This window comes from Paenibacillus soyae, assembly GCF_024623455.1.
In the GTDB taxonomy this organism is placed as follows: domain Bacteria; phylum Bacillota; class Bacilli; order Paenibacillales; family Paenibacillaceae; genus Pristimantibacillus; species Pristimantibacillus soyae.
In genome coordinates, this window is the sequence record NZ_JANIPJ010000018.1 from 56,855 (window position 1) to 138,446 (window position 81,592).

General features: G+C 55.3%; 70 protein-coding genes and 2 riboswitches (1 of these 72 only partly in view). Of the genes, 24 read left to right on the forward strand and 46 right to left on the reverse strand.

Annotated features, from left to right (window positions below; all coding sequences use genetic code 11):
- Together NQZ67_RS22145 and NQZ67_RS22150 are read right to left on the reverse strand one after the other, a co-directional pair.
- Positions 1–375 carry the 5' end (the start) of a GNAT family N-acetyltransferase gene (locus NQZ67_RS22145; RefSeq protein ID WP_257450194.1) on the reverse strand. It extends 807 nt beyond the left edge of the window, so 375 of the gene's 1,182 nt are visible here — the first part of the coding sequence; its start codon is at positions 373–375; the stop codon falls past the left edge of the window.
- A gap of 51 nt (positions 376–426) precedes the next feature.
- Positions 427–507, reverse strand: a riboswitch (ZMP/ZTP riboswitch).
- 503 nt (positions 508–1,010) lie between these two features.
- On the reverse strand, positions 1,011–2,738 hold the full coding sequence (locus NQZ67_RS22150; protein WP_306813011.1) for a DEAD/DEAH box helicase: 1,728 nt from the start codon (positions 2,736–2,738) through the stop codon (positions 1,011–1,013).
- 244 nt (positions 2,739–2,982) lie between these two features.
- Between NQZ67_RS22150 and NQZ67_RS22155 the strand changes: the two genes are divergently transcribed.
- Positions 2,983–4,029, forward strand: coding sequence for a glycoside hydrolase family 53 protein (locus NQZ67_RS22155; protein WP_257450196.1), 1,047 nt, complete (start codon positions 2,983–2,985; stop codon positions 4,027–4,029).
- Here NQZ67_RS22155 and NQZ67_RS22160 read toward each other — a convergent pair.
- Complete coding sequence (locus NQZ67_RS22160; protein ID WP_257450198.1) at positions 4,026–4,913, reverse strand: helix-turn-helix transcriptional regulator; 888 nt, start codon at positions 4,911–4,913, stop codon at positions 4,026–4,028. The two genes, NQZ67_RS22155 and NQZ67_RS22160, sit on opposite strands and share 4 nt — an antisense overlap.
- Before the next feature lie 144 nt (positions 4,914–5,057).
- On the opposite strand from NQZ67_RS22160, the gene NQZ67_RS22165 reads away from it, so the two are divergent.
- Positions 5,058–6,755 carry an acyltransferase gene (locus NQZ67_RS22165; RefSeq protein ID WP_257450200.1) on the forward strand — a complete coding sequence of 566 codons (1,698 nt, stop codon included), beginning with the start codon at positions 5,058–5,060 and terminating at the stop codon, positions 6,753–6,755.
- A gap of 412 nt (positions 6,756–7,167) precedes the next feature.
- Here NQZ67_RS22165 and NQZ67_RS22170 read toward each other — a convergent pair whose 3' ends face one another.
- Complete coding sequence (locus NQZ67_RS22170; protein WP_257450202.1) at positions 7,168–8,421, reverse strand: NAD(P)/FAD-dependent oxidoreductase; 1,254 nt, start codon at positions 8,419–8,421, stop codon at positions 7,168–7,170.
- A 128-nt stretch (positions 8,422–8,549) separates the two neighbouring features.
- Positions 8,550–10,532, reverse strand: coding sequence for a sensor histidine kinase (locus NQZ67_RS22175; protein ID WP_257450204.1), 1,983 nt, complete (start codon positions 10,530–10,532; stop codon positions 8,550–8,552).
- Between the two features lie 189 nt (positions 10,533–10,721).
- On the opposite strand from NQZ67_RS22175, the gene NQZ67_RS22180 reads away from it, so the two are divergent.
- Positions 10,722–11,207 carry a hypothetical protein gene (locus tag NQZ67_RS22180; RefSeq protein WP_257450206.1) on the forward strand — a complete coding sequence of 162 codons (486 nt, stop codon included), beginning with the start codon at positions 10,722–10,724 and terminating at the stop codon, positions 11,205–11,207.
- 116 nt (positions 11,208–11,323) lie between these two features.
- Here the strand turns inward: NQZ67_RS22180 and NQZ67_RS22185 are convergent, their stop codons facing one another.
- The gene (locus NQZ67_RS22185; RefSeq protein WP_257450208.1) at positions 11,324–11,998 is read right to left on the reverse strand and encodes a response regulator transcription factor; all 675 of its coding nucleotides are present in this window, start codon (positions 11,996–11,998) and stop codon (positions 11,324–11,326) included.
- 124 nt (positions 11,999–12,122) lie between these two features.
- On the reverse strand, positions 12,123–12,668 hold the full coding sequence (locus tag NQZ67_RS22190) for a helix-turn-helix transcriptional regulator (RefSeq protein ID WP_257450209.1): 546 nt from the start codon (positions 12,666–12,668) through the stop codon (positions 12,123–12,125).
- A gap of 112 nt (positions 12,669–12,780) precedes the next feature.
- Here NQZ67_RS22190 and NQZ67_RS22195 point away from each other — a divergent pair, with 112 nt between their 5' ends.
- From NQZ67_RS22195 to NQZ67_RS22210, 4 genes are all read left to right on the forward strand, one after another.
- Positions 12,781–13,905 carry a serine hydrolase domain-containing protein gene (locus NQZ67_RS22195; RefSeq protein ID WP_257450210.1) on the forward strand — a complete coding sequence of 375 codons (1,125 nt, stop codon included), beginning with the start codon at positions 12,781–12,783 and terminating at the stop codon, positions 13,903–13,905.
- A gap of 153 nt (positions 13,906–14,058) precedes the next feature.
- Positions 14,059–14,535 (forward strand): DUF2975 domain-containing protein, encoded by a 477-nt coding sequence (locus tag NQZ67_RS22200; RefSeq protein WP_257450211.1) that lies wholly within the window; start codon positions 14,059–14,061, stop codon positions 14,533–14,535.
- Between the two features lie 10 nt (positions 14,536–14,545).
- Positions 14,546–14,755, forward strand: a complete 210-nt coding sequence (locus NQZ67_RS22205) for a helix-turn-helix domain-containing protein (protein WP_257450213.1) — start codon at positions 14,546–14,548, stop codon at positions 14,753–14,755.
- 67 nt (positions 14,756–14,822) lie between these two features.
- Positions 14,823–15,602 carry a DUF817 domain-containing protein gene (locus NQZ67_RS22210; protein WP_257450360.1) on the forward strand — a complete coding sequence of 260 codons (780 nt, stop codon included), beginning with the start codon at positions 14,823–14,825 and terminating at the stop codon, positions 15,600–15,602.
- On the opposite strand, the gene NQZ67_RS22215 is transcribed toward NQZ67_RS22210, so the two are convergent.
- The 7 genes from NQZ67_RS22215 to NQZ67_RS22245 form a co-directional block, all read right to left on the reverse strand.
- Positions 15,599–17,530: a PAS domain S-box protein gene (locus NQZ67_RS22215; RefSeq protein WP_257450214.1), complete on the reverse strand. Its 1,932-nt coding sequence runs from the start codon at positions 17,528–17,530 to the stop codon at positions 15,599–15,601. The two genes, NQZ67_RS22210 and NQZ67_RS22215, sit on opposite strands and share 4 nt — an antisense overlap.
- Before the next feature lie 143 nt (positions 17,531–17,673).
- The gene (locus NQZ67_RS22220; RefSeq protein ID WP_257450215.1) at positions 17,674–18,660 is read right to left on the reverse strand and encodes a Gfo/Idh/MocA family protein; all 987 of its coding nucleotides are present in this window, start codon (positions 18,658–18,660) and stop codon (positions 17,674–17,676) included.
- Positions 18,661–18,910: 250 nt separating this feature from the next.
- Positions 18,911–19,708, reverse strand: coding sequence for a PepSY domain-containing protein (locus tag NQZ67_RS22225; protein WP_257450216.1), 798 nt, complete (start codon positions 19,706–19,708; stop codon positions 18,911–18,913).
- Positions 19,709–20,225: 517 nt separating this feature from the next.
- Entirely contained in the window at positions 20,226–20,900 is a 675-nt protein-coding gene (locus NQZ67_RS22230; protein ID WP_257450217.1) for a PepSY domain-containing protein, read from the reverse strand.
- Positions 20,901–20,967: 67 nt separating this feature from the next.
- Entirely contained in the window at positions 20,968–22,365 is a 1,398-nt protein-coding gene (locus tag NQZ67_RS22235) for a sensor histidine kinase (protein WP_257450219.1), read from the reverse strand.
- The gene (locus NQZ67_RS22240; protein WP_257450221.1) at positions 22,362–23,066 is read right to left on the reverse strand and encodes a response regulator transcription factor; all 705 of its coding nucleotides are present in this window, start codon (positions 23,064–23,066) and stop codon (positions 22,362–22,364) included. Before NQZ67_RS22240 ends, NQZ67_RS22235 begins: the two co-directional genes overlap by 4 nt.
- Positions 23,067–23,374: 308 nt before the next feature.
- Positions 23,375–24,358 carry an ABC transporter substrate-binding protein gene (locus tag NQZ67_RS22245; protein ID WP_257450362.1) on the reverse strand — a complete coding sequence of 328 codons (984 nt, stop codon included), beginning with the start codon at positions 24,356–24,358 and terminating at the stop codon, positions 23,375–23,377.
- Between the two features lie 214 nt (positions 24,359–24,572).
- Here NQZ67_RS22245 and NQZ67_RS22250 point away from each other — a divergent pair, with 214 nt between their 5' ends.
- Positions 24,573–25,601: a Leu/Phe/Val dehydrogenase gene (locus NQZ67_RS22250; RefSeq protein ID WP_257450223.1), complete on the forward strand. Its 1,029-nt coding sequence runs from the start codon at positions 24,573–24,575 to the stop codon at positions 25,599–25,601.
- 17 nt (positions 25,602–25,618) lie between these two features.
- Here NQZ67_RS22250 and NQZ67_RS22255 read toward each other — a convergent pair whose 3' ends face one another.
- From NQZ67_RS22255 to NQZ67_RS22290, 8 genes are all read right to left on the reverse strand, one after another.
- Complete coding sequence (locus NQZ67_RS22255; RefSeq protein ID WP_257450225.1) at positions 25,619–25,861, reverse strand: hypothetical protein; 243 nt, start codon at positions 25,859–25,861, stop codon at positions 25,619–25,621.
- A 7-nt stretch (positions 25,862–25,868) separates the two neighbouring features.
- Complete coding sequence (locus tag NQZ67_RS22260) at positions 25,869–26,828, reverse strand: alpha/beta fold hydrolase (protein ID WP_257450227.1); 960 nt, start codon at positions 26,826–26,828, stop codon at positions 25,869–25,871.
- 84 nt (positions 26,829–26,912) lie between these two features.
- Positions 26,913–27,662, reverse strand: coding sequence for a hydroxypyruvate isomerase family protein (locus NQZ67_RS22265; protein WP_257450229.1), 750 nt, complete (start codon positions 27,660–27,662; stop codon positions 26,913–26,915).
- A 555-nt stretch (positions 27,663–28,217) separates the two neighbouring features.
- Positions 28,218–29,096, reverse strand: coding sequence for an ROK family protein (locus tag NQZ67_RS22270; protein WP_257450232.1), 879 nt, complete (start codon positions 29,094–29,096; stop codon positions 28,218–28,220).
- 330 nt (positions 29,097–29,426) lie between these two features.
- Entirely contained in the window at positions 29,427–30,914 is a 1,488-nt protein-coding gene (locus tag NQZ67_RS22275; protein WP_257450235.1) for a glycoside hydrolase family 32 protein, read from the reverse strand.
- 27 nt (positions 30,915–30,941) lie between these two features.
- On the reverse strand, positions 30,942–32,552 hold the full coding sequence (locus NQZ67_RS22280; RefSeq protein WP_257450237.1) for an ABC transporter substrate-binding protein: 1,611 nt from the start codon (positions 32,550–32,552) through the stop codon (positions 30,942–30,944).
- Positions 32,553–32,609: 57 nt separating this feature from the next.
- Positions 32,610–33,491 (reverse strand): carbohydrate ABC transporter permease, encoded by an 882-nt coding sequence (locus NQZ67_RS22285; RefSeq protein ID WP_257450239.1) that lies wholly within the window; start codon positions 33,489–33,491, stop codon positions 32,610–32,612.
- Positions 33,492–33,507: 16 nt separating this feature from the next.
- A complete protein-coding gene (locus tag NQZ67_RS22290) occupies positions 33,508–34,392 on the reverse strand; it encodes an ABC transporter permease (RefSeq protein ID WP_257450364.1) in 885 nt (294 codons plus the stop codon).
- A 520-nt stretch (positions 34,393–34,912) separates the two neighbouring features.
- On the opposite strand from NQZ67_RS22290, the gene NQZ67_RS22295 reads away from it, so the two are divergent.
- A complete protein-coding gene (locus NQZ67_RS22295) occupies positions 34,913–35,950 on the forward strand; it encodes a LacI family DNA-binding transcriptional regulator (RefSeq protein ID WP_257450241.1) in 1,038 nt (345 codons plus the stop codon).
- Between the two features lie 68 nt (positions 35,951–36,018).
- Here NQZ67_RS22295 and NQZ67_RS22300 read toward each other — a convergent pair whose 3' ends face one another.
- Both NQZ67_RS22300 and NQZ67_RS22305 read right to left on the reverse strand, forming a co-directional pair.
- Positions 36,019–36,540, reverse strand: a complete 522-nt coding sequence (locus NQZ67_RS22300; protein WP_257450243.1) for a DinB family protein — start codon at positions 36,538–36,540, stop codon at positions 36,019–36,021.
- 105 nt (positions 36,541–36,645) lie between these two features.
- The gene (locus NQZ67_RS22305) at positions 36,646–39,195 is read right to left on the reverse strand and encodes a glycosyl hydrolase (protein WP_257450245.1); all 2,550 of its coding nucleotides are present in this window, start codon (positions 39,193–39,195) and stop codon (positions 36,646–36,648) included.
- 283 nt (positions 39,196–39,478) lie between these two features.
- Between NQZ67_RS22305 and corA the strand changes: the two genes are divergently transcribed.
- Positions 39,479–40,429 (forward strand): magnesium/cobalt transporter CorA, encoded by a 951-nt coding sequence (corA, locus tag NQZ67_RS22310; RefSeq protein ID WP_257450247.1) that lies wholly within the window; start codon positions 39,479–39,481, stop codon positions 40,427–40,429.
- 43 nt (positions 40,430–40,472) lie between these two features.
- On the opposite strand, the gene NQZ67_RS22315 is transcribed toward corA, so the two are convergent.
- Entirely contained in the window at positions 40,473–40,865 is a 393-nt protein-coding gene (locus NQZ67_RS22315) for a type II toxin-antitoxin system VapC family toxin (protein WP_257450249.1), read from the reverse strand.
- Entirely contained in the window at positions 40,858–41,106 is a 249-nt protein-coding gene (locus NQZ67_RS22320) for an AbrB/MazE/SpoVT family DNA-binding domain-containing protein (protein WP_257450251.1), read from the reverse strand. The genes NQZ67_RS22315 and NQZ67_RS22320 overlap by 8 nt, the downstream gene beginning before the upstream one ends.
- Positions 41,107–41,306: 200 nt before the next feature.
- On the opposite strand from NQZ67_RS22320, the gene NQZ67_RS22325 reads away from it, so the two are divergent.
- Together NQZ67_RS22325 and NQZ67_RS22330 are read left to right on the forward strand one after the other, a co-directional pair.
- A complete protein-coding gene (locus tag NQZ67_RS22325; RefSeq protein WP_257450253.1) occupies positions 41,307–42,212 on the forward strand; it encodes an ATP-binding cassette domain-containing protein in 906 nt (301 codons plus the stop codon).
- Entirely contained in the window at positions 42,209–43,000 is a 792-nt protein-coding gene (locus tag NQZ67_RS22330; RefSeq protein ID WP_257450255.1) for an ABC transporter permease, read from the forward strand. The genes NQZ67_RS22325 and NQZ67_RS22330 overlap by 4 nt, the downstream gene beginning before the upstream one ends.
- 88 nt (positions 43,001–43,088) lie before the next feature.
- Here the strand turns inward: NQZ67_RS22330 and NQZ67_RS22335 are convergent, their stop codons facing one another.
- The 3 genes from NQZ67_RS22335 to NQZ67_RS22345 form a co-directional block, all read right to left on the reverse strand.
- Positions 43,089–43,883, reverse strand: a complete 795-nt coding sequence (locus NQZ67_RS22335) for a TetR/AcrR family transcriptional regulator (RefSeq protein ID WP_257450257.1) — start codon at positions 43,881–43,883, stop codon at positions 43,089–43,091.
- 183 nt (positions 43,884–44,066) lie between these two features.
- Positions 44,067–45,065, reverse strand: a complete 999-nt coding sequence (locus tag NQZ67_RS22340; RefSeq protein WP_257450259.1) for a cell wall hydrolase — start codon at positions 45,063–45,065, stop codon at positions 44,067–44,069.
- Between the two features lie 281 nt (positions 45,066–45,346).
- On the reverse strand, positions 45,347–46,330 hold the full coding sequence (locus NQZ67_RS22345; protein WP_257450261.1) for a phosphotransferase: 984 nt from the start codon (positions 46,328–46,330) through the stop codon (positions 45,347–45,349).
- Between the two features lie 175 nt (positions 46,331–46,505).
- Between NQZ67_RS22345 and NQZ67_RS22350 the strand changes: the two genes are divergently transcribed.
- Positions 46,506–47,336 carry a pentapeptide repeat-containing protein gene (locus NQZ67_RS22350; protein ID WP_257450263.1) on the forward strand — a complete coding sequence of 277 codons (831 nt, stop codon included), beginning with the start codon at positions 46,506–46,508 and terminating at the stop codon, positions 47,334–47,336.
- 294 nt (positions 47,337–47,630) lie between these two features.
- On the opposite strand, the gene NQZ67_RS22355 is transcribed toward NQZ67_RS22350, so the two are convergent.
- The 8 genes from NQZ67_RS22355 to NQZ67_RS22390 form a co-directional block, all read right to left on the reverse strand.
- Positions 47,631–48,323 carry a metallophosphoesterase family protein gene (locus tag NQZ67_RS22355; RefSeq protein ID WP_257450265.1) on the reverse strand — a complete coding sequence of 231 codons (693 nt, stop codon included), beginning with the start codon at positions 48,321–48,323 and terminating at the stop codon, positions 47,631–47,633.
- Positions 48,324–48,339: 16 nt separating this feature from the next.
- Positions 48,340–48,576 (reverse strand): hypothetical protein, encoded by a 237-nt coding sequence (locus tag NQZ67_RS22360; protein ID WP_257450267.1) that lies wholly within the window; start codon positions 48,574–48,576, stop codon positions 48,340–48,342.
- A gap of 446 nt (positions 48,577–49,022) precedes the next feature.
- On the reverse strand, positions 49,023–49,544 hold the full coding sequence (locus NQZ67_RS22365) for a phage tail protein (RefSeq protein ID WP_257450268.1): 522 nt from the start codon (positions 49,542–49,544) through the stop codon (positions 49,023–49,025).
- A gap of 22 nt (positions 49,545–49,566) precedes the next feature.
- Positions 49,567–50,070, reverse strand: a complete 504-nt coding sequence (locus NQZ67_RS22370) for a phage tail protein (protein ID WP_257450269.1) — start codon at positions 50,068–50,070, stop codon at positions 49,567–49,569.
- 98 nt (positions 50,071–50,168) lie between these two features.
- Entirely contained in the window at positions 50,169–50,687 is a 519-nt protein-coding gene (locus NQZ67_RS22375; protein ID WP_257450271.1) for a phage tail protein, read from the reverse strand.
- A 115-nt stretch (positions 50,688–50,802) separates the two neighbouring features.
- Positions 50,803–51,264 carry a GNAT family N-acetyltransferase gene (locus tag NQZ67_RS22380; RefSeq protein ID WP_257450273.1) on the reverse strand — a complete coding sequence of 154 codons (462 nt, stop codon included), beginning with the start codon at positions 51,262–51,264 and terminating at the stop codon, positions 50,803–50,805.
- A 13-nt stretch (positions 51,265–51,277) separates the two neighbouring features.
- On the reverse strand, positions 51,278–56,740 hold the full coding sequence (locus NQZ67_RS22385) for an S-layer homology domain-containing protein (protein WP_257450274.1): 5,463 nt from the start codon (positions 56,738–56,740) through the stop codon (positions 51,278–51,280).
- Positions 56,741–56,954: 214 nt separating this feature from the next.
- Positions 56,955–59,834 carry an S-layer homology domain-containing protein gene (locus tag NQZ67_RS22390; RefSeq protein WP_257450275.1) on the reverse strand — a complete coding sequence of 960 codons (2,880 nt, stop codon included), beginning with the start codon at positions 59,832–59,834 and terminating at the stop codon, positions 56,955–56,957.
- A gap of 221 nt (positions 59,835–60,055) precedes the next feature.
- On the opposite strand from NQZ67_RS22390, the gene NQZ67_RS22395 reads away from it, so the two are divergent.
- The gene (locus NQZ67_RS22395) at positions 60,056–60,673 is read left to right on the forward strand and encodes a Type 1 glutamine amidotransferase-like domain-containing protein (RefSeq protein ID WP_257450276.1); all 618 of its coding nucleotides are present in this window, start codon (positions 60,056–60,058) and stop codon (positions 60,671–60,673) included.
- Positions 60,674–60,877: 204 nt separating this feature from the next.
- Here NQZ67_RS22395 and NQZ67_RS22400 read toward each other — a convergent pair whose 3' ends face one another.
- Positions 60,878–62,026 (reverse strand): response regulator, encoded by a 1,149-nt coding sequence (locus tag NQZ67_RS22400; protein ID WP_257450277.1) that lies wholly within the window; start codon positions 62,024–62,026, stop codon positions 60,878–60,880.
- A gap of 24 nt (positions 62,027–62,050) precedes the next feature.
- On the reverse strand, positions 62,051–65,131 hold the full coding sequence (locus tag NQZ67_RS22405; RefSeq protein WP_257450279.1) for a hybrid sensor histidine kinase/response regulator: 3,081 nt from the start codon (positions 65,129–65,131) through the stop codon (positions 62,051–62,053).
- Positions 65,132–65,349: 218 nt separating this feature from the next.
- On the opposite strand from NQZ67_RS22405, the gene NQZ67_RS22410 reads away from it, so the two are divergent.
- The 3 genes from NQZ67_RS22410 (at position 65,350) to NQZ67_RS22420 (ending at position 69,316) form a co-directional block, all read left to right on the forward strand.
- A complete protein-coding gene (locus tag NQZ67_RS22410) occupies positions 65,350–65,940 on the forward strand; it encodes a TetR/AcrR family transcriptional regulator (protein ID WP_257450281.1) in 591 nt (196 codons plus the stop codon).
- A gap of 62 nt (positions 65,941–66,002) precedes the next feature.
- Positions 66,003–67,829 carry an alpha/beta fold hydrolase gene (locus NQZ67_RS22415; protein WP_257450283.1) on the forward strand — a complete coding sequence of 609 codons (1,827 nt, stop codon included), beginning with the start codon at positions 66,003–66,005 and terminating at the stop codon, positions 67,827–67,829.
- A gap of 88 nt (positions 67,830–67,917) precedes the next feature.
- Positions 67,918–68,001: riboswitch (cyclic di-GMP riboswitch) on the forward strand.
- Between the two features lie 76 nt (positions 68,002–68,077).
- Complete coding sequence (locus NQZ67_RS22420; protein ID WP_257450285.1) at positions 68,078–69,316, forward strand: ABC transporter substrate-binding protein; 1,239 nt, start codon at positions 68,078–68,080, stop codon at positions 69,314–69,316.
- Between the two features lie 275 nt (positions 69,317–69,591).
- On the opposite strand, the gene NQZ67_RS22425 is transcribed toward NQZ67_RS22420, so the two are convergent.
- The 4 genes from NQZ67_RS22425 to NQZ67_RS22440 all read right to left on the reverse strand — a co-directional run bounded on the left by NQZ67_RS22425 (position 69,592) and on the right by NQZ67_RS22440 (position 72,329).
- Positions 69,592–70,389: an FkbM family methyltransferase gene (locus NQZ67_RS22425; protein ID WP_257450287.1), complete on the reverse strand. Its 798-nt coding sequence runs from the start codon at positions 70,387–70,389 to the stop codon at positions 69,592–69,594.
- A gap of 214 nt (positions 70,390–70,603) precedes the next feature.
- Complete coding sequence (locus NQZ67_RS22430) at positions 70,604–71,056, reverse strand: GNAT family N-acetyltransferase (protein ID WP_257450290.1); 453 nt, start codon at positions 71,054–71,056, stop codon at positions 70,604–70,606.
- Positions 71,057–71,077: 21 nt separating this feature from the next.
- Positions 71,078–71,497 (reverse strand): hypothetical protein, encoded by a 420-nt coding sequence (locus tag NQZ67_RS22435; RefSeq protein WP_257450292.1) that lies wholly within the window; start codon positions 71,495–71,497, stop codon positions 71,078–71,080.
- 331 nt (positions 71,498–71,828) lie between these two features.
- Positions 71,829–72,329 carry a hypothetical protein gene (locus NQZ67_RS22440; protein WP_257450294.1) on the reverse strand — a complete coding sequence of 167 codons (501 nt, stop codon included), beginning with the start codon at positions 72,327–72,329 and terminating at the stop codon, positions 71,829–71,831.
- A gap of 262 nt (positions 72,330–72,591) precedes the next feature.
- On the opposite strand from NQZ67_RS22440, the gene NQZ67_RS22445 reads away from it, so the two are divergent.
- Positions 72,592–73,986 carry an RICIN domain-containing protein gene (locus NQZ67_RS22445; RefSeq protein ID WP_306813020.1) on the forward strand — a complete coding sequence of 465 codons (1,395 nt, stop codon included), beginning with the start codon at positions 72,592–72,594 and terminating at the stop codon, positions 73,984–73,986.
- Between the two features lie 50 nt (positions 73,987–74,036).
- Here NQZ67_RS22445 and NQZ67_RS22450 read toward each other — a convergent pair whose 3' ends face one another.
- Both NQZ67_RS22450 and NQZ67_RS22455 read right to left on the reverse strand, forming a co-directional pair.
- On the reverse strand, positions 74,037–74,552 hold the full coding sequence (locus NQZ67_RS22450) for a hypothetical protein (protein WP_257450298.1): 516 nt from the start codon (positions 74,550–74,552) through the stop codon (positions 74,037–74,039).
- 382 nt (positions 74,553–74,934) lie between these two features.
- Positions 74,935–75,468: a GNAT family N-acetyltransferase gene (locus tag NQZ67_RS22455; protein ID WP_257450300.1), complete on the reverse strand. Its 534-nt coding sequence runs from the start codon at positions 75,466–75,468 to the stop codon at positions 74,935–74,937.
- A gap of 188 nt (positions 75,469–75,656) precedes the next feature.
- Between NQZ67_RS22455 and NQZ67_RS22460 the strand changes: the two genes are divergently transcribed.
- A complete protein-coding gene (locus tag NQZ67_RS22460) occupies positions 75,657–76,361 on the forward strand; it encodes a DinB family protein (RefSeq protein WP_257450302.1) in 705 nt (234 codons plus the stop codon).
- A 177-nt stretch (positions 76,362–76,538) separates the two neighbouring features.
- Here the strand turns inward: NQZ67_RS22460 and NQZ67_RS22465 are convergent, their stop codons facing one another.
- On the reverse strand, positions 76,539–77,252 hold the full coding sequence (locus tag NQZ67_RS22465; RefSeq protein WP_257450304.1) for a nitroreductase family protein: 714 nt from the start codon (positions 77,250–77,252) through the stop codon (positions 76,539–76,541).
- 149 nt (positions 77,253–77,401) lie between these two features.
- Between NQZ67_RS22465 and NQZ67_RS22470 the strand changes: the two genes are divergently transcribed.
- From NQZ67_RS22470 to NQZ67_RS22490, 5 genes are all read left to right on the forward strand, one after another.
- Positions 77,402–78,751, forward strand: coding sequence for an aminotransferase-like domain-containing protein (locus tag NQZ67_RS22470; RefSeq protein ID WP_257450306.1), 1,350 nt, complete (start codon positions 77,402–77,404; stop codon positions 78,749–78,751).
- A 170-nt stretch (positions 78,752–78,921) separates the two neighbouring features.
- A complete protein-coding gene (locus NQZ67_RS22475) occupies positions 78,922–79,380 on the forward strand; it encodes a YhfM domain-containing protein (RefSeq protein ID WP_257450308.1) in 459 nt (152 codons plus the stop codon).
- A 221-nt stretch (positions 79,381–79,601) separates the two neighbouring features.
- Positions 79,602–80,111 carry a P-loop nucleotide/nucleoside kinase family protein gene (locus NQZ67_RS22480; protein WP_257450310.1) on the forward strand — a complete coding sequence of 170 codons (510 nt, stop codon included), beginning with the start codon at positions 79,602–79,604 and terminating at the stop codon, positions 80,109–80,111.
- A gap of 154 nt (positions 80,112–80,265) precedes the next feature.
- On the forward strand, positions 80,266–80,694 hold the full coding sequence (locus NQZ67_RS22485; protein WP_257450312.1) for a hypothetical protein: 429 nt from the start codon (positions 80,266–80,268) through the stop codon (positions 80,692–80,694).
- Between the two features lie 213 nt (positions 80,695–80,907).
- Positions 80,908–81,450 (forward strand): AAA family ATPase, encoded by a 543-nt coding sequence (locus NQZ67_RS22490; protein WP_257450314.1) that lies wholly within the window; start codon positions 80,908–80,910, stop codon positions 81,448–81,450.
- The last annotated feature ends 142 nt before the right edge of the window (positions 81,451–81,592 follow it).

Sequence of the window (81,592 nt, forward strand, 5' to 3'; positions counted from 1 at the left end):
CGCTCGCAGTCCTTCAAGCAGCCCGGCTTTGGCCAGCAAGAGCGCTCCCGTACATACGGACAGCGTATACGCTGCCCGCCGCGAGGTGTCCCCGATCCATCGCGTCAGCTTCTCGTTGTGCATTTCCCTGCGAGCTCCCCAGCCGCCAGGTACGATCAGAATGTCCGGCGCGGGACAATCCGCCGAGCTGAAGTCGGGCTTAATCGTCAGCCCGCTGATCGTTCGAATCGGCTCGCTCGATTCCAAGGCGACCGTATACACGCGAAAGTCCTTCCCCCAGTCGCTCGCCACCGCGAACACGTCGAACGGCCCCGTTACGTCCAAAGCATCCACTTGCTCATACACCAGCACCGCTACATTCCTCGCTGTCCCCATTCCGGTCACTCTCCTCGAAAAATAGAAAAGCATTTGGTCGATATCGACCAAATGCTCTGCCCAGGCGAACGGCTAAGTGACGAATGCGCTCCCCCGCAGTGATCTGCGTTCTCGCCAGTTACGCATCCCATATATTTACTGTTTATTATAAGGTTGGTTATCGGCAGAAAGCAATAGCTTTGCGCATGCGGGGCCGACTGGGGCAACTAAACATACCACAAGCGCCTTTTCGTGTTAGGCGTGGCAGTCGGCATTCTGCATACTTTCCTCTCCACCGCCGTTAACGACCAGAACCGAATTAGCGGACATTGTACCCTTATTTTAAGCCAACTTCCCATTCTCAGGTAAATAGCGGCGATTTTACCGTTATTGCAGTCCATATTCCTCAATCAGCCATCTGCCTCCAAAAACCGGCTACATATAAGAAAACAACTCCGAAAATGCCGCTATTATCAGGTAAGCCGTAAGCAGCTCGTACACCACATGCAATCGAAGCCGACTAACTAGTTACTCCACCCGACTACTCCGCCTCCCGTCCGCTGTACCGCATACTTCTCTCTCCGCCCTTCTTTTGCGATGCATAATATCCAATACAAAAAAACATCCGGCCCAATGGCCGGATGCTCTTATAGAATCTACTTCCTGTGCTTCGGCTTGAAGTTCGCCCAAGGTGCCGATAGAACGGATATAACCTTGCCGGACTCCTGGTGAACTTCCTGACGCGATGACAGCACCGGAGACTGCGGCTTGCGCGATCTAGGCACATGGCCGCCTTGGCCCTGCTGCGCCTGCTTCCGCGACGGCTCCTGGTTCCGCTGCTGCTTCCCAGCCTGCCGCGCTGCTGCAGCCGCTTCGCCGGAGCCTTGCTGGCGCTGCCCAGCTTGACCCGCATGCTTGCCGGCAGCAGCCTGCGGCTGCCTCGGTTCTGCTTGGCGCTGGTCCGCCTGCGCTTTGCCGCTCTTGCCCGACTGCCCGCCGGCACCGGATCTCGCAGGCTTCGCCGGACGCGCGTCTTCATGTGCCTGGCCGGCCTCGACGGCCTGGCTGGCTTGCCCGGTTTCCCCGGCTGCTTGTCCAGCCTGACCAGCCTGCCCTGCTTGTCCTTTTTTGCCGCGTCTCCGTCGCTTCTTCGATCCGCCGGCCGCTTGAGGCTCGTCCCCGTCCGTTCCGGTCTTCTGCCTGGATGCAGACTCGGCAGCAGCCGAGGCAGCAGGCGGTTCCGCTTCTGTCATCGGGTAGGCATGCTCCTCCACGACCGGCACCTTCTTCTTGATCAGCTTCTCGATGTCCTTCAGGTAAGGGATTTCTTCGCCCTCGCAGAAGGAAATCGCAATCCCGCTATGTCCCGCCCGGCCCGTGCGGCCGATCCGATGGACGTACGTCTCCGGAATGTTAGGCAGGTTAAAGTTAATGACGTGAGACAATTCTTCGACGTCGATGCCCCGCGCCGCGATATCCGTCGCCACAAGCACACGGGTTGTGCCGTTCTTGAAATTGTTCAGCGCGTTCTGGCGGGAGTTCTGCGACTTATCCCCATGAATCGCCTGTGCCGTCACTCCGCTCCGGTTAAGACCTTTGGCTACGCGATCCGCTCCGTGCTTCGTGCGCGTGAAGACTAACGCGGAAGCAATGCTTGCATCCTGCAGAAGGTCGCTCAGCAGCTTCTGTTTGTTCGGCTTGTCGACGAAATAAACCGATTGGCTAATCCGATCCACCGTGGAGGATACCGGCGTAATTTCGACCTTGACCGGGTCGACGAGCAGGCTGTCGGCGAGCTGCGCGATCTCCGGCGGCATCGTGGCCGAGAAGAACAGCGTCTGGCGCCGGCTCGGTATTTTCGCGATGATCTTCTTCACGTCGTTAATGAAGCCCATGTCGAGCATGCGGTCCGCCTCGTCCAATACGAGCACTTCAATGGCGCCCAGGTCGATGACCTTCTGGTTCATCAAGTCCATGAGACGGCCCGGCGTCGCGATCAGAATGTCCGTTCCTTGCGCAAGAGCCCGCTCCTGTCCGCTCTGCGATACGCCGCCGACAATGGCGACGCAGCGAAGGTCGACGAACCGGCTGTATGCGTGGATGTTATCCGAAATTTGCAGCGCCAGCTCTCTTGTCGGCGACAAGATCAAAGCGCGAATAGACCGCTGCTTGCCCGCCTGGCCGCCGTTGTCGCTGAGACGCTGAATAATCGGCAGCGAGAATGCCGCCGTCTTGCCTGTCCCCGTCTGCGCGCAGCCGAGCAAATCCCGTCCCGCCAGCACCGGCGGAATCGCTTGCTCTTGAATCGGGGTCGGCGCCTCGTAATTTTCCCGGGCCAGCGCCTTCAATATTTCAGGTTTTAACTTTAATTCTTCGAAGTTCATTTGCGTAATTCTCCTATTGTAACCATGTGAATGGTAAATATCTTCATATAGCCTCTAAGGATACCACAATTGGATGCAAAAGAGTAGGCAATCTTATCCGAGCCTTTCACCGCTCCTGAAAACGAAGCTTCGAAAACATCCGCATTGTTGGCAAAATATCCTATGTCAGTCGTTGTAAAGCGCTTACAATCTGTGCGAGGGCCCTATTATTGGCTCTACATTTAATCATTTGGAGGAATGATGGATGCTGTGGAAAAAAACGATTGGCCTGCTGCTCAGCCTGGCGCTTTGCTTGACTCTGGTTTCCGCGCCCGCGGGATGGAATCAGGAAGCGGAAGCCGCGCCTTCCTTCGCCAAGGGGGCTGACATTAGCTGGGTGCCTGGCATGGAAGCCCAGGGCTACAAGTGGAAGGACAAAAAAGGCGTGCAGCGTGATATTTTGGACATTTTGAAGACCGACTACCAGATTAACTCCGTCCGCATCCGCGTATGGGTGAACCCTTCGGGCGACTACGGAAACGGCTACATGACGGTTGACCGCGCGGCCACCCTGGCGAAGCGCGCCAAGGATAAAGGCATGAGCGTTATGCTGACGCTGCACTACAGCGATTCCTGGGCGGACCCGGGCAAGCAGACGAAGCCGGCCGCATGGGCGGGCTATAACTTCCAGCAGCTTATGGACGCCGTTTATAACTGGACCCGCTACGTCATGACGTCGATGCAAGCGAAGGGCGTGACGCCGGATTGGGTGCAGATCGGCAACGAAACCAACGACGGCATGCTCTGGAACGACGGAAGAGCCTCCTCCAACATGAAGAACTACGCTTGGCTCGTCAACTGCGGCCATAACGCGGTGAAGTCGGTCAGCAGCTCGACCAAAACCATCGTCCACCTCGCGAATGGTTACGACAACGGGCTTTTTGTATGGAACATCGGCGGACTGATCAGTAACGGCGCGAACTTCGATATCATCGGCATGTCGCTCTACCCGGGCGCCTCCGACTGGTCGTCGAAGGTGAATCAGACCATCTCGAACGCCAACAACATGATTTCCCGTTACGGCAAGCCGATTATCATTACCGAGATCGGTATGGACTATAATCAGCCGGCCGCGGCCAAAAGCTTCATCAGCGACATCAAAACGAAAATCCGCAATCTGTCCGGCGGCAAAGGCCAAGGCGTCTTCTACTGGGAGCCGCAGGCTACGCCGAGCTACAACGGCGGCTATAGCAAGGGAGCGTGGCAAGCGGATATGAAGCCGACGGTCGCGCTGGAGGGCTTCCTGAATTAATCCTTTTTGACGGCGGCAGTCTGGGATCGGGCCGTTTCTTCGCTCTTAGCCTGTTGCCGGTACGCTTTCGGCGGCATGCCGTTTTCTTTTTTGAAGCTTTTGCTGAAATGAAACTCGTCCGCAAACCCGCAGCTTTCCGCGATCTCCTTCATCGTGCGGTCCGTGTAAACGAGCATGCGCTTCGCATGCTCGTTACGCAGACGCGCCAAATAGCTTTTGGGGCCTTGTCCCGCAAAACGCATAAACAGCGAGCGAAGATACGACTCCGAAATGCCAAAGCGCCGAGTCCATTCCCGCAGCGGAACGGGCTCGGCGTATTGGCGGGCCAGCTCGTCCCTGATTCTCGCGAACAGCCGATTGGGTCCGTTCTCCTCCGGGGAGCCCGCGTTCGCGTGCCAATTCAGGCGATGCAGCAGCTCGAACAGCAGCGCTTTGACCGCGAGCTCGCTATCGGCTTGACCGGGAATCCATTCCCGAAGAAGCTTCTCGAACAAAGCTTCAAAGTCGCCGTCCGCTTCCCCTTCCGAGCGCGTCATGAACGGCAGCGGAAGGGCCTCCGCGAATTCCCTCATCAGCATACCGCCCAGCGGGTCACGCTCCGTTTGGTACAACAACACGAGCACCATCGCGATCCGCAGCGGCTGGCTGTCATCGGTTGTCATATGAAGATGCAGGCCCGGGCGCAAGTAGAACAGCATGCCTTCGCGAACCGGCAGCTCCTCCCCTTCCTCCGTGACAAACGTTCCTCTTCCTTCCCGGATCCAATAAAAGGTATGGCATCCCCTATTCTGCCGGATATCCGACCAGCCGGGCCCCGTTTCCTTGTCCATCATCCACAAAAGCTGAAGATGCAGGCCATGCGGGATTTCCCCCTTTTGCTCCACGTTCATCCCTCCGTACGCGAATCGTATGCCTTTATCATATGAAATCGAAGCGTTTTTGACAAGTTTGAATTGATTTCTTCCATGTTATCCACGACCTTCTGATGTTACACTGAACATGAAATGTACATGGAGGTGGACGGACTTATGAATCACAGGGGAATCGATTACATGCCTTGGATCGCCAAATCCGAGGAGGAAAAGCAGGAGCAGCAGGCGCTGCAAGCCGCGCTGGAGGAGCGCCTCGGGTTCAAGTTCGGGAAGGACTGCTTCGTTTCTCCGGAAGCCGTGTTATTCCCGGATAAGCTGAGCATGGGGGATCGCAGCTATATCGCGGGAGGCGCCATCGTTCGCAATACGGAGCTTGTCATGGGCGCGGACTGCTCCATCAATGCGGGGGCGGTCGTGACCGGCAAGGTGAAGCTGGGCGATGCCGTGCGCATCGCGACTTATGCCAGCATGTACGGCTTCAATCACGGCTTCGCTTCGGTCGATGTGCCGATCTTCCGCCAGCCGCTTACCTTCGCGGGCATCGAGATCGGCGACGACGTCTGGATTGGCGCCCATGCCGTCATTCTGGACGGCGTAACGGTCGGCTCCCACTCCATCGTCGCCGCCGGAGCCGTCGTCACCAAGGACGTGCCTCCTTACAGCATTGTCGGCGGCAATCCGGCCAAGGTGATTCGAAGCAGACTGGAAGAGAAAACGAAGGAGTCCGCGCCAACCACTCCGCCGCTTGAGCGAATCCATGAGGCAGCAACCGGCAGGGAGGCTTCCCAGCTGGAAGACCGGCTGCGGAGCTTCGGCAGCGCGGCGCGCGATGAGCTGGAGCCTCTGCTGCGGTACTATTCCGAATCGGCGGATGACGGCGAGCCGTTCTTCCGGGACCGCCCCGGCAGCGCGCGAACGGTCCGCGCCTATTGCGATGCCGTGGAAATCGCCGCCATGTTCGGCACGCTTCCTCCCGGCTGGAGCCGAGAAGCGCTAGTCGCCAAGCTCCAAAGCTACCAGTCCGCCGAGACCGGGCTGCTGCCCGATCCTTGGCATCTGCCGGATGCGGACAAGGACGACCCTTGGCTGCTGACCGACTATTTCTCGCGCTATCACTTGCTTGCCGTCGGTTATGCGCTGGAGACGCTGAATGCGCAGCTTCTCCATCCCGTTCATGCGGTGGAGAAGCTGGAGACGAATGCGCTGTACCGCAAATTGGATGGCATGGCTTGGCATAACGACGCATGGAGCTGCGGCGACTGGATCGATGGTTATGCGACGGGGCTATATATAAATGCCAAGCATTTCGGCAGCGCCAAGCGGCCGGACGATCTGATGGGATGGCTGCATACCCGCGCGAACCGGTTCACCGGCTTGTGGGGACAGCCAACGGATAAGGAAGACTGGCTTCAGCCGGTCAATGGCTTCTACCGCTTGACCCGCGCTACCTTCGCGCAGTTCGGCTTGCCGCTGCCGTATCCGGAGCGTACCATCGACACGGTGCTTGCCCATAGCCGGAACGGCAAGTTTTTCCGAGAGGATAGGCTGAACGCCTGCAACGTGCTGGACGTGGCGCATCCGCTGTGGCTGTGCATGAAGCAAACGGATTATCGGCGCGAGGAAATCGTCGAGTGGGCTTCTCGCATGCTGGATGCCGCGCTTCGCGAGTGGGTGCCGCGGCGCGGATTCAGCTTCCGGCTGCAGGAGCGCGGCAGCGAAGGGCTGCAGGGCACGGAGATGTGGCTCAGCATCGTCTACCTGCTCGCGGACATTTGCGGCGCCGCTCCGGCGCTCGGCTATCGCCCGCAGGGCGTTCACCGGCCGGACCCGGCCTGGACCTGGTCCTTCTTGTAAGGCGTTGCCCACCGGCCGGACCTGGCCTGGGCCTGATCCCTCTTGTAAGACATTGTCCACCGGTACGCGGGACAACACGGAAAATGCTGCAGAGCTGCATCATTTTCGCTCATTTCGAGGCGCACGAGCATAAAATGATGCCTTTATGCAGGATTTTCGGCCGTTTTCTCCTCTCAGGCCAAGTATGGGTTCCAAATGATGTACGTTCGCAACATTTGGAGTCCAGCCTTCGGCTGTGACAGAAAAATGATGCTCTTTTGCATCATTTTTGTTCGAGATAAGGCCAATAAAAACGACCAAAGCCGTTCCCGCGCGGCAGCGCGCGGGAACGGCTTTTTACGGCAATAATGGTTAAGCCCCCATATTATAAATGCCCATAATAAATGACGTCGTTAACTGTTGCCGATGTGACCTAAGCCGGCTCCGCAGCTCCCGGGGCAGCGCCCTGCACGAGACGGCCGATCGCTTGCCCGAGGTCGTGCGGCCCAGCCGCCCGATTATAAGTGCCAAGGAACGCCGAAGTCGCCTCGGGACTGGACGCGATAAGACGGTTGACCATTCTCTGCTCCTCGGTGAAAGGGTTATTCTTCGTGAATTGGCAGGCCAGCTGGAAGTGGAACATCATCTTCTCTTCCATGCGCGCTTGATACACGCCCGCCATCTCGTTCCAGCTCGCATCCCAATCCGGATAGGCGCTCAGCACATCGGTTAGAATACGCGCGCCGTAAAGCGCGTCCTGCATGCCTTGGCCGACGGCGGGATCCTTGAACGTCAGCGCGTCCCCCACGAGCGCCCAGCCAGGCCCCATGCCTTGATGCCAGTCATTGTCATAACCGAGCAGGCCCTTGATCGGCATGGCAAGCTCGGCATCCCGCATCCGCTCGGCAAGCGGCGTACCCGCAAATCCGGTTTCCAGGAGGGTAAGCATCGCCTGCTCCGGCAATACTTTGAACCGCTCCATCCAGTCCTCGTCCTCCAGCGGGAACATGACGCCCACGACGTACAGGTTATCGCTGGTCGGGAATACGATCGCGATTTTGTCGTCCATCTTGTACAGCTCGGCATGAAGCTCGCCGTCCTGCTTGTAATTCGAGAAGTACCCGACATACGAAGCGAAATCGGTCGGCACCGCCTGCAGACATTCGCTGCCGGCCAAGCCGCGCACTCTCGAGTTCCGCCCGTCCGCCCCGACGACGAGCTTCGCCCGGAACTGCTCGCGCATGCCGTTTTTGCGAACCCCTTCTACTCCGACGACCTTGCCATCCTCTTCGATGAGCTCCGCAACGCGGAAGCCCTCGATTGCCGTCACTCGATCCTGCGCGGCCGCATGCTTGAACAAAATATCGTCAAGATGCGTTCGCCTGATGCACAAGCATTCCGTCTCCCCCATCACTTCGGGGAACCTGCCGTCGATAACGGCATCCTCGAACTGGACAACCGCCCGTTTGTACGTCGGCGTCCCCGTCGCCAGCAGCTCCTCTAAGACCCCCATCTCCCGCAGCATAGCCAGCGAATTGCCATAAAAATTATGCGTCGACAACGTATCGCTCGGGAAGGTGCTTTTGTCCAGAAGCAGCACCTCGTACCCCGCCTTCGCCATCTCGTATGCCAGCGTCGAACCGGCCACCCTCGCTCCTACCACGATCACATCATAATGTCTTTTCATCTACCGCAGCCTCCCGCATCAAGTTTCCATCGATCTCATTGTAAAAGAATGCCTGCGCGCCAAGTAGTTACACGCTGTCATGGAAATTGTCATGTGGTGCGGGAGGCGCAGGGTAAGCGCCTAAGGCGCTACCCTACCGGCAGCTCGATCGAAAGCTCGCAGCCGCAAGGCGAGCCGTCATCCGCGCTGGAGGAGCGGATCGACACCGTGCCGCCGAGCAGCTCGGCGCGCTCCTTCATGGCGCTGAGGCCGAAGCCCGGGGATGCCTCGCCGAAGGGCTCGCCGTCGCTGACTAGCCGGAACTTCAGAAGCTCTCCCTCCAGCTGCAGCGTGAAGCGGAACCGGCTGCATCGTCCATGACGGATGCCGTTCGTCAGCCCCTCCTGGAGCGCATGGTACAGCACCTGCTCCGACAGCTTCCCTAGCGCAAAGCCGTGCGGAATTCTAATATCCGCTTCGACGCGAATATCCATCGTGTCCTCGGTGTATTGGATAAGCTCCCGCAGCGACTCCTCCAGCGACAACGCGGGGGCTTCCTCCGTCTTGAGCAGCCGCACGGATTTGCGAATATCGTCCAATCCTTTGCGCACGAGGCCGCTCAGCATATCCAGCTTGCCTTCGGGGATGCCGCCGTCGCGCTCGGCCAGCGTCTTGGTCGCTTCCAGCTGCACGATGGCGGCCGTAAGCGTATGTCCGACGACGTCGTGGATTTCGTACGCGATCCGATTGCGCTCCTCCAGAACCGACAGCTCGGCCAGCGACTCCGCTTTCTCCCGCATCGTGATCGATAATACCCGGTTCGCCTGCTCCAGCTCCGCGGTGCGCATCTCCACCAGCTTCTCCAGGTCCCGGTGGAACTGCTCCAGCTCTTTATTTTTTACAAGCAGCTCCGCCGCGTTCCGCTCCGACTCCAGATGCACCCGCCGGACGCTGCTGACCATCACCATAATCATGCAAATCATGAACAGCAGCAGTCCATTCGACTGCAAGCCCGCTATAATTCTGAAAATGTATCGGCTTATCGGCAGCATCTCGTTCAGAGGCAACGGCAGCATCCAGAGCACAACAGCCGCAAGCGTGCATAGAGCAAGCGTCCAGAAGCCCCGAATGATCCACCTTCGTTCCTCTTCCCGCTCCCTCGTATTCCGCTGCTTAATCAGAACGTAGGAAATGGCGACCAGCCCAGCGCCAGCCAGCACAAGAACGACTTGCGTTGTCACCCGCGCATAGAGAATGGGATCCCATGCTCCCGCTGCCCCGACCACGACTACATATAGAGCCAGCACGTATTTAATCACGCGAATAATACGATTGCGGGCGACCTGCAGCGCCGCGCCGAAGAAGCCGACGAACGCATACAAGCCGATCGGGATGAGCATATCCCTCCAGTAATACAATTCCGTGATGGGGAGGAACCACTGCGGCACCCGGCAGGAAAGCAGCAAATTCAGCCCCAGACAGAAGGCGAGGATGCCGAACCAACCGTACATTTGCTGCCTTCGACGCACGAACAGGATCAGACCGACAATACTTGCCGTTAGGTAGAGGATTGCATATATAAACAATCCTACCTCCCCCTGAAGCATGGCGTACAGAAGCTGATCCGGCTCACCGGCAAGCACCATATCGCTGCCAACGAACGGCTGACCTGCCCATTCCGTCTTAATTCGCAGCTCCTTCCCTTCGTCCGACGGCTCGATAGGCACCGGATGCAGCGTCAGCCTTGGATTAATATACTTCCTCTTGCCATCCATGTTGAACGAGTAGAGCGGCTCGCCGCCTAACGTGACCTCGAACCGCTTCATGCCCGAGAAGAACAAATAGGGGCTGCGCCACCCGATGTCGGGCACCGTCTTCCGCAGCCATACCGTCCCTTCGTAGCCGATCAGCCTTTTTTTGTGCGCAAGGTCGAACGTCTCCCAGTCCGTTTCCTCCGGCTCGTCCTGCCCGTATGCAACTTGCCATTTCAGTATGTACACCGTAAACTCGGGACGCTCCTTCTCCGCGAAGCTCGGCCGCTCCACGAGCATCGGCGGCAGGAACAGCATAAAAACGGCCGAACAGATCAAAATCCACAGCAGCGTAGAAAGGCGTTTTTTCCTCGTGTCCATTATGATCAGAACCCCTCATCGTATTAATCCCGTCTTACGTTCTATCATAGCTCGACGCTGACCCGCGGAATACTGGCAATTTCGCGTTCGAGGCCCGAATGACAGAAACAATGACAACTTGTAACTGTCGGCGTCCTAGCCGGATCTTCTACAATAACCCTTATCCAAAAATGAAAGGATCGAAGATCGATGACCCGAACAAAGCTGGCGGCATTAGCCGCTCTCGCCCTTCTGCTCCTCGCAGGTTGCTCCGAAAAAGACGTCCCCACGTTTGACGTTGAAATGGAGGATGCGAACCAAGGCAGCGTCACGCTCGATACGGCGGGAGGAGAAACCGTCCTCTCCAGCGTTGCCGAAATCCCTCCCTCCTTCCCCGAAGACATCCCGCTTCCCGAAGGCGCTGTTATCACGGCCACTCTAGACCAGAAGGAGCAAGGCAATTCCATGGTGGCCTTCGACGCGGAGCAGCCCTTCGACGAGGCGATTGAGCTGTATCAAAATTACGCCTCGGAGGCGGGCTACGCGGAGGCCATTCCCGCAACGATCGACTCGCAAATGTTCTGGTACTCCGGCACGCGCGGGGAGGAGCAGCTCGTCATTACGCTCAACAAGGATCTGGAGCGCGATGGCTGGGTGTACGGGGCGGTTACGTACACGAGCGGCGCACCAGAGTGATTTTCACTCTTGCAGTTCCAATAGGATCTGCAAGCAGCCACAACCCCCCACAAACCAAAGAAGGCGGTACGGGATCAGCTCCTGTACCGCCTTCATTATTAACGCTGTCGCCCTCGCTACGAACCCGCATCCTCCAACAAAAGCCCCTGCATGATCGCCACCGCTTCCTTGCGGTCGCTCGTGCCGAGCTTGTTGTAGATGACGCTGATGTAGTTGCGGACCGTGCCGTCGCTCATGAACAGCGTGCTCGAGATTTGACGGTTGGAGTAGCCCTCGATCATGAGCAGCATGATCTTCCGCTCCCGCTCCGTGAAGGAGAAGCCTTGCCGGCCCAGCTTCGATTCGTCGAACGAATCCGCCCGGCCGCGATCCAGCACCGACAGTCTTGCCGCAAGCTTCGACGCGATCGCCGCGGGAAGAATAACCCCGCCGTCCATCGCCTCGCGGATCGTCTGCACGATTTGCCTCGACGGCATATCCTTGAGCAGGAAGCCGTCCGCTCCTCCGGCCATCGCGTCCACGATGAAGCGATCCTCCGCGAAGGTCGTCAGCATGAGCACGATCGTGTCCGGCACGTCCCGCTTGATGAGCCGCATCGCCTCGATGCCGTCCATGACGGGCATCTTGATATCCATCAGGATAACGTCCGGCCGCTGCTCCTTCGCCTGCTGCCAAGCCTCCTGTCCGTTCTCGCACACGCCTATAATCGCCAAGCCTTCCTCCGATTGAAGGATCGTTTGCAAGCCCTCCCGGAGAAGCCGCTGATCGTCCGCAATCATGATTCGTATCATCAAACAAGTCCACCCTTTTTCGCCGAATGTGAATGTACCTCCGATTCTATCACCAGCAGGGTGCCCCGTATAGAGGAATGCGCGCGTCGATGACAAGAATGACAAAAACAGTGACAGACCGGCATTACGCTTCCGGCAGCCTCTCCAGCGCCTCCAATTCCCTGGCGAACCATTCCCGCGCGAAGCGATGGGAACCGATGCCGTATTCCAGCGTCTTGCGCTGGTATCGGAAAATGTCGCGATACGGTTCCGGCACGTCCATATGCTCGAGCTCCCGATCAAGCGCCTCCAAGCCGCTTAGCGCGCTGTCCAGCTTCTCCGTTATTTCCTTCAAAATAGCCCGTTTCTCCTCGTAGCCTTCCACCAGTCCGAGGAAAAACATCTTGGACAGCGCCGTCACCTCGAGCTTGCTGTCCGGCGTCTCGCTTCGCATCCACTCCAGAAACGCTTCCTGCCCTGCGGGCAGCGCCGCGTACACCTTCTTGTGCCTGCCGTTCTCCACTTCCTCCGAATAGGCGACCCAGCCCTTCTCCAGCAGCTTCTTCAGCGCGGCTTGCAGGCTGCCGTAGCTGGCGCTGTAGAACAACGAAATTCCTCTCTTGAAGCTTTGATTCAGCTCATATACCGTCTGGCTCTGCATCATCAGCAAGCCCAAAACAACAAATTCCATCTTCCCGTTCTCTCCTCGCCTCTTGCGGAATACGATAAAACATATTACGATTAGTAATATATCTTATCGTAATATATAATTCCCATTAAATCAACCGCAGGGAGAGATACAAATGACTGTCACGCTAGTAAACCCGGATGCCCGCATGAAGCTGAACAACCGGCTGGACGCCCTATTCTTGAAGCAATCGCGGGCGAAGCGCGGAGGCGTCCCCCGCGGGCAAACGGCGGACCTTCAGGGCCGCGTGTTTTCCGCCAAGCTCGGCATCGACTACCGCTACTCGTCAACGGATACTCCGATGCCCTACCATATCGCCAGCATTGGCAAAATGTTCACCGCCGTCCTCATCGGCCAGCTAATCGAAAGCGGGCAGCTGCGGCTGCAAGACCGGGCTGCGAAATATGTTCCGGCCGGCACGATGAACGGACTGTTCGTTCACAAAGGGCGTGATTATGCGAACGAGGTGACGGTCGAGCAGCTGCTGGGCCATACATCGGGCGTCGCGGATTATTTTGGAGACAAGGTGTTGACAGGCGTTCCGCTCCAGAAGATGATTATTCAACAGCAAGACCGTCATTGGACGCCGCAAGAGCTGCTTGCGATCTCGCGGGAGCAGCAGCAGGCGGTCGCCCCGCCGGGCGCCGCATTCCATTATTCCGATACCGGCTATGTGCTGCTTGGCCTGCTGATCGAACACGTTACCGGCGGTACCTTCGAAAACCGCGTTCACGAAAGCATCCTGAACCCTCTCGGCATGAACGACACCTACATGCCCCATCGCACGAAGCCGGCTAACATGTTCTCACCTCCCATGGCCCCGGTCTGGCTGGGCGGCACCGAAATTAGCAGCTACGTCAGCCTCAGCTGCGACTGGTCCGGCGGCGGAATCGTGTCCACCACGGACGATTTGCTTCTCTTCAACCGCGCCTTAAGAGAAGGAAAGCTGCTGCAGCCTGCCACCCTGCAAGCCATGGATACCATCCGGCATCGTTTCCGCCCCGGCCTTCACTACGGTCTAGGCATGATGGAGGTCCGATTCGAGCAATTTTTCTTCCTGCTGAGAGGTCTCCCGCGTTATAGAGGACATATTGGCGTGCTGTCCACCCATCTGTTCTGGGAACCCGAGACGGATACGCATATCGCGCTGAACTTTGGATCGGACGGCGCCATGGTGCAAAGCTTCAAAGCATTGATCCAGATCGCAAGCGAAATAAAAAAAGCCGCAAGCAGCGGCTGAATGGACGAATAACGGGTCATCACGACAAATCCGCGGAAACGCGGATTTTTTTGTTGTTAACAATAATTAGTTTATTTAAAACAGATAAAACATATTGTAAAACAATAAACACTATGTTAGATTTAACTCACAAAACGAAGCGAGGTGTTTGGGATGAAACAAGGATCAACGCTTTTCCTCAAGGGAGTTGTTGTTCTGATCGGGCTGGCTGCGCTTGCGATGTGTATATTCGGGCTGCCCGGAATCGCTAATGAAATAGCCGAGGATTATTCGATGCTGGTGTATTTGCCCCTCTTGATCGTCGTCTACGCGGCAGCCATGCCTTTCTTCATTGCTCTATATCAGGCTTTGCTGCTGTTAGGCTATATCGATAAGAACAGAGCGTTTTCTTGGAAATCCGTAAAGGCTCTGAGAGTAATAAAATTTTGCGCAATGGCGATCAGTCTCTTGATCGCGGCAGGCATGCCGTCCTTGATGATCATGGCGCAGAAAGACGATGCGCCGGGCCTCGCGGGGCTTGGAATGGTCATTATTTTCGCTTCCGTCGTCATCGCTTTTTTCGCCGCCGTTCTAGAGAAGCTGCTGCGGAATGCCATCGCGATCAAATCCGAAAACGACTTAACGATCTGAGGTGAACGACATGGCCATTATTATTAACGTTGACGTCATGCTGGCCAAGAGGAAGATGAGCGTGACGGAGCTTGCCGACAGGATCGGCATTACGATAGCGAATCTGTCCATCTTAAAGAACGGGAAGGCCAAAGCCGTCCGGCTATCCACGCTGGAGGCGATTTGCAAAGCGCTGGATTGCCAGCCCGGGGATATTCTGGAGTTCAGGAACGATGAATAAGTTAAGGACAGGGCACATGAAATCGAATGCCGGCAGGCTCGAAAGAAAGGAGGCGGCCCCGATGAGAATGAAACCGGTCATGCAGCTTCTGCACTTCGGCTATCAACAAGCGATGAGCTGTATCTTTCCCGTGGCGATCTTCGGCACGTTATTCCTCTCCAGCCAAATCGATTGGCCTTTCATTCACCGTTACGATGCCATCCTTCTTATTCTGCTCGGCGTGCAGGTTCTCATGTACCGCAGCGGACTCGAGACGCTCGACGAGATCAAAGTCATCTGCGTCTTCCACGTCATCGGTTTGCTCCTGGAAATCTATAAGGTCAAGATGGGGTCGTGGTCGTATCCGGAGCCCGGCTATACGAAGCTGCTTGGGGTGCCGCTCTATAGCGGATTCATGTATGCGAGCGTGGCAAGCTTCATGTGCCAGGCGTGGCGCAGACTGAAGATGGATATGACCGGATGGCCGGGGCTGGCCGCCTCGGGCTTGCTTGGGGGAGCGATCTACCTCAACTTCTTCACGCACCACTTCATTCCCGACTTCCGCTGGTGGCTGACGGCGCTGGTGCTCCTCGTTTTCTGGAAAACATGGATCATCTACCGCGTTCGGGACGCGACGTACCGCATGCCGCTGACTCTCGCCTTCCTCCTTGTCGGGTTCTTCATCTGGCTGGCCGAAAATATCGCGACGTACTTCAATGCCTGGAAGTATCCGGATCAGCATGAGACATGGCAAATCGTCGGCTTCAGCAAAATCAGCTCCTGGTTCCTGCTCGTCATCATCAGCGTCATTATTGTGGCTCAGCTCAAGCATGTGAAGGCAGGACGCGAACAGAAAAAGAAGGATTAGGTTCGCCCTAATCCTTCCAAAATGGCCGATATTGCATCGATGCTGATCGGCTTGCTGACGTAAGCATCCATGCCCTCGGCTAAATATTTTTCGCAGTCGCCTTTCATGGCATGCGCCGTTACCGCCACAATACACGGCTTTTTCTTGTCCGCCAACGTTTCATGAATTCGCTTGGTCGCCTCCAAACCATCCATCCCGGGCATTTGAATATCCATAAAGATGATATCGTAGGGATAGCGCTTAACCGCCTCCACGGCTTCTTGTCCATTTTGAACCAGAGTCGTTTTGTGACCGAGCTTCTCTATCATTTTCTTCAGCACCACTTGATTCACTTCATTGTCTTCGGCTATTAAAATTTTCAGGGATGGTTCCGTTGAGTTCTCGAAGCTGCCGTCCAGCTCAGGCCAGCTATCACAGGACTCCGAATCGCTAGATTGAACTCGGAAGCTCGCCGTGAACAAGAAGGTTGACCCGGTCTGATCCTCGGGTGCTTCATGCCAGATTTGCCCGTCCATTAATTCAACCAGCTTCTTACAGATCGCCAGGCCTAAGCCCGTCCCCTCCGTTTTCCTCGTCATAAAGTGATCGACTTGATAGAAAGGCTCAAATAATTGACTGACCTGATCCTTCGGCACGCCGATGCCCGTATCCCGAATCGCGAATTGAAGCCGTACCGTATTCATCTCTTGCGACACGGTTTCCACAACAATCGAGATGGCTCCGTTAGGCGTAAATTTAATAGCGTTGCTTAATAAATTCAGCAGTACTTGCCTTAGCTTCGTCACGTCGCCTTGAACCAAGTTCGGAACCTTAGGATCGACCGACGTCGTGATCTCCAGGTTTTTCTCAAGAGCCTTGGACATGACCAGATAAAGCGTCTCCGACAAGACGGCTCTCACATTCAATGGTTCTTCCATCAATTCAGTCTTGCCGGATTCGATTTTGGAGAAGTCCAGAATGTCGTTAATAATCGCGAGCAGCGTATCGCCGCTCTTCTTAATAATTTGCACGTATTCCATCTGCTCTTCATCCAATTTCGTCTCCAAGAGCACATCCGTCATGCCGATAACCCCGTTCATCGGCGTACGGATTTCATGACTCATCATCGCTAGAAAGTCGCTTTTGGCTTTATTCGTTTTTTCGGCGGCTTCCTTCTCGATGATCAGCTTCTTCTGTTCCGTCATGTCTTTCGCTATGATGTAGAAGCCCATCGTCTGGTTCTGGATAATGATCGGAGCCAGGGTGACCAACACCTCGACGGAATGGCCGTCCTTGTGCCGGATGAACGATATGTCCTTCTCCACTCTTTCGATATCAGCATGATGGTTTAGAGCCAATAGCAAGCGGGCCGCGTTTTTGTCGCCGATTAATTTGGATATCTGGCTGCCGATTAACTCTTCGATGAGATAGCCGGTCATCTGCTGCGCCATGCTATTGCCGTTAATCATAACGCCGTCCAGGCCAAAAGAAATAATGGCATCGTGATTATATTTCTTAAGCGACGTATACCGTTCGATGCTTTCCTGCAGCTTCATCTCCGCCAGCTTGTTCTTCGTTACGTCGATGAACTGGCAAATATAGTACAAGGGCTTGCCGTCATTCTCGTCTCGAACTAAGGAGACATGTACGGAGGTCCACACGATATCGCCGTCTTTGTTCAGGTATCGATTCTCTGATTCAAAGGAAGGAATGACGCCCTCCCATAATTCCGTCAGTAAACCGCTGGCGTTGCCGCCATCATCGGGATGTCGAATGTCTTCTATGGTAAAATGCATAAATTCTTCTTCCGTATAGCCGAAAATCCTGCAAACCGCCGGGTTCACATGGATCCACTTTCGATCCAGAGAGATCAAAGCGATCCCAATCGGAGCGTTGGTATAGATATGTCCGAATAAAGCTTGGGGGTCTATTGTTTCTAAGTTCTGCATCGGCGCATTCCTCCTTTTGCATTCCTGCGATAGCTACTCCTATAGTAACATATTATGAGAGCTTGTCCGTCAGGTTTAATAGAAGTCGATAATCAATCTAGCAAAAAAAAGAAGCAGCCGGATCGGCTGCCCTCCTGTCTTGCTTATTCGGTTGGATAGCTCAGACCCCACTGGCGGCGGATCCGGTCCATCGTGTCCATAATGCCGACCGTCTCGTCCAGCGGGATCACGTCGTTCTCCAGCTTGCCGGAACGCAGGCAAGCCATGGCCGCCTCCGCCTCGAATTTGTAGCCGGCGAATTGGCGATCATCTTGGATGTGCACGGCATCCTCTCCGTACACGTGAAGACTCGCTTCCTTCGCGAACAGGAAATTCGGGATACGGATGTACCCTTTGGTTCCGTACACGTAAGCGTCGTTCTGCAGGTTAAGCCGAATCGCTCCGCCCAACGCGGCCGTGCGGCCGCCCTCGTACTCGAACAGCAGCGAGAATCGCTCGTCGACGCCCGTCTCCCCGATATGCGCACTGCTCATGATGTTTTTCGGCTGTGCGCCGTATATCATGGATGCGAACGATACGGGATAAATGCCGGCATCCAGCAGCGCGCCGCCTCCCTGCGCTTTGTTCAGCAGACGTCCCTCCGGGTTCCAGCCGGCATCGAAGCCGAAGTCCGCCTTGACCAGCTGCACGTCTCCGATGAGTCCTTGCGCGAGCCATTCGCGCGTCTGCACGAGCGGCGGGAGGAACCGGCTCCACATCGCTTCCATGACGAACAGCTTCTTCTCGCGGGCCACCCGGGCGATCTCTTCAGCTTCCCCCGCGTTGATCGTAAACGGCTTTTCGCAAATGACCGACTTCCCTGCTTCCAGGCAAGCGAGCACCTGCTCCTTGTGCAGCGGGTGGATCGTGCCGACATACACAATTTCCACGTCTGCGTCATTCAAGAACTCCTCATAGCTTCCATAGGCGCGTGCGAAACCGTATTGTTCGGCGAACCGGTTCGCCTTCTCCTGCGATCTTGCGGCAACCGCCGTCAGCTCGGCGCCCTCCGCCAGCTTCAGATCCTTCGCGAACGAACCCGAAATGCCGCCGCAGCCCATTATGCCCCATTTGATTGTTCTTTGGTCCATGCTCGTCTCTGCTCCTCTCTTCTCTAGCAAACTCTTTCTTTTAATGATTCTACCATTATATGAAAGCTAATGGAAAAGCCCGCTCAAAGGGAGACGAGTTTTCCCGCAGGCTTTCCGCTCTATGCCGAAAGTTAGTAACATACATCCGCCATCTTCGGTACGCTGCCAAGCGCACAAAAAAACGATCAGACCTCCCGAATTCGGGGCCCGATCGTTATCCTGTTTAACTATTTATGCTGTTTAGTTCTTCTTAATCATCATAACCGTCATCATTATCGTCATCTTTGTCGTCATCATCGTTGTCATCGTCATCATCATCCGACCAATCATCATTCCAATCATCATCGTCGTCATCGTAATCCGTGTCCGATTCTACGATTTGGCCGGTTACCGCGTCCACCTCGACTTCGGCTCTGCCTCCGTCCAGCCTGAGCTTCACCTCATAAACCAGCCGCCCGTCGTCGCGGTCTTTCTTCACTTTGACCACGGTGCCTCCCACATGCTCCGCGGCCAGCTTTCCTGCCGCTTCGGCGGTAATTGTTTTGCCGTTAGCCGGGTTGGACGCAGGCACGCTGGACGTCTTGCTGCCGGGTTCGCTGCTCGGCTTCGCTGTAGGAGACGGCGCGGCGCTTGCAGCTGGAGCCGTGCTGCCGGGAGCCGCGCTAGCGTTAGGCGCTGGGCTCGAGGCAGGCGACGGACTTGCGATAGCGCCTGGCCCATCGTCATCCCGGTCATCCCGATCGTCGATGCGGGAGGAGAGCGTCGCTCCGCTGTACGCATCGATGTACACGTCGTAATCATCACGCTCTGCCGTCTCGATCTCTACCTCGTAGTAAACTCCTCGGCTGTTCCTCTCCAGCTCGACGCCCTCGACGCGGCCGGATACGACCTTAAGCGCCGCTTCCCGCGCTTTCTCTGCGCCAATCAACGTTCCTTGCTTCGTGCCGCTCGCGGCGGAGATCTGCTTGACGGCGCTCGCACCCATCACCCCGCCGATCAGCAACGCGACGGACAATCCGCCTACCCATGCGATTCTTTTCATCATCATCTTCATTTCCCTCCTCTATTTCCTTGCCTGCTATCACTATATCCCCCTTGCATGAGAGGAAACGGAGAGCCGCATTAGAAAACGATGAGAAAAGAAAAAGAGCCTTCTCAGAAAAAGAGGCCGCCGAAAAAAAGAAAAAGGCACAGCTCTCCAATGAGGAAGCTGTACCGTGTCGTTTATATAGATGGCGATGGCGAATGATTCGGCTGTGGCAGGCGAGAACGGTGGATGGCAAACGGAACGGAGAAGGGTAAACGGAACTGTAAAACCTTATTTCGGCTATATGAGCATTTTTTCAGCGCTAACGGAACTAGGCGCCTTTATTGGCCCGTTTCAGTGGTCATTCTGACCCAATTGATTGGAATAAGGGCGCTCAGTTCCGCTATTTCCAAAAAAGCCACATTTTTCACTGAATAAAGTCTCTCAGTTCCTTAAGCCCCCATCCTCCACCGGCAAAATGAAAAAGCTCGCACTTGGGCAGCCTTCTCAGCAAAATTCTGTTCGGCAGCCGCAATCCCTAGTCGTCGTCATCCGAATCGTCCTCGGACGAATTCCCATCATCGTCATCATCCCATGACACCGACATGACGGCACCGGATATCGCGTTCACCTGCACGACCGCTTCCCGCCCGTCATTGGTTTCGATCTCCACGAGATAATCGCCGCCCTCCCCGCGCTCGACATTGTCCACGGTGCCTTGCACATGGCTAGAGGCCAGCTTTCCCGCCTCTTCCGCTGATAGAAGCGACGGCTTCTGAGTAGCGGCAGGCGAAGGCGCCGGACTGGAAGGATTGGCGGTTCCCTCATTGCCGCTGCCCCCGCCGGCCGATGGAACCGGGGTCGCGGATGGAGTAAGGGACGGCTCCGGTGAAGCTTCCCCGCTAGTAGGCTGCGGCGTTTCCGGGACATCCCCCACGGCGGACAGTCGTTCGACCGATGCAATCGAACCGCTCTCCGAATCAACGGCCAGGGCGTATAACCCCTGCTCCGTGCGCAGCTCGATTCGGTACGCCTCTCCATCCAGCATGGCGGAAGTGATTTCGCCGGGATAGTGCTCCAGCACGGACTGCATCGCTTCCTCCTTCGATACGACCGTGCCGTTATCACGTCCTTGCCAAGTCCATAGCGCCGCGGCCACCGCGCCGGCTGTCATGACGGCGACGAAGACGGCAGCTTTTTTGGTAATGCCCACCTCCGCGTCCCTCCTTTCTCAATACCTCCAGTGTAGCCGGTGAAGATGAGAATACGATGAGAGCCATTTACTTCATCTCCTTGACGGCGGGCAACCGAATGATGGCCTTGGTGCCGATTCCCGGCTCGCTTTCCAGCGAGATGTTCGCGCCGATCGCCTCCGCGATTTCCTTCGCGAGAGACAACCCGAGTCCCGCTCCGCCTGCTTTGCGACCCCTTGCTTCATCGACCCGGTAGAAGCGGTCGAATACCTTCGGCAGCTCGTCCGCCGGGATCCCGATCCCCCGATCCTGGGTAGTAATGACGCATTCATCGCCGCGGCGCGAAACCGCAACCGTTATCTCTTGAGCGCTGTATTTTCTGGCATTGTCCATAAAAATAAACAATACCTGTCGCAGCTTATTACCGTCCGTCAGCGCCATCACAGGCTCTTGCGGAATGTGAACCTGCACTTCACGCCCATATGCTCTCCTAATTGCCTTGGCCGACTCCTCGGCTATAACGGACAGATCGGTTTCCTCCAATTCCGCGTCCCACTGCTCTTCCTGCTTGGCGAGCAGCAGCAGCTGCTCCGTCAGCTCCTTCATACGGACCGCCTCGGAGTATATCGCCTGCACCGACTCGCCGATCAGCTCGGGTTTTTCGTTGCCCCGCCTCATGATGAGCTTTGCGTAGCTCTCGATAACGGTAAGCGGCGTCTTCAGCTCATGCGACGCGTCGGACACGAATCGTTTCTGCTTCTCGAAATTCCGCTCCAGAAGCTCGATCATTTCGTTGAACGTCTCCCCCATCTCGAACAGCTCATCCTTCGACCGTCCCTCTTGCTCGAGCTTCCGGAACCGGCCGCTTCGCCGAATTTCGCTCATCGTGTCGGTCATCGCCGTGATGGGATGCATGATAAGCTTTGCCAGCACCCTGCTGGAGATGACAACGGGCACAAGCGCGATGATCGTAACCAGGATCAGCACAAGGCGGAGCACGGAGAGCTGGCTGAGCGTCGGCTCCAGGCTTTCCGTCAGCTGTACGTTAACGACCGCCCCGTCCGGCCAAATAATCGGCACGGAGGCATGCGCGTAGCTTCGGCCTTCGATGCGCAGACGTTTAATGGCCGCGTCTGAGGAGAACTCGGCAGCGCTTCGGCTCAGCTCCTGCTCCGACGATGAAGTGACCGCGGCTATGCTCTCCCCGCTTGCCGGGCTTTCTTCCTCCACCTTGCCTACGATGCGAGCCATTCCGTCCAGCGGAACGTAAGCTCGCAGCAAATCGGCTGCCGGAATAGCACCGGCGGACTGCCGGATCCGTTCGGCGACCTGGACCGCTTGGGCCTCCGTCTGCTCCAGCTGGCTGTTCACCGACATCCGGCTGAACAAACCGTAGATCGATAAATTCATAAGGATCAGCAGCAGCGCAAATAAGACGGATGAATAAAAATGGATTTTGCTCGCCAGCTTTAGCTTCAGCTTCATGCGTTATCCTTCAGCACGTAGCCGACTCCGCGCACCGTATGGATCAGCTCTTGCCCGAAGCCGTGATCCACCTTTTTGCGGACGTACCGGATATAGACATCGACGACGTTCGTGTCCCCGTAATAGTCATACCCCCACACCGCCTGCAAAATCTGATCGCGGTTCAGCACTTGACGCTTGTTGCGAAGCAAATAAACGAGCAGATCGAACTCCCTAGGCGTCAGCTCGATCGAAGCGCCTGAGCGGGATACCTCCCGCGTGCTTTCGTTCAGCTTCAAATCGGCCGCCGTAAGCCAGGCCTCCTTCTCCGCCGAGGCCTCCGCCGTTCCTCCCGCCGGACGCAGACGAAGCGCCGCGCGGATCCGAGCCAGCAGCTCTTCAATCTGGAACGGCTTCGTGATATAGTCGTTCGCTCCTTGATCGAGGCCCGCCACCTTGTCTTCTACGGAGCCTTTGGCGGTCAACAGAATCACGGGCGTATCCGCGTCGGATTGTCGTATGCGCCGTAGCAGCTCGAAGCCGCTCATCCCCGGCAGCATGACGTCCAGCAGCACCAAATGCCAATCGCCCGCGCGGAACTTCTCGAGCGCCTCGACGCCGTTGCCCGCTTTCCCGACCCGATAGCCCTCGCATTCCAGCTCGATTTCCAGCAATCTTGCGATTTTTTCTTCGTCTTCCACGATGAGAATCGACGCGCTCATGGTTCCCCATCCGCTCCTTCCCTTTGCAGCTATCGTACCATATTTCCTCGGGGGCATCGCAAGGAAGCGTGCAAGGGCAAAGCTTCAGCGATTGTCCTTTCTCGAACCTCTATCGCCTCCAAAGCCGCGCCTCCCACACATTTAAGCACCTCTCGCACCTCTATTTCCTCCGAAACCGCACCTCCCACACATTTAAACGCCTCTCGCACCTCTATTTCCTCCGGAACTGCACTTCCACCATATGAAAAAACGGCGGCCCTCCCGAATTCGATCGGGATGCGGCCGCCGCTTCCAATTGTTTATTCGATTTACTTCACGATGCTTGCCAGCACGTCGTCGATCATCTGGGAGTTTGCAATTGGACCGGTGTACAGCCAGCTTTTTTCCCGGCCGAACTCATAGACTTGACCGTTCTTCACGGCTGGAATGCTTCCCCATACCGGATCTTTAAGCGCTTCGGATCCAGCATCTACATCGCTGTTGATCAAGAAAATATGGTCGGCGTCCAGCTGAGCAAGTTCCTCAAGCGAAATCGCGTTCCAGTTCGCCTCGGAAGCCGCCGAGATTTTCTTCACAGTTTCGGGAACGGCCAAACCAAGATCCCTGTACAAGACCGCGCCGCTCGATACCGAATCGCTGACGATGAAGAACGAACCTCCAACGAGCCAGATCGCGGCCGCGGATTCTCCGTTTACTTTACTTTGCAGCGTTGTCTTCGCTTCGGCCGCTTTGGTCTCGTAGTCGTCCAAAATGCCCTGCGCCTGCTCGGTTTTACCCAGCACTTCGCCGATTTTCAGAAGAGCTTTGCGCCAATCGTTGTTCACTTCGTCGCCAAGCACGAATGTCGGCGCGATTTGCGAATATTGATTGTATTTGTCGCCTTCAACCGAGCTGGCACTGCCGATAATAAGAAGATCCGGTCCGAAGCTAAGCACCGCTTCGTATGGAAGATCGTAAGCGATCGTTGGCGTGTCGCCCAGCTTGTCCTGCAAATAAGCCTGCGTGCCGTTCGTAACCGACCATTGCGCAGCCGGGATAACGTCCAGCGCCACCAGGTAATCTTCCAGATAGGAAGCGATGATGCGTTTCGGCTCGGCCGGAATCGTCACTTCGTGTCCCAGGCCATCCGTGAGCTTCCGTTCCGTCGGCTCTTCGGACGGTGCCGGAGTGGCGCTCTCTGTTGCAGGCGACTCCGATGCCGCGCCTTGATTCTCCGATTGATTGCCGTTGTTATTTGCGCCGCAAGCGGCTAGAAGCATGGCCAGAAGCATCATGCTGATTAATCCGGACATTCTGATTTTGTTGCGTTTCGCGTTCAATGTGAACTCCCCTTAGTTTGCGTGTCTCGATAGGCGTGGTTCGCTTTGTCCGAGCCACTCAATGATAACAATTCTCATTTACATTGTCAACCAAGTAAATTAGAGTTGCCATCTCCGTCTAAGCCAAGTCTCGCTTTCATGAATATGCTGAATTAGATTCGCATATCGGCTTCAAGGGGGCCCCGGCATGGACATTTGGAAGGAGCATTATGAACAACTTATCTTCCTGCAGGACCGCGCCATCGGGTTCAAGGCCGTCATCGCGGTTCATCACACGAAGCTCGGCCCCGCGCTCGGCGGCTGCCGGATGATGCATTACGCAAGCGAAGAGGAAGCCGTCCAGGACGCGCTTCGGCTTGCCCGCGGCATGACGTACAAGTCGGCGCTCGCCGGCATTCCGTACGGGGGAGGCAAAGCCGTCATGCTGGAGCAGCCTGGAGCGGCGGTCCATCGGGAGGTACTGTTCCGCACGCTCGGGAGGCAGCTTCAGAAGCTGAACGGGTTATATATTACGGGGCTTGATCTAGGCTCCACGGTTCAGGATATGGATTTCGTGCGCCATGAGACCACTTACGTGACGGATACGACAGGCTCGCTCGGAGCGGAGGGCGAGCTGACGGCGACGATGACGGCATACGGCGTATTCCTCGGCATTCAGGCCTCGCTGAAACGAGCATATGGTTCGGAGTCGCCGAAGAATCGGGTTGTTGCCGTGCAAGGACTGGGAAAGGTCGGCTATAAGCTATGCCGCTACTTGAACGAGGCGGGCGCCAAGCTAATTGTGTCCGACATCGACGCGGACCGCGTACGCCGAGCCGCCGCGGAGTTTGCGGCCGTTCCGTGCGCGCCGGACGCGATCCACTCTGCTCCTTGCGACGTCTTCGCGCCGTGCGCGCTGGGAGGCATTCTGAACGAGCATTCGATCCCGATGCTCGATTGCGCCATCGTGGCGGGAGCGGCCAACAACCAGCTGGCGTCGCCCGAGGATGGCGAACGGCTTCACCGCCGGGGCATCCTCTTCGCGCCGGACTATGCCATCAACGCCGGAGGCATCATCGTAACGGCTGCCGAGCTCGAAGGCGCCGACGCCGCTAAGGCGAAGCGCGACACGGAGCGTATCTACGGCAGCCTGGAGCGCGTCTTCGCCGAAGCAGACTCGATTGGCCTGTCGACCGCCGCGGCCGCCGACAAAATAACGGAAGAGCTGCTTGGTTAGCAGCTCTTCCGTTATTTCTAGGATCCTCTTCTTTGTGACCAAAGCCATGCAATCGCCATACATACAGCAAATACGATCGCGGAAGCAAACGCATAGGAGCCGAGGCTCCAGCTGCCCCATGACGCCGTAACCACACCCGTGACCGATCCGTCAGCATGAACGGTCTGTTCCGATGAGGCGGGCGCATGGTTGATCAGCCGCATCAGGATGGCCGGCGTTACGGCTGCAACCGCAAGAGAGGACAATATTCGCTTGAGCATCCCGCTCCTAGTCGTTCAGGAAGAACTGGATCGTCTTGTCCGAGGAGCCCGGCAGATGCTCGTGCCCGAAGTCCGGATAGATGACCAGCTCCTTCGGCGCCGTCATCTTGTTGTAAGCCGCGAACTGCGTCGACGGCGGGCATACCGTATCCATCAGCCCGACGAACATCAGCACCTTGCCCCGAATCCGGTCCGCCAAATATTGAAGATCGATGTAGCCCAGCTTCTCGAAAATTTCGTCTTCGCGCTCATGCAGCGGATCGAAATGACGGAAGAACGTGCGAAGCTCCTGATAAGCGTCCTTCGCCAAATCCATCTCCCACGTCCGCTTGTAATCGCACAGGAACGGGAAGACCGGTGCCAGCTTCTTCACGCGGGGCTCGAGCGCCGCGCAGGCGATCGTCAGCGCCCCGCCCTGCGAGCCTCCCGCCGCGTAGACGCGCTCCGGGTCGACCTCCGGCAGCGTCATGGCGATGCCCGCAAGCTGCGCCGTGTCGAGAAAAATATGCCGGAATAACAGGTTGTCCGGATGGTCGTTCAGACCGCGGATAATGTGGCCGTTATGCGTCGTTCCTTTGACGCCGCCGACGTCCTCGGAGCTTCCGCCTTGCCCGCGGCAATCCATCGCCAGGATGGAATAGCCGAGCGATGTATAGATCAGCTTGTCATGCCAGTCGCCAGCGTTCCCCGTATAGCCGTGGAATTGCACGACCGCCGGATGCGGTCCTTGCGCGTTCCGCGGCCGAGCGTATTTCGCGTGGATACGGGCGCCTCGAACGCCTGTGAAATAGAGGTCGAAGCATTCTGCCTGAGGCGTCTGGAACGCGCTTGGCACCAGCTCCACTTGCGCGTCCACGGCGCGCAGCTCGGCCAGCGCGCGGTCCCAGTAGGCATCGAAATCCGCGGGACGCGGATTGCGGCCCTGGTATTCTTTCAGCTTATCAAGCGGCATATCAACTAACGGCATGAACAACTCTCCTTCGGAATCGATATAGGATTAGATAAGATGATTTCATTTTAGTTCGCGCTTCTTTATTTTCATAGAGTAGAATTACGCCGTTCCAAGCACGCTGCGAATACCCGCCGCCGGATCCTCCGCCGGGAAATATTCCAGTCCCACATACCCTTCGTAGCCCGTCTCCTCGATAACGTCGAATATGCGGGCGTAATCGATCTCCCCGATATGCAGCTCGTGCCGGCCGGGATGTCCCGCCGCATGGAAGTGGCCGATACTGCCGATATGCTCGCGGATCGCCTCGATGACTTCGCCTTCGGTAATGTACTGATGGTAGATGTCGAACAGAAGCTTCACGGATGGATGGCCGACATCCCGGATAACCGAGAAGGCCTCGTCCGTGCGCGACAAGAAATAACCGGCATGGTCGACCTTAATGTTGAGCGGCTCGAGCAGCAGCGTCATGCCGGCTTCCTCTGCCAGCGGCGCGGCCGCCTTCAATCCGTCTACGACCGAACGATATTGCTCCTCTCTCGGGGCGTCCAGCTCGTTGCCGGTCGTCGTCAATATGCGGCTGCAGCCAAGCTGCTTCGCAACCTCGATCGTCTCCTGTATCCCCTCCAAATACTCGTTCCGGCAAGCCGGATCGACCAGGTTGTTGAATTTCGTCACCAGCGTCGTCAGCGTCATGCCGAGCTCTTCCTTCGCCCTGCGGATGCCGTCCAGGTCCTTATTCGTCCAATTCCAGAACTCGAAGGCTTCGGCACCCGCCTCATGGATAGCCCGGATGGCTTCCGCCGAAGGCTTGCCGTTGTACAGAGCGTCGATGCAAATCGAAAATTTCACGACCTTCCCCCTCCTTGCGTCAATCGATTCATCCGCCTATGGCCAGATAAGAGTTACTATAGCATGAGTCACCTTGCAGCTCTAGCCTATTATTTAAATCGCTTTCAAAAAACGAGAGAGTCCACAGCAAACCTCCAAGTGGCATGTCCAGCCTCCTCTCGCCGAATAGCAGGCAGGCCGAACGGAACGGAGAGACTCTATTTCGGATAAATCAGCCCTTTTTTCAATGCTAACGGAACGGAGCGCCGTTATTTGCCCGTTTCCCTGTTGATTTCACTCAAAATGAAGGGAATAAGGGCGCTCCGTTCCGCTAGATCCTCACAGGGCCCATTTTTCGGCGAATAACGTCTCTCCGTTCCGTTAGCGTCTGCGCTGCCCTCCCGATGCCGGATACGTATACCCCTATTCAAAACGAACACACCCTGAATCGCGCGCCCTCCCTCAATGCCTGCCTACAAAATAAGACATCCGCTCCATAAAGGAGCAGATGCCTTTGTTCAAACTGCCTGCAAAATGAATCGGCCTCAGCCACCACAATGGCCGTTGGTCTCAGCCCTACCCTGCCGCGGCCCTGATCGCAAGCGCAAGCGCGCCGCTTAAGCCGGCTTTGTCGCCGAGGCCTGGACTCACGATGTAATCGTCGATTTTCTCCAGCAGAGCGGAATGGTAGACGTAGCCGTTCAACAGACGCTGCACCTCCGCGCGAATGAGCGGGAACAAATGCGCCTGGTTCATGACGCCCCCGCCGAGAATGATCTTCTCCGGCGAGAGGATGAGAATGTAGTTCGCAAGAGCTTGCGCCACATAGTAGCTCTGGAAGCGCCACGCGTCATGTCCGGCATCCAGCTCGTAAGCCTTCTTGCCCCAGCGTTTCTCCACCGCGGGTCCTGCCGCCAGCCCCTCCAGGCAATCCGAGTGGAACGGGCAGGCCCCCGCAAAATCATCCTCTGGATGACGTCGGACCGCGATATGCCCCATCTCCGGATGCGTCAGGCCGTGGACCAGCTTGCCCTCTACGACCGCTCCTCCGCCGATACCCGTGCCGATCGTCAGGTACAAGCAGCTGGACAAGCCTTTGGCGGCGCCCCACACCGTCTCGCCCAGCGCCGCGGCATTCACGTCCGTATCGAAGCCGATCGGCAAGTCGAGATGCCCCTTCACATAACCAATAAGATCATAGCCGCTCCAATGGGGCTTCGGCGTCTTCGTCACCGAGCCGTATGTCTCGCTGGCGGGATTCACGTCGATGGGACCGAACGTTCCGATGCCGATCGCTTCGATTCCCTTGCCGGCGAAATAAGCCATCGCCTCGCCAAGCGTCTCTTCCGGCGTAGTCGTTGGAATGGAAATCGATTCGAGGATGGTGCCTTCCTCCGTGCCGATGCCGCAAATAAATTTCGTGCCCCCGCCTTCAATTGCTCCGTATCGTTTCATCCTCTTTACCCTCGCATTCTTCTGCCATTTTCCTTATAGAGGTTGTTCAAAAAGTCCGCTTTTGATCACGAGGTATACCAGGAGGCAGATTCGACATCGAATATTGAATTCAGCCGGAACAAGCGTATGCTTACGAAGTATGTTTCCTCCGGAAACATTGCAGGTGCTCACGTAGCCTTCACTAAGCGGATGCTTACGAGGTCGTTTTCTCCGAAAACGTGGACCGCTCCTCATTTCCTAGCTTCATTCAATCTTCTGCAGCGTTTTGAAAAAACGCATCATCGGAAGCATCTGCTATTGTGCTGAAAACCGAACTTTTTGAACTCGCAATTATACAGTAACAGCCGAATACATCGAATTCAAGACATGCAGGGAAAGGGATTTCGACTTCGCGCTTCCGCCCAGCGCGTACAGAGCTATGCCCGTGCTCCTCGGGTCCGGGAAGATCTGATCCGTAAGGACGGCCGAGCCGTCATTCGCGAACACTTCCACGGACGAACGATCGACGAATAAGTGAAGCTTGATTCGTCCGTTCTCCGGCAGAAGCGGAACGCCATGTCTGCAAGCGAAGGCTTCATGGAACGCGGCTTCGCCCGATTTCGTGCGATCGATGAATAATAGTCGCGCCTCCGCGTCATAACCGACGATGGTTTCCTCTTCATCGGAAACCCTGAGCTTGAACCCGACCTCGGCCGCTTCGCCGAGCTCCAGCTCGCACTCGATCTCGTACGTGTCGCCATGAATGCCATCCAGCACGTTCCGGCCGGGAACGAGCTCGAGCTCCGGCCATTCGAGCGACTCCCCCCGAAGCTCTCGCAAGCGGCCAACCGGACGCTGGTTGAGCCGTACGCCCTCTCCTCCACGCTTCAAGAAAAGCTCTCTCGGCAGCGTCATCGCGCCTCTCCAGCTGGCGGTCGGAGTCAGGTTGGCGTACTTCCAGTTGCTCATCCACCCGATGAATAACCGGCCTTGCCCCGAGCCCTCGGCATCCGACCACGTCACGCCGGCGTAATTATCCCGGCCATGATCCAGCCACAGCACCGTTTCCGGCGCGTTATCGTTCCTGAACGTCTCGCCGTCGAACTCCCCGACGAAATATTGCGCCCTCGAGCCTTCCGGACAAGCGTGATTGTCGCCAATGCTGACGATCATTACCCACTTGCGCTCGCCCTTCCTGCCTTCTACCGGCAGCTCGATCAAATCCGGGCACTCCCATACGCCGTCATGCGAGCCGTCCCCTGCGCCGAATTCGCTGGCGAAACGCCAAGCCTTCAGATCCGGCGACGTATACATCTGAACGCGGTCGCCCGCCGCCAAGATCATGACCCACCTGCCGCTCGGCTCATGCCAGAAAACCTTCGGATCGCGGAAATCGATGACCGTCTCGCTCGCCAGCACCGGGTTTCCTTCGTATTTCGTCCATGTTCTTCCCTTGTCGGAGCTGTACGCCAGGCTTTGGCGCTGCCTTGGCCGATTGACGTCATAATCGTGATCCGCATGCGTGAAGATCGCGACCAAGCCGGGCTCGCCGCCGAAAAATCCCGACGTATCGTTCCAATCCACGACAGCGCTGCCGGAGAAAATCGTTCCGTACTCATCAGGCGCAAGCGCGATCGGCTGGTGTTCCCAGTTGACCAAATCCTTGCTGATTGCATGCCCCCAGTGCATCGTCCCCCAGGTCGTGCCGTCCGGATGATGCTGGTAGAACAAGTGGTATTCCCCCTCGTAATACACCATGCCGTTCGGGTCGTTCATCCACTTCTCCGATGGCGTGAAATGGAACTGCGGACGGTATCTCTCTTCTCTATGGTTCACCATGGTTTCTCCCACTTCCCTCATGCTTAATTAACCCGCGCTTCTGTCGTAACCGGCTTGCTTGATTTGCAGCCATTCTTGAAGGCCCAGACGATCTAATTCCGCCAAATAGTCCGCCCATTCCGCGTCGATCTTCCCGTTCTCCGTCCACTCCGTCCGTTTCTGCAGCACGTATGCGAACAGATCCGTTTCGATCGCCGTTAGGCGATCCAGATGCTCCAGCGAGAAGAAGACCCTTGGGTAGATGTTCTCGGCTTTCATATCCGGCACGTAGACGTTTTTCAAAATATCCAAGCGCCATGCCGCGTCATCCGGCTTCGTCGTGACCGTTCCGTAATACGTGTCGAGAATCGCCAGCGGACCGCCTACGCTTGTTTTGCCCCGCAGCTCCGCGGGGGCCGTGCCTTCAAGCGGCAGATGCTTCAGCATTTGCGCGGCTTCGTCGAGCTCGAAAATATTTTGCTGCGTGTCGTCGCCGTACGTCCCCCAGTTGTTCTGGACGGATTGAAGCGGCTCGTACAGCTGGTCCATCCATTTCGCCGTCGCTTCCAGGTTGTCGTTGTCCTTGGTCACGACCATGCGGCCGCGGTCGAAGCCCATGCCGTTTGTCCTTGTCACGTTTTTGGTGCCGTCAGGACCGGCGAGTGCCGGCATCGGCTCGTACATCTCGTTCATGCCCGTGATGTTCGCTTTATCCCAAGTGAAATACAAGCCGTAGACGTTCTCTTTGCCTTTGGCGACATAGGTATTCCAGTCCTGCGTCAAATATTCGATATCGATGAGGCCCTCTTGATACAATTCGTGCAAATACTTCACGCTTTCCTTGAAGCCGTCGTTGTTCGCCGCGAAGGAAACCTTGCCGTCGTCGCTCACGAGCGTCATGTCCCAGTTCATGCCTTCGCCGAAGGAGCCGAACAGGAAGCCGACGTCCTCGCCGCCGCCGTTGGAGTTAATGAAGGACATTGGAATTTCGTCGGCTTGGCCGTTGCCGTTCGGGTCCTGCGTCTTGAAGGCGATGAGCACTTGCTTCAGCTCTTCCGTCGTCTTCGGCATGTCGAGACCCAGCTTCTTCAGCCATTCCACGTTGATCCACGGCATGTTGTTGACGGAATGGATGCTTTCCTTGCCCGCGCCCAGCTCCTCGATCCATGGCAGCGAGTAGATATGGCCGTCCGGCGCAGTGATCATTCCCTTGTATTGCGGCGCCTGCTCCAGCACCTTTTTGAAATTCGGCATGTTATTTTCGATCAGGTCGTCCAGCGCGATGATCGTGCCGTCGTTCGCGAGCTTCAGAAGGTCGTAATCTCCGAGTCCCGCGTCGAAGATCGCGTCCGGCAGGTCGCCCGTCGCGAGCGCCAGGTTTCTTTTCTCCGCGAAGATGTCGCTCGTATAATTTTTCCACTCGATGTGAATGCCCGTCGTCTCCTCCATCCGCTTGAAAATAAGCTTCTCGTTCGGATCGGCAGGCGCGAGCGGCGAGCTCTGCGTCATGAACTCCAGCGTCGGCTTCGCGCCTTCGGACGCGCCGCCCCCGGCATTCCCTTCCGAATTGTTCGAGTTGTTGCCCGAGCACGCCGTCACGAGCAGGAATGCCGCGAGCGATGCCGACGCCACCGTTTTCTTCACGTTATTCTTCTTCATGCTTAACCCCTCCTGTGTTTAGAAAAAAAACTTCTCATCTATATGCCAGCCTGCTCCTTATTTCAGGGAGCCGACCATGACACCTTTCTCGAAGTACTTCTGGAAGAACGGGTACATCACGAGCAACGGCAGACTCGATATGACTATGGACGCGTATTTGATCATCTCCGAGAGCCGCTTCATCTCCGCCATGGCCGTCCGGTCCGTAATCATGCTGGGGTCCACCTGATTCTGGATGAGTATGGAGCGAAGAACGAGCTGCAGCGGATAGAGCTTCTGGTCCTCCAAATAAATCATCGCGTCGAAATAGGAATTCCATTGCCCGACGAACGCGTACAGCGCGAGAACGAAGATGATCGGCTTGGAAAGCGGCAGCACGATTCCGAGGAAGATCCGGAGCTCCGAAGCGCCGTCCACCTTCGCGGCTTCGCTCAGCTCCTTAGGAATGCCCTTGAAGAAGGTTCTCGCCAAGATAATGTTCCACACGTTGATAGCCGCAGGCAGGATGATCGCCCATGGCGTATTCAGCATGCCGAGCTCCTTCACGACGAGAAACGTCGGGATCAGGCCGCCGCCGAAAAACATCGTGATGATGAACAGGGTCATAAAAAACGTCTTCCCGACGAACTTATCGACCGCCAGCGGATACCCGGCGAACAAGGAGACGATGACGGTAACCGCCGTGAACGCGACCGAATAATAAACGGCGTTAACGAATCCCCGAAGCATGGCTTCGTTGCCTAGAATCAGCTTGTAGCCTTGGACGCTATAATCGGCGAGGTTCAAGGAGATGCCCTTATTCAGCAGAGCCGTCGGTTCCATGAAGGAAGCAATGACGACGTAGATCAGCGGAATGATGACGACCAGAACCGCCAGGACGAGCAAGCAAAGGTTAATGGCAAGCACGGCTCGATCGAGCCGCGTCGGCTTGATGTTCATGTTTCGATTCTCCCTCCTAGTACAGGCCGTCGCCTTCGTTCAGTTTCTTCACGACCGAATTCACGAGGACGAGCAGGATAATATTAATGATGGAATTGAACAAGCCGATCGCCGCGGAATACGAATAGTCGCCGGACTTCAGCCCCACCTTGTACACATAGGTCGCGATAATCTCCGAGGTCGGAATATTGAGCGCGGTCTGCATCAGGAACGCCTTCTCGTGCCCGATCGCCATAATGCCGCCCGCCGAAAGAATGAACAGGATCGCCATGACCGGCTTGAGTGCCGGCAGATCGATATGCCAGATTCTCTGCAGCAGGTTCGCGCCGTCGATGTTCGCCGCATGGTGCAGCTCCGGATCCACCGCCGCCAGCGCCGCCACGAAGATGATGGAAGACCAGCCGGCCGTCTGCCAGATGCCCGACAGAATATAAATCGCCCGGAAGTACTCCGGGTCCGACATGAACGTAATCGGGTGACCCGCCATTAACGTGACGATCTTGTTGATCGGACCGGTCGGGGACAGGAAGACGAACAGCATGCCCACGATGACGACGACCGATATAAAGTTCGGCGCGTAGAGGATAAGCTGGATGTTTTTCTTCGCTGCGGCCTTGCGCAATTGGTTCAGCATGAGAGCTAATATTATCGGGATGGGGAACCCGAGAAGAAGTCCGTATGCGCTAAGCTTCAGGGTATTCATGAAAATCACTTCGAAATTCGGCGAGTTCAGAAACTCGGCGAAATGCTTGAAGCCTACGAATTCGCTGCCTAGAATGCCTTTGCTGTAGCTGAAATCCTTAAACGCGATAATGACCCCGTACATCGGCACGTACTTAAAAATGATCGTCAATAGGAAAGCCGGCGCGATTAGCAGGTATAAGAAATAGTTGCTCTTCATAAATCGAAGCTTGTCTTTGATCCCTTCCCGTCTTCGCGCGACGCCTATTCCCACGCTTGGCTTCCGCCATGTTTCCTGCACTTCGATGACCCCCGATCCTGTGAATACGATATTCAAAGCAAACATTTACACCCTTGAAGTAAGGGTTTTCATTGACATCTGCACAATCAATTTATCATCGGCATCTGAAAAATGTCAACATGTTTTGCACAAATTATTTTGTCATTTGCATTCGTTGAGTTAGTCATATGTGATGTAAAATTGGCATACTGTCAATTGAAATCCGCAGCATCAAAGCATTTTACGCATCTCCTTCTATCAATTCAATCAAGGTTCTTGCTTAAGATTTTTTCATTATGCACACAAATAACTTTACATTTGATTATCAGATAGTTAATTTACAAATACACTAATTCATTTATTCATTTGTAAAAATTAAATTGAACTTTTTGCCCAATTGGTATAAAGTTAATGTAATCAAGCTGCTCGCAGGTTATCCAAAAAAAGGTGGTACTTCGAAATGGCCAAAGAAAAGGTTACGATACAGGACATTGCCGATGCTTTGGGCATATCCAGGAACACGGCATCCAAGGCGCTCAACGGCGTCGAAAGCATTCCCGCGGAGACGCGAAACAAAGTCATAAAAAAGGCAATCGAGCTTAAATATAAGCAATTCGCATATGTCGATACCGACAGCGTAATGACGAAGGCGCCGGGCAATATCGCCCTCCTTACGTGCAACTTGCCGGGCATCTCGCATTTCGGCTCCCAGCTGTTGAACGGTCTCGAGATTAAGATCAGCTCGGAAGGCTATAACCTGTCCATTCATATGGTCCGGGAATATGAGATCGAAGCCATGGTCCTCCCCAAAAACTTCGAGGCCTCCAAGGTAGACGGCATCATCTGCATCGAAATGTTCGATAAAGGCTACAGCGAGCTGGTCAGCGGACTCGGCATTCCGGCCATCTTCATCGATTCGACTTCCGAGATATTCTATACCGATCTGCAAGCGGATCTGATCCTCATGGAGAACAAGCACAGCTCGTACAGAATGACGAGCCGGTTAATCGAGAACGGCCACAAGAAGCTGGGCTTCGTCGGGGACTACAATCATTGCAAAAGCTTTAACGAAAGATGGGCGGGGTTCAATCGGGCGCTCGCCGATGCCAGCTTGAAGCCGGATCCGTCCGTATGCATAACGGAAGAAGACCGCTTCTTCTTCGAGCCCGAGTGGATGGAGCGGCAATTGGACCGAATGAACGAGCTGCCTGCCGCCTTTGTATGCGCGAACGATTTTATCGCGATCGGCTTAATGAAGGCGCTCAAGAACCGAAATGTGCGGATTCCGGAGGACGTGGCGGTGTGCGGCTTCGACGACTCGCCGGAGTCCCGGATCGTGGACCCGCCTCTCACGACGGCCCATATTCCGAACAATCAGATGGGCATTATCGCGGCGGACATGCTGCTCGCGCGAGTGAAGGATCCTGCAAGGCCCTTCCAGATCACGCACGTCAAGACGGAGCCGATCTTCAGGGAGTCGACGGGGAAGCTGAAATAAGAGGCGGATAGCGAACAACGCAAAGAGGGAGGCTGCAGGAGCCTCCCTCTTTGACTATTATGGCTAGGTTACAGAAGCGGCAAATAACGCTCCTTATGAATCGTAATATGATGCTGCGCATGGCCCAGCTTGAAATACGCGAGCGCGGCGGCCTTCGTGCGGCTGCCGCCCACAATGCCCGAGTTGCCCAGCTCTTCCTCGGTTAGGCTTCTTAGAAGGGCCAGCGATGCCGTCCTTACCGTCCGGAATTCCGCGATGATGTCTCCAAGAGGACGGCGGTCGAAGCTCGTGCCGTACACGAACGAGTCGGGATGGAGGGGCAGCGGCGTCTGGTCCGATCGGGCGGCGCAGAGCAGCCGGTATGTCATAATCCGCTCCGTATCCATAATGTGGCCGAGCGCCTCCTTCATGCTCCACTTGCCTTCGGCATAACGCAGCAAGCTTTGCTCCTCGGTTAATTCTCCGAACAGTCCGGCAATCTCCAGCTCCTGCGCCTCCAGCATCGCGATAACGTCGCCCTCCGGCACCTGCTCGAAATAACGGATGAACGGCGGCGGATACTGTCCTTCAGATGGTTTCGCTACAAACATGGCCTACACTCCTCTGCTCCGTAAATTTGTAAGAGTATACCATGTCTCGCAGCTTTCGTCTGCCTTTATTTTGTCCGCCGGGTTTCTCCGCAAGCAGCGGCCTGCTTAATGCGAATACGTATAGTGAGGCGAGTCGTATTGCGGGCCCGACTTCTCGTACGTGAACCAGATGTCCATCGATTGTCCCGCGCTCAATCCGTTAATGGTATGCTCCCACGTGCCGTTGCTGTTGATCATCCGGACATTCTGTTGATTCATGCCGTTAACGGTGTAATGAATGTCCACGTAAAGGGCCGGCGTCGTCGGCTGGAACGTGATTTTCTCCGATGAGGCCGTCGGCTTTGTCACAGTGATGGTATAATCGGGCGCCGTGTATTGCTGGCCTCCTCCGTTGCCTCCGCCGCCTCCTCCGCTGCCGCCGCCCGTGTTGAAGCTGTTCGCCGGCACGTTCACTACGGTGCCGTCGGAGAACGTCACCGTGATCGGCGAGTTCGTCATATTGTAGGCGATATGCGTCTTGACGCCGTTTTTGTTGAAGACCGCGTACAGCGGCGTATTGGCCGTCACGTTCGGATCGGCATTGCCTACAGCATCCAAATTGTAGATCCAGTGGTAGGCGTTCGCCTTGGAGTTGCCGGCCTCGGCGCCGAGCGCGCCGCCGCGGGACGCCCAGAAGCTCTTCGCCTCCGCCGGGTTCGAGATCGCCCGGTACATGTAGATCAAGTCTTCCCAAGCGTCGAAGCTCGTGCCTCCGTTCTCGCTGACCAGCGCGGTATAGTTCGTATTCGCGTAAGCCGGATGATGCGTCAGATAAAGCGAAGCCGCCGAGAACGGAAGCCAGTTAATGCCGTGAACCTCCTCCGGATTGCCGGTCCACCACGTCCCGTCGCCGACGGTCTTGCCGCCCCATACCATGCTCGCCGTCGAACGGGTGAAGCCCGCCGGATAATTCGCGCCCGTCACGTCGAACCAATATTCGTTGATCGCGTTCATCTCGTTCGTGTAGAGCGCGATGCCCGCGTCGCGGATCGCGGCGTCGCCGGTCGCCTGGCCCCACAGCACCATGGCCGCCCATGCGTTCATGCCTTCCGACGAGGACTCGTTGTTGTTGCCGTCACCGAATTTGGCATGGCCGGAAGCCCACGAATGGCCGGCATACGGATCGAAATTGCGTAAGTACGGGAACATGCCGTCATTCCGGTTCGTGTTCGCGATATCCCGGATGAGCAGATTGACCATCGGGCCCCAGCTTTGCGCCCAAGCCTTGTCGACGCGGGCCACCTCGGCCGCCGCTTTGATGAAGTAGCCGTAATGGAAGTGGTGGTCGTTCAATTCATCGGCGGAGCCGTAGCTGGCCGGATAGCCGATGAGCGTTCCCCAATTGCTGTTATAGTAGAACATGTTCTGGCTCTTCAGGTTGCCTGCGGAATCGCTCGCTTTGAACCAGCTCTGCAGAATCGATTTGATCTCGTTGCGGAATTTATTCGCCGCGGTCGTATCGCCGACCTGGTCCGCGATCGGAGCCAGCGTCGCCAGCTTGCCGAGACGCTTCCCGACCCAATACGTGTCGCCGGTTCCGGAATAGGTTTCGGCTTCCGCTTCGTTGACGTACTGCTGCAGCGTCGCTTTGTTGTAAGAGCCTTTGTCCGGCAGCGACGGGAGCACGCCGGTAAATTTCATTTTCGTCTGGAAGGAGGTTCCCTCCGCCGTCTTCATCGTGCCGCGCACGGAGTTGTAAGTATAGGGCAGTAGGGCTTTTGCGGAGTTTTTCCATTGATGAGGATAAAGCGCGAAGATGGTGCCCGCCTGCGTGCCCTGCTTCGCTTCGGTCGTGTAGGTGAACGTCGAGGTCACTTCGCTGGTCGACGCATTGTAGGAGTAGCTGACCTGCGAGTTCGTTACATGGGAGTAGGCGTACTGTGCGAATTTGTTCAAGGTCTGCTGGGAATTGTCCGGAAGGACGGCAATGGAGAAGTAGGAGCTGCCGTTATTGGTCAGCGTCTTGGTGCCGATTCCGCTCCACGTGCTGCCATTGGCGCCGAACAGGCCGTAATGCGCGCCCTCCATCGTAATGCCGAGCACCGGCGTGGAGGCATTGCCGGACCAGACGGTCGGAGGCGTATAGAAGGAGAGCTTCGGACTGCCCCCCGCAAACGTAAAATAAACGTAAGGAGAACCATGGCCGTACGTCACGTTCATCGCGTTCGCCCCGTTCTGGTAGCGAGCCTTGACGAACCAATCGTTGAAGCCGTCAACCTTGGCGTCCGGGAACGAAGCCGAGCCCGTATGCCCGACCGTAAAATCGTGGATGTCGTTGATCCACCCGCACACGCAGGAGGAATTGGATGTGATCCGATTGCCCGGATAATAGATCCGGATGCCGTCCGATTGATTTTTGATCGCGAGCGGGTGCGGGTATTGCGCCTCGGAATACGTGCTCCATGCCAAGCTGCTCCACCAGTCGTTCGTCTGCATCGGTCCGGTAACGTTGCCGGTTTTGTATATCGTAGACTGAGGATTAGTCGCTCCCGGAGGGAGTACCGTGGAATACGAGCCCGAGCCTAACGGGACTTCACCGGTAAAAGCCGCGGCCTGCACCGGCAGCAGCGTTACCGCAAAAACGAATAACAGCAAATAAACAAACGGTTTTCTCATAAATAGCCTCCTTTTTATTTTGTTAGCGCTTTCATTAGTGGCGAGCTCCTTTCCTCCGTTATCGTGATTCCCACGGCATGGACTTACCCAGACTCCCGGGGTAGGCGCCGTGCTTTCATTGTAGCAACCGTCTTCCCGCCTCCGAAATGCCAAAAACTTGGTTTTGATGCCCTTTCCTTGGCGAAGATCGGAGGATAGGCTCGTCCCAGGGCTGCCGTCTGTACCTCCTTTCGCCGCCATCGGTTATAATAAACCCTATGATGTTTGGGCAAGGAGGAATACGATGATCCGCACGTTAGCTTTCACCCGGGACGAACAGCTGCTGACCGATCTGCCGCTCGAGGAGCTGTCCGGTCCGGGCATCAAGTGGTATTGGGTCGACTTCAACATCCCGACCGAGGAGGAAGCGCTGCTGCTCGACACCCACTTCCGCTTCCACCCGCTCGCCGTGGAGGACTGCATGCATCTGCTCCAGCGGCCGAAGCTGGATCATTACGAGAACGTGCATTTCTTCGTCATGCACGCCATTAATCCCGTGACCTACGCCGCGGAAGAGGTCGACATGTTCGTGGGCAGCCGCTTCATCGTTACGTTCCACTTCAACCATTCCCGGGAAATCGAGGATGCGTGGAGCAAAATATTGCGGCTGAAAAAGAGCGACCGCAACGGCCATCTCTTCGCCGCGTACGTCGTCATGGATAAGCTCGTCGACCACTACTTCCCGTGCGTCTACCAGATCGAAGAAGAGCTCCATGAGATCGAGAACAGCGTGAGCACGGATCGGATCCAGTACCTGATGGAATGCGTCTTCGACATTCGGTCCAAGCTGCTTAAGCTGCGGCGCACGATCGTGCCGATGCGCGATCTTCTGTACCGGGTCATCGGCTCAGACCGGATTGACGACATGGAGCAGTTGAGGGCTTATTTCACGGATATTCACGATCACCTGCTGAAGCTGTCCGAGATGATCGAGTCCAACCGGGACATGACGGCCGATCTGCGAGACAGCTATCTCTCCATTAACTCGAACCGGATGAATACGATTATGAAGACGCTGACCGTCATGACGGCGGTGTTCATTCCGATGACGTTCATCGCGAGCATCTACGGCATGAACTTCGAGCATATGCCGGAGCTCGGGACAAGATGGGGCTACTTCGCGGTGCTTGGCGTGATGCTGACGATCGGCGGTGGTCTTCTGCTATGGTTCAGGGGCAAGGGATGGTTCAAGTGACAGCGGCATACGAAGGGCGGCGCGTAATCGCGCCGCCCTTCTTTTATCTTATAACGATGATTTCGACTCCTAAATTCGTCCCGCTCCATGCTTTGTCGGCCGTAAGGACAGGACAATTCCGCATTTTCCCAAGAGCCAAGCAAGCCCTGTCTCCGAGGGATAAACCGCGGAATTTCGTTACCTCTCGCAATGCCGCAGTCTGTATCGCCGCTTCCGAATCGAAGGCCACGATTTCAATGCCGAGCAGGCCTAAATATTCCATCGTCGACTCTTCCGGTATATGCAGCTCCCGTTGCTTCGCGACAACTTCGGAGAAATTAACCGCCGACAGGCAGGTTTCAAAGGATTCCACATACTGAGCGACCAACTCGGAGCCCCGTTCCCGAAAAAGTAAAGCAAGAACGGCAGATGCATCCAGCACGGCAAGCCTATTCATCCCTTTCTTCTCCCCTGCGTTCCTCCATGAGCTCCTCGGATAACACTCTTTGTCCGACGTCATAACGGCTCATCTGCTCTTGCACGTATTGGATGGCCTGCTTGCGAGTCATGACAACGAGCTTCCCGTTCTCCATATGAAGCAACAGCTCGTCCCCGATCTCGAGACCAAGCGTTTTCCTAATTTCAGCAGGTATGACCAAGCGCCCGCCTTCTCCAAGCTTCACGGGAATATGATGCATCTTGCCACCCCCAAAATAATCTGTCACTTAGACTCAGTTATGTCACGATAATTATCCCATGCCATTTCCATCTTATCAAGACACTTAACATCCCATACAACCTCGGTCCTCCCGCAAATCCGTCTCGAGGATGAGGAATAAAAACTGATTACAACATATACTGTTTATATAACATACAGTTTATGAGAGGATGATCGACCATGACCGCATTTGCAATTGAAGTATCGGGGCTTCACAAGTCCTTCGGCAAGACGGCCGTGCTGAAAGGACTCGATTTGTCCGTCCCGGCTGGCGCCATCTTCGCCCTGCTCGGACCGAACGGCGCAGGCAAGACGACGCTGATTCATATTTTGTCCACACTGGTCGCTCCCGACGAAGGAGCCGCCCGCATAGCCGGGCATGACGTCGTACGCGCAAGAAACGAGGTGAAACGGTCCATCAGCCTGACCGGACAATTCGCCGCCGTCGACGAGATGCTGACGGGAGAAGAGAATCTTCGGATGATGTGCCGGCTGTCCGGGCTGTCCGGAGCGGAGTCCCGCGTCCGGTCGGCGGAGCTGCTCCGGCAATTCGAGCTGGAGGCCGCAGCTGGCAAACGCGCCAGAACCTATTCGGGCGGCATGCGCCGGAGACTGGATCTGGCGATTAGCCTGATCGCCAGCAGGCCGGTTCTGTTCCTGGACGAACCGACGACCGGTCTCGATACGATTAGCCGCCGGGCCTTGTGGGATATGATTTTGCGGCTGAAGGAGCACGGCATTACCGTATTTCTTACGACGCAATATTTGGAGGAAGCGGATGAGCTGGCAGACCGGATCGCGGTTATTAACGGAGGGCGTATCGTAGCGGAAGGCACGGCCGAGGAGCTCAAGGCCCGCGTAGGCGGCGAGGTCATTGAATTCCGGGATGCCGCGGACGAATTGCTCGCATCGATCCCGACCAGCGGAAGCGCCGCGGACGTAAGGAAAACGTTGAACGAGATGGCAGGACTGTTCCCGGAAGGAACGCGCATCGGCATCCGCAAGCCAAGCATGGATGATGTATTCGTCGCGTTGACCGGGAATTACACGAATTCCGCCGATAAGAAGGAGGCTGCAATTTCATGAAAACAGCTCTGACCGCCACCGCCAAATCCCCATCGTTCCTAACGACCAACGCCGTATTCATCGGCAGAAGCCTTCGCCATAGCCTTCGCAATGTCGAGTCGCTGATGATGGCCATAATGCTTCCTATTCTACTCATGCTGCTGTTTACGTATGTCTTCGGAGGCGCGCTCGATCCTACAGGCAATTACGTCAATTACGTCGTGCCGGGCATCATTCTTCTATGCGCGGGCTTCGGCTCCTCCAGCACGGCCGTGGACGTGGCGACGGATATGACGAACGGCATCATCGACCGGTTCCGGACGATGCCGATCCGTGCCATGAGCGTCATTACCGGCCACGTCGTTGCCAGCCTCGTGCGCAACGTGCTCGCGACCTGTATCGTCATCTCGGTGGCGCTGCTCGTCGGCTTCGAGTCGTCCGCGAGCTTCGGAGGATGGCTGGCGGCTCTCGGCGTCGTCGTTCTGTTCATCCTGACGTTCACTTGGCTGTTCGCGTCGATCGGCCTCGTCACCGGGAGTCCGGCAGCCGCAAGCGGATACGGCTTCATCCTGCTGTTCCTCCCGTACCTGTCGAGCGCGTTCGTCCCGACGAATACGATGCCGTCCTGGATGCAGGGCTTCGCGAACCATCAGCCGATCACGCCGGTCATCGAGACGATGCGCGCCCTGCTGTCCGGCACCCCCGTCGGCGACAGCGGCTGGCAGGCGCTGCTGTGGTGCTGCGGCATTCTGCTGCTCTCGCTTCTCTGGAGCGCGGCGGCCTTCCGCAGGAAAGCCGGGCGCAGATAGCAGGAACGCGGTACCCGTAAATTACCTGCCGACAAAAAAAGTCTGCAGCCCCGCCTGAGCGCGAGGTTGCAGACTCTCTTTTTGTTGGTTAGTTTCCGGATTGCATCGCCCGTCTCGTCTCAACGTACTGCTCGATGCTGTCCAAGATGCGCTCCAGGCCAAACGCCAGGTCGTCGCCGATCGGGCTCTCCACCTCGCCCGTGTATGCGCCGGACATAAGAACAGGATACAAATAAGGAAACTGCTCTTGCTTGACGAGTTTTTTCAGAGCGGCGGTGAACTGGATCCCGCCAAACTCCTCCATCGTTTTGCCCGACCGCATGACGCCGATCATATCCCTCTCGATCAACCCGCAAGCCCTCGCATAGCTGCTGAGCAGCAAGACAAAAGACATCTTCTCAAAATCGTTAAGGGGAAAATTCCGCATGATCCGCATCATCCAATCAATCATGCGCAGGATGTTAGGCGTTAGCGGAATACTCGTAATCTGGATATCGGCATACCAAGGATGCTCACGGAACACGCGGACGCTCTCCTCGAAAAATTCGCGCATCTCCTCGCGCCAGCCCACCTCTTCTCGGAGCGATGGCACCCTAATGTCGCAGGCCGCATCCTGCATGAGCTGGATCAGCTCCTCTTTGCTGCTGACATAGCGGTAAAGGGACATCGGCGTAAAGCCGAGCTTCTGGGCTACTTTGCTCATGGATACGGCCGCGAGTCCCTCCTCGTCCGCAATGCCCATCGCCGCCTCCACAATTTGCGGAATGCTGAGCTCCCCCTTCGGTCCCCGCTTGGGCTTCTTCACGATTCCCCAGCTCAGCTTCACGCCGCCTGGCAAGCTGCCGAAGTCATCCTCTTCCCCGTTATATGGACCGCTTGGCATCGAATTAGCTCCTTTGTCTAGTGGATAGATTGTAAACTGTATAGGCTATATACAGTATAGCAAAAGAACAGGAAACGAAGAAGCCCCGCCCATTCTGTTCGTCCCCACGAAAAAGAGCCGGATGCCCGGAAGGTTCACCTTCTCGAGCACCCGACTCCTTAGGAAAGGATTCGTATCATGGCCTTATTTCGCAAAGCTGTGATGACCGATCGTGACAATAACGTCCAGCTTCTTGAAGAACGAGCTCGTGGACACCTTCGGGTTGAAGAAATACACCGCGTTCTCCACGTTGTTCTTGCCGTTCAGCGCATCCTTGGCCGCGCGCAGCACGCTCGCGTTCGGCTTGCTCTTGTCGAGCAGTCCGTTATGCGCGGGCGGGAATTGCTTGCCGGAGTAGATGACGCCTTTAATCGAATTCGGAAACCTGGAATCCTTGACCCGATTCAGAATGACATTGGCTACGCCGAGCTGTCCCTCGTAGGATTCGTTGCCCGACTCCACTTGCGTGATCTTGGCGAGAAGCATATAGTCTTCTTCGGTGAAAGGCTTCGCTTCGCGGGACAAGACGGATGGGATGACGACTCTAACCTTGGCGCCCGCCTTCAGCTCGGCTTTGGCGTCAAGCTCGTTGCGGGCAAGAAGCACCGCGCTGCTGCTGCCCGTCTCCGCGCTAATCTCCGCTAATCCGTACTCCTCCGTGACGATCGCCGGCTCTACCGTCGTGAGCTCCGCCGTATTCTCCTCGTCGTTCCACTTCACCTTGGCATGAAGCAGCTCGGCGGCATCCCTGAGCGGGATGTACATGCGGCCGTCCGCAATAAACGGCGTCTCGGTCAGCATATAGCGGCCGTCGTTAAAATACACGACAGGTACTTCGTTGCCGAAAATAATCTGATCTCCCAGCGCTGTATGTAGGCTTGCTTCTTCCGTTTTCGAATTCCATGTTACCTTCGCGCCGAACAACTCGGCGACTCTCGCCACCGGCAGGAACAGCCTGCCGTCTAGCTTTCTTATGGGATCGGCCAGCTTCACGGCCTCTCCGTCAAGCTTAATCGTGACGTCCTTCGCCACCGCCGCTTCTTCTTGCGCGGCAAATGCCGATAACGGCATGACGCTAAGCAGGAGCATCGCCCAAACCGCGATGATGAAGCGCCTGCCGCTTCGCTTGTTTCCTCTGATCATGACTACCTCCCGTTAATGGTAATGTTACCGGTCTTTCGTCATCCGAGCTCTGGCAAGATTATAACACGGTCAAAACGGGAGAAAGATTAACCTTTTCACAGAATTAGGGCCAGAGGCGTGGTCAGGTAAGCGCTTTACTCGCAAAACCCTTGCGGCTTCTGGGTTTGCGAAGGGCAGAGTAGGTAGATGGTAATAGTATCCAAGCGTCCTAAAAATGCTATTATTACCCTTTGTTGGGTTATAGTTCCCAAAACTTAGCGCTGCAGAGGGGATAATTGCGCTCAGAGCATGGACGAACTGCGGAACTCGTTCACGAAGCCCTCAAGCCAGTCCTCCGAATAGTCCAAAGCTCCGGACAAGGTGGGAATAAACATCACGTCGAGTCCCATCACCCACAATCGCCGCGCCCAAATGAAAGTATCGACCGCCTCTTCGTCAAGGAGGGAGAATGGGCGGACAGAACGGTAGCCGGACAGCAGCGACGCCCACAGCCTTTCTTTCCCCTCCGCAGGCAGGCGTTTTCTTATCTTCACTTGAGCGAGATCGTAAGCGCGCCAGCCCGGCGCGGCCCACTCGAAATCGTAATGGACAAATCCTTCCCCCTGCTGGAAGGCATTGTTGTTTCCATGCATATCGCCGTGACACAGCCCCCAGTCGAGACCTTGAGCGGCAAAGCGTCCAATCCGCTCCTTCAGCGACTCCGCAAACCCACGCAGAAACGGCGCGGCTGCATGGCTCGCTCCGATATAGCCGATGACCCGCTCTACGGGCTCGTCGATTAGGAAAGCCGTATTCAGCTCGGAACGAGGCTGCGTCATGACAAGCCGGTTCATCGCCTCATGCAGCTCGGCGGCCGATTGGCCGAAGGCATAGCAGGACTCCTCGTCGTGCAAGACATTCTCGATCCCTTCGGCATAACGGAATAACGCCGCCGCCCTCTTCCCTTCCGGCGCCCCCAGCAAGATGTACGGACGACCGTCTCTTGCGGGAATCGCCTCTGCCACCCTCGTTCTCCCTTCGACTAGATGACTGCTGAGCTGCGTTAACAGATGGAGCTCGTAGGACACATCGGCCTCCTGAACGGTCGCACGGTAAACCCGGAGTACATAGAAGCCGCTGCTCGTTCGAACCCGATAAGTATCATTAAGCCCTTGCAGCCAATATTCGCATCGCTCCCATTCTCCCAAATCGTATTGCCCTCTCAAGTGAACAGCCAAGTCATTCGGATCCAGAACGGATCGTTGCGCTTTTAGTTTAGGATACATATTCAACGACTCTCCCATGGTATTTTTAACCATTACTATATTACAAATGCTAGAGCGATAGAGGGTAATAAATCGTTCATAGTTAAGCTTTACCGGGCTGCGGTCTTTTCATGGCTTCCGGCTTGCTTTAAGATGGAGCTATGAGATGAGGTACGGAAGGGAAGATTAACAGGTTATGGTTCATCGATTAAAAGCGGATTGCGATAGCTGCTTCGGCCTGTGCTGCGTCGCGCTGCCGTTCGCCGCCTCGGTCGACTTCGCGGTCGACAAGGCCGCCGGACAAGCCTGCGCGAACTTGAAAGACGATTTTCGCTGCGGGGTGCACGGCAATCTCCGGACGATCGGCTACAAAGGCTGTACGGTATTCGACTGCTTCGGCGCGGGGCAGTATCTGTCTCAGGTAACATTCGGCGGACGGGATTGGCGCAGGCATAAGGAGTCGGCGGAAGCCATGTTCGGCGCTCTGCCGGTCATGCGCCAGCTGCATGAATTGCTGTGGTACGTGGAAGAGGCACTGTCGTTATCCGTGACGGAGCCGATTCACGAGAATCTGCGCGAGGCGCTCGAAGAAACGGAGAGACTCGCCAGGCTGGACGGCGACTCCCTGCTGAAGCTGGATATCGTCCCGCATCGGGCGAATGTGAATGAACTTCTGATGCGGACCAGCGAGCTGGTGCGGGAGGAGACGCTGCGCGGGCTTAAGGGAGGCGGCCGCCGCAAAGCGTACGGACGAGGCGCGAACTTGATGGGCGCCAAGCTGAAAAACGCGGATTTGCGGGGAGCGAATCTTCGCGGCGCTTATCTGATCGCGGCGAATCTAAGCGGCGCGGACTTGCGGGGCGCCGATCTGATCGGCGCGGATTTCCGCGACGCGGACGTCACAGGCGCGGACCTGAGCGGAAGTCTCTTCCTCACGCAATTCCAGCTGAACGCGGCCAAGGGCGACGCCGCGACGAAGATCCCGGCGACGCTTGCGCGGCCGGATCATTGGACAATAAAAAAATGAGCGGATATCCGCTTGACCCCGTACTATGGGCAAGCTAACGACCGGGCAGGTTGCCCGCGCAGCGCAGGCAACGGAGGCAATTAAGCCGATTTTTTCGGCTTATTGAGCCCCAAACTGGCACCGGAGGGCAATTAAACCGATTTTTCCGGTCTATTGGGTTCCATGCTAGCTCCGGAGGACAATTAAGCCGATTTTTTCGGCCTATTGGGCTCCATGCTAGCTCCGGAGGACAATTAAGCCGATTTTTTCGGCTTATTGGGCTCCAAACCAACGTTTCCGGCACGGCGGCGGAAGTCAGAACTTCATTATTTTACGAGTGGTTAAGCTGCCGTTGGCCTGCCGATAGGCAACATAGTCCATCGCCGTCAAATTGACGAGTCCGAGAGCCCGCTCCTCCTCGATCCAATACGTGTTGCTGCCCAAATCCCCGTTCAGCCTCGCCCCGTCGAAGTATATCCGCTCCACCGGGGTATGGCCGTGTACGACCGGTTTACCTTGCGTAAGCGCAAGAATGCCCTCTCTGGATAACCCATAGAAGGCTGACTCGTCCATCCATAGGATTTCGCGCGTCTGATTCGCCAATGGCGTGTCGACCTCGAGACCCGAATGCGTGTAAACAAACTCGTCATCCTGATGGATAATCGGCAATTCGTCGACCCACCTAAGCATCTCATCGAAACTCTTACCGAATTCCGCCTTCAGCTCAGGCAGCGCCTCCTTCCCGCCATGCTTCATCCAGAGCGGATCGCCATGCCGGAAATAGTCGAGCATCATTTCCTCATGGTTACCGACAACCGCGAATACGCTCTCCGGATGCGCCTCCATCAGAGACATGACCTTCTTCAGCACCTTGCCGCTGTGATGGCCTCGATCAATATAGTCTCCACCGAACACGAGTTGGTCCGTACTCCAATTCATTGAGGCATGCGCGAGCAGCTTCTCCAGCCCGATCCCATCACCATGAATATCCGTTATAAAATATTTCATCGAGGCCTCTCGTACGCTACGACTTGTCCAAGTTGTCGCCAGAGCCTGCGTTCGATCCCTTCTTCGCGCCGAAGTAATCACGCCGCGAGCCGTCGCGGAACGGCGTGCCGCCGATAATCGCTAGCGCAATGACGTTCAGGCATAGCCCGAGTCCGAACCACAGCAGCGGGCTGCGATCCCGGCGCGCCGCCATAAGCGCGCAGCAGAATGCTATAATCAACACCGGTATAATCAGTTCCCATATCGAATTCATTGGATGTCGCTCCTTAATCGATCAAATTTCAAATTTCACCCTATGATTATACCATGTCTGCGCGTACGGCAACCATTCGAGCCGCCGTTACCTCATCTTCAGGTCCGGAACGGAATCCAAGCCTTCTCCTGATGGGATGGTTGGATGTGGTCTATGGAATAGCGGCGATTTTACTGTTATTTACCCGTGAACTTGAACAATACTCCGAAATAGCACCCATAATACCCTTATTGGGTCCCCATATGAAGATAACCCTCATTTTCTAAGAAATTAGTGCCGTTTATGCCGCTATTTGAACGATAACCTATTACTGCTTCGAAATAACACCATTTTATCCGCTATTCACTTAGAGCACCCACACGCCGTCGACTCATCGGCTTCAAGCTTTAATCACGATTAACAGAAAAAAAGAACGGCCTCCAATCGGAAGCCGTCCCGTCTTACGCCTATGGTCTGGAAGGAAATACGCCTTGCAAAGCGATAATAAAATTAACTCCCAAATAAGGCTGCATATTATTATGGGGCTGACTGCCGCCCGCCGGGGAGACGGCCGCCGGATTCATCGCCGCATTCGGCGTCGGACTGTAAACGGGAGTCGTGCTCCGTCCCTGTACGACACCTGCCCAAACGGCGTTCTCCGGGGAGCCCGTCGTGCCGGACGTTGCATTCGCGGGCACATGGGTATGCATCGGTATCTCGCTCGTCAGAAGCGTAACGCTCGGCGTACCGCCGGGTGCTCCTTGCTGCCGAAGCGTAAGTCCGGCTCCCTGCCCTTGCTGCATAGGGGCTCTTCCCATCAAATTGGGAAGGGCAAACGTCGTTCTTCCGTCGCCGCCATATGTAACGCCTAATAACGAGAAGAGCGCCGTGTTCTGCATAATGGGCAGCAGCTGGCCATTGCACAACGCCCAGCCCTTGGGCGCAAAATTGCCGGCAAATGCCCTAATCTCTCCTACAAACGGTTCCATCGTTCCAGCCTCCTTCTCTCGATTAGTTCTGCGACGGGAAGATCCCGTTGACGCAGATGCAATAGTTCATCGCCAAATACGGCTGCATATTCGTATGCGGCTGGCTGCCGCCCGCCGCGCCGATCGCGTCGGCCCGCAGCGTCGTATTCGCCTCGGGCGAGAAGACGGAGGTTCCGTTCGCTGCTTCGGCCCACACATTCCCTACGGGCGAATATTGATTCGAGACCGTCGTACTAGCCGACACGGTGTGGGTGTGGGCAGGGATTTCGTTCAACGTCAGCGTATGCGATTCTGCTCCGGCGATTTGCCCGAGCGTCACTCCGTTACCGGTATGCACCGGCACCCTCCCTCTCAAATCGGGCAATGCGAACGTTGTGACTCCGTTCCCTCCGTAAGTCGTTCCCAGAATCGCGAACAAAGCCTGATTCTGATTAATAGGCAGCAGCTGCCCTTGGCACGGGAGCCAGTTCTTGGGCGTGAACCCGAAGCCGAACAATTTAATCTCTCCGATATATGATTCCGACATTTCAGGGCCTCCTTAAGTTTTGTGTAACGCAGCGGAACATCGTAAGCATTCGCTTAGTTTTGTGTAACGCAGCGGAACATCGTAAGCATTCGCTTAGCTTAGTCTTGCTGAGGGAAAATCCCTTCGGTTGCAATGATGTAATTAAGCGGCAAATAAGGCATCATGTTGTCATGCGGCTGGTTTCCGCCGACCGCGGAAAGCGATTGCGGGTTCATCTGCCCTGAAACCGCGCTGGTCGAATACGTATTCTGCGTGGCGTCTCCCGCCCAGAATGCGCCGGTCGGTCCAACCGCCGTGCCCGCAAGCGAGTTGGCATTCGCCGCGTGCGTATGCTGAGGAAGCTGATTCTGAATAAGCGTAACCGACTCAACGCCCCCCATGCTTCCCAGCGGATAATTCGTGCCGGAAGCCGTGGATGTTCCTTGGCCGATCGGCAGGCGACCCGTCAAATTCGGCACGGCGAACGTGTTCTGGCCGTCTCCTCCGTATGTTGTGCCGAGCAGAGCAAACAACGTGTCGTACTGCGAGATTGGCAGCAGCGAGCCGTCGCACAGCACCCATCCAACTGGTGCAAAAGTACCGGCGAACATGCGAATTTCCCCCACATATTGTTCCATTGCCGTAATTCCCCTTTCGTATGTCTTCGTGGTTATCTATTAAGAAATCGACGCCGCGGCGAAGCGGCTGCCGATTGCTTCGATGGTTAACTTACGATTTCGCAAAACAATGCGATCATGAAGACCAAACCATGGATACCTGCAGCTCGTCTTCCCTCACCGGTACAAAAGATAGTCGCTCGTATAGACGGAGAGCCGGATTATCCTTCCTCACCGTTAAACGCAGCGGCTTGCCCATCCCTCGAGCCTCGTCCTGAAGCATGGACAGCACCTTCGACCCGATGCCCTGATTCCGCATGGCGGGCAAAAGCGAGAGGTCGATAATGACCATCTCGCTCTCGCCGTTCTCCGTATGCACCATGCCGGCTTGTTCGCCTGCGCGGAGGATGATCCAGCGAACTCCATTCGGATATTGCATCCGGTAGGACATTTGCCTTGCCTGGAACTGCATCGCCAGAAACGCTCGGCTTTCCTGCTCTCCAAAGCCCCAAGCCGTCAGCTCTTCTTGTCTGGAGAAGGCGTACAGCTCGAGCTCGAGCGGTACGCCTTCTTCCGTTTCTTTTAGAGTAATCTCCATAAGCACCTCTTACTTACATGAATTGACCGACTTGCAGCAATCTGACGATTACCGCTGCCAGCTGCGCTCTGGTCATTGGCTCGTCCGGCGATATGCCGGCGCCGTTTCCGTTCACAATGCCGAGAAGAACGGTCAGCGCGACGGCCTCCTCCGACCAGGCGTGAAGCTGGTCCTGATCTCCGAACGACGCAAGCGCATCCGCTTGCTCATCCTCTGTAAAGTCAGGCTTCAATTCCATTAAGCCGAACGCACGGGAGAGGATGACCATCGCTTCCTCCCGCGAAATTTGCTCGTCCGGACGGAACGTTTGGTCCCCGTAGCCGCTAATTAATCCGAATGCGTAAGCAGCCGCGACAGCTTCCGCATACCAGGCGTCACCCTCTATATCGCGGAATGTGCCTGCGTTCTCGATGTTGTATAAGCCGAGCGCCCCGGTAATGATCGACGCGAACTCCGCGCGCGTGACGCTCCGTCCCGGCATGAACTGCCCCTCTCCCGTCCCCTGAACGACAAGGCGGGAAGCAAGCTCGTCGATGTACGTCTTCGCCCAACCGGATACGTCCTCGAACGATGTCTCATACGCGATCAGCGTGAACACGCCTCCGGCAAAGCTATGCACCCTCATGTCGAACCCGCCGTCCTGCTCCTCGATTCTCGTAGGCACATGGACCGCTTTGCCATTGGGCAGCAGAAGGACGGCCGTTGTCGGTTTCTGGCCCTTCAGCTCCTCCTCGCCGTAGCTGATGGTGAGGTAGCCCTTTACGCTGGTCAGCTTGGTTCTGGACTCGCCGCTTTGTCTGTACAGCTGGAAGCTCATCGGTTCAACAAGCAGCTTAAAGCCTTTGTTGTCGGCGATTCGCTCGAGCTTAGCTGACGACATCGCATCGGCCTTCTTAATTTCCAACACAAGCTTGGAGGAATCGCCCTCCCAGCCGCGAAGCAGTTCATCTATTGCGGCGGCGGACAGTCCGTAGCTCGAACCGCCCATAACGATCGTAATCGTCTTATTTCCTTCATCCAGCAGCTCCAGGAGCTTCTCGTCGATGCCGAGCTCGACGTTCTTCGCTTTGTCGCCGACATCGATGGTGATGACGCCGTCCTCGGACTTCTTGATCACATCCTCGAGACGTTCTCCATCCAGCGAGATTACGATGACTTCCTGTCCGTCTTTAATTTCGACCTTCACCTCGACTCCCGGCAAGCCGGTTAAACCGTCAATAATGACCGGCGGCTTCGGCGGCTCCACGATGATGACCGGCGGATTATTGCGGACCGTTACCGTTGCAGCGGCGGAGTCGAGCAAACCGTCATTCACTTTATAGGTGAAGGTGACGGTGGAATAATTGCCCGGCTGGGGCGTAAAGGTGAACTCGCCGGTTGACTCGTCCAAATCGATTGTTCCCGTCGCGGGTTGATCCACGATGGCATACGTCAACGGATCGGATTCAATGTCGGTTGCTTTCAGCTGTCCGTCGACGGCTCTGCCGATGCTTGTCGTGAATTGCAGCGTCTCCGCCGCCGGCGCGTCGTTCACCGACGTCACCTCAATCTCCATGTCGGCCGGACCGGATGCTTCCAGCGCGTTCGCGGATACCGTCCACTCGAACGTCGTCGTACCGAACCAATTCGAGTCCGGAACAAACTGAAGCTTGTCCAGATCGGCTGGCGGAACCTCGTCATCTTCTTCTACCGCCGCGCCATCCAGCTTGAGGCTGCCGTGCTCCGGCAGCGATAGAATCGTGACCGTATCGATTGGAATCCCGTCCGCATTCGAATAGTTAAAATCGGCCTGCGCAAAATCGATCGCCGTATCCTCCGTTCCCGTTACGCCGCTGTCGGCTGCGGCCGGAATCGAGCGATACAAGATAGAGTCGCTAATCGCGGTCGTGTTCACGTTTCCAGCTTCGTCGCGCAGCTGCACGTATACGGTCTTCGCGCCGTAACCAGCGGCGAGCGTCCAGCTTTTCTCGCCTACAAAAGCTTCCCATTCGCCGTCTGCCCAAGTTGTTCCATCAAGCGAGAAGCGCATATCCAGCTCTGTAGCATCGGTTGCCGTTAGGGTAAGAGTGACGTTCGCGCTGGTCGTTTCCGCGGCTCCATTGTTAATGGTGAGGGTGCCGGCCGGAGCCGTCTTATCGATCGTAAACGCGATCAGCGTTTCATTATCGTAATCATCCTTAACCAGCAATAGATATTCATCATTGTCTGAAACGATTGTTCCGCTAGTGAACGGCGACTCATTTACTGTTGCCGTCAGGACGGAGCTTGGATTCGCATCCGAGTATGTCGGAGTTACCGCCGAGTTATAAAAGGCACCGTCTGCTACGCCTGTTACGACAGGGGGCGTTGCGTCGATACTGAAGTCCACCTTCGTCGTCAGACCTGCAGCATCGGTGACGATGAGCGTATAGCTGCCGTCCGTGGAAATTGTCCCAGTCCTGTCGATAGTACCAAACGGCGAACCATTAAGAGTCGCAGAACCTTCATTAAAGGATACTTCTACCGCCCTGTTGAGCTTAGCACCGTCCGTTACGCCGTCAACCTCGGGCGGAGTCGTGTCGAGTACAATCGCGTCGCTCTGCTCCACGGATTCGAGACCGCTAGCATCCTTTGCCTTGACGTAAACCGTCTTCGTTCCATCGCCGGGCGCCAGAGTCCAGGACACGGAAGGGCTTGCCGCCAGCTCGGTCCATGAATTGCCGTCGTTCGATAGAAGCAGCGCCGATACGTTATTCTCCGGATCGGTATAGGAGACGTTCAGCGTCACCGAACCTGATGTCGTGAATGCGGCTCCTCCGTTAATTTGAACGGACGATATGGCCGGCGCCTCTTGAACGTCCGTCACTAGAATGGTCATCGCGTCCGAAAACGAGTTGCCGGCCTGATCCGTTACTTTCAGGGTCAAGCTATAGCTGTTTTTTTGCTCATAATCAAATACCTCATTCGAGCTGATCGTCGTTCCCGATAGAGTAAAGCTCGCCGAATCGACGCCCGTCAACTCGTATACATAACCTGCTGAATCGGGATCGGTTGTGCTGAGCGTGCCTACCGTTGTGCCCGCCGCCCTATTCTCCGCAATGCTGTTGGAAGAGAGCTGAATGCTTGTTGGAGCGGTCATGTCCAAAATAATCGTGTCGCTGATCGGCGGAATGCTTACATTGTTCGCCGCATCCCGCAGCTCCATATAGACGGTTTTCTCGCCGTCGCCGGCGGACAGCTGCCAGGTGTAGGAGGCCGCCGCGCTAACCCAGCCACTCCAGCCTGTCCCGTCGTTCGAGAAACGCATCTCTGCGGCGTCGCCGTAATTAATGGACAGATTGACGTCTCTGTCGTTCACGTAGGTCTGCCCGCCCTCGATGGTCACGCTGCCCGACGGAATGGTCATGTCGAGGCCGATTAGATCGCTCGCTACGGCGGATTCCCGCCCGCCGGCATCCCTCGCCTTAACGTACACCGTCTTCGTACCGTCGCCTGGCGCTAAGGTCCATGGCACAGACGTGGCCGGCGCCAGCTCCGTCCAATCGCTGTTATCGTTCGAGAGCAGAAGCCGCGACACGTCGCCATCCGGATCATCGTATGCTACGGTCACCGTTACCGAATCGGAGGTCGTGAACGCCGCTCCTCCGTTGATTTGAACCGAAGTGACGACCGGCGGTTCCGGAGCATTCGTTACCACTACGGTGATCGTGTCCGTAAACGCGTTGCCTGCCAAATCCGTTACTTTGACATTCAACGTATAGCTATTCTTTTGCTCGTAATCGAATACCGCGTTCGAGCTGATCGTCGTTCCCGTTAGAGTAAAGCTAGCCGTGTCGCCACCCGTTAGCTCGTATACGTAGCCCGTCGAATCGGGATCGGTTGTGCTTAACGTGCCGACTACCGTGCCGGATTCCGAGTTTTCCGCAATGGAGCCCGGTGACAGCTGAATCTCCGTCGGCGCCGCCGTATCCAGAAGGATCGTGTCGCTGCTCGGCGGACTGCTTACATTGCCTGCTGCATCCCGCAGCTCCATATAGACGGTTTTCTCGCCGTCGCCCGGAGCAAGCGTCCATGGATGCGTTACTGCCGCAGCGGTCCAGCCGCTCCAAGCAAGATCTTCATTGGAGAAGCGCATTTGCGCGGCGTCCCCGTAGTCGACTGTCAGCGTTACCGCTGCGGCATTCGCGTGAGCCTGTCCGCCATTGATCGTGACACCGCCGGATGGGGCCGTCTGATCCAGCGTGATCGTATCGCTCTGCACCGGGGATTCCAGACCGCCGGCATCCTTCGCTTTGACGTAAACCGTCTTAAGTCCGTCTCCGGAAGCTAGCGGCCAGGTCACCGACGGGCCTGCCGTCAGCTCGGTCCAATCGCTGTTGTTGTTTGAAAGAAGAAGCTTCGTTACGTTGTTCTCCGGATCTGCCGAACTGACGGCTACCGTGACCGAATTCGAGTTGGTCGTTGCAGCTCCGCCGTTGATTTGAACCGACGTAAGGGCCGGCACCTCGTTCACGTCCGTTACTTGCACGGTGAATGGGCTCTTAAACTTATTGCCCACAGAGTCCGTTACCTCAACTTCAAAGCCATAACTGCTCTTTGCCTCATAGTTGAATACGGCGTTACTCCGAAGCGAATTGCCCGCGATCGTAAAGCTTGCCGCATCGCCGCCCGGCACGAGCGCATAGGTAAATGTATCGCCGGCATCGGGATCGGTTGCGGTGAGCGTCCCGATCGAAGTGCCGCTTGCCGCATTCTCCGCAATGCTGTTTGAAGAGAGTGAAAGAGCCGTCGGCGGGCTATTCGGCTCGTATTCGTAGAGAAGGTAGGGCACGCCGGCGCTGTTCTGCGGGCCATCTGCATCGCTGATGCTAATATAATGCCGAATTTCCCCGCTCGCACCGGCATTAATATCTGAAGCGTTTGGCCCCTCTAGAACAAAGGTTGCTTGCCGATCCTGACTATCCACGAGCTGATCTTTTATGAAGTTTGTTACATCCATTCGAATGAGCATGGGAGGCGAGGGCTCCGATGGAGAGAAATGGGCTTGATAGGCCGAGAAAGAAATGTCTTTCTTCATAATAAATTCATCGAGCTCGAAAGCCGGAACATCGCTCGCCTCCCCTGACGCCTCGCTCCAGCCATCGTCGCCCGCCCCGTACAGTTTAATGTAAGGATCAATTGACGACTGATTTCTTACAATTCTGCCCTCAAGTATGGGCAATACGAGTTCAACTTGCTTTAGCGCGCGGCCCGAGTCAATCTGTCCCGCGAGATCGAACTGGAGATGCGATGTGTGCTGGCCGAATGAGCTCATATAACCAATGAAATTGAGTCCTCCATCACCATCATAAGATAATATTTCATCATCAAACTTGTCCTTCACGGGAGCAATCGTCCCCGTCTCCCCCGCCGCACTAACCGTCAGAGCCGAGCCTATCGGATTAAGCAGCGTCAACGTCATACATAGGACTAATAGAATAGCCAGTTTCTTGCTCATCATTGCCTCCTCATCGTTATTTAATGGTGATGTATGTCAATGAAGTAGGTCTACATGGGTCTATTCAACTATATTTTTCTCTAGTAGAGATTAACATATTTTGTCTAAATGGAACATCTTTTTTCAGAGTTTGCAGCCATTTTATAAATAAACCACAAGAAAGCGGCCATCCTTCCCGAACGGCCGCTCCTGATGTCCTGTCTCTATGCGTAATCTATTGCGATAGCTCTAGCTTCTCTAGCATAAGCACGATCAGCTTCGCCGCTTCGGCCCTTGTCGCCGAAGCGCTTGGAGCGAAAGCATCAGCGCCTTTGCCTTCCATTATGCCAGCCTCGCGAAGCGCTCCGGCCGCTCCCTTCGCCCACGAAGGAATATCGGCATCGTCGGCAAAGCCGGTTGCCGAGCCCGCCGGCTCAGGCATCTCCAGCGCGGCCGCAATCATCTTCGCCATCGCCGCTCGGGAGATTGGAGCGTTCGGACGGAACGTTCCGTCCTTATAGCCCTGGATGAAGCCGGCACCCGCAGCCGATGCTACCGCCCCCTTGGCCCACTCGCCAATTTCCGCATCGTCGGCAAAGCTCGCTTGCCCCTCAGCCTCCGGCAGCTCCAGCGCATTCGCCAGCATCTTCGTAAATTCCGCCCGCGTCACGGTCTGGTCAGGCCGGAAGGTTCCGTCCTCGTAGCCTTTGACGACGCCCCGTCCTACAGCTTGTTTGATGATTTCCTGCGCCCAATGACCATCGGTATCTTCGAAATCAATGGCAGGGGGCTCCACGTCGTCTATCGCCAACACCGCAAACTTCGTGAAATGATCGACCGGCGCCGAAATCCGATTATCCTTAACCGTGAAGCCAGACAATTCGATCCATTCCCGCGCTTGCTCGTCATAGTAGAAGATGCCCGCTCTCTGCCCCTCGCCCAGCTTCTCCGGGTCAAAGACAAAGCTGACCGTCACCGGGGTTTTGAAGTGATCCGTCATATCCTTGAGCAGCTCGAACACCGCGCCGCTAAGTAAATCTCGATCCGCAATCAACTGCTCGGCATCGCTTGCTTTCTCGATCGTAATGGTTATGGCCCGATCCGCCGCGCCCGCAGGCACGGAGACGAATGCCTCATTGTCCAGACTGACCTCGCCGGCTTGTCCGGCCGCCAATGTCAGATGACCCTTCGTAGGATCGACAGGTGCAGGCGCAGGTGCCGGGACATAGTCCGGATACGTCTGCTCATAACGCTCGTATACCCGGATCTGAACCAGTTCCGAGTCGAACGGGTCTTCCGCTTCCCATACGTAAAAGCGTCCGTCCGGCGCCAAGCTAAATCCGACCGGCTGAGCAATATGCTCCTCGTTCTCTCCCCACGTCGCCATATGCCGGCCGTCCGAGCTAAACTGCTTGATGCTGCCGCGAATTGGATCCATGACGTAGACACTGCCGCTAGCGTCCGCCTCTATTTGATACGAGTAATCAAAATCCCAAATCCATTCTTCCCCGGCAAGCGCTGCGGACCATTCGCCCACCTCATTGCCGTTGGTATCGTATTTGACGACCTGCCCGTTAAACTCGAACATCAAGTACACGTTGCCATTGCCATCTACCGCGATGTCGAGTGGCATGGCAAAGAACCTCGGCCCCAACTCACCGTCTTCCTCTCCCTCTTCGCCGCCTAGGTCGATCGTTTTAAGCGGCCACTGCAGAAGGAGCTCTCCTTCCGGGTCGAACTTTTGCATGCGATGGTTTTCTTCGTCCAACACATACAAGTTGCCGCTGCGGTCCCGCCCCATCTCGCCGACGCCGTTGAACTGCCCCTCCTCGTCTCCTTCGCTCCTCCACTCCTCCACAAACTCGCCACTGCCGTCGAATTTTTGAATCCGGTAGTTGCCGCTGTCGGAGACATAAACGTTGCCCTCTGCGTCCGTTTCAAGGTCCGATGGGTAGAAGAAACGGCCCGGGTCGCTGCCGGCTCCTCCCCAGCTGTCAGCGTGAACGCCGGTGGAATCGAACTTCATTACGCTTTGGCTTCCGTACTCCAGCACGTACAGGTTTCCGTCCGCATCTACCGTTCCCGGACCCCACCGGGGATTGATGCTGCCATAGCTGCCGAAAGCCGAAGCTTGTTCTTCCTCTTCATCCGCTGAAAACTGTTGAATGCGCGCGTTTTGTCCGTCTGCTACAAGAAGATGACCCTCGTCGTCCAATGTCATGCCCATCGGAAACCTGAATTGTCCAGTCTCATTGCCTTCGCTGCCCCACTTGGCGAGAAAAGTGCCATCCGCCGCGAACTTTTGGATCCGGTGGTTATAGGTGTCCGCGACGTAGACGTCCCCGTTCCCATCAACGGCTAATCCCTTCGGGTTATAGAGCTGGCCGTCCGCGTTGCCGTTCGAGCCCGTCCCCCATGTCCCGGTGACTTGGCCGGTTTGGTCCAGCTTAATGATATATTGTTCTATATAATCCGCCACATAGACGTTGCCGTCCGCATCGACGTCGATCGCTTCGGGAAATGAAATATTGCCGGGACCCGAGCTGTCGCCGTTCCATACGGCAAGGAGCGCGCCGGAATTGCTGAACTTTCTTATTTTAAAATTGGAGGTATCCCCGATATACACGTTACCCTCCGCATCTAAGGCAAGGGCGGTCGGATCCTTGAATTGCGCATCTCCGTCGCCGTATGATCCCCAATGCCCCCAGTATTTCCCGTCCGCGTCGAATCTCTGAACCCGGTAGTTATACTTGTCCAATACGTACACATTGCCGTCGGCATCCACCTCTATCTCCTCCGGCGAGTTGAACTGTCCGTTGCCGCTGCCCTGCGTCCCCCACATCCGTTCAAAGCTTCCATCGGCTTTGAATTTCTGTATCCGGTTGTTATTCTGATCGACCACATAACGGTTCCCGTCCGCATCGATGGCAATGTCGCTAGGCAAGTCAAACAAACCTTCGGTCGACAGCTGGAACCCTCCCGGCATGGCGACTTCTCGAACGCCCTTAACTCTGTAGGCCTCAGCCGTGTTCGTCGCTAAAGGCGTTGCCAGCGCACCAATTAGTAAGGCGGCCGACAGAAGCCATGCAAGCCTTTTATGATGACGTTTCGACATCTTCGTTTCCCCCATAAATGAAATTAGGATATGAATCTAGCGGCCTCGTTTCCAAGACACTCCTACATTCTACCTGCATGTCCTTCCCGCAAACTGAAAAGAAAGCGCTTCATGTCAGGTTAGGAGGAAGTTTGGGGAAAATTTTGACGAAAAATGTTCCTGTTTCTACTAGCCAATTCTTGCTAGAATAGTTCCAACCAAATATGGAAGGACTTGCGAATATGGCTAAGCTGCTGCTCACCTCGAATGGATTTTTTACCGATACGATCAAGAAAGGTTTTCTGGAGCTCATAGAAGGGGATATTGGCAGGCTGCGCGCGGCTATTATTACGACGGCTTCCCCCAAGAAGGAAAGTAACCGCTACGCGCAGAAGGCTCGAATGGATTTCGCGGAGATGGGCTTTCGACAGGTTGATTTTGTTGATATCGAATTCCAGAATCCTGGCGTGCTCGAGCGAATGGATGTTGTCTATATTAACGGCGGCAATCCGTTTCAACTGCTTCATTACGCTCGAAAAAGCGGCGCTGACGCCATTCTTACAGCATTAGCGGAAAGAAATGCCGTGCTTGTCGGAGTCAGCGCGGGCTCCCTGCTGCTCGGCCCTCATATTAGAATCGTTTCGCGCTTTACGCCGGAGATGAATACGCCGCAGTTGACCGACTTGAGCGCGCTGCATCTGACAGATCACCTGATCTTCCCGCATTATGACCGGGAGGACTTGTTTCCCGATTCAGGTGGTCGCTCCATCGAAGAGCGAATCGCCGAGTTCGAATCCAGCGAGCAGTGTGTGGTGACAAGACTGCCGGATGACGGATATATCGCCATATCTGGGGAGTGAAGGCTACAGGAGCAGGGCGGATGCGGGGGATTAGGCGTACTAGAAACGTCTATTTGTGCTTGAAGGGGCGATTGGTGAGGAATAAGCGTGCCTGAAACGTCTATTCGTGCTTGGCGGGGCGATTGGTACGGAATAAGCGTGCCAAACACGCCTAAAAAAAACGGCTCCCTCCAACAGGAAGAAGCCTTCTTATTATAAAACCTATTACCGCATAGCGCTGCCGAAATACCGGCCCGGGTTCGCCGCCACAAGGCGGTAGTCCAGCTCCTTGGCGGCGGCTTCGTCGAGCAGCTCCGCCATCATGGCGCAGTACTCCCGGGCGTCGTCGGCTCTGCCCGCCAGAATCAGAAGAGCGGCCAGCTTGGCGTGAAGCCGCTCGTCCAGCGGGTGCAGATGCACCAGCTTCTGCATCGGGCTCAGCGCCAGCTCGTGGCGCGATTGAACGGCGTACGCGTCGGCCATCGCTTCAAGCAGGCGCGCGTAGCCCAGCTCCAGCTCCGCCTGGCGCGGAGCGGCCCAGTCATAGCCGCTGCCGGCGAGATAGCCGTCGCCATACAGCTGAATCGCGCGGACCAGCTGCGCGAGCGAACCCGAGCGGCCGTATTCGCGCACGGCCAGCTCGTATTCGGCGACGTCGTCCTCGATGGCAAGCGGCCAATGCAGCCGGTAGCTCCCGCCTGCCGTCTTCATCTGCTCCACCGCGCCGTGCAAGCCGCATGCCTCCAGATCCTTGCGCAGCTGATAGACGGTCGAATGCAAATTGACCTGCGCGCGATCCGCGTCGCGCCCCTCCCACAGCCTGTCCAATATTTGCGACTTGCCGACCGCTTTGTCCCGATGATGATGCAGGAAGGCCAGCAGCTCCCTGCTCTTCGAATTGCGGAACCGCATCTGCTCCCCGCTCTCCGTCGTAACGGAGAATGGCCCGAAGCTGCGAACCGCCAGTCCGCTCCTCGCCGCCTCGGGGTCCTTGCCCGATTGACGGACGCGCCTCTTCTCCAGCCGACCGATCGTACGCAGCAGATCATCGGCGGTAAACGGCTTCAGCACGTAATCGATCGCCTCCACGCCGAAGGCATCTCTCGCATATTCTTCGTAGGCCGTCAGGAACGAAACGTGAACCTCCGGCCGAATATTTCTCAGCCGCTCCGCGAGCTCGAGTCCGTTCAGGCCCGGCATCTCGATATCAAGCAGCACAAGGTCGACAGGCTCCGCCGTCGTCAGCATATGCTCGAGGAACAGCTTCGGACTATCGAACAGACCCGCGACTTGCACACCCTCGAGCGTTTCCAGCAGCTTGCCCGCCCTCCGCAGCGCGGGCAGCTCGTCATCCACGGCAATGACTCGAATCATCCTCCAGCACCCTCCCTTCATCCCTTATGGTGTATTCTCCGGCGCCTTCGGCACGCTCAGCGAGACCTTCGTCCCGCGTCCGGACTCGCTTACAAGGCTAAGCCCCGCGCCAAACTGCCGGATCAGCCGTTTATGAATATTGCGCAAGCCGACGCCGCCTTCCCCTTCCGGCTCTCGCGTAAAAATCGTTTGTTCCAAGGAGGGCTCCATGCCCACGCCATCATCTTCCACGGAGATAACGACATCCTCCCCCTCCCGGCGGACCGAGATCGCAATCGTCCCGCCTTCTTCCCGCTTCGTGACGCCATGCCGCACCGCATTCTCGACCAGCGGCTGCAGCGTTGTCGGCGGCAGTAGGCAGTCCGCATCGGGCTCCACGTCATACCGCACGCGCAGCCGCTCCCCGAACCTCGCCCGCTCGATCTGCAAGTATGCCTCCGTGAGCTCCAGCTCCTTGCGCAGCGGCACCAGCTTCTGCTTGTTGCGGAAGTCGAAGCTTCCCCGCAGGTAGCGGCTCAAATGCAGAAGCAAATCATGCGCCGTCTGCGGCTCGTCGAGCGACAGCGAAATGATCGTGTTAAGCGCGTTGTATAGAAAATGGGGTTTGATCTGCGCCTGCAGAAACGCCATTTCCGACCGGACGGCTTCCTCGGCCGACCGCTTCATCTCGAGCAGCGTCCGCGCCCTCGCCCGCAGCTCATGAGGATCGAAGGGCTTGGCCGCAAAATCATTGGCCCCCGCCTCGAAGCCGTACATCGCATCCGCGGGGTCGCTTCTTGCCGTCGTCAGCAGAATCGGGAGCTCGGATAGGCCGTAGCTCTCTCTTATTCTGCGGCAAGTCTCGTACCCGGAAAGCCCGGGCATCATGACGTCCAGAATGACCAGACCGATCCCGTCGCCGCCCCGCTCCAGCACCTGCAGAGCTTCCTGGCCGCTCGCGGCCGTCATCACCTCGTAAGGCTCGCCCGCGAACAAAGTGCGCAGCACGCGAAGATTGACCGGGTCGTCGTCGACGGCGAGTATGGATAGTCCGGATCGTCCAGACCGTCCGTCTGCCGGCTGACCCGCCGGCTCAATAACCGTCAGGCCAGCTGACGATTGTCCTGCCGCCGGCGCCTTCTCTTCGGCAGCGCGTTCGGCGATCGGCAGCGTGAACGTGAACACGGAGCCTTCGCCTTCGGTCGACGTTACCGAGATGGTGCCCCCGTGAAGCTCCACCAGCCGCTTCGTAATGCCGAGCCCCAGACCGGTTCCGCCGTATTCCTTGGCGACCGGAGCGCCGAGCCGCTCGAACGATTGGAAGATCGTCTCCAGCTTATCCGCCGGAATGCCAATGCCGGAATCGGCAACCGCGATATGCAGCATGCCGCCGTCCGTCCAGCCTGATACGACAACTTCGCCCTCCGGCGTGAATTTAACGGCGTTGCCGATTAAATTGTAGACGATCTGCAGCAGCCGATTCTCGTCCGCGAGCGCCGGCGGCAGCCGGTTCGGCCACTCCAGCCGGAGCGCGACCGGCTTCTTGCCGATATAATGCCGGAATACTTCCTCCTGGGCGGTCACCGCCGCCTGCACGTCGACCCGGCCGAGCTGCAGGCGGATTCCGTTATTTTTGAGCAGGGACAGGTCCAGGATATCGTTGATCAAATTATTCATGCGCCGCGCAACCGAGACGACAACGTCCAGCTGCTCCGTCTGCGCGGGGGCGACCGGGCCGAACTTCCCTTCGGACAAGGCCTGCGACAAATTCAGAATGCCGTGCAGAGGCGTCTTCAGCTCGTGCGAGGTGTTCGCCAGAAACTCGTCCTTCATGCGGTCCATCGCGATCAGCTCGTTCGACATCTCGCCAATCGTCCGATACGCGCTCGTGAATCGTCTTGCCAGCTCCAACGCCTCGATGAAGACGAGCAGAATGAAGCCGTAAGGCACCAGCTGCGCGTCGACCGCGACGATCCAGCCCACGCTGTACAAAATATCGTGCACGGCCGCCGCCACGAACGCGAGCCACCCCGACAGCTGCAGCAGCGCGCCGCCCCTCCCGCGCCACAAGGCGAGGAAAAAGCCGTACAAGATGTACGCAAGCGCGATCAGGGAGACGATTTTGTAATATCCGATGAATTGGGTGTAAATCTCGGCCGGGAATAACAGCACGGTGGCGATAAAGCCCGTCCCCGTCCATGCAAGCAGCTTGGCCGGCCTGACGCCGAACTCCGCCGGATACAGCTCCCGGACGAACAAGACGGCCATCGTCACTCCGCCGTAATAGGTCAAATACTCCAGCAGGATGAGGAGCCGAATCGAGACGTCCGGATACAGATCGACCAGATAAATGCCGCCCACGACCCACTGCCGAATCGCGCCAAGCAGGCAGCATATGCCGAAATAAAGCGTCGACCGCTCCGAGCGGCGCAGCAGAAACACGGATATTTGGTACAGGCCGAGCAAAGCGCAACCGCCGAATACGGCCATGCTCGCGAACTCGGTTCGTTTCTCTACGGCCGCCATCCGTTCCTCCGGACCGAGCGTCATGCTGAACCATATGCCTCCCGAAGGATAAAGGAAGTTCGCCGTCTGGATGACCAGCTCGAATTCGTCCGGCGGAGGAGCGAACGTTGCGGTCTGCGGCCTGTACGCGGACTTCGTCTCTTCCTTGGTCGGTGCCGCCGCTCCGGCCAGCGCGATCTCCTGTCCGTTCACCAATACCTTGTAGGCGGGGGATATCGCAGGAAGGTGCAGCCCGAGCGCTCCAACCTCTCCTTGCGTCAGCACCCGCAGCCGATAGGTAGCGTAGCCCCGGCCCGGCAATCCGATCGTCTCCCACTCTCCCGGGACCTCGATTAGCGCCGGTTCGCCATGCTGCAGCGCCCCTTCCGCGCCTATCAGCCGCTCCCAGTACAAGGACCACTCGCCGTTCAGACGCACCGGTCCGTCTTCCTCCAGGCTCCAATTCCTTAAATCAAGCACGCCGGCCTTCGCCTTCGGCTCCGCCCCGTTCTCGCCGCGCCCGAAGGACGGCATGATCATAACGCCCAGGAGAAGGAGCATCGCAACAAGCAAAGACACCGCCCGAATTTTGCGGTTTCGATATAAAGTATTTTGCGCCATCCGGTCTTCATCCGCCTCTGTCGTTCGTTTATCAAGAAATACTCCTATCATACCGCACCTAGATGCTTGTGCATACTTCCTTTCAATCGTTGTAGCCGAGCCCCATCTCTGTACGATTTTAACAGCCGCGTCTCCATCCTAACTGAAAAGAAAGCGCTTCATGTCAGGTTTATCCAGATGCCCTTGACTTCATTTTATTAGAACTATATAGTACTACTATGAGAAAAAACACCCCAACCGTTTCCAATCGCGACGTTGTCCTGCAGACCGCATCGAACCTGTTCCTGACGCGAGGCTATCAGGTCACCAGCATGGACGAGATCGTCTCCATGAGCAAGGTATCGAAGACGAACATCTACTACCATTTCAAAAGCAAGGAGGAGCTGCTGCTGGCGATCGTCGACCAGCTGATTGCGCACTACGAATACCGGCTGAGCCATATTTTATCCCAGAGCCACATGCCGTTTATGGAGAAGCTCGAACGTTTCTTCGAAATCGTGGCCGGAGAGCAAGAGCAAAACGACTTTCTCGGCGGATGCCCCATCTTGACGCTGTACACGCAGACGTCGATGGAATCGGCCGAGGTTCGGAGCCGTATTAAAGGCTTCTTCGAGCGGCAGCTGGAGCATGTCGAGAGTCTGCTTCTTGAAGGCTCGGCTACCGGCTTGTTCCCCTCGAATCTACCGGCTCGCGCTACGGCGACGCTGATTGTCTCCTCCGTCGAAGGTGCCTTATTCGTCTCGAAAGCGACGGAGCGGCCGCAAATGTTGAAGGACCTGCTTCATGCTTTAGCAGCGATGCTAAAGTAATTTTTTTGACCCAATTAGTACTATGTGGTACTAAGATTGAAATTAGGAAAGGATGATACAGCATGAACCTCTTTATAACCGGCGGGACCGGCTTTATCGGCAAATACGTGCTCGCGGAGCTCTCCACGCAGCGGCATACCGTGTACGTTCTCGTCCGAAGTCTTGAACGATTCCGGGCCGTCCGCAAGCTCATGCGGCTCGAAGAAGCGCCCGGCCTCATCCCCGTCATCGGCGATTTGTCGCAGCCCCGGCTTGGGCTGGACCCGGACAGCTACGAACAGGTACTGGAGTCGGACGTGATCATTCATGCCGGAGGCCCGATGGATATCGAGCTTGGCGAAGAGGAGGCGCGGCGCGCGTTTCTTGATCCAGCCATAGCGCTTGCGGAGCTGGCCCTTCGGATTCACGCGGCGAGAGGCCTGCGTCAGTTCATTCACGTCGTCGGCTTCATGAGTCCGTTCAACGAACAGAATGCCTTGATGGAGCCGAATGCTTCCCTCGATCACGCGCCGCCATACGAGAAGATGAAGTTTCTCGCCGATTCTTATCTCCGTAAAGCATTCGCCCCGTTAAATATTCCGCTATCCACGGTCAACCCCTCCGTAGTGATCGGACATTCGGAGACGGGTGCCATCGAGCAGACTGGCGGTCTCGGCATATTGGTCGACGCGGTCCGCCGTCATCTTATGCCGCTTGTTCCCGGGGGCAAGGAGCACTGGCTGCCCATGGTGCATGTCGATCATGTCGCCTCCTTCCTATCCAAGCTAGCGAATACCTCCGCCGTCCGAAGCGACACCTATTATTTGCTCGACCGCAAACAAGAAACTCCGGCCATTCCCGAGCTGATCAAGCGAATGGTCGCGGAGCTGCGGGTTTCCCCTCCTCTTGGCTCAGTCCCGCTTCCACTGCTGAGAGCCGCGCTTCGCGTTGGCGCAATCGGCAAGCGACTAGGCGTTCCTCCGGAGTCCATGGGCTTCCTCGTGACGAACGAGTTTCCCGTGGAATCGAAGCTCGAGGTTGAGGACAAGTGCGGAGAACGAAGCGCCGTATCAATAGCGGCTCTTCCTTTTGTCATAACCGAATTGGACTATCAGCTGAGCCATCCCGATACGGCTCCCTCCAAGCGGTTTGTACGACGAAGAAGAGCGGGACTCGTTACGCTCGAGCAGGACGCGCCCGCATCCGGGACGCCCGTCCTCTTCCTCCACGGCACGTTCGGCGGCGCCGATTGCCTCCAGCCCGTCGCGGAACGGTTAGAACACGTGCCGATTCGGCTGATCGATCTGCCCGGGTTCGGACGCACGCCGCCACATCGTCATTCTTCGCTGATCGAGGGGTATGTAGAGTCGGTGAAGCGGCTCGTAGAGGAGCTGGAACGTCCCGTTGTTCTGGTTGGCCATTCGTTCGGTGGGCTGATAGCGGCCAGAGTAATGGAAAAGATGGATTCGCAGGTCGAGCGGCTTCTGCTGCTGCAGCCCGTTCTTCATCCCATTCATCGGCGGTATTCCAGCGCCGGGCTGACGAAGGCTGCGCTGCGGATGATAAGCGAGCGCTCCTTCCGGCGTCAGCTGCTGGCGATGAACCATTTGGCAGAGAGCTCGGACCGTCTGGAACCGTATGCAAGATACGTCGTGCAGGATATGAGCTCCCCGCGCTTGCGGGACACCAACGCTAAAGTCATGGCGGCACTCACGAGGCATGAGGCGGCGAGGCTGCGGCCAGACTGCTGGAACGAGGAGAAAGTCCGCATTCTGTGGGGCGAGGCTGACCGGGAGCATCATATCCCTGAGGCGTTTCAACGTATTGAGACAACAAAGCTCCCCCTCGGACATCAGTTTCCGATAGAGGCCCCCGGCCTCGCGGCGGAGTGGATACGGTCGTTTTTATGAGAGTGACTTATAGTCGGAGTTACAAATTACCAGCCCTTGAACGGCTTGTCACCTTTCGACATCGCACAGTATAATTGAACTACATTTACTTGGATAACGGCAAACTGTCCGAAAGGTCAGGACGCAAAATTACAGGCCTAAGGGAAAAACCTATGGTGGCTGAGTTGCCAAAAGTAGGACATATTGCCTATGCAATCATCCTCCTTACGCGGGGATGATTTTTTTTCATAGCGAGAGGGAGAAGGAACTTGGCCAAGAATAACCGACGTCATTCGTTTACGATTATGCTTTCTATTCTGCTCTGCGTCGTTCTTTCCAGCTGCACGGCAAACGCTCCAAGCGAAGACGTATCCCCCGCTCCCCGCTCTACAACGAATTCCGATTCGGGAGACTTGCGAATACTGGCAACGTTGGAGGAGCAAAGCTGGATCGTTGACGAATATAAGCGAAAATATCCGGGTCGAGAGGTAGTATGGGACTACGCCGAGGGAGATGCTCTTCTTGAGAAGCTGGCATCCGCGCCGGCCCCTGATCTGGTCATAGCCGGGAACGAGCTTCTAAACACTTTAAGCGGTTCCGACCTTCTCGAAGACGTTGGACAAGAGCCCTATCTTGCCGGGGAGCTTATTCAGAAGAAGTGGTTTAATGGTCTGACGCTAACGCCGTTTACTTCCATGGACGGCCAGTCGCTGATTGCGGTTCCGAAGGATTTCCCTATGGCCGGGACGTTCTATCGGGCCGATCTATTGGAGAAGTACGGGTTCCCTTCCGATCCCGAAGGGCTCGCGGCGTTCATGGAGAGCCCCCAGAATTGGACTCGCCTTGCCGAGACGCTTAAATCGCATGACGTCGGAGTCATTGGTTATACCCATGAGGTGCTTCAAGTAGCCGCAACAGGGTATGGCTATTTTGACCAAAATGGAAATTACAGCAGAAACACGGAGTCATTAGCTCCTTATGCATCGCTTATGCTTGAAGTAGAGAGCAAAGGGCTGGCCTCGAATTGGAATATGTGGGATGACAAAGGCCAACAGGCCATAAGAGAGGGCAAGCTGGCCCTGTTATATATGGGCGAATGGGGCTTTGACCTCATCAAGCAGTGGGACCCCGAGCATTTGGAGCAGTGGAAATTTACACGACTGCCCTTCAACGCCTATTGGGTGCATGGCGGATCTTTTTTCTCGATCATGCGCGACAGTCCGAATAAAGCCTCTGCATGGGAGTACATCCAATTGTCGATGGAGCTGGAAGGGTCCTACAGAGAGAGTCTTCCCGGCTGGGCATGGCATTCGAAGGTTAGAGATTACCGGTCCTCGCCGCTGGCGGCGAAGGCGGAGGAGATTTGGAACAAACAGCTGCAAAGCTTGATTCAAACGGATATTTCCGGGCCGCAGCTGCTGCAAACGTTAGAGACCCGAATTTTAGAGGAGCTTGGACAGGATCTTGAAATTTATCATGAGCTTCTGTCGGATACCTTGCGAAACTGAGAGACGTTATTCACCGGAAAACGGAGCTTTTGGGGAGACTAACGGAACGGAGCGACCTTATTCCTTCTGATTTGAGTAGAATCACAATGGAAACAGACAAATAACGGCGCTCAGTTCCATTAGCATTGAAAAATGGCTCATTTGTCCCGAATAAGGCTTCTGAGTTCCGTTCAGACTTGTTGGAGCCGCATGATCCACCTTATATACGAATAAAGGTACAGCCTCCTCATCATTCTTGAGGGCTGTACCTTTCTTTGTTCAGGCCAAAATCGGTCTCACAGCAGCTTGCTAAGCAGCCGATTGTCCGACAGAAGGATCAAATCGTTGCATGATGTGTCTCTTGCGAAAAAGGCTTTCGTATTCTCGAGATAAGGCGGCTCGATCGCCGTCAGCTTACCTGCATCGCCGAGAGCATAGAGATGGAAATGTTCGCTTAAGAATTGCATATATGCTCCTATATCAATTCCCTTGTTTTTCATATAGTTCATATTAAACTCTATGCAGCCGGCCGCTTCCTTGGACTCCGCGAGTATTCGCTTCATGCCGCGCAGCACCTGCCATTCATAGCCCTCGACGTCCAGCTTGAACAGCAAGGTTTTCCCATTGGTTTCATTCGTCCTGAACAAACTGTCTATGGTAACGCTTCGCACCTTCACCTCATCGAAAGCTCGGTTGCCCAGATGATAAGCGGAAGAGTTTCCAGAACGAGCTTTATCGACGTAGAAGGTAGCCGAGTCTAGCATCTGGTCGGAAGCAAGCGCGTGGATATAGCGAAATTGACTGCCGTTCGGATGCTCTTTCATGGACCGGAGGAGATAGGGCCGCAGCACTTCATTAGCATCGATGACGGTAATCGATGCATGTGCCGGGTACAAGGCGGACAGAACGATTTCGCCGTAATTAACTCCCGCATCGATAATCAGATCAGGGTTCAGCTTAGAAGCCATCGTTCTCCACCTTTGCACGACCCGCGGCTGCGATACGCCTTTATACCGGATCAGGCTGGCTCCCTTCACATCCTTCGGATCGACGTAGATGGGATGATTCGTGCCTGAGATGATGATTTTTTCCATACCTGATCCACCCTCCAAAGTCGAAATAAAAACGGGTTAAATCATCGTATGACTCTTGTCGAGGCGGCGTAGCGGCACGTTCAGCGGATTTTTGCCGAAGCAATGTTATAAGGCTTGCAAGGACTGCTCGATCAACTGCCCGATCCTAGTCTCTATCGAGCGTTAAACATAAGGAGCCGCTCTCGCGCGAGAGCAGCTACTTCGTATCATACGGTTACAAATCTTGCGACAACCGAACCATGACGATCACCTGAATGCCGTTCTCGAAGATCGGCTCAGGGTAGTGCCGGATAAAGAAATCCCTGTCTACACCCGTAATCCGAAAGCCGCATTTCTGGTACAGGGCGAGCTGTCCGACTCCTGAATTGCCCGTTCCGACCTCGATCGTGCGGAAGCCCTGTCTCCGTGCCTGGTCGATCGCATGCCGCACCAGCATCTTCCCGATTCCTTGTCCTTGTCGCTCCCCCGCCACCGCGATGTTCACGAGCTCGATCGTATCAGGCCGCGTCCGGATGAGAACATATACGCCTATTACCTGCCCGCCATCCTCCGCCACGTAGCATTCGCCTCTCCCTACATATTCCTCCACCAGCTCGCGCGAAGGGTCGGCATCAAGCAGCAAGTCCATGGGCGGCTGCTCGCCCGGATTTAATGTTCGAATAATCATTTTCGCACCTCGCTCATTTCCTCAATTCGTCGTCATGCTCTTTAGTTCGGCAATAACCTGTTCCACCCGATCTATATGATCCGTTTCGTCTATCGGCGTAAAGATCAGAACGTTCGCAACCTGATATCTGCCATGAGACACTACATCCGCTAAAGCAGTTTTTGCTTCGAAGTCCTCGATTCCCTTCTCCAATGCTTCGCTAGAAGGGAAGATGTAAATGCTAATTAGCTGCTCTTGCTCCGTCTGATAAGCCGCTGGCTCAACACCGTTCAACGTCATTGTGAAGACGTTGTCTGGATGAAGATCCTCCGCCTCGTGCAATAAAATACCGGAAGCCTCGAACATATCCGTAACCTGCGCAAGCGTCAGCCTTTTTTCTTGACCTTCACACCCTGCCGCGATAAGTACGACAGTTAGTAAGGTAAATAGTATATTCTTCATGTAGCCTCCTCTTATAAGGGAAATAATTGGTTAAACCTCATGATGATATGCCGTTTATATTGGGTTCACTTCTTTTTCCAGTTGTGGTATCATAACCTGTAAAGAAGCCGAGTGCGGCTAACACTCGGCTTAACAACTGGCTTGGATGGGATTTTTCCTTCTAAGTGAGACAGGACTAAAAACCCACCTTTGGCGCTAACCTTGGGGTGGGTTTTTACTTTCTCTAAGGGAAACCATGCCCACCCAAGATTCAATTGTCTTTCCTATTCTACCATCTTGCTCCATTAAATAGAAGAACTAATGTTCGGCAATTCATTAGCAGACTGCAGAATTACTCATAGTATCCATGCGCTTCAGGTAGAGATTTATATGCTTCTTTCGCTGCAATCTTTTCCTTTATCATCTCTATCAAACTCCTGAACTCCTTATCTCTCTCAGATTCACTAATCGCACCCTTCCAATTGATCGTTTTACTCTCCCCATCCATATATATTTCAAACTTAAACCCAGACTGAGGCAAAATATTCATCCCTTCAACTTCTTCAGGATATTGAAACAAATTAATGTCCTTCATCTTTACATAGATCTCTTGTTTTTCTTCTTCTGTCAGGATGAGTTCAGTTGTTACAACTCCATCTAATACAAGATCCTTTGTAAAACTGTTATTGGTTGTGTTTATTATATTTTTATTTAATACACCGTAGGACAAAATAAAATCGAATTCTCTCTTCGCCTCTCCTGTGTTACAGCCCGTAATAAGTAGCATTAGTAACATCACAATTAGTGCTAACACTAGCGACATAATGGTTCGCTTCCCGGCTGCCTTCGGCATCGTCATTCCCTCCTGCGTTCGCATCTCGTATAACAAGACGCTCGAAAGAACCAGGTGGTTACATCGGGTGCCCGCATTCCGAAATACCGTTATCTTTACGTAAGTCGTAAAAATAGTTGGATGCAATTCGGACAAAGGTGTGTCACAATAGAAATGGAAGCGCTTCCGAAATGCATGGTTCATAAGGTTCCTTAATTTAAAGGAGGAATGAATAGTGAATCGTAAGGTACGCTTTTTCGGCGTTTATTTGCTGCTGCTCAGCATGGCCGCCGGGTTATTCGCCATTCCCGCTTCGGCTGCTCCCGTGACGATCGACAACGGCGTCCAGTTCAAGGACACAAGCGGCAATCCGATTCAGGCTCACGGCGGCGGCATTCTGAAGTCGGGCAGCTACTATTATTGGTTCGGCGAGAACAGGGACGGCACGAACTATGTCTCCGTCTACCGCTCCACCGATCTGAAGAATTGGCAGTTCCGAGCCCATGTGCTTAGCAAAACATCGCATGCCGAGCTGGCCACGGCCAACATCGAAAGACCGAAAGTCATCTATAACGCCTCCACCGGCAAATACGTCATGTGGATGCACAAGGAGAACGGCGTCGATTACGGCGAAGCCCGCGTAGCCGTCGCATCCGCCTCCAACATCGAAGGCCCCTACACCTACCATGGCAGCTTCCGGCCGCTGAATTACGACTCCCGCGATATGACCGTGTACAACGACAACGGCACCGCCTACCTGATCTCCGCTACGCAAGTGAACGCCGATCTGAACATTTACCGGCTGACTTCCGATTTCCTTGGCATCGACTCCCTTGTTACAACCCTCTGGGACAACCAGTACCGCGAAGCGCCCGCGATCTTCAAGCGCGGCAGCACCTACTTCCTTCTCACGTCCGGCGCGACGGGCTGGAATCCGAACCAGGCCAAATACGCCACGGCGACAAGCATTGCCGGACCTTGGAGCTCCCTGTCCAATGTCGGCAACGCCAATACGTATCAATCTCAATCGACCTACGTCCTGCCCGTCGAAGGAACATCCGGCACCTCCTACCTGTACATGGGAGACCGCTGGGCCGGCGCCTGGGGCGGACCGGTGAACACATCGGAATACGTCTGGCTGCCTATCACCTTCCCGTCCTCGACCACGATGTCTCTGAACTGGTATGACCAAGTTACGATCGACGCGGCTGCGGGCACGATTTCCGGCACGAACAGCCCGCCCGTGAACACTTCCTCCTGGTATAAACTCAAAAACCGTAACAGTAATCTCATTCTCGGCGTAACGAACGGCTCTACCTCCGATAGCGCGGTCATCGAGCAGTATTCCGACGGCGGCTGGACGAGTCAGCATTGGCAGTTCACTGACGTCGGCGGGCGCTATTACAAGATCAAGAACCGGAACAGCGGCAAAGTGCTAGACATTCCAAGCTCTTCAACCGCCGACGGTACAAATGTCATTCAGTATACCGACAATGGCGGGCTGAACCAACTGTTCCGCATCCTGAGCACCGGAGACGGCTACTTCAAGCTCATGAACGTCAAAAGCCGCAAAGTCATCACCATTACCGACGGCTCCGTCTCGAACGGCGCGGACGCGATCCAAATGACGGACGACGGCGGCACGGACCAGCAGTTTTCTTTTGCAACGACAAGCTAAGAAGCCTCTATAAGACAAGAGCCCGCGATTGCCGCGGGCTCTTCCCATTGCTATTCTATTAAAGTTCCGTTGCCCGATGGCTCGTGCCTCCAAATCTTCCCTGAAAGCCCTATCGACCTCAAACCATCTCTGATCGGCTGTATCACCGTCTGTTCGCTTTTGTAATTTTTAATGACAAGCTCCTTGCCCATTATAGTCGCAATCACAATACGATCCGTGTAGATGATGACGTGGGCGATATCCGCATAATTAACGAAGTTCGACCGGAACTTTATCCCATGCGGGGTGAACGTATATTTTTTGACGAGAGCGAACTCCAGTACAAGAAAATAAATCGCAAAAAGGACCAGCAGCACGATCCATCCGGACAGCGAGTTCAACCCTATGAGTTCATTCGTCCGTTCGGAAACCACCGGGAATATATTCCCGCCGAATAACAACGGGAGCAAAAAAATAATAAAAAAGAACGCATATACGAGTGCATATAACATCCCGTACATCGGGAACGTGCAGAGCAGGGCGAACAAGACGTTGATCCACCAAGCTCTTTTTGTTTTGATAACCACCGAATTTCCACCTGTCCTCTTGATTAATTTGTGTTCAAAAAGTCCAGTTTTCAGCACCTTGGCCTATGCTTCCGCTGCTGCGTTTTTTCCAAAAACGCTGTAGATCGGATGAAGCTAGGAAATGAGAAGCGGTCCACGTTTTCGGAGAAAACGACCTCGTAAGCATCCGCTTAGTGGAGCTACGTGAGCACCTGCAATGTTTCCGGAAGAAACATACTTCGTAAGCATACGCTTAGTTCCGGCTTAACCCGGGCCCCGCGAAAGTAATCGGAATAAGCTTCGAAGCTTCTCTTCACTTTCGTGGGTATCAAGAGATATTCGATGTCGAATAAGCTCCCTGAAACGCTTCGTGATCAAAAGTGGACTTTTTGAACTACCTCTATTAGTGGTAGTCCGACCTGAGCAGGCCGTAGTGCGTCACATCCTCGTAAATCCCCCACTTCAGCAAATGCTGGCGGAATACGCCTTCATGCTTCATGCCCGCCTTCTCCATCACCTTGTAGGATCCCGGGTTCCGCGTCAGCGCGGCCGCATACAGACGGTTCAGCTCCAGCTCGCGAAAGGCGAAGTCCATCACGGCCTTCACCGCCTCCGTGCAATAGCCGTGGCCCCAATAGGGCTTGCCGATCCAATACCCCAGCTCCGCATGGTTATGATCCTTGTTGATGCGCAGTCCGATGACCCCCATGAACGTTCCCGCAGCCTGATCAAGAATGGCGAATGAGTACCCGTTGCCGTTCGCAGCCGCGTCTTGCCTCATTTGAATAAAAGAAACCGCCGCGCCTCGGGGATACGGATACGGAATACCGAGCGTTGTGCTCGCAATTTCCTTATCCTGCAGCAGCCTCTCCATCTCTTCCGCATCTTCCGGCGCGAGGAGCCGCAGCGTTAATCGTTCCGTATGAATCATCTTCATGCTTATGCCTCCTTGTGTCCCTGGATATGTTTAGTTAGGCCGGCCGTCACTTGCTATGAAGGAAGTAAAATAAGAGTAATAGGGGAGGGAAATTCTGTCAAGCGAGGTTTGCCAGGAAAGGGATTGTATCCCAAAGTCTCGAATTCATTGTAGGAGCACTAAGATAACAATAGAGGAGCTGCCGGAATTTGGAGCAACGAAGAGTAGTTTGGAATGAAAACCATAAGCGGCTAACGGAGCTATTATCGAAACCCAGCGAGCACGAAAACGCAACCAGACTGCTTCTGGCTCATCATGCCTCGCTTCACTCTTCTAAGCTGGTCGATGAGGATATCTTCTCCTTCGAGGACTCGTTAGTAGAAGGCTTGGAAGAGGCGGCATGGAGACTCTATCCGATGAAGACGCCCGATACGAAAAACTCGATCGCCTGGCATGTGTGGCATATTGCGAGAATAGAAGATATGACGATGAACGCTCTTGTAACGAACGGTCAGCAAGTACTAACCTCGGGCAGTTGGCTCCAAGATCTGAACGTCCGCTTCGCGCACAGCGGGAATAGCATGATCGATGACGACATCGCGGAGCTAAGCGCGAAGCTGGATATAGGCGCTCTGCTAGCCTATCGGTATGCGGTAGGCAAACAAACAAGACGAATTCTGGCTTCCCTTCAGCCCGGAGATTGGACGCAGAAGGTTCAGGCTGACCGCATCCAAAGGCTGTTCGAGGAGCAGGCTCTGCTTCCGGAGGCAAGCGGCATTGGGGACTATTGGAGCAACAAAACGATCGCCGGATTGGCGTTAATGCCCGCCACCCGCCATAACTTCGTGCACCTGAATAAGTGCGACCGCATCAAGCAGAAGCTGCAAAAGACGCAAAAGAAGCCGGTCCGGTGACGGACGCGGCTTAGAGGAACAGTTACTTCTTCGATCGCATCTGGATCAGCAGAGACACGATCAGCAAGCTGGCGATGATGCCAAATCCAACGAGATACAGCCAGTTCGCGGCCAGCCAATGCAGAGTCATGAGCGATTCACTTCCTTTTTGACTTCAGAAAAACGAACAACCGTACTCTATTGTACAGCATCCATCCGGGCAGCCGCTAGGCTGCTTCTTTGATGCTCCCCCGGCTGTTGCTCGAAACCATTCCATATGACCGTCTGTTCTACCGGAAACCGAGAGGTGGGACGGGCCGGCTTCACCGCTTTGCCGATGGCGACGAGCAGCCCCGGGATATAGCGCCCCGGGACGTGGAATGCCTGGACGAAGGCGTCTTGGTAGAAGCCGACCATCGGGCCCGAATCAAGTCCCTTCGCCTTCGCGGCAAGCATAAGCTGCATAGCCGCTAGCGATGCGTTGCGGATCGCTTCGTCGCGGCGGTATGACGCAGCCCCGTCCGCTTGGTATGCTTCCTCAATCTGCGATAGAAGAAGCTGATGCGAAGAGTAGCCTGCGAAAGCATCCTCGGCACCGGTCTGAATAGCCGGACCGTATACGGCTTCGGCGTTTCGATTCGCGTGCAGATCACCGAGAATAGCAACCGTGACGGAAGCGTCGACGACTTGCTTCTGCCCCCACGCGATCGGAAGCAGCTTCTCCTTCGCCGCGGCGTCGGTGATGGCGAGGAACTTCCAATGCTGAAGGTTCCAGGAAGAAGGCGCTGTACCCGCCAGCTCCAGTATCTCCTTGATTTCTTCCTCGCCCAGCTGATGGGAAGCGTCGAAATAGCGCACGGAATGACGACTGCGGATCACGCTCTCAAAATCGTTTTGAAATGCGGAAGACATGTACATTCAGCTCCTCTATTCATAGTTTAAACAGTAACAATCGCAAGCTTGAGTCCGTTAATGAAAGAGTATCCCATCTCGAGAGGAAGAACTATAACGTTTTTTCCGAAGTGTATCGTAACAGTTACTTGGAGAGTGAGCGTGCGCGCGTGAAAAAATACGAGGATATTGTCCATGATATCGAGCAAAAGCTAATGAACGAACCATTCGCATCCGGCCAGAAGCTGCCCTCCGTCCGCGCCGCCGCGCTCCATTATGGCTGCAGCGTCAGCACCGTTACGCGGGCCTATGCGGAATTGGAGAACCGGCACCTCATCTACTCCATCGCGCAGAGCGGCTATTACGCGGTGGGAAAATCCCGAGACGCCTCTGGCAGCTTCGAGAATCGTATTATTGATTTCGCCTCCGTGTCGCCGGATCCAGGCGTATTCCCTTTTGCGGACTTCCGGCATTGCCTGAACCGGGCACTGGACACTTATCAGCACGAGCTGTTCACTTGCGGCGATTCGCTGGGGCTTCGAACGCTTCGCCGGCAGCTGGTTTCCCATCTGGCCAACGATCAAGTATTCGCTAACGAGGAACGGATCATCGTGACTCCGGGAGCCAACCGAGCGCTTGAAATATTGGCGAAAATGCCTTTCCCGAGCGGAAGCTCGGTCGTTCTCGTCGAACAGCCGAGCTACGATCTCTATTTGCGGTTCCTGGAGGCGGAGAACATTCCCGTACGCGGGATCGCCCGCACGACAGCGGGCATCGATCTGGAGGAGTTGGAGAAAGCTTTCAAGCATGGCGGCATTAAGTTTTTTTATACCATGCCCCGATACCATAGCCCGCTCGGCGCTTCGTACAGCGTAAACCAGAGGAAGGCCATCGCCCAGTTGGCCAGCCGTTATGGCGTATATATTGTAGAGGATGATTATATGGCGGATTTGGGCGACGAGCCGGGCGCTTATCCTCTATATGCCTATAACGAAACCTCGCATGTGGCGTATGTCAAAAGCTTCTCGAAAATCATTTTCCCCGGACTCCGGATCGGAGCCGTCGTCCTGCCTGAGAAGCTTATGCAGCCATTCAGCGAATACAAAAGATACGCAGATACCTCGCAGCTGTCGCAGGCCGCACTGGAAATGTATATGAGAAACGGCATGTACGACCGGCACAAGCGGAAAATAAGCAGCCAATATGCGGAGCGCCTTCACGTCCTTCATACGGCTTTGCATATGCACGGTACCGAAGGAATGATGGGCGCAGCGGATGTTCGCACCGGGGTGTATCTTCCGTTGCCCCTGCCGCGAACGGTTAATTTGGAGCGTTTAACCGATAGACTTGCCGCCAAAGGAATTCAAGTTGTATCCGGCAAGAGCTTCTATCTATCCACCTGGCTGGAACGCGAGAAGTTTCTGCGGATTAGCGTGGCCCGCGCGCGGACGGTTCAGATTGAGGAGGGCGTGCGGGAGATCGTCCGTGAGGTGAGACGGGAGCTGGGATCATTGACATAAAAAAAGAGGAACAGCCCTCCTGCTGTTCCGAAAAAATAGACTGAAATAAGTATTAGACTGGCGCCGCGTGATTAAGCTAACGGGCAGAAGAGTTGAAATATTGCAACATTCATGCAGGGTTAACGTCTTATAAAAAAGGATAATTCTGTAACAGTGGGGTTGTTGCCATAATGGTTAAAAAGATAATGATTTATCTTGTATTATGTAGTTTCGTTTTACTTATTGGTTGCAGTAAAGAACAACCCGAACCAATTGCGGTAAAGAAGAATGAAAACCCAATTACGATAAAGAAGAATGAAAACAACTTAAATCTTTATCTCAGTAAACCTGAAGGTCAGAACTACACGGTTTATAAGAAGATTGAAGATATTGACACGGTGAAAACGGTAATGGATATTTTATTAAATGTGCAGTGGGAAAAAGCAAAAGTACAAATGTCACGGCATCCTGATTATAAAATTCTAACAGTCAATATAGACCCTACAATTTCTTATGAACAAGTAACTTACGCAGTTTGGCTTTCTCCAAAGAAAGACAAATTAGAAGTGATTATTGAAGGTCAATCCAAGTTTGGTAAAGTTACAGAGGAAGACTTTAAAAAGCTACTTTCAATATTGGAAGTGCCTTGAGAAGCAATGCAAACTGGGACTTTCATTAAGCTATCGGAGAACGTTAGCTGAATAAATCCCTTCAGCAGCTGGTCACAACGATCAGCTGCTTTTTCATTGAAGTAACGGCAGCATTCAACAAAGAAGTCCAACAGCCATTAGCGGGCCTTCAAAGTAACTTGTTATATTTGAGGGGAACGTGAGATTATAGAATCGGGGGCGAGTGAAAGGAGTCGAGTTAAATGCTATATATATTTAGCGGTTTGCCAGGCACCGGGAAGTCCACGTTATCATCCGCTCTGGCTAGAGAGCTAGGGGCTACGTATCTCCGGGTCGATGTCGTGGAGCAAGCTATGCGGGATACTGGAATCAGGGTCGACGGTCCTGAGGGCTACAATGTATGTTATGCGATTGCATTGCAGAATCTGCGGTTGGGCCTCAATGTGGTTGCAGATACAGTCAATCCCATCCAAATCACACGCCAGGCTTGGCGCAACGTGGCGGAGTCTCTTAATACAACGTATGTGGAAATTGAAGTGGTCTGCTCTGACGATCATGAACATAGGTATCGAGTCGAATCCCGTGAAGCAGATATTCCCGGCTTTGTCCTACCAACGTGGGAGCAGGTCAAGAAACGACAGTACGAGGTTTGGGATCGGAATCACATCGTTATTGATACGGCTCATAAAACGGTCGCCGAGAGCTTGATGACATTGTTTGATGAGTTGGATCGGAAACGTAGGGAAATTTAGTTTTTTGCACTAACTGGGAACGTTAGCAGAGCCAGCCAGGAGCAGTTTGCCAACGCAGCAGCTGCTCTTTTTTCATTAAGCTAAAGGTAGGTTAACGCAACAATACGATGAAAGCTTCGTCTGTATAAGTAAGATATTGAGGGGAAGTGAAAAGTTGCGTAAAGCGATACTTTTTTGGATAGTGCTGTTGCTACTTACGGCATGTTCAAATGGAAATGGTGCTTCGCAAAACACCCAATTTTCTGAAAATGACGCAATTGCCAAAGTGATTACAAACGAAAGAAGTGTACGTTTTTCTTCAGATGTAAGTTTTCCTACTGAGGCGAAAAGAGTCAAAGGTATCATACACGGCGGGGGACCAGCCCCAGGAATAACGATTCCTGGGGAGTTTGAGTCTTCTGCAAAAAGGGTGAGTGAGGGTACATTTATCGTTACTTTAACAGAATATTGGAAGGCAGAAGACTTTCGCGATTCAACAGAAAAAAAAGGTACTCTTAGTGCATATTGGAAATATGAAGTTACACCAAATAAGATAAAATTTCTCGAACAAGGCGGGGACACGTCTCCTGATCTTATCGAGTAGCATGAATCGTGTACGCTAATACTCCATCAATTAAGCTAACGGAGAACTTTAGCGCACAAGACATACGGCGACCGGCCTTACGACCGGTTGCCGTTGTTCGTTGAAGTAACGGGTAGTAGAGCATAATAAATGAATATATCTAAAGTCGACCCTAAATCGTTGTCTTCTGTTCAAATATACTGTTTAAGTATTACATTCAAGGATGGTGAATGTATGTTAGAGAAAGATCCAAGCATTATATTAATTACAGGTATAATGGCTAGCGGAAAATCGACGGTAGCCCAGTTGCTTTCTGAACAATTCGGTAAATCGGTGCATTTACGTGGAGACATTTTCCGAAGAATGATTGTAAACAACCGCAAAGAAGTCCACCCAAATTCGGGAAGTGACGAGTTTGAACAATTGAGGCTACGATATCAGCTAGCCGCTCAATCAGCGGAAATGTACCAAAAGGCGGGATTTACAGTTGTTGTTCAAGATGTTGTCGTTGGACCACTGCTTAATGATTTTATCTCGTATATTAGTAGCCGCCCATTTTATGTAGTAGTGCTTTGTCCAAACTCTGCAGTAGTTGCAACGAGAGAAGCTACTCGCAAAAAGAAAGGTTACGGTATTTGGAGCGTTGATGAGTTAGATCGCGTGTTACGAAATGAAACGCCACGCATAGGATTGTGGCTGGATTCATCAGAGTTGTCTCCTGAAGAGACGGTTGATGAAATTGCCAAGAGACTACAAAATGAGGCATTGATAACATAAGCTATTACGTTAACGGAGAAACTTAGTTTAATAAAACAGCGACAGTCTAGGACTTTATCGTCCTTGGCTGTCGCTGTTTCAATTTCTAGTAGTCTAACACTTATTTTCTGCCGACACCTGCCGGGGGGGGGGGGGGGGGGGG

Bases quoted from the DNA above. Each gene is read 5' to 3' on its own strand.
- NQZ67_RS22150 (WP_306813011.1), bottom strand. From the start codon at position 2,738: ATGAACTTCGAAGAATTAAAGTTAAAACCTGAAATATTGAAGGCGCTG.
- NQZ67_RS22155 (WP_257450196.1), top strand. From the start codon at position 2,983: ATGCTGTGGAAAAAAACGATTGGCCTGCTGCTCAGCCTGGCGCTTTGC.
- NQZ67_RS22165 (WP_257450200.1), top strand. From the start codon at position 5,058: ATGAATCACAGGGGAATCGATTACATGCCTTGGATCGCCAAATCCGAG.
- NQZ67_RS22170 (WP_257450202.1), bottom strand. From the start codon at position 8,421: ATGAAAAGACATTATGATGTGATCGTGGTAGGAGCGAGGGTGGCCGGT.
- NQZ67_RS22175 (WP_257450204.1), bottom strand. From the start codon at position 10,532: ATGGACACGAGGAAAAAACGCCTTTCTACGCTGCTGTGGATTTTGATC.
- NQZ67_RS22180 (WP_257450206.1), top strand. From the start codon at position 10,722: ATGACCCGAACAAAGCTGGCGGCATTAGCCGCTCTCGCCCTTCTGCTC.
- NQZ67_RS22185 (WP_257450208.1), bottom strand. From the start codon at position 11,998: ATGATACGAATCATGATTGCGGACGATCAGCGGCTTCTCCGGGAGGGC.
- NQZ67_RS22190 (WP_257450209.1), bottom strand. From the start codon at position 12,668: ATGGAATTTGTTGTTTTGGGCTTGCTGATGATGCAGAGCCAGACGGTA.
- NQZ67_RS22195 (WP_257450210.1), top strand. From the start codon at position 12,781: ATGACTGTCACGCTAGTAAACCCGGATGCCCGCATGAAGCTGAACAAC.
- NQZ67_RS22200 (WP_257450211.1), top strand. From the start codon at position 14,059: ATGAAACAAGGATCAACGCTTTTCCTCAAGGGAGTTGTTGTTCTGATC.
- NQZ67_RS22205 (WP_257450213.1), top strand. From the start codon at position 14,546: ATGGCCATTATTATTAACGTTGACGTCATGCTGGCCAAGAGGAAGATG.
- NQZ67_RS22210 (WP_257450360.1), top strand. From the start codon at position 14,823: ATGAAACCGGTCATGCAGCTTCTGCACTTCGGCTATCAACAAGCGATG.
- NQZ67_RS22215 (WP_257450214.1), bottom strand. From the start codon at position 17,530: ATGCAGAACTTAGAAACAATAGACCCCCAAGCTTTATTCGGACATATC.
- NQZ67_RS22220 (WP_257450215.1), bottom strand. From the start codon at position 18,660: ATGGACCAAAGAACAATCAAATGGGGCATAATGGGCTGCGGCGGCATT.
- NQZ67_RS22225 (WP_257450216.1), bottom strand. From the start codon at position 19,708: ATGATGATGAAAAGAATCGCATGGGTAGGCGGATTGTCCGTCGCGTTG.
- NQZ67_RS22235 (WP_257450219.1), bottom strand. From the start codon at position 22,365: ATGAAGCTGAAGCTAAAGCTGGCGAGCAAAATCCATTTTTATTCATCC.
- NQZ67_RS22240 (WP_257450221.1), bottom strand. From the start codon at position 23,066: ATGAGCGCGTCGATTCTCATCGTGGAAGACGAAGAAAAAATCGCAAGA.
- NQZ67_RS22245 (WP_257450362.1), bottom strand. From the start codon at position 24,358: ATGTCCGGATTAATCAGCATGATGCTTCTGGCCATGCTTCTAGCCGCT.
- NQZ67_RS22250 (WP_257450223.1), top strand. From the start codon at position 24,573: ATGGACATTTGGAAGGAGCATTATGAACAACTTATCTTCCTGCAGGAC.
- NQZ67_RS22255 (WP_257450225.1), bottom strand. From the start codon at position 25,861: ATGCTCAAGCGAATATTGTCCTCTCTTGCGGTTGCAGCCGTAACGCCG.
- NQZ67_RS22260 (WP_257450227.1), bottom strand. From the start codon at position 26,828: ATGCCGTTAGTTGATATGCCGCTTGATAAGCTGAAAGAATACCAGGGC.
- NQZ67_RS22270 (WP_257450232.1), bottom strand. From the start codon at position 29,096: ATGAAACGATACGGAGCAATTGAAGGCGGGGGCACGAAATTTATTTGC.
- NQZ67_RS22275 (WP_257450235.1), bottom strand. From the start codon at position 30,914: ATGGTGAACCATAGAGAAGAGAGATACCGTCCGCAGTTCCATTTCACG.
- NQZ67_RS22280 (WP_257450237.1), bottom strand. From the start codon at position 32,552: ATGAAGAAGAATAACGTGAAGAAAACGGTGGCGTCGGCATCGCTCGCG.
- NQZ67_RS22285 (WP_257450239.1), bottom strand. From the start codon at position 33,491: ATGAACATCAAGCCGACGCGGCTCGATCGAGCCGTGCTTGCCATTAAC.
- NQZ67_RS22290 (WP_257450364.1), bottom strand. From the start codon at position 34,392: ATGAAGAGCAACTATTTCTTATACCTGCTAATCGCGCCGGCTTTCCTA.
- NQZ67_RS22295 (WP_257450241.1), top strand. From the start codon at position 34,913: ATGGCCAAAGAAAAGGTTACGATACAGGACATTGCCGATGCTTTGGGC.
- NQZ67_RS22300 (WP_257450243.1), bottom strand. From the start codon at position 36,540: ATGTTTGTAGCGAAACCATCTGAAGGACAGTATCCGCCGCCGTTCATC.
- NQZ67_RS22305 (WP_257450245.1), bottom strand. From the start codon at position 39,195: ATGAGAAAACCGTTTGTTTATTTGCTGTTATTCGTTTTTGCGGTAACG.
- corA (WP_257450247.1), top strand. From the start codon at position 39,479: ATGATCCGCACGTTAGCTTTCACCCGGGACGAACAGCTGCTGACCGAT.
- NQZ67_RS22315 (WP_257450249.1), bottom strand. From the start codon at position 40,865: ATGAATAGGCTTGCCGTGCTGGATGCATCTGCCGTTCTTGCTTTACTT.
- NQZ67_RS22320 (WP_257450251.1), bottom strand. From the start codon at position 41,106: ATGCATCATATTCCCGTGAAGCTTGGAGAAGGCGGGCGCTTGGTCATA.
- NQZ67_RS22325 (WP_257450253.1), top strand. From the start codon at position 41,307: ATGACCGCATTTGCAATTGAAGTATCGGGGCTTCACAAGTCCTTCGGC.
- NQZ67_RS22330 (WP_257450255.1), top strand. From the start codon at position 42,209: ATGAAAACAGCTCTGACCGCCACCGCCAAATCCCCATCGTTCCTAACG.
- NQZ67_RS22335 (WP_257450257.1), bottom strand. From the start codon at position 43,883: ATGCCAAGCGGTCCATATAACGGGGAAGAGGATGACTTCGGCAGCTTG.
- NQZ67_RS22340 (WP_257450259.1), bottom strand. From the start codon at position 45,065: ATGATCAGAGGAAACAAGCGAAGCGGCAGGCGCTTCATCATCGCGGTT.
- NQZ67_RS22345 (WP_257450261.1), bottom strand. From the start codon at position 46,330: ATGTATCCTAAACTAAAAGCGCAACGATCCGTTCTGGATCCGAATGAC.
- NQZ67_RS22350 (WP_257450263.1), top strand. From the start codon at position 46,506: ATGGTTCATCGATTAAAAGCGGATTGCGATAGCTGCTTCGGCCTGTGC.
- NQZ67_RS22355 (WP_257450265.1), bottom strand. From the start codon at position 48,323: ATGAAATATTTTATAACGGATATTCATGGTGATGGGATCGGGCTGGAG.
- NQZ67_RS22360 (WP_257450267.1), bottom strand. From the start codon at position 48,576: ATGAATTCGATATGGGAACTGATTATACCGGTGTTGATTATAGCATTC.
- NQZ67_RS22365 (WP_257450268.1), bottom strand. From the start codon at position 49,544: ATGGAACCGTTTGTAGGAGAGATTAGGGCATTTGCCGGCAATTTTGCG.
- NQZ67_RS22370 (WP_257450269.1), bottom strand. From the start codon at position 50,070: ATGTCGGAATCATATATCGGAGAGATTAAATTGTTCGGCTTCGGGTTC.
- NQZ67_RS22375 (WP_257450271.1), bottom strand. From the start codon at position 50,687: ATGGAACAATATGTGGGGGAAATTCGCATGTTCGCCGGTACTTTTGCA.
- NQZ67_RS22380 (WP_257450273.1), bottom strand. From the start codon at position 51,264: ATGGAGATTACTCTAAAAGAAACGGAAGAAGGCGTACCGCTCGAGCTC.
- NQZ67_RS22385 (WP_257450274.1), bottom strand. From the start codon at position 56,740: ATGAGCAAGAAACTGGCTATTCTATTAGTCCTATGTATGACGTTGACG.
- NQZ67_RS22390 (WP_257450275.1), bottom strand. From the start codon at position 59,834: ATGTCGAAACGTCATCATAAAAGGCTTGCATGGCTTCTGTCGGCCGCC.
- NQZ67_RS22395 (WP_257450276.1), top strand. From the start codon at position 60,056: ATGGCTAAGCTGCTGCTCACCTCGAATGGATTTTTTACCGATACGATC.
- NQZ67_RS22400 (WP_257450277.1), bottom strand. From the start codon at position 62,026: ATGATTCGAGTCATTGCCGTGGATGACGAGCTGCCCGCGCTGCGGAGG.
- NQZ67_RS22405 (WP_257450279.1), bottom strand. From the start codon at position 65,131: ATGGCGCAAAATACTTTATATCGAAACCGCAAAATTCGGGCGGTGTCT.
- NQZ67_RS22410 (WP_257450281.1), top strand. From the start codon at position 65,350: ATGAGAAAAAACACCCCAACCGTTTCCAATCGCGACGTTGTCCTGCAG.
- NQZ67_RS22415 (WP_257450283.1), top strand. From the start codon at position 66,003: ATGAACCTCTTTATAACCGGCGGGACCGGCTTTATCGGCAAATACGTG.
- NQZ67_RS22425 (WP_257450287.1), bottom strand. From the start codon at position 70,389: ATGGAAAAAATCATCATCTCAGGCACGAATCATCCCATCTACGTCGAT.
- NQZ67_RS22430 (WP_257450290.1), bottom strand. From the start codon at position 71,056: ATGATTATTCGAACATTAAATCCGGGCGAGCAGCCGCCCATGGACTTG.
- NQZ67_RS22435 (WP_257450292.1), bottom strand. From the start codon at position 71,497: ATGAAGAATATACTATTTACCTTACTAACTGTCGTACTTATCGCGGCA.
- NQZ67_RS22440 (WP_257450294.1), bottom strand. From the start codon at position 72,329: ATGCCGAAGGCAGCCGGGAAGCGAACCATTATGTCGCTAGTGTTAGCA.
- NQZ67_RS22445 (WP_306813020.1), top strand. From the start codon at position 72,592: ATGGCCGCCGGGTTATTCGCCATTCCCGCTTCGGCTGCTCCCGTGACG.
- NQZ67_RS22455 (WP_257450300.1), bottom strand. From the start codon at position 75,468: ATGAAGATGATTCATACGGAACGATTAACGCTGCGGCTCCTCGCGCCG.
- NQZ67_RS22465 (WP_257450304.1), bottom strand. From the start codon at position 77,252: ATGTCTTCCGCATTTCAAAACGATTTTGAGAGCGTGATCCGCAGTCGT.
- NQZ67_RS22475 (WP_257450308.1), top strand. From the start codon at position 78,922: ATGGTTAAAAAGATAATGATTTATCTTGTATTATGTAGTTTCGTTTTA.
- NQZ67_RS22480 (WP_257450310.1), top strand. From the start codon at position 79,602: ATGCTATATATATTTAGCGGTTTGCCAGGCACCGGGAAGTCCACGTTA.
- NQZ67_RS22490 (WP_257450314.1), top strand. From the start codon at position 80,908: ATGTTAGAGAAAGATCCAAGCATTATATTAATTACAGGTATAATGGCT.